The sequence below is a fragment of the Rhizobium sp. Leaf453 genome (assembly GCF_001425605.1).
Taxonomy (GTDB): Bacteria; Pseudomonadota; Alphaproteobacteria; order Rhizobiales; family Rhizobiaceae; genus Pararhizobium.
On sequence record NZ_LMRG01000026.1, the window covers coordinates 228,521 to 343,863 of the forward strand.

General features: G+C 60.0%; 107 protein-coding genes (2 of these 107 running past the window's edge). 23 read left to right on the forward strand and 84 right to left on the reverse strand.

Features of this window, described 5'->3' with window-relative positions; translation table 11 throughout:
• A protein-coding gene (locus tag ASG68_RS22565; protein ID WP_062585654.1) for a phospholipase D-like domain-containing protein crosses the window boundary here: on the reverse strand, positions 1 to 241 show its 5' portion. Its footprint begins 1,217 nt before the window's first position; only the first 241 of its 1,458 coding nucleotides appear in the window; its start codon is at positions 239 to 241; the stop codon falls past the left edge of the window.
• A gap of 144 nt (positions 242 to 385) precedes the next feature.
• Here ASG68_RS22565 and xth point away from each other — a divergent pair, with 144 nt between their 5' ends.
• Complete coding sequence (gene xth, locus ASG68_RS22570) at positions 386 to 1,174, forward strand: exodeoxyribonuclease III (protein WP_062585653.1); 789 nt, start codon at positions 386 to 388, stop codon at positions 1,172 to 1,174.
• A gap of 15 nt (positions 1,175 to 1,189) precedes the next feature.
• Here xth and exoR read toward each other — a convergent pair whose 3' ends face one another.
• The 9 genes from exoR to ASG68_RS22615 form a co-directional block, all read right to left on the reverse strand.
• Positions 1,190 to 1,987 (reverse strand): exopolysaccharide production regulator ExoR, encoded by a 798-nt coding sequence (gene exoR / locus ASG68_RS22575; RefSeq protein WP_062585651.1) that lies wholly within the window; start codon positions 1,985 to 1,987, stop codon positions 1,190 to 1,192.
• Between the two features lie 590 nt (positions 1,988 to 2,577).
• Positions 2,578 to 3,819, reverse strand: a complete 1,242-nt coding sequence (locus ASG68_RS22580) for an OmpP1/FadL family transporter (RefSeq protein ID WP_062585649.1) — start codon at positions 3,817 to 3,819, stop codon at positions 2,578 to 2,580.
• Positions 3,820 to 4,308: 489 nt separating this feature from the next.
• Positions 4,309 to 7,149, reverse strand: a complete 2,841-nt coding sequence (locus ASG68_RS22585) for a valine--tRNA ligase (protein WP_062585647.1) — start codon at positions 7,147 to 7,149, stop codon at positions 4,309 to 4,311.
• A 125-nt stretch (positions 7,150 to 7,274) separates the two neighbouring features.
• Positions 7,275 to 8,159, reverse strand: a complete 885-nt coding sequence (locus ASG68_RS22590) for a PopZ family protein (protein ID WP_062585645.1) — start codon at positions 8,157 to 8,159, stop codon at positions 7,275 to 7,277.
• 217 nt (positions 8,160 to 8,376) lie between these two features.
• Complete coding sequence (locus tag ASG68_RS22595) at positions 8,377 to 9,783, reverse strand: TolC family outer membrane protein (protein ID WP_062585855.1); 1,407 nt, start codon at positions 9,781 to 9,783, stop codon at positions 8,377 to 8,379.
• 280 nt (positions 9,784 to 10,063) lie between these two features.
• The gene (locus tag ASG68_RS22600) at positions 10,064 to 10,726 is read right to left on the reverse strand and encodes a protein-L-isoaspartate O-methyltransferase family protein (protein WP_062585853.1); all 663 of its coding nucleotides are present in this window, start codon (positions 10,724 to 10,726) and stop codon (positions 10,064 to 10,066) included.
• A gap of 275 nt (positions 10,727 to 11,001) precedes the next feature.
• Complete coding sequence (gene exbD / locus ASG68_RS22605; RefSeq protein WP_062610196.1) at positions 11,002 to 11,427, reverse strand: TonB system transport protein ExbD; 426 nt, start codon at positions 11,425 to 11,427, stop codon at positions 11,002 to 11,004.
• A 4-nt stretch (positions 11,428 to 11,431) separates the two neighbouring features.
• Complete coding sequence (exbB, locus tag ASG68_RS22610) at positions 11,432 to 12,469, reverse strand: tonB-system energizer ExbB (protein ID WP_062585642.1); 1,038 nt, start codon at positions 12,467 to 12,469, stop codon at positions 11,432 to 11,434.
• Between the two features lie 216 nt (positions 12,470 to 12,685).
• The gene (locus ASG68_RS22615; protein WP_244484312.1) at positions 12,686 to 15,133 is read right to left on the reverse strand and encodes a ComEC/Rec2 family competence protein; all 2,448 of its coding nucleotides are present in this window, start codon (positions 15,131 to 15,133) and stop codon (positions 12,686 to 12,688) included.
• 339 nt (positions 15,134 to 15,472) lie between these two features.
• Here ASG68_RS22615 and gltA point away from each other — a divergent pair, with 339 nt between their 5' ends.
• Positions 15,473 to 16,762 (forward strand): citrate synthase, encoded by a 1,290-nt coding sequence (gene gltA, locus ASG68_RS22620; protein WP_062585640.1) that lies wholly within the window; start codon positions 15,473 to 15,475, stop codon positions 16,760 to 16,762.
• Positions 16,763 to 16,792: 30 nt separating this feature from the next.
• On the opposite strand, the gene lpxB is transcribed toward gltA, so the two are convergent.
• From lpxB to pyrH, 11 genes are all read right to left on the reverse strand, one after another.
• Positions 16,793 to 17,977, reverse strand: a complete 1,185-nt coding sequence (gene lpxB / locus ASG68_RS22625) for a lipid-A-disaccharide synthase (protein WP_062585637.1) — start codon at positions 17,975 to 17,977, stop codon at positions 16,793 to 16,795.
• Positions 17,974 to 18,855: an LpxI family protein gene (locus ASG68_RS22630; protein WP_062585635.1), complete on the reverse strand. Its 882-nt coding sequence runs from the start codon at positions 18,853 to 18,855 to the stop codon at positions 17,974 to 17,976. The genes lpxB and ASG68_RS22630 overlap by 4 nt, the downstream gene beginning before the upstream one ends.
• A gap of 5 nt (positions 18,856 to 18,860) precedes the next feature.
• Positions 18,861 to 19,673 (reverse strand): acyl-ACP--UDP-N-acetylglucosamine O-acyltransferase, encoded by an 813-nt coding sequence (gene lpxA, locus ASG68_RS22635; RefSeq protein ID WP_156373659.1) that lies wholly within the window; start codon positions 19,671 to 19,673, stop codon positions 18,861 to 18,863.
• A gap of 2 nt (positions 19,674 to 19,675) precedes the next feature.
• Positions 19,676 to 20,143 carry a 3-hydroxyacyl-ACP dehydratase FabZ gene (gene fabZ, locus ASG68_RS22640; RefSeq protein WP_062585630.1) on the reverse strand — a complete coding sequence of 156 codons (468 nt, stop codon included), beginning with the start codon at positions 20,141 to 20,143 and terminating at the stop codon, positions 19,676 to 19,678.
• Complete coding sequence (lpxD, locus tag ASG68_RS22645; RefSeq protein WP_062585628.1) at positions 20,136 to 21,212, reverse strand: UDP-3-O-(3-hydroxymyristoyl)glucosamine N-acyltransferase; 1,077 nt, start codon at positions 21,210 to 21,212, stop codon at positions 20,136 to 20,138. Before lpxD ends, fabZ begins: the two co-directional genes overlap by 8 nt.
• 46 nt (positions 21,213 to 21,258) lie before the next feature.
• Positions 21,259 to 23,592: an outer membrane protein assembly factor BamA gene (gene bamA / locus ASG68_RS22650; RefSeq protein WP_062585626.1), complete on the reverse strand. Its 2,334-nt coding sequence runs from the start codon at positions 23,590 to 23,592 to the stop codon at positions 21,259 to 21,261.
• A gap of 248 nt (positions 23,593 to 23,840) precedes the next feature.
• Positions 23,841 to 24,974, reverse strand: a complete 1,134-nt coding sequence (gene rseP / locus ASG68_RS22655; protein WP_062585625.1) for an RIP metalloprotease RseP — start codon at positions 24,972 to 24,974, stop codon at positions 23,841 to 23,843.
• Between the two features lie 28 nt (positions 24,975 to 25,002).
• Entirely contained in the window at positions 25,003 to 25,836 is an 834-nt protein-coding gene (locus ASG68_RS22660) for a phosphatidate cytidylyltransferase (RefSeq protein WP_062585624.1), read from the reverse strand.
• Complete coding sequence (locus ASG68_RS22665) at positions 25,836 to 26,579, reverse strand: isoprenyl transferase (protein WP_062585622.1); 744 nt, start codon at positions 26,577 to 26,579, stop codon at positions 25,836 to 25,838. The genes ASG68_RS22660 and ASG68_RS22665 overlap by 1 nt, the downstream gene beginning before the upstream one ends.
• A gap of 37 nt (positions 26,580 to 26,616) precedes the next feature.
• Entirely contained in the window at positions 26,617 to 27,177 is a 561-nt protein-coding gene (gene frr / locus ASG68_RS22670) for a ribosome recycling factor (protein WP_062585620.1), read from the reverse strand.
• A gap of 47 nt (positions 27,178 to 27,224) precedes the next feature.
• Positions 27,225 to 27,947 carry a UMP kinase gene (gene pyrH, locus ASG68_RS22675; protein WP_062585849.1) on the reverse strand — a complete coding sequence of 241 codons (723 nt, stop codon included), beginning with the start codon at positions 27,945 to 27,947 and terminating at the stop codon, positions 27,225 to 27,227.
• A gap of 40 nt (positions 27,948 to 27,987) precedes the next feature.
• On the opposite strand from pyrH, the gene ASG68_RS32070 reads away from it, so the two are divergent.
• On the forward strand, positions 27,988 to 28,152 hold the full coding sequence (locus ASG68_RS32070) for a hypothetical protein (RefSeq protein WP_210173835.1): 165 nt from the start codon (positions 27,988 to 27,990) through the stop codon (positions 28,150 to 28,152).
• 5 nt (positions 28,153 to 28,157) lie between these two features.
• Here ASG68_RS32070 and tsf read toward each other — a convergent pair whose 3' ends face one another.
• The 3 genes from tsf to ASG68_RS22690 all read right to left on the reverse strand — a co-directional run bounded on the left by tsf (position 28,158) and on the right by ASG68_RS22690 (position 31,243).
• Positions 28,158 to 29,084, reverse strand: a complete 927-nt coding sequence (gene tsf, locus ASG68_RS22680; RefSeq protein ID WP_062585618.1) for a translation elongation factor Ts — start codon at positions 29,082 to 29,084, stop codon at positions 28,158 to 28,160.
• Positions 29,085 to 29,441: 357 nt separating this feature from the next.
• On the reverse strand, positions 29,442 to 30,212 hold the full coding sequence (rpsB, locus tag ASG68_RS22685) for a 30S ribosomal protein S2 (protein ID WP_062585616.1): 771 nt from the start codon (positions 30,210 to 30,212) through the stop codon (positions 29,442 to 29,444).
• Positions 30,213 to 30,406: 194 nt separating this feature from the next.
• Positions 30,407 to 31,243, reverse strand: a complete 837-nt coding sequence (locus tag ASG68_RS22690; RefSeq protein WP_062585614.1) for a cell envelope integrity EipB family protein — start codon at positions 31,241 to 31,243, stop codon at positions 30,407 to 30,409.
• 155 nt (positions 31,244 to 31,398) lie between these two features.
• On the opposite strand from ASG68_RS22690, the gene ASG68_RS22695 reads away from it, so the two are divergent.
• The 4 genes from ASG68_RS22695 to ASG68_RS22710 are packed head-to-tail and all read left to right on the forward strand — an operon-like array spanning position 31,399 to position 34,260.
• Entirely contained in the window at positions 31,399 to 31,866 is a 468-nt protein-coding gene (locus ASG68_RS22695; RefSeq protein ID WP_062585612.1) for a RidA family protein, read from the forward strand.
• 14 nt (positions 31,867 to 31,880) lie between these two features.
• Complete coding sequence (locus tag ASG68_RS22700) at positions 31,881 to 32,606, forward strand: glycerophosphodiester phosphodiesterase (RefSeq protein WP_062585609.1); 726 nt, start codon at positions 31,881 to 31,883, stop codon at positions 32,604 to 32,606.
• Positions 32,607 to 32,609: 3 nt separating this feature from the next.
• The gene (locus ASG68_RS22705) at positions 32,610 to 33,803 is read left to right on the forward strand and encodes a GNAT family N-acetyltransferase (protein WP_062585607.1); all 1,194 of its coding nucleotides are present in this window, start codon (positions 32,610 to 32,612) and stop codon (positions 33,801 to 33,803) included.
• A gap of 31 nt (positions 33,804 to 33,834) precedes the next feature.
• The gene (locus ASG68_RS22710) at positions 33,835 to 34,260 is read left to right on the forward strand and encodes an HIT family protein (protein WP_062585605.1); all 426 of its coding nucleotides are present in this window, start codon (positions 33,835 to 33,837) and stop codon (positions 34,258 to 34,260) included.
• Between the two features lie 9 nt (positions 34,261 to 34,269).
• On the opposite strand, the gene ASG68_RS22715 is transcribed toward ASG68_RS22710, so the two are convergent.
• From ASG68_RS22715 to ASG68_RS22755, 9 genes are all read right to left on the reverse strand, one after another.
• Positions 34,270 to 35,199, reverse strand: coding sequence for a phosphatase PAP2 family protein (locus ASG68_RS22715; RefSeq protein ID WP_062585603.1), 930 nt, complete (start codon positions 35,197 to 35,199; stop codon positions 34,270 to 34,272).
• Positions 35,200 to 35,282: 83 nt separating this feature from the next.
• Entirely contained in the window at positions 35,283 to 35,627 is a 345-nt protein-coding gene (locus ASG68_RS22720) for an AzlD domain-containing protein (RefSeq protein WP_162243551.1), read from the reverse strand.
• A complete protein-coding gene (locus ASG68_RS22725; RefSeq protein ID WP_062585598.1) occupies positions 35,624 to 36,361 on the reverse strand; it encodes an AzlC family ABC transporter permease in 738 nt (245 codons plus the stop codon). Before ASG68_RS22725 ends, ASG68_RS22720 begins: the two co-directional genes overlap by 4 nt.
• A gap of 78 nt (positions 36,362 to 36,439) precedes the next feature.
• Entirely contained in the window at positions 36,440 to 38,962 is a 2,523-nt protein-coding gene (gene clpA, locus ASG68_RS22730) for an ATP-dependent Clp protease ATP-binding subunit ClpA (protein WP_062585596.1), read from the reverse strand.
• A 9-nt stretch (positions 38,963 to 38,971) separates the two neighbouring features.
• Positions 38,972 to 39,325, reverse strand: a complete 354-nt coding sequence (clpS, locus tag ASG68_RS22735; RefSeq protein ID WP_062585593.1) for an ATP-dependent Clp protease adapter ClpS — start codon at positions 39,323 to 39,325, stop codon at positions 38,972 to 38,974.
• Between the two features lie 243 nt (positions 39,326 to 39,568).
• A complete protein-coding gene (locus tag ASG68_RS22740; protein ID WP_062585591.1) occupies positions 39,569 to 39,922 on the reverse strand; it encodes a phasin family protein in 354 nt (117 codons plus the stop codon).
• A gap of 234 nt (positions 39,923 to 40,156) precedes the next feature.
• Entirely contained in the window at positions 40,157 to 40,360 is a 204-nt protein-coding gene (locus ASG68_RS22745; RefSeq protein WP_062585589.1) for a DUF3126 family protein, read from the reverse strand.
• A 93-nt stretch (positions 40,361 to 40,453) separates the two neighbouring features.
• Positions 40,454 to 41,281: a serine O-acetyltransferase gene (cysE, locus tag ASG68_RS22750; protein ID WP_062585586.1), complete on the reverse strand. Its 828-nt coding sequence runs from the start codon at positions 41,279 to 41,281 to the stop codon at positions 40,454 to 40,456.
• A 101-nt stretch (positions 41,282 to 41,382) separates the two neighbouring features.
• Positions 41,383 to 42,168, reverse strand: a complete 786-nt coding sequence (locus ASG68_RS22755; RefSeq protein WP_062585584.1) for an alpha/beta fold hydrolase — start codon at positions 42,166 to 42,168, stop codon at positions 41,383 to 41,385.
• Positions 42,169 to 42,339: 171 nt separating this feature from the next.
• On the opposite strand from ASG68_RS22755, the gene ASG68_RS22760 reads away from it, so the two are divergent.
• Both ASG68_RS22760 and ASG68_RS22765 read left to right on the forward strand, forming a co-directional pair.
• Positions 42,340 to 42,585 (forward strand): zinc-finger domain-containing protein, encoded by a 246-nt coding sequence (locus ASG68_RS22760; protein WP_062585847.1) that lies wholly within the window; start codon positions 42,340 to 42,342, stop codon positions 42,583 to 42,585.
• 24 nt (positions 42,586 to 42,609) lie between these two features.
• Positions 42,610 to 43,770 carry an FAD-dependent monooxygenase gene (locus tag ASG68_RS22765; RefSeq protein WP_062585582.1) on the forward strand — a complete coding sequence of 387 codons (1,161 nt, stop codon included), beginning with the start codon at positions 42,610 to 42,612 and terminating at the stop codon, positions 43,768 to 43,770.
• Between the two features lie 10 nt (positions 43,771 to 43,780).
• On the opposite strand, the gene ASG68_RS22770 is transcribed toward ASG68_RS22765, so the two are convergent.
• Positions 43,781 to 44,971, reverse strand: a complete 1,191-nt coding sequence (locus ASG68_RS22770; RefSeq protein ID WP_062585580.1) for a cystathionine beta-lyase — start codon at positions 44,969 to 44,971, stop codon at positions 43,781 to 43,783.
• A gap of 343 nt (positions 44,972 to 45,314) precedes the next feature.
• Between ASG68_RS22770 and ASG68_RS22775 the strand changes: the two genes are divergently transcribed.
• From ASG68_RS22775 to ASG68_RS22790, 4 genes are all read left to right on the forward strand, one after another.
• Entirely contained in the window at positions 45,315 to 46,337 is a 1,023-nt protein-coding gene (locus ASG68_RS22775) for an amino acid ABC transporter substrate-binding protein (RefSeq protein ID WP_062585578.1), read from the forward strand.
• 91 nt (positions 46,338 to 46,428) lie between these two features.
• Complete coding sequence (locus ASG68_RS22780) at positions 46,429 to 47,655, forward strand: amino acid ABC transporter permease (protein WP_062602156.1); 1,227 nt, start codon at positions 46,429 to 46,431, stop codon at positions 47,653 to 47,655.
• 1 nt (position 47,656) lies between these two features.
• Positions 47,657 to 48,811 carry an amino acid ABC transporter permease gene (locus tag ASG68_RS22785; protein ID WP_062585574.1) on the forward strand — a complete coding sequence of 385 codons (1,155 nt, stop codon included), beginning with the start codon at positions 47,657 to 47,659 and terminating at the stop codon, positions 48,809 to 48,811.
• 17 nt (positions 48,812 to 48,828) lie between these two features.
• Entirely contained in the window at positions 48,829 to 49,605 is a 777-nt protein-coding gene (locus ASG68_RS22790; protein ID WP_062585572.1) for an amino acid ABC transporter ATP-binding protein, read from the forward strand.
• 84 nt (positions 49,606 to 49,689) lie between these two features.
• Here the strand turns inward: ASG68_RS22790 and ASG68_RS22795 are convergent, their stop codons facing one another.
• The 6 genes from ASG68_RS22795 to ASG68_RS31600 form a co-directional block, all read right to left on the reverse strand.
• The gene (locus ASG68_RS22795; RefSeq protein WP_062585570.1) at positions 49,690 to 51,255 is read right to left on the reverse strand and encodes a caspase family protein; all 1,566 of its coding nucleotides are present in this window, start codon (positions 51,253 to 51,255) and stop codon (positions 49,690 to 49,692) included.
• Positions 51,255 to 52,793: a caspase family protein gene (locus tag ASG68_RS22800; protein WP_062585568.1), complete on the reverse strand. Its 1,539-nt coding sequence runs from the start codon at positions 52,791 to 52,793 to the stop codon at positions 51,255 to 51,257. Before ASG68_RS22800 ends, ASG68_RS22795 begins: the two co-directional genes overlap by 1 nt.
• Positions 52,793 to 53,689 (reverse strand): OmpA family protein, encoded by an 897-nt coding sequence (locus ASG68_RS22805; RefSeq protein ID WP_062585565.1) that lies wholly within the window; start codon positions 53,687 to 53,689, stop codon positions 52,793 to 52,795. Before ASG68_RS22805 ends, ASG68_RS22800 begins: the two co-directional genes overlap by 1 nt.
• 76 nt (positions 53,690 to 53,765) lie before the next feature.
• Entirely contained in the window at positions 53,766 to 57,020 is a 3,255-nt protein-coding gene (locus tag ASG68_RS22810) for a c-type cytochrome (RefSeq protein ID WP_062585563.1), read from the reverse strand.
• Between the two features lie 48 nt (positions 57,021 to 57,068).
• Positions 57,069 to 58,328: a ferric reductase-like transmembrane domain-containing protein gene (locus tag ASG68_RS22815; RefSeq protein WP_062585561.1), complete on the reverse strand. Its 1,260-nt coding sequence runs from the start codon at positions 58,326 to 58,328 to the stop codon at positions 57,069 to 57,071.
• A 181-nt stretch (positions 58,329 to 58,509) separates the two neighbouring features.
• Entirely contained in the window at positions 58,510 to 58,776 is a 267-nt protein-coding gene (locus tag ASG68_RS31600; protein WP_156373658.1) for a hypothetical protein, read from the reverse strand.
• Positions 58,777 to 58,910: 134 nt separating this feature from the next.
• Here ASG68_RS31600 and ASG68_RS22820 point away from each other — a divergent pair, with 134 nt between their 5' ends.
• Both ASG68_RS22820 and ASG68_RS22825 read left to right on the forward strand, forming a co-directional pair.
• Entirely contained in the window at positions 58,911 to 60,617 is a 1,707-nt protein-coding gene (locus tag ASG68_RS22820; protein WP_062585559.1) for a M10 family metallopeptidase, read from the forward strand.
• A gap of 281 nt (positions 60,618 to 60,898) precedes the next feature.
• Positions 60,899 to 61,519 (forward strand): GntR family transcriptional regulator, encoded by a 621-nt coding sequence (locus ASG68_RS22825; protein ID WP_062585557.1) that lies wholly within the window; start codon positions 60,899 to 60,901, stop codon positions 61,517 to 61,519.
• A 79-nt stretch (positions 61,520 to 61,598) separates the two neighbouring features.
• On the opposite strand, the gene ASG68_RS22830 is transcribed toward ASG68_RS22825, so the two are convergent.
• From ASG68_RS22830 to cysG, 5 genes are all read right to left on the reverse strand, one after another.
• The gene (locus tag ASG68_RS22830; RefSeq protein ID WP_062585555.1) at positions 61,599 to 62,411 is read right to left on the reverse strand and encodes a ferredoxin--NADP reductase; all 813 of its coding nucleotides are present in this window, start codon (positions 62,409 to 62,411) and stop codon (positions 61,599 to 61,601) included.
• 148 nt (positions 62,412 to 62,559) lie between these two features.
• Positions 62,560 to 63,057, reverse strand: coding sequence for a DUF934 domain-containing protein (locus ASG68_RS22835; protein ID WP_062585553.1), 498 nt, complete (start codon positions 63,055 to 63,057; stop codon positions 62,560 to 62,562).
• Between the two features lie 15 nt (positions 63,058 to 63,072).
• Positions 63,073 to 64,746, reverse strand: a complete 1,674-nt coding sequence (locus ASG68_RS22840) for a nitrite/sulfite reductase (RefSeq protein ID WP_062585551.1) — start codon at positions 64,744 to 64,746, stop codon at positions 63,073 to 63,075.
• Between the two features lie 14 nt (positions 64,747 to 64,760).
• Positions 64,761 to 65,075, reverse strand: coding sequence for a DUF2849 domain-containing protein (locus ASG68_RS22845; RefSeq protein WP_062585548.1), 315 nt, complete (start codon positions 65,073 to 65,075; stop codon positions 64,761 to 64,763).
• Position 65,076: 1 nt separating this feature from the next.
• The gene (gene cysG, locus ASG68_RS22850) at positions 65,077 to 66,537 is read right to left on the reverse strand and encodes a siroheme synthase CysG (protein ID WP_062585546.1); all 1,461 of its coding nucleotides are present in this window, start codon (positions 66,535 to 66,537) and stop codon (positions 65,077 to 65,079) included.
• 244 nt (positions 66,538 to 66,781) lie between these two features.
• On the opposite strand from cysG, the gene ASG68_RS22855 reads away from it, so the two are divergent.
• Both ASG68_RS22855 and mazG read left to right on the forward strand, forming a co-directional pair.
• The gene (locus ASG68_RS22855; protein ID WP_062585545.1) at positions 66,782 to 67,369 is read left to right on the forward strand and encodes a deaminase; all 588 of its coding nucleotides are present in this window, start codon (positions 66,782 to 66,784) and stop codon (positions 67,367 to 67,369) included.
• Between the two features lie 5 nt (positions 67,370 to 67,374).
• Positions 67,375 to 68,208, forward strand: coding sequence for a nucleoside triphosphate pyrophosphohydrolase (gene mazG, locus ASG68_RS22860; protein ID WP_062585543.1), 834 nt, complete (start codon positions 67,375 to 67,377; stop codon positions 68,206 to 68,208).
• Between the two features lie 65 nt (positions 68,209 to 68,273).
• Here mazG and ASG68_RS22865 read toward each other — a convergent pair whose 3' ends face one another.
• The 9 genes from ASG68_RS22865 to dusB all read right to left on the reverse strand — a co-directional run bounded on the left by ASG68_RS22865 (position 68,274) and on the right by dusB (position 79,049).
• Complete coding sequence (locus tag ASG68_RS22865; protein ID WP_062585541.1) at positions 68,274 to 68,804, reverse strand: hypothetical protein; 531 nt, start codon at positions 68,802 to 68,804, stop codon at positions 68,274 to 68,276.
• 122 nt (positions 68,805 to 68,926) lie between these two features.
• Positions 68,927 to 70,252, reverse strand: coding sequence for a GTPase HflX (gene hflX / locus ASG68_RS22870; RefSeq protein WP_062585540.1), 1,326 nt, complete (start codon positions 70,250 to 70,252; stop codon positions 68,927 to 68,929).
• Positions 70,253 to 70,330: 78 nt separating this feature from the next.
• Positions 70,331 to 70,573, reverse strand: coding sequence for an RNA chaperone Hfq (gene hfq, locus ASG68_RS22875; protein WP_018325164.1), 243 nt, complete (start codon positions 70,571 to 70,573; stop codon positions 70,331 to 70,333).
• A 111-nt stretch (positions 70,574 to 70,684) separates the two neighbouring features.
• Positions 70,685 to 71,548: a D-amino-acid transaminase gene (locus tag ASG68_RS22880; protein ID WP_062585537.1), complete on the reverse strand. Its 864-nt coding sequence runs from the start codon at positions 71,546 to 71,548 to the stop codon at positions 70,685 to 70,687.
• A gap of 25 nt (positions 71,549 to 71,573) precedes the next feature.
• Positions 71,574 to 72,938, reverse strand: a complete 1,365-nt coding sequence (locus ASG68_RS22885; protein ID WP_062585535.1) for a sigma-54-dependent transcriptional regulator — start codon at positions 72,936 to 72,938, stop codon at positions 71,574 to 71,576.
• A complete protein-coding gene (locus ASG68_RS22890; RefSeq protein ID WP_062585533.1) occupies positions 72,928 to 75,201 on the reverse strand; it encodes a sensor histidine kinase NtrY-like in 2,274 nt (757 codons plus the stop codon). The genes ASG68_RS22885 and ASG68_RS22890 overlap by 11 nt, the downstream gene beginning before the upstream one ends.
• Before the next feature lie 217 nt (positions 75,202 to 75,418).
• Complete coding sequence (ntrC, locus tag ASG68_RS22895) at positions 75,419 to 76,873, reverse strand: nitrogen regulation protein NR(I) (RefSeq protein ID WP_062585531.1); 1,455 nt, start codon at positions 76,871 to 76,873, stop codon at positions 75,419 to 75,421.
• Entirely contained in the window at positions 76,870 to 78,027 is a 1,158-nt protein-coding gene (locus ASG68_RS22900; protein WP_062585528.1) for a two-component system sensor histidine kinase NtrB, read from the reverse strand. The genes ntrC and ASG68_RS22900 overlap by 4 nt, the downstream gene beginning before the upstream one ends.
• Complete coding sequence (gene dusB, locus ASG68_RS22905; RefSeq protein ID WP_062585526.1) at positions 78,024 to 79,049, reverse strand: tRNA dihydrouridine synthase DusB; 1,026 nt, start codon at positions 79,047 to 79,049, stop codon at positions 78,024 to 78,026. The genes ASG68_RS22900 and dusB overlap by 4 nt, the downstream gene beginning before the upstream one ends.
• A gap of 241 nt (positions 79,050 to 79,290) precedes the next feature.
• Between dusB and ASG68_RS22910 the strand changes: the two genes are divergently transcribed.
• Together ASG68_RS22910 and ASG68_RS22915 are read left to right on the forward strand one after the other, a co-directional pair.
• A complete protein-coding gene (locus ASG68_RS22910; protein WP_062585524.1) occupies positions 79,291 to 80,505 on the forward strand; it encodes a bifunctional 2-C-methyl-D-erythritol 4-phosphate cytidylyltransferase/2-C-methyl-D-erythritol 2,4-cyclodiphosphate synthase in 1,215 nt (404 codons plus the stop codon).
• Positions 80,502 to 81,008 carry a CinA family protein gene (locus tag ASG68_RS22915; protein ID WP_062610200.1) on the forward strand — a complete coding sequence of 169 codons (507 nt, stop codon included), beginning with the start codon at positions 80,502 to 80,504 and terminating at the stop codon, positions 81,006 to 81,008. The genes ASG68_RS22910 and ASG68_RS22915 overlap by 4 nt, the downstream gene beginning before the upstream one ends.
• On the opposite strand, the gene ASG68_RS22920 is transcribed toward ASG68_RS22915, so the two are convergent.
• From ASG68_RS22920 to ASG68_RS23000, 17 genes are all read right to left on the reverse strand, one after another.
• Positions 81,009 to 81,464, reverse strand: coding sequence for a type II toxin-antitoxin system RatA family toxin (locus tag ASG68_RS22920; protein WP_062585520.1), 456 nt, complete (start codon positions 81,462 to 81,464; stop codon positions 81,009 to 81,011).
• A 121-nt stretch (positions 81,465 to 81,585) separates the two neighbouring features.
• On the reverse strand, positions 81,586 to 82,152 hold the full coding sequence (locus ASG68_RS22925) for an AAA family ATPase (RefSeq protein ID WP_062585518.1): 567 nt from the start codon (positions 82,150 to 82,152) through the stop codon (positions 81,586 to 81,588).
• A 66-nt stretch (positions 82,153 to 82,218) separates the two neighbouring features.
• Positions 82,219 to 83,202: a lipoyl synthase gene (gene lipA, locus ASG68_RS22930; RefSeq protein ID WP_062585515.1), complete on the reverse strand. Its 984-nt coding sequence runs from the start codon at positions 83,200 to 83,202 to the stop codon at positions 82,219 to 82,221.
• Positions 83,203 to 83,221: 19 nt separating this feature from the next.
• The gene (locus tag ASG68_RS22935) at positions 83,222 to 83,470 is read right to left on the reverse strand and encodes a GlsB/YeaQ/YmgE family stress response membrane protein (protein WP_112405091.1); all 249 of its coding nucleotides are present in this window, start codon (positions 83,468 to 83,470) and stop codon (positions 83,222 to 83,224) included.
• A 252-nt stretch (positions 83,471 to 83,722) separates the two neighbouring features.
• A complete protein-coding gene (lpdA, locus tag ASG68_RS22940) occupies positions 83,723 to 85,168 on the reverse strand; it encodes a dihydrolipoyl dehydrogenase (RefSeq protein ID WP_062610202.1) in 1,446 nt (481 codons plus the stop codon).
• A gap of 122 nt (positions 85,169 to 85,290) precedes the next feature.
• Positions 85,291 to 85,872, reverse strand: a complete 582-nt coding sequence (locus ASG68_RS22945; RefSeq protein WP_062585509.1) for a GNAT family N-acetyltransferase — start codon at positions 85,870 to 85,872, stop codon at positions 85,291 to 85,293.
• Positions 85,872 to 86,510 carry an SGNH/GDSL hydrolase family protein gene (locus ASG68_RS22950; protein ID WP_062585501.1) on the reverse strand — a complete coding sequence of 213 codons (639 nt, stop codon included), beginning with the start codon at positions 86,508 to 86,510 and terminating at the stop codon, positions 85,872 to 85,874. Before ASG68_RS22950 ends, ASG68_RS22945 begins: the two co-directional genes overlap by 1 nt.
• Positions 86,511 to 86,514: 4 nt before the next feature.
• Complete coding sequence (locus tag ASG68_RS22955) at positions 86,515 to 86,991, reverse strand: hypothetical protein (RefSeq protein ID WP_062585498.1); 477 nt, start codon at positions 86,989 to 86,991, stop codon at positions 86,515 to 86,517.
• A 59-nt stretch (positions 86,992 to 87,050) separates the two neighbouring features.
• Positions 87,051 to 88,388, reverse strand: a complete 1,338-nt coding sequence (locus tag ASG68_RS22960; RefSeq protein WP_062585496.1) for a pyruvate dehydrogenase complex dihydrolipoamide acetyltransferase — start codon at positions 88,386 to 88,388, stop codon at positions 87,051 to 87,053.
• Between the two features lie 16 nt (positions 88,389 to 88,404).
• Positions 88,405 to 89,787, reverse strand: coding sequence for a pyruvate dehydrogenase complex E1 component subunit beta (locus ASG68_RS22965; protein WP_062585493.1), 1,383 nt, complete (start codon positions 89,785 to 89,787; stop codon positions 88,405 to 88,407).
• 350 nt (positions 89,788 to 90,137) lie between these two features.
• Positions 90,138 to 91,184 (reverse strand): pyruvate dehydrogenase (acetyl-transferring) E1 component subunit alpha, encoded by a 1,047-nt coding sequence (pdhA, locus tag ASG68_RS22970; RefSeq protein WP_062585491.1) that lies wholly within the window; start codon positions 91,182 to 91,184, stop codon positions 90,138 to 90,140.
• A gap of 148 nt (positions 91,185 to 91,332) precedes the next feature.
• On the reverse strand, positions 91,333 to 91,641 hold the full coding sequence (locus tag ASG68_RS22975; protein WP_062585489.1) for an FtsB family cell division protein: 309 nt from the start codon (positions 91,639 to 91,641) through the stop codon (positions 91,333 to 91,335).
• Between the two features lie 135 nt (positions 91,642 to 91,776).
• A complete protein-coding gene (eno, locus tag ASG68_RS22980) occupies positions 91,777 to 93,051 on the reverse strand; it encodes a phosphopyruvate hydratase (RefSeq protein WP_062585486.1) in 1,275 nt (424 codons plus the stop codon).
• 133 nt (positions 93,052 to 93,184) lie between these two features.
• Positions 93,185 to 94,027, reverse strand: coding sequence for a 3-deoxy-8-phosphooctulonate synthase (gene kdsA / locus ASG68_RS22985; protein WP_200943232.1), 843 nt, complete (start codon positions 94,025 to 94,027; stop codon positions 93,185 to 93,187).
• Complete coding sequence (locus tag ASG68_RS22990; RefSeq protein WP_062585482.1) at positions 94,027 to 94,920, reverse strand: VOC family protein; 894 nt, start codon at positions 94,918 to 94,920, stop codon at positions 94,027 to 94,029. Before ASG68_RS22990 ends, kdsA begins: the two co-directional genes overlap by 1 nt.
• A 149-nt stretch (positions 94,921 to 95,069) precedes the next feature.
• A complete protein-coding gene (locus ASG68_RS22995; protein WP_062585479.1) occupies positions 95,070 to 95,810 on the reverse strand; it encodes an SDR family oxidoreductase in 741 nt (246 codons plus the stop codon).
• Between the two features lie 51 nt (positions 95,811 to 95,861).
• Complete coding sequence (locus ASG68_RS23000; RefSeq protein WP_062585476.1) at positions 95,862 to 96,626, reverse strand: SDR family oxidoreductase; 765 nt, start codon at positions 96,624 to 96,626, stop codon at positions 95,862 to 95,864.
• Positions 96,627 to 96,765: 139 nt separating this feature from the next.
• Between ASG68_RS23000 and ASG68_RS23005 the strand changes: the two genes are divergently transcribed.
• A complete protein-coding gene (locus ASG68_RS23005) occupies positions 96,766 to 97,677 on the forward strand; it encodes a LysR family transcriptional regulator (protein ID WP_062585474.1) in 912 nt (303 codons plus the stop codon).
• A gap of 6 nt (positions 97,678 to 97,683) precedes the next feature.
• Here the strand turns inward: ASG68_RS23005 and ASG68_RS23010 are convergent, their stop codons facing one another.
• From ASG68_RS23010 to tpiA, 7 genes are all read right to left on the reverse strand, one after another.
• The gene (locus tag ASG68_RS23010) at positions 97,684 to 98,256 is read right to left on the reverse strand and encodes a transglycosylase SLT domain-containing protein (RefSeq protein ID WP_062585472.1); all 573 of its coding nucleotides are present in this window, start codon (positions 98,254 to 98,256) and stop codon (positions 97,684 to 97,686) included.
• A 90-nt stretch (positions 98,257 to 98,346) separates the two neighbouring features.
• Positions 98,347 to 100,062 (reverse strand): glycoside hydrolase family 32 protein, encoded by a 1,716-nt coding sequence (locus tag ASG68_RS23015; protein ID WP_062585469.1) that lies wholly within the window; start codon positions 100,060 to 100,062, stop codon positions 98,347 to 98,349.
• Positions 100,063 to 101,110: 1,048 nt separating this feature from the next.
• The gene (locus tag ASG68_RS23020) at positions 101,111 to 102,049 is read right to left on the reverse strand and encodes a zinc-dependent alcohol dehydrogenase family protein (protein ID WP_062585467.1); all 939 of its coding nucleotides are present in this window, start codon (positions 102,047 to 102,049) and stop codon (positions 101,111 to 101,113) included.
• A 30-nt stretch (positions 102,050 to 102,079) separates the two neighbouring features.
• Positions 102,080 to 102,580, reverse strand: coding sequence for a GNAT family N-acetyltransferase (locus tag ASG68_RS23025; protein WP_062585465.1), 501 nt, complete (start codon positions 102,578 to 102,580; stop codon positions 102,080 to 102,082).
• Between the two features lie 27 nt (positions 102,581 to 102,607).
• Positions 102,608 to 104,245, reverse strand: coding sequence for a CTP synthase (locus tag ASG68_RS23030; RefSeq protein ID WP_062585845.1), 1,638 nt, complete (start codon positions 104,243 to 104,245; stop codon positions 102,608 to 102,610).
• 144 nt (positions 104,246 to 104,389) lie between these two features.
• A complete protein-coding gene (gene secG / locus ASG68_RS23035) occupies positions 104,390 to 104,881 on the reverse strand; it encodes a preprotein translocase subunit SecG (RefSeq protein WP_062585463.1) in 492 nt (163 codons plus the stop codon).
• Between the two features lie 206 nt (positions 104,882 to 105,087).
• Positions 105,088 to 105,858: a triose-phosphate isomerase gene (gene tpiA, locus ASG68_RS23040; RefSeq protein ID WP_062585461.1), complete on the reverse strand. Its 771-nt coding sequence runs from the start codon at positions 105,856 to 105,858 to the stop codon at positions 105,088 to 105,090.
• A gap of 167 nt (positions 105,859 to 106,025) precedes the next feature.
• On the opposite strand from tpiA, the gene ASG68_RS23045 reads away from it, so the two are divergent.
• On the forward strand, positions 106,026 to 106,595 hold the full coding sequence (locus ASG68_RS23045; protein ID WP_156373657.1) for a cytochrome b: 570 nt from the start codon (positions 106,026 to 106,028) through the stop codon (positions 106,593 to 106,595).
• Between the two features lie 62 nt (positions 106,596 to 106,657).
• Positions 106,658 to 107,239, forward strand: coding sequence for a YceI family protein (locus ASG68_RS23050; protein ID WP_062585457.1), 582 nt, complete (start codon positions 106,658 to 106,660; stop codon positions 107,237 to 107,239).
• Between the two features lie 60 nt (positions 107,240 to 107,299).
• On the opposite strand, the gene ASG68_RS23055 is transcribed toward ASG68_RS23050, so the two are convergent.
• The 6 genes from ASG68_RS23055 to ASG68_RS23080 all read right to left on the reverse strand — a co-directional run bounded on the left by ASG68_RS23055 (position 107,300) and on the right by ASG68_RS23080 (position 114,082).
• A complete protein-coding gene (locus ASG68_RS23055) occupies positions 107,300 to 108,751 on the reverse strand; it encodes an aspartate aminotransferase family protein (protein ID WP_200943225.1) in 1,452 nt (483 codons plus the stop codon).
• 17 nt (positions 108,752 to 108,768) lie between these two features.
• On the reverse strand, positions 108,769 to 109,779 hold the full coding sequence (locus tag ASG68_RS23060) for an NAD-dependent epimerase/dehydratase family protein (protein ID WP_062602150.1): 1,011 nt from the start codon (positions 109,777 to 109,779) through the stop codon (positions 108,769 to 108,771).
• Positions 109,776 to 110,216, reverse strand: coding sequence for a transporter (locus ASG68_RS23065; protein WP_062585451.1), 441 nt, complete (start codon positions 110,214 to 110,216; stop codon positions 109,776 to 109,778). The genes ASG68_RS23060 and ASG68_RS23065 overlap by 4 nt, the downstream gene beginning before the upstream one ends.
• 94 nt (positions 110,217 to 110,310) lie before the next feature.
• Entirely contained in the window at positions 110,311 to 111,633 is a 1,323-nt protein-coding gene (locus tag ASG68_RS23070) for an FAD-binding protein (protein ID WP_062585450.1), read from the reverse strand.
• Positions 111,630 to 113,072: a UbiA family prenyltransferase gene (locus ASG68_RS23075; RefSeq protein WP_062585448.1), complete on the reverse strand. Its 1,443-nt coding sequence runs from the start codon at positions 113,070 to 113,072 to the stop codon at positions 111,630 to 111,632. The genes ASG68_RS23070 and ASG68_RS23075 overlap by 4 nt, the downstream gene beginning before the upstream one ends.
• Positions 113,073 to 113,197: 125 nt before the next feature.
• The gene (locus ASG68_RS23080; RefSeq protein ID WP_062585446.1) at positions 113,198 to 114,082 is read right to left on the reverse strand and encodes a phospholipase; all 885 of its coding nucleotides are present in this window, start codon (positions 114,080 to 114,082) and stop codon (positions 113,198 to 113,200) included.
• A gap of 236 nt (positions 114,083 to 114,318) precedes the next feature.
• Between ASG68_RS23080 and parE the strand changes: the two genes are divergently transcribed.
• Positions 114,319 to 115,343 carry the start of a DNA topoisomerase IV subunit B gene (parE, locus tag ASG68_RS23085; protein ID WP_062585444.1) on the forward strand. It continues 1,051 nt past the right edge of the window, so only the first 1,025 of its 2,076 coding nucleotides appear in the window; the start codon lies at positions 114,319 to 114,321; the stop codon falls past the right edge of the window.

Consider the following 115,343-nt stretch of genomic DNA (forward strand, 5'->3'; position numbering starts at 1 on the left):
GCCCACGCCCGCGAAACAACGAGCGCTGCTGCTCGATCGACGAACGGCGAATCCGGTTGATTCCGGCGATGGCGTAGAGAAGCGCGCCGAGCACCGGAGAAAGCACGATGATGCCGACCCAACCCAGCGCGGAACGAACCTCCTGCTTGGTCATCGTGGCATGGATGGCGGCGGGCACACCGAGAATGACGGAAAGGACCGCCAGGATATGCGGCCAATAGGTCGTCAACAGATCAATCATGCCGCGACTATAACGGGACGCTCTCAGGAAGCAATTCAGCGCGGGATCATCGTTCGCTTTGCACAGCTTCCGGTTTGTCAAAGAAATCGCGCGGCGCTACAACAGCACAAAAGCTGCCGCCATATCTCGAAGGATTGCCCCGCCATGAACATCGTCACCTGGAACATCAACGGCGTCAGGGCTCGGATAGAGGTTTTGACGGCATGGCTGAAGGAATCACAGCCGGATATCGTCTGCCTGCAGGAGATCAAGACGGTCGATGAAGGCTTCCCGCGTGGCGAGATCGAAGCACTCGGCTATCATGTCGAGACGCATGGCCAGAAAGGCTTCAACGGCGTCGCCATCCTGTCGAAGATCAAGCCGGACGAGATCAATCGCGGGCTGCCGGGCGATGATACGGACGAACAGTCGCGGTTCATGGAAGGCGTGTTCTCCGTTGACGGCGGTGTCATCCGCGTCTGCTCGATCTACCTGCCGAACGGCAACCCGGTCGAGACGGAGAAATTTCCCTACAAGCTCTCCTGGATGGACCGCCTCAACGCCTTCGCAGCCAGCCGGCTTGCGCTGGAGGAGCCCCTTATCCTCGCCGGCGATTACAACGTGATCCCGGAGCCGCATGATTGCTGGGACGTCAAGGTCTGGCAGAATGATGCACTCTATCAGCCGCGCTCACGCCAATCCTTCCGCCAACTGGAAAACCTCGGTTTCACCGATGCCGTTCGCTCAACGACCGACACGACGCCACTTTACACATTCTGGGATTATCAGGCCGGATGCTGGCCCAAGAATTTCGGCATTCGCATCGATCACCTGATGCTGTCGCCGGAGGCTGCCGATCGCCTCGTCTCGACCGATGTCGAGAAACATGTCCGTGCTTGGGAAAAGCCATCCGATCATGTGCCGGTGGCGGCAAAGTTCAGCTTTGCGGCATAAGGCGCAGACAGACGATCAATCGCTGTCGAGGTGGATGTTCTGGGACATGGCGACAGCCGCCCGGCGATCCTCTTCGGTGGCCAGCGAGAAGGCCTGCTCCTGCAAAGATTGCAGCCAAGGCTTGTCCTTGGGCGTACACTGGTCGAGTGCCGCCGTCATGTAGGCCAGTCCGCGGGCCGTCTGACCTTCCTGGAAGATGACATTGCCGAATACGCCCATGGCGCCGGCATGGCCGTTCTTGCGGGCACGATTGAGCCACTTCTTCGCCTGCTGGACATTGATGCTGCCGCCGTCGCCGGAGAGCAGCATCTTGGCGAGCTGAAACTGTGCTTCGGCCACACCGAATGTCGAGGCTGCCTGGAAATAAAGCTGGCGGGCCTGGCTCATGTCGCGTTTGACCGGGCTGTCTGGAATGCCGCGGCGATAGTAGCCGGCCAGCGAGATCAGCGCATTAACGAAATATCCGGTGTCTTCCGAACCCGGCTCGACACCCTTCTCGGCGATTTCGCTGTAAATCTTGAAAGCTTCGAGATCGTTCTCGGCAACACCATCGCCGTAGGCATACATGTTGGCCAGCGCCCAGCGCGAACCCGTGTGGCCCTTTTCGGCGGCGTAACGATAGGCTTCGACGGCCTCATCCTTGCGCCCGTTCTTGTAGGCGGAAAAGCCGAACTTGAAGAGCGCGAACGGTCCGGATTCCTTCGTGACGCCGGCGTCCGGATCGAACGCATGGGCCGTACGTGGCTGCGCGGAAAGCGCGAGCGCAAAACTCAATACAAGAAACGTCAACGACCGGTAACCGCGTATCAGCATGATAGTCTATATCTTCCGTTCAACCCCAAGAGCCGGTCGGTGCCATTGCCAATGGAAACTCTGCCTTGCGCATTCCTCATGCCGACAGTTCCCCGACCGTAGTCAGCTTTTTCGGCAAGAGTGCGGCCCGCCCCGGGCCACCCAATCCAATCCGCACCGAAACGACCCGCCGAACAGCTCGAGAGCTATTCCGAAGCCGCGTAACGTCACGGTAAACATGGATTTTTTCGAAAACGCGATTACTCATCTCACTCCAAACACCGCATGCTCAAAACTTATCTGCAGGTTTGTCAAGCGCATCGGTGCTCCTAGTTTGTGGCGGGAAATAGACACAATTCCCCACCACCCCGCAGTTCGAAACTATAGAAAGAATGTGTTGCTGAATCGTCACAAAACGTGACATCGCAAAAGCAAAAATAGGGTGGGGAGATACTGGGAATTTCGAGATCGCCTCGCAACGATATCGTCACAAGATCTGCGCAGATGCGTAAGCCGTGACTCACGTTGGGTTTGCGAGCATACTGCCATCCGTGAAAGCACAAAAAAGGCCCGATGCGAACACCGGGCCTTTTCTTGAATGCTTGGATCGATCAGAACTTGACCTTCAGCGACGTGGAAATGGCGCTGACGATGTCGGTATCGAAATCGTAGGTGACGTTGGTACCGACGGGCGTGCCGTTGTAGGTCTGCGGTCCGGAACTGCCGCTCGTCAGCACGCCGATCGCACCCGCAAGCCGAAGCTCGACATTTTCCGTCGGGAGATAGGATACACCCGTGCCCAACGTCCACGTGTCCGTCTGGTTGCCGTAACCATGGCTTGTGCCACGATCCCAGGTCAGGCTGACCGCCCCGCTCCACTGATCGTTGAACTTGTGGCCAACGCCGCCTGAGACTGTCCAACCGTCGCGATAAAGCAGGTCAAGGCTGGTCGGCGGGCGAACCGGGCTGGGCTCGTTGGCTGTGACGTTGACGATCTGCAACTGGCTCCAGTCGGTCCATTTGACCGAACCAAATACCAGCCAGCCGGGAGCAACGCCCGTCTGCACCTTCAATTCCAGGGAATCGGGCATCGAAGCGAAGCTGGAGACATCGTAACGCGAGCCGATGATCGGTCCGCCCGGACCAACACCGAGAATGACACGGCTGAGATCGATGCTACCCTCAAGATTGTCGAGATCGACCTTGCTGTTGTAGACGAGGCTTGCACGGAGGGCATATTCAGGAATTTCGTAGGCGACACCGGCACGCCAGCCCCAGCCGCTGCCCTCAAGGTCCATCCGGCCGACACCCGTGATCCCGAGCGCGGGAACCGCAGGCGACACGAGCCGCTCCTTGAAGCCACCGACTTCCTGGTAAAAGCCGCCACCGATCACGCGGAACTGGCCCTTGCCCACGTCCCACTTGTAGGAGCAGGTCGCGGCGTAATTGTCGCTTTCGATCTTGGTTTCGATATTGTCGTTGGCGCCCGCCCAGTTGGCGCCCGGATTCGTATGCGCGCCCCAAGGCTGCGAATAGTCGGCCATGCAGTCGACGCTGTCGCCAAGGCCTGCCTTCACGCCGACACGCGGAACCCAATAACCCTCTGTGTCACCAATACCGCTGTTCGGAAGCCCGTTCAAATCGCCGTTGGCTGGATTGATATCCGTGACATTGTTGAGTTCGCGCTGCGGATTGACGTAAGTCGCTGCGGCTTCGGCCGCGTATGTGGACGGTTCGAACAGCAGATCGATGTTGTAACCGCCACGTTCCAGACCGCCTGCATGTGCCACGCTCGTGGTCAATGCAACGGTCAGTGCCGCCATCATGGCAGTCTTTGTCTTCTTGTGAACCATCCGTTCCTCCCCTGAACACAGTCGGTCGCCGACGATGAAATCGGCCACTGAATAAAAGGTATCGGTGGGACGGTTAAGAACGCAAATACCTAGATTTGGGGATGGCGCCTCTCAGATCACGGAAAATTTACGTAAGAAAATGAAGAAATGGAGAAATCCGCCAAATTTCGGTCATTAATTTCAATCACCGATCAAATTTAGAAACAAATTAAAAAAAAATTCCACAAAACTGCCAAAGTGTCACTTCGACACAACAATGTCGCTTTTTGCAATGCCTGCCTCTTTAAATGAGCATTTCCGTACGTAACCGGACGGATACGGCAAATTGCTGCGGCAATCGGGATTCCGCAAGAGAATCAGAAATAAACTCAGCATTGCGCCGACATGCGAAACAACCCGATTATGCGTGTATTTTCAAACAAAAAAAGCAATCGGCCTGCAACGGCCGATTGCTCTTCATTTTACGACACTTTCGAGAAAGCTGACGGGTCAGCCGGCTTCCGAAATCCGTGCGAGGGCAACGTTCAGTGATGCCTTCTGGCCATCGAGTTCAGCCAGACGCTCACGCTCTGCCTCGACCACATCGGGCCGCGCGTTGGCCACGAACTTTTCGTTCGACAGCTTGCCGAGGATGCGTTCCCGCTCCTGGTTGACCTTGCCGAGCGCCTTTTCAAGGCGCGAGGTTTCGGCGGCCAGATCGATCAGGGCACCGAGCGGCAGGCACACGGTTGCCTCGCCGACAACGATCTGCGCGCTCCCCTTCGGCGCGGTCGCAGCCAGGTCAATTGCATCGACGCGCGCCAAGCGACGAATTGCAGCCGCATGCCGTTCCAGCCTCTCCTTGGTCAGGTGGCTCGCCTCGACAACAACGAGCGGTGCGACCGCAGCGGGCGGAACGTTCATTTCCGAACGTACCGAGCGGATGCCGGAGACGAGATCGATCAGCCAGTTGATTTCGCTGGCCGCGGTGTCATCGGCGTAGGAAGCAGACGGCCATTCAGCATGGCACAGCAAGCCCTCACGCGCCTGACCTTCGGCCACCGTCTGCGCCCACAGTTCCTCCGTCATGAATGGCATGAAGGGGTGCAGCAGCTTGTAGGTCTCATCGAGGATATAGGCGACGCAAGCGCGCGATTCCGTCTTGGCAGCCTCGTCCTCGCCGCTGAAGACCGGCTTCAGCAGTTCCAGATACCAATCGCAAACCTGGTTCCAGACGAAACGATAGAGGTCACCGGCCGCTTCATTGAAGCGATAACCTTCAATCGCTTCCGTCACATCGCGGATGGTCCGCGACAGTTCCGTCAGTATCCAGCGATTGATCGTCAGCGAGGCAGTTTCCGGGACAAATTTCGGATCGATCGCGACGCCGTTCATGCCGGCAAAGCGCGTTGCGTTCCAGAGCTTGGTGCCGAAATTCCGGTAACCCGCGATACGGGCCGGATCGAGCTTCACGTCCCTGCCCTGCGCCGCCATGATCGCCAGCGTGAATCGCAACGAATCCGCGCCATACTCATCGATCAGGTCCAACGGATCGATGACGTTGCCCTTCGACTTCGACATCTTGGCACCGTTCTTGTCGCGAACGAGCGCATGAACATAGACAGTATGGAACGGCTCGACCGGCGTCCCATCCGTGTCCTTCATGAAATGCAGGCCCATCATCATCATCCGGGCGACCCAGAAGAAGATGATGTCGAAGCCGGTGACGAGAACGTCGGTCTGGTAATACTTGTCCAGTTCCGGTGTCTTGTCCGGCCAACCGAGCGTCGAGAACGGCCAGAGCGCCGACGAGAACCAGGTGTCGAGCACATCCTCGTCACGCGTCAGGATGTCGCCCGGCGCAAAGTTTTCGAGCTTCTCCTCGACCCAGGCCTTCCAAGGCCCTTCATGGGCAATGTAATGCTGGATGGCGGCGTGCAACGCGTCTTCCTCGGTCTTCTCGACGAATACCTGGCCATCGGGACCATACCAGGCCGGGATTTGATGACCCCACCAGAGCTGGCGCGAAACGCACCAGGGCTGGATGTTTTCCATCCATTCGAAATAGGTCTTTTCCCAGTTCTTCGGGACGAAATTGGTCCGGCCTTCGCGAACGGACGCAATCGCGGGCTTGGCCAGCGTCGCGGCATCGACATACCATTGCTCGGTCAGGCGCGGCTCGATAGGGACCCCGCCACGGTCGCCATGCGGAACCGTGTGCTTGTGCGGCTCGACCTTGTCGAGCAGGCCACGCTCCTCAAACATGGCAACGATCGCCTTGCGGGCCGCAAAACGTTCGAGATTGTCGAGTGCCGAGATGACGGATTCGAGTTCGTTCGTTGCCGGCAGGCCTTCGAGGAAATCCTCGTTGCCGGCGAGTGTGATATGACCATCGATGGTCAGGATGTTGACCTGGCGCAGATGACGGCGCTTGCCGACGTCGAAGTCGTTGAAGTCATGCGCCGGCGTCATCTTGACCGCGCCGGTACCGGCGGTCGGATCCGGATATTCGTCAGCAACGATCGGAATAAGGCGGCCAACCAGCGGCAGCACAACGTGCTTGCCGACGATCGCCTTGTAGCGTTCGTCATCGGGATGAACGGCAACACCGGTATCGCCCAGCATGGTTTCGGGGCGCGTCGTCGCGACAACGAGATAATCGCGGGTTTCCCATTCCGTCGCCTTGCCGTCCGCGTCAAACGCGATCGGATGCTGATAGGTGACACCCTCTTCCAGCGGATAGCGCAGGTGCCAGAGGTTGCCCGCCATCTCGACCTGCTCGACCTCGAGATCAGAAATCGCGGTCAGGAGCTTCGGGTCCCAGTTAACGAGACGCTTGTCCTTGTAGATCAGGCCTTCCTTGTAGAGCGAAACGAAGACTTCGAGGACTGCCTTCGACAGGCCCTCGTCCATCGTGAAGCGCTCGCGCGACCAGTCGCAGGAAGCACCGAGACGCTTCAGCTGGTTGAAGATCAGGCCGCCGGATTCCGCCTTCCATTCCCACACTTGATCGATGAAGGCTTCGCGGCCCATTTCGCGGCGAGGGAGCTGGCGCTCCATCAGCTTGCGCTCGACAACCATCTGGGTGGCGATGCCGGCATGGTCCATACCCGGCTGCCAGAGAACATCCTTGCCGCGCATGCGCTCGAAGCGGACCATGATGTCCTGCAGCGTGTTGTTCAGCGCGTGGCCCATATGCAGCGAACCGGTAACGTTCGGCGGCGGGATGACGATGCAGAAGCTGTCTGCGCCAGGTTTTGCCCCAGCGCCGGCGCGGAAGGCGTCCTCGTCATCCCAGATCTTGGCGATGCGCGGTTCGACAGCGGCGGAATCATAGGTTTTTTCAAGCATTCTGGAGCCAAACTTGCTGGTTGATATCGGTGGTTTGTAAATCGGAACGAGGCATTGGTGTCAACAATAACAACAAAAAAGCCGCCAGTGTGTCGCTGGCGGCTTTGAAGGGGAAAATGCGCAGCCTACCGCCGTGGCCCGCGCGCAACGCGCTCGATTTCCTCGCGCACGAGGCGCTCGACGAGGGTCGGCAGGTTATCATCAAGCCATTCCTGCAGCATCGGGCGCAGCATGTCCTCGGCGATTTCGTCGAAGGAGCGACGCGCGCTGCTGTCGATGGCAAGCGCGAGGTCACCGAAGGAACGAGCAACCTGCTCGCCGACAGCCGGCGAAACGATGGCAGCGACGTCCTTTCCGGCAACGATTGCCGCCGGCTGGCTCTGCGCCTCGACGTGCTCCGGAGCAAGAGACGGCTGTGCGATAGGGGCTTCGATCTTTTCGACGATCGCAGCACTCGGCTGCGCCGTCGCCGTTGCGATCGGCGTGCTAACCGGCTCCGCCTTCACCTCAACCTGCGCAACCGACTGCTGCGACACTGGCGCTGGCGCCATGCGGGCCGTCACGGTCGGGCTTTCGATCTTCGGGCGCTGTAAGGTGGCGCTTTCCGGCTCGCGCAACGGCAGGGAATGCCGTTCGGACGCGGCGCGCACGCGGGCTGCGACATCAGCAAGGGAGAGCGGCGGTGTCGATGCGGCAACAACCGGCTTTTCGATCTCCGGCTGCGGTTCGCGCGCCACGATCGGCGCGGCTTGCGCGTGCTGCTGGACTTCAGCTTCGAACTCGGCCACAAGCGCGTCGTCGTCGATGGTCAGGTGGATATCGTCCGCGGCCTCGGCATCGTAAGCGTGCTCATCATAGGAACGGTCGTTGCGATAGCCGTCTTCCGGGGCAGGACCGAGATCGTTGGCCGGAAAGCCGGGAAGGCCTGGCTCGTTGCTTTCGATGATCTTGCGAATGGAGGCGAGAATTTCGTCCATCGAAGGTTCGCGCGCTACATTGGGCTGTGCCATGAATATCCCCGTTTCTGCGGTCGCATTGGATCGAAAGGTTTGCCGCGCAGTCGATGCGGACTGTATGCGAGTTCGGCGCCGAACAAAACGCCGCGAATCATCTACTCGGATTCTTGCACAGATTTGTTCGATCCGTCACCCGTCACCCTTGCAAACGCAAAGGCGCCGCCTCGGTAGCGAGCCACTTTCGCGATGATGTGACTGAAACGGAGTTGGTTCAGCGGCCATCCACGGTGCGCAGGCCGAACCAGGCATCCTTGACGGCCTCATAGTGCTCTTCCGAGCGATATTCCGCCACTTGGAGCCCTTGGCTTTTGATCGTCAGGTTTCCCATTGCCGCGAGCAGCGAATAGCTGGCGACCACCGCATTGCGCTGCGACGTCACGAGGGACTCCTCCGCAACCAGCACGCTTTGCTGTGCGTCAAGCACATCGAGCGTCGTCCGCTGACCAACCTTACGCTCCTCAATGACACCCTCCAGCGCCATGTTGGCGGCGCTCACCTGCGCCTTGTTGGCGGCGATTGATGCAATAGCCCCTTCCAGCTGTGCATGGGCCGTCACGATCGTCTGCTGAACCTCGGCGCGGGCGGAATCCACGAGAATGCGCTGCTGCCCCAACCGTTCCTTGGCCTGACGAATCTGACCGTATTCGGCGCCACCCTGATAGATCGGAATTTCCAGGCGAGCCGTGATCGCGGCGCTGGCCGTGTCCGTGCCACCGGTGCGGTCTGTCGTATTACGCGACACGCTGCCCTGCACCACGACACCGGGCAGCATCGTGCCCTCGGCCGATTTCACCCGATAACCGGCCGCATCGACATTGTACTGCGCGGCCGCAATCGTCGGGTTGTCACGCAGACCGGAGGCAACAGCCTGATCAAGGCTCTTGGGCATCGCTTTCGATGCGTTTGCCGGCTGCTTGACCGCCTTCGGCATGTCGCCGACGATCTGCACGTAAACGGCTTCGCTCTGCTTCAATTGGGATACGGCATTCGCAAGAATGGCCTGCGCCTGTGCCAGTTCGGCTTCGGCCTGGCTGACGTCGGTGCGTGTCCCCTCTCCCACGTCAAGGCGCGACTTCGCGGCGTTCAGCTGTTCCTTCAGGAAGGCAAGGTTACGCTTGCGGATCGACACGACCCGCTGGTCACGGGCGATATTCGCATAGGATTGGGCGGCGGCAAGAAGAATGGAAATCTCGTTCGCCTTCAAGGTCTCGCGACTTGAAAATACATTCGCTTCGGCAGCCCGAACGTTGTTGAGCGTCTGAAAGCCATCGAAAATCTGCTGGGTGATCGTGATGGTCGCGAGACCGGTCCGCACCTGCTCGGCAACGAGTGGCGTCCCGCGGCGCGGAAAGGCGAAGTTGGGAAATGCCTCTGTGCCGAGATGCGTCGCCGTGCCCTGCAGTGCCGCAGAAATCTGCGGACGATAGCCGGATTTCGCAATCGCCACGCCTTCATCCGTTGCCCGCAGGCCGGCGCGAACGGCGTTGAGATCCGGATTGTTCTTGTAAGCCTTGGCCATGGCATCGAAAATCGTGTCGGCAGAAACGACGGAAGGTGTCAGCCACAGAACTGAAGAAAGGGCGACCGCCACAGCCGCTTTATGCAGAATCGACACAATCACTACTCCGGTACGGAAGCCGGCATCACCAGACCTTCCCAAATTCGGCAAAGCCGCGGCGCTCCAAAACCGCGTCTGGCTGCGTGCATTCCACGATACAGGCACAGGCCCGCATTCAATCGTCCGCAGCCTCTCTTTGAAGCCGGTATTTCAAGCCACGACAACTGGATGAGCGGCCCATTGCCGCCCATGAACCGGAGAAACGGACATCACGTTGCCATTTCGCAACAATGCAATTTACACGATATAAATCAAATATTGAGCCCTCACTAGGAGGACCTTAGAATACGAATTCACGCGCGACGCGGAAGCCCGGCAGAGGCTTGACGGCCGTGTTGAACGCCAGCCGTTCCGAGGTCTTGCCGGCTTCGCGTGTATAGACGCGGGCGCGCGATGCGTTGCCGAAGCCGACCACAGCAACCAGACGACCACCGTCCTTGAGCTGGTCGAGAAGAGTTGCCGGGACAGTCTCGACGGCACCGTTGACGAAGATCACGTCATACGGTGCACCCGAGGCATGTCCGGCTTCCAGATTGCCGGTCACCACTTCGACATTGCCATAGCCCAGACGGCCAAGCGTCGCGGTTGCTTCGGCGGCAAGTGCCGCGTCGCTTTCGATGGCAACGACGGAAGCGGCAAGCGAAGAAAGAATCGCCGAGGTGTAACCGGTGCCGGCACCGATCTCGAGCACCCTGTCGCCACCGGTAATCGTCGCGAGCTGCAGCAGCTTCGCCATCGGCGACGGCTCCATCAGGTAACGACGGCCCTCGGTCGCGCCGGACAGTTCGACGTCCGTGTCGATATAGGCAAGCGGCTTCATCGCCGCAGGCACGAACTCTTCGCGCGGAACCGACATGAAGGCCGACAGGACGGTATGGGACGTGACGTCCGTCGTCCGAATCTGGTTGTCGACCATCTTGATGCGTGCTGCTTCGAAATTCATCTTGCCTGACCTCATGATCCGGATCGTCGTCCGGTTTGCGCGCATTGCCTTGCGCCGGATATGGCCAAGCTCATAAATCCGCGCATCAGCCGTTTCAAGCTATGGAATGCAGTTCTCGCAAAAAAGCAAGCTTCGCAACGCTGGTCGCACCGGTTCGAATATGGTTGCCAAGAATATTCGGGGGATATTCCGTCCGCTCCGATAGCATGCCCTGAACGAAAAACGGTCAGGCGCACAAAGTCCTGATCGTTAAGACCAAAGGCTGAACCGGTTGTTCAGCCTGAGGGCGCCGCCTCCAGGCCAACCAGCCCGATTTTCGTATAGCCCGCCCGCTGGATGAGATTCATGACCGTCATCAACTCACTGTAATCGACGGCCTTGTCGGCGCGCAGCAGGATGCGAGTCTGCGTGTTGCCTTCGGTCATCTTGTTGAGTTCGCCGACAAAATTGTCGCGGTTGGTTTCATCATTGCCGAGAGCAAGCGTCAAATCCGCCTTCAGGGTGACGAAAACCGGCTTGTCGTCACGCTTGGCAGGGGTTGCCGCCGATTGCGGCAGATCGACTTTCATGTCGACGGTCGCAAGCGGCGCCGCCACCATGAAGATGATCAGAAGGACGAGCATGACGTCGATGAAAGGCGTGACGTTGATTTCGCTGTTTTCGTCGAGATCGCCGGCACCTTCGCTGATTTTGCTGGCCATGGTCTTATCCGATCCGTGCGATGCCGGCGTCCGAATGCGCATGGCCATCAGCCTTGCGCGGCGCGATCCGGCGGGCCTGACGGAAGTCGAGGTCGCGGCTGACGACACGCTCGACGGCGGCCGAGGCATCCGCCAGGATCAGGCGATACCCGGCAATCGAGCGGGCGAAATAGTTGTAGATGACGACGGCGGGGATAGCCGCGACGAGGCCGATGGCGGTTGCCAACAACGCCTCGGCAATACCCGGGGCGACGATGGCCAGATTGGTGGTCTGCGCCTGGCTGATGCCGATGAAGGAGTTCATGATCCCCCAGACAGTACCGAACAGACCGACAAACGGGGAAATCGAGCCGATCGTCGCCAGCACGCCGGTGCCGCCGGCGATGCTCTTCCCGGCGCGGGCTTCAATACGCGAGACCTGGGATGCAACGCGCTCCTTGACACCCTGCGTCGAGACCACATCGAGAACAGCTTCGGACTTGGACAGTTCGTCGCTGGCGGCTTCGATCATCTGTGCCGCCGGCCCCTTCTTGGCGGCAAACGAAGCCCGCACGTCACGCAGGACGACGGCGTCGGTGAGAGCCCTTACGGCGCGCCGGGCCGCACGCTTTGCGGCAGAAAGTTCAAATATCTTGACCAGCAGGATCGCCCAGGTCGCGACCGATGCCAGTGCAAGCGCGGTCATCACGCCCTTCACGACGATATCGGCAGCCATGAACATGCCCATCGGCGACAGATCGTGCGGCAGAACCGGATTGGCGGCGGCTTGACCATCGCCCTGCTCGCCCTGAGCGGCAGGCGTGACGTCCGTTGCCGCGTCGGCAGGGGCTGCCTGTGTCGTCGCATCGGCGGGCGCAGTTTGCGTGGCCGTCTGGGCTGGAGCAGCCTGCGTTACGCCATCTGTCGTCACAGCCGCAGCGGGTTGCTGAACTTCGCTGCCGGCAGGAGCCTGCGTTTCCTGCGCGTGAAGCGCTCCGGCATTCGAGACCGCAAGCAGCACGGCCGCAAGCATGATCAATTTCGGCATAGCCCGGTTCGGCATGACCTCGTCCTTACCTATCAATCGCCCGGCTGCCCTTGGGAGAAGAGAGACCGTGAACACGCAAATCCTGAATTCGAAAGCCAGCATAAAGCGAACGGCCTCGACAAATGCGGCTTCATAAGACGAGTATGACCGAAAGACAAGGATTTGTGGAGTTATTTAATCAAGAATAACAGAATGCGGCTGCATTACCCATGGGAATCAGACAAAAATCGCTCAATCCGCGATCGTGGTGTCATCGAATCGACCGCTCCGCCAATCGTAGATGCGGTGACGAGCCCATGGACGACGCAACTGCTTCTCGGCCGAGATCAGCCACATTCCAACTTTACCTGTGTTGGTCGGCGGCTTTGCGTGAATCTCAACCGCACCGGAACGCCGCAGGCTTTGGCCGCTGAACAGCGTCGCACCGGACCGGCAGGTCAAAAAGCGCAGCATCGCCGGCGTGACAACGATGTCGGCCTCGTCGCAGGCAACACCGATAAAACGTGCATCATCCACCGTGATGATCTGCCACCCTTGGCTGGTCGTTGCAGCACAAATCTGCTTGGGCACGCAGGCGAAACGCCCAGGGGCGGAAGCCGCCAGAAGCTGGCGGATGGCGGCACGCGCGGCATCCTTGTCGATAGGCGGCCTATCGATTTTTGCTCCGGCGGTTTGCGCCATTTCTGGCTCCCCCGCCTCCGCATCCTTGAGAGCGAGATCGGCACGCTGCTTCGGCTTGTGATGATCGTCCAGATGAAGCGCACGCTGCCATTGCGAGAAGATGAAATCCGGCGGCTGGACGCGGGTGCTTGCCGCCGCACTTCCATCGATCATCGCAACCAGACGCCCGTCCTCGGCAATCACCAATACCGGTCGCGGCACGTCGCCTGCCCAGCCGACGACAAGCCCGATTGCGACAACGCACAGGCCCGAAACCGCAAGCCATGTCCTGAGGAGACAGGCCAGCACTCCGCCAGCCGCAATCAGCAGGAAGGCCGTCTCGGGAACCCGGCCGGTCGTCACCTGTCCGCCCCAGGACGAGACCATTGTGGCGATGGCGATCATCCATTCGATCCCCTTTCCCATCACCAGCAGCGGATAATGATCCAGCCCGAAAGGCATCAACAGCATGGCAAGCAGCGCGAATGGCATGACGAGAATGCTGATGACCGGCATGGCCAGCACGTTGCCGATCAGACCGTACGCCGCGAGGTTATGAAAATGGCCGGCAGAATAGATCATCGTCGACATGCCGCCGATGAATGAACTGAGCAACAGGCCGGCAAAGAATGCGCCGACGATTTTCAGCCCTTTCATCCGGGGATTCGCCGGCAGGAGATCGCGGTCGGGCCGTTCACGCCAATACGCATAACCCGCCACCAGCGCCCGCGTGGCAGCGAAGGACATCTGAAACCCCGGACCTGTCACCGCCGAGGGCGTCACCACCAGGATAATGATCGCCGAGAGTGCGACGTTGCGCAGACTGATCGATGGCCGGTCGAAGAAGACGGCAACGAGCATGATCGAAATCATGATCCAGGAGCGCACGGCGGAGACGGCTCCACCCGAGATCAGAATATAGAAGAAGACCATGACCAAGGCGCCGGCGGCCGCCAGCTTCTTGATCGGGAATCGGTGCGCCAGCCCCGGAACAAGGCTGAGCAGCGTTCGAGCACCGATCAGGAAGGTGCCGGCCGCCAGCACCATGTTGAGCCCGGAGATCGCCAGGACATGCGCCAGTCCTGCTTCGCGCAACGCCTCGATCGTCGGACGGCTGATGGCGCGCTCTTCTGCCGTCACCAGCGCTGCAGCAATCGCCCCGGCATCGCCGCCGATCGTTCCGCGAATCCGCGCTCCGATGGTTTCACGCCAGCGGGCGATTGTGTCAGCCACCTCGGCACGCAGGCGATCAGCCCAGCCCTTGTCGAAACCTTCAGGGGCGGCGATGGCTTTTGGCTTCCCATAAAAGTAGCCGACGGCGCCAATCCCCTTGAAGTAGCTGTCGAAGGCAAAATCGTTCAACCCGGCGAGCGCCGCGCCCGACGGGGGCGACAACCTTGCCCTGCCCTCGATACCGTCCCCGATCGGGATCGCTACGTCCCGGTTGCGCGAAAGGAGCGTGACCATCTCGGGTGGTCTCTTCAGTTTCGGATCGGCTGTCCCGGAAACAGCGACCGTATAGCGCCAATAGCCCTTGTCCGTCGTTTCCCGTCCCGTGACAGTCCCACGCACCATGGTCGTGACCGGCGTATCGAGCAGCACCGTGTCCATGCGCGCCGTTTCCCAGGCAGCGAGCATCATCCCGCCGACAAACAAAGCAGAAACTTGCGCTGCTATGCGCCAGACGCCGGGGGAGTGCCTTAGAAGGGTCGCTGCCATGATAAAAACGCAGAGCAGCAGTGCAAGTTTGAAAAGACCCGGCGTTTCGGGCAGTGAAAACCAGACGAGCGCACCCGCTCCGAGAAACACGGGAGCAAAGAGAAACGGATGACCGAAAGCCCGCTCCTGCTCCACCGCATCGCTGATCGCACCACGCCAGTGCGTTCGTAGTCGCTGCTGACGGGTCAGGATGGCGCGATGGAAAACCTCGGATTTTCGGGGTTTGTGCAGCGTTTCGGGGATAAGCAGCGCGCCTTCCCCCGCATCCGCGAGCGCACCGCGAAAGCGGCTGCGTGACACCAAAACTGGCTCCTGCCCCTCTTGCATGAATGCCGTTCCATCAGCCCCTGCCCGCAGTCAGTTTGCAACCCGACGAGAGCGAATGCAACCGTCGAGTTATACGCCTAAAAAAGCGGCAAGACTTTCATTTTCCTGATGGAAGTGCCGGATGAACCATCGATTATGGCATTGGACTTATTGGCTGAACGTGCAATTATTGCATTGCCATATGCCTAATTTTGCGTCGCACCATTTGCCTTTGGTTCAACTTGGCAGTTGTCATTAAATCGGATAGCAAATGGTCGGCGTTAATATCTGCGGCATAATTGTGTGCCAATTTGCTGCAAACGGAGGATCCCCATGACAGGAAAAAGCGCAGTTGTGACGGTCGACGGAAAATCGGTGGACTTACCGGTTCGATCGGGGTCGATCGGTCCGGATGTCGTCGATATCGGCACGCTCTACAAACAGACTGGCCAGTTTACGTATGACCCGGGTTTCACATCGACCGCGTCGTGCGAATCCAAGATTACCTATATTGACGGTGACCAGGGCGTGTTGCTGCACCGCGGTTATCCGATCGAGCAGTTGGCTGAGCATGGCGACTTCCTTGAAGTCTGCTATCTCCTGCTCTACGGCGAACTGCCCACCAAGGCACAGAAGCTCGACTTCGACCACCGAGTTACCCATCACACGATGGTGCACGAGCAGATGTCGCGCTTCTTCACCGGCTTCCGCCGCGACGCGCATCCGATGGCCGTCATGTGCGGCTGTGTCGGCGCACTGTCGGCCTTCTATCACGACTCGACCGACATCACCGATCCGCACCAGCGCATGGTAGCGTCGTTGCGCATGATCGCCAAGATGCCGACGCTCGCCGCCATGGCCTACAAGTACCATATCGGCCAGCCCTTCGTTTACCCGAAGAACGATCTCGACTATGCGTCGAACTTCCTGCGCATGTGCTTCGCCGTGCCGTGCGAAGATTATGTCGTCAATCCGGTTCTGGCTCGCGCCATGGACCGCATCTTCATCCTGCACGCCGACCACGAGCAGAACGCCTCGACCTCTACGGTTCGCCTTGCCGGTTCGTCGGGTGCCAACCCGTTTGCCTGTATCGCCGCCGGGATCGCCTGCCTCTGGGGCCCTGCCCACGGCGGCGCCAATGAAGCGGCGCTGAACATGCTCGCCGAAATCGGCACGGTCGACCGTATCCCAGAATATGTCGCCAAGGCCAAGGACAAGAACGATCCGTTCCGCCTGATGGGCTTCGGTCACCGCGTCTACAAGAACTACGACCCGCGCGCCAAGATCATGCAAAAAACGACGCATGAAGTTTTGGCCGAACTCGGTCACAAGGACGATCCGCTCTTGGAAGTGGCCATGGAACTGGAGCGTATCGCTCTGACCGACAGCTACTTCATCGAGAAGAAGCTCTACCCGAACATCGACTTCTATTCGGGCATCACACTGAAGGCGCTGGGCTTCCCCACGACCATGTTCACCGTTCTCTTCGCTCTTGCCCGCACCGTCGGCTGGATTGCGCAGTGGAACGAAATGATCGAGGATCCGGATCAGCGCATCGGCCGCCCGCGTCAGCTCTATATCGGCGAGACGGAACGCGATTACATCCCGGTTTCGAAGCGTTAAGCTCGAAGATCACCTATTGAAAAAGCCCGGTCAGAAATGGCCGGGCTTTTTTTCGTTGAGGACCTGAAGGACGATACGTGCCGCCGACTCACCGGGCGGCCTCTCCGTCGCCATGCGCTGCCAGACGGTACGGAACCCCTCCAGCATCGCTTCGCGCTCCGGCGTTGCCGCCGTCAATCGCTCCATCCAGCGTGACAGCGCGCCTGGCTTGATGGCCTCGTTCAGGTATTCCGGAACGACCGGATAATCGGCCACCAGATTGGGTATCGCCGCTGTCCAGATCTTGATCCGCTTGTGCATCAATCGGATGATCCAATCGGCCTTGTATGTGGAGATAACCGGGATGCCGCACAGGCCGAGTTCCAGAATCACCGTGCCGGACGCCGCCATCGCCGCATCCGCTGCCGCAAAGGCCTGCCATTTGGCGGCGGCGCCGACGGTGATCGCCGGCTTGACCGACCAGGACGCGGTGATCTCCCGAACAAGGGCTTCCTGCTTCGGAACTGTCGGAAGCAGGAAGCGAATACCGGGATGCCGAGCCCGCAATTCCGTTGCAGTTTCACCGAAATCCGGAAGAAGTCGCCTGATCTCGCTGCCGCGCGAGCCCGGGAGAAGCAGACAGGTCGCTGTATCCGCAGTCAGATTGCCATACTGCCTTGCGATCTGTTGTTTCCGCACCGAAAGCACATTGGCATCACTTGCCAGCCGATGGCCGACATAGGTCGTCGGCGGTCCGCCGAGGCGCTTCATCACCTCCGGCTCGAACGGCAGGACAGCGAGGACATGGTCGACATAAGGCCGCATCTTGACGGCCCGTTCCTCTTTCCACGCCCAGACGCTAGGGCAGACATAATTGACGATCGGCAGTTCCGGCAGTGACTTGCGCACGAGACGCGCAACACGGTGCGTAAAATCGGGACTGTCGATGATGAGCAGGATATCGGGCTTTGCCGCGACGATGGCGGCAGCGGTCTGGCGGATCCGCAGGATAAGTTTCGGCAGGCGCCCCAGCACTTGGGAGATACCCATGATCGACAGTTCGGAATAGTCGAAGAGGGAAACGAGGCCTTCCGCTTCGAGCCCTTCGCCGCCGACGCCGGCGAGGGACAGCTCGCTATCGACAAGCGGCCGCAGCGACTTGACGAGATCGGCGCCGAGAAGGTCGCCGGAAACTTCACCGGCGATGACAGCGAGCTTCAGCGGTCGGTCGCTCATCGCCCGCCCCGCAGCAGTTCCCGGTCGATGCCGGTAATGAACAACCCCGCCTCGTCGGCAAGCCGGATCATTTCGTCACGCTCCAGGACCAGTGCCCTGCCTGCTTCCACGGCGATACCGGCAAGGCCCGCAGCCTTCGCCCCCTTTATGGTCGATGGCCCGACAGATGGCAGATCGGCGCGCAGATCCTGCTGCGGTTTGCACAGTTTGACCAGAACACCCTTGCGACGGCTGGAGATGCGTCCATCCGCCTTCAGCTTGCCCACGCGCTCCAGCATGGCGTCGGTGCCCTCTGGCCCTTCCAGCGCAACGACTCGTCCGCCGACGGCGACAGCGCCCTGCCCAACATCGAGATGACCGAGCGCGATGGCTGCCGCCTCAGCAGCCTCGATATCCGCCAGATCTTCCGTTCCGGGCGCATAACGACCCAGAGTTCCGATCTCAGCCAGAAGCTCAGGAACGATCTCTTGGACGCCGATAACACGCGCGCCATTGGTTTCAATCAGTTCGATCGCCATTTTCAAAACGGCATCGTCCCCGCCTGAAAGCAGCGTGCTGAGCACGCTTGGCACTTTCGTCAGACTCCTGAGCGTCGGCTTGATATCGCGCCAGTCCGGACGGCGGCGGACAGCCCCCGACATCACGACACGACCGATCCCGGCCTCGCGAAAAACGCCGCTGATCGCCTTGAAATTGCCGATCCCGAGCGTCGCATGATCGAAGGAAGACCAATCGCGCTCAGATTCATTGGCGAGCGCGATGATGAAGGGATTTTCGCCGTGAAGCTTGGCCGCCTGCGCGACGTGCAACGGTAGCAGGCCGCCGCCAGCGATGATCGCCAGCCGGTCTTTGGTGTCTGGCCGGCTGTCTAAGCTCATTTGCCTCAGCCCTTGCTGCCCCGTGTCGGTGATGACAGGGCGCGATCACTCTCGGCAGCGATGAAATCGAGAATTTCAACGGCTGGCGGGCAATCGGCATAATCGTCGCGGATCGCGGCAGCATTCGCGCGGATCGATTCCGAACCCTCGAAGATCTGCTTGTAGGCACGGCGCACGGCGTGGATAACCGGTTTTTCGATGCCGGAGCGGCTCATGCCAACGACGTTGAGACCACCAAGCAGGCCCGGATTGCCATTCAGCATGCCATAGGGAATGACATCATAGGCGACAGCGGACAGTCCGCCGATGAAGGCCTGGCGACCGATGCGGGTGAACTGATGCACCGCCGAACCGCCGCCAAGAATGGCACGATCACCGACCGTGACATGACCGGCCAGCATGACGTTGTTCGACAAGATGATGTTGTTGCCGAGACGGCAATCATGCGCGACATGCGAATAGGCGAGGAACAGGTTGTTGTCGCCGACGATCGTCGTGCCACCATGCTCGACCGTGCCGGTGTTCATCGTCACACCTTCGCGGATCGTGCAGTTTTCACCGATCACGAGGGTCGTATCGACAGCGCTGTGGTGCACGCTCTGCGAATCTCCGCCGATGACGGCCGAGGGGAAGATCTTCGTACCCTTGCCGACCGTCGTTCGGCCAAGAATGACGACATGGCTGATGAGTTCGACATTGTCTGCGAGTGTCACCTTCGGCCCGATATGGCAGAAGGGGCCGACAACGACGTTGTCGCCGATCACCGCTCCGTCTTCAATGACCGAAAGCGGATGAATCTTCGCAGTGGAGGCAATCATGGTCAGGCGTCTTCCTTGCTGATAATCATCGCGCCGATATCAGCTTCTGCGACAAGTTGCCCGTCAACTTTTGCATCACAATGAAACTTCCAGATATTGCCGCGCTGCTTCTGCTTGACGACATGGAACTCGACACGGTCGCCCGGCACGACCGGCTTGCGGAATCGGGCGTTATCGATCGTCATGAAATAGACGAGATTGCTGCCATCGCCGGTCTTGCGCGCGCAGATCGCACCCGCTGTCTGCGCCATGCCCTCGATCAGGAGAACGCCCGGCATGATCGGCTGCTCTGGGAAATGCCCGGTGAAATGCGGTTCGTTGGCGGTAACATTCTTGATGCCGATCGCCGAGTTGTCGCCATCGATCTCGATGATCCGGTCCACCAGCAGGAACGGATAGCGATGCGGAAGCAGCTTCAGGATTTCCCTGATATCGGCCGTACCGAGAACGGCGGTTCCTGCTTCACTCATCATTGCCTCCCGATTTCTTCTGCCTGTTATGTGCCCGTGCGGTCATTTCCGCCACGTCTCTCAAAAAGTCGCGCATGGGGCGCGCCGGTATGCCGCCGTAGCGTTCTCCGGGCGGAACGTCCGCCGCGACACCACTCATTGCGGCGATCTGCGCCCTGTCGCCGATCGTGATATGACCATTTATCGCGGCTGCGCCGCCGATCAAGACGCCATCGCCGATGCGCGTGCTACCGGCGATGCCGACCTGCGCGGCAATGCCGCAATGACGGCCGACGCGAACATTGTGGCCAAGCTGAACCATATTGTCGATTTTCGTGCCTTCACCGACCACAGTGTCGTCCATCGCGCCGCGGTCGATTGTTGTATTGGCGCCGATCTCGACACGGTCCTGCAGGATGACGCGACCGATCTGCACAATCTTGATCATGCCGCCGCGCGGACCCGGCGCATTCCCGAAGCCATCCTGACCGATGCGTGCACCGGGATGAATGATGACCTCGTTGCCGACGAGCGCATAGAGAACGCTGGCCCCGGTCGAAATAGTGCAATCACGCCCGATCCTGACCCCCGGGCCGATGACGGCACCCGCCGCAATACGCGTCCCTGAACCGATATGGGCACCCGCACCGATGACAGCCGTCGCCTCGACTTCGACATCGCCCTCGATCTGCGCGGTCGGATCGACAAAAGCCGCCGGGGAAATGCCCGAAGAACCCGACAGATTCTGGACCGGACGCATGGCCTGCGGATGCAGGATCGACCCCGCCAGCGCAAACGCCGTATGCGCCTGATGCGCATTCGCGGTCAAGAGAACGGGGATATGGGAAGGAACGAGCGACGCAATCGTCTTGTCGCAGATGATAGCCGTCGCCTGACAGGTCGCTAGTTCATCGCGGCTCTTGCGGGACAACATATAGCATATATCGCCCTCCTTCGCCCGGTAGACGGGCGAAACTGACCGGGCGAGCCGGTCAGCAAGCATCTTGTCTTCGAGCGACGCACCAATCTGGTCCGCCAGATCACTCAGGCGAACCCCATCATGTGGTGGGAAGAACCAATTATTTTCCATGCTCAACCCCAGAACAGTTTTGGCAGGCAGTTCTGGACTGCAAGGATTAGAAGGACGACGAGATACCGAACTTCAGGTTCTGGATCCGGTCATAGTCTTCCTTGGCAACCGGGAACGCGTAGTCGACACGCAGCGGACCGAACGGCGATGCCCAGATCAGGCCGAGACCGACCGAGGCACGCAGCGAGGCCTTGGTGCCGACGACATCGTCATCCGCAGTCGTATCGACATCGTTGCCGTACAGCGTACCGGCATCGGCGAAGATCGCGCCACGGAAACCAGCGTCACGCGAGACGAATGGCAACGGGAATGTCGCTTCCGCCGAAGCCGTGAAGTAGGTCGTACCACCAAGGGAATCGCCGTACTTGTCGCTGCGCGGACCGATACCATTACGCTCGAAGCCACGGATATCGTTGCTGCCGAGCTGGAACTGATCGAAGACTTCCATCTTGCCGCCCGTGTTGAACACGTGACCTGCGGTCGCACCCAGAGACGCGATGAGGTCGGCGTCGTCGTTGAGCGTGTAGTACCACTTACCCTTGGCAGTCAGCTTGTAGAAGTCGGACGTACCACCGAGACCCGCATATTCCTGGGTCGCCGAGGCAAGAATGCCTTCATGCGGCAGGGTCGCATCGTCAAGCGAATTGTAGGTGAGCGTCTGTGAGATCGACGAGCGCGTCCATTCAGACTTGTTCACGACGCGGTCATACGGGCTCGAAAGATCGTCCGTATCGCCGTGATAGTCCATCTGGGTGTAGTTGTAACGGAACGTCGTCGACAGTCGCTCGGTGATCGGCGCGGTTACGCGCAGGCTGAAACCTTGATCTTCGTAGCTGTAGTTGTCGTCGTCGTAATCGTTCTCGTTCTTGAAGACGTCGAAGCCGGCGGCCAGACGATATCCGAGGAAATAGGGCTCGGTGAACGAAACGTTGTAGGTCCGGCTGTCCTCGCCGCGACCGGCGGCAAGACGGATATACTGACCGCGGCCGAGGAAATTCTTTTCCTCGATCGAGGCTTCCAGCAGGAAGCCGCCGCCGCTACCGGCCGAATAGCCCGCACCGATACCGAACGAACCGGTCGACTGATCTTCGACATCGACGACAACCACGACGCGGTCGCCGGCCGAGCCGGGCTGCGTCGAGATGTTCACGGTGGAGAAGTAGCCGAGCGCCTCAAGACGGCGCTTTGCCGAAGCAATCATTTCCTGGTTGAACGCATCGCCTTCGCTCATGTCGAATTCGCGGCGGATGACGTAGTCACGAGTGCGGGTATTGCCGCGAATTTCGATACGCTCGATATAGGCGCGCTCGCCCTGGTCGACGAGATAGTCAACAGCGATCGTGCGATTACCGAAATCGCGGTTGCCACGCGGCGTTACGCGAGCGAAGGGATAACCCTGCGCAGCGACACGCTTGGAGATAGCGGAAATGCTTTCCTGCACATCCTTGGCCTTGTAGATCGAACCTTCGGAGCTCTGAACGAGCCCACGCAGTTCGTCTGCATTGACGCCCTCGACAGTCGATTCGACGTTGACGGCGCCAAAGTCATAGCGCTCGCCCTCTTCGACAGTGATCGTCACCGTGTATTCGTTGGTGGCCTCATCGAGGACAGCATCCGACGAGACGACACGGAAATCCGCGTAACCACGATTGTAATAGAACTGGCGCAGCAACTCCTCGTCAGCGCGCAACTTATCGGCGTTGTAAACATCCTTGCGGCTCAGGAATGAGAAAATACCCGATTCCTTGGTCGCGATGACGGCCTCGAGCCGGCCATTGCTGTAGGCATTGTTGCCGACGAAATTGATAGCCGTGATCTTGGTGCGGTCACCTTCATTGATAACGAAGGCGAGATTGACGCGACCTTCGGCGATTGGAACGACCTGCGTCGTGACAGTCACGTCTTCGCGACCAATGCCTGCATAGGCATCCTTGATAGCCTGAATATCGTATTCTGCCGTCGCCTCGCTGTACGGACCGAGCGAACGGGTGCGAACGACAGCCTGCAACTTGTCGTCCTTGATCTTGCGGTTGCCGTTGAAGACGACCTGATTGACCAGCTGGTTTTCAGAAACCGTCACGACGAGCGTGCCACCGGAAACATTGATGCTGACGTCAGAGAAATAGCCTGTGGCGTAGAGGCGCTTCACGGAAGCGTCGATTTCAGCGTTGCTGAAGCTCTTGCCGGGAACGATGGTGATGTTAGCGCGGACGGTCTCTGGGCTGACGCGGGTAGCGCCACGGACTTCGACACGGCTGATGGTTGCTGCTTCTGCGACAGCTGCACTTGCAAGGGTTACAATGCCAGTCCCCGATGCGACCACACTAGCAGACAGCGCAAACGCCGACACCGCGTTCAAAAATCTTGAACCAGCTTTCATAAATCTTACCTTCTTCCCAATGCCCCGCAGCGAACTCGTACCGACTCCGGTCACGGTTGCCGTTTTAACCGCTTTTCCCATACAAGCAAGGTCGGACGTTAATTTCTGTTTACTTCAATTGAAACCGTGTCCTAACGGCCACTACAGATTTGTATTATCGTAAACAATTCCTTTCGATCAACCCATTGAAATCCCAACAAGCTGATCACCTCCAAGAAGACCGCACCACCGGCGCGAACCCCGAATTCCTAGCCCAGCAGCGAACTGATATCGTTCCACGTGGCAAACACCATCAGCATCAAAACCATGGCGAAACCGATGCGGAAAGCGATGTCCTGCATGCGCGGCCCGACGGGTTTTCCCCGCAGGGCTTCAACCGCATAAAACATCAGATGGCCGCCATCAAGTACCGGAACCGGCATTAGATTGAGAAGTCCAATGGAAACCGACAGGACCGCCGCCAATTGCAAAACGGCAGCGACACCGATCGTCGCCATCTGGCCGGATGCCTGCGCCACGCGGATCGGTCCGCCCAGCTGATCAGCCTTCATGCGGCCCAGAACGAGATTGGAGAGGTAGTCGAACGTGCCGGTGACGATATGCCAACTTTCGACCGCACCCTGCCCCACGGCCTCAATCGGGCCGAATGTCTGCAGACGGAAATTGCCGGTCTCCTGATTGGTCAGGATACCGATGATTCCCAATTCCATCTTGTTGCCGAACTGGTCGGTGATCTCGGTGCGCTGCGGCACCATCGGCAGGTCGAGCGTTTCACCCTTCCGCTTGATCTGAATGGTGATCGGCGTTTCCGGCCGCACGCTGACATAGCGCCGGACGTCATCGAAGGTCGTCACCGGCGTTCCGTCGATAGAAATGAGCAGATCTCCCGGCAAGACGCCGGCCTTCGCGGCGGCGCTGTTTTCCTTCACCTCGGCAACGACAGGATCGGCGACCGGCTTCCCATAGATCGAAAACAGCACGGCGAAGATGGCGATGGCGAGAATGAAATTGGCGATGGGACCGGCGGCGACCGTTGCCGCGCGTTTCCAGAGTTTCGCTCCCAGGAACGTCCGGCCGCGATCTTCCTCGGAATATTGTTCGAGACGGCTGTAATCGGGAACGCTGGCCGCGTCTTCGTCGCCGAAGAACTTCACGTAGCCCCCCAGAGGGATGGCGCAGAACTTCCAGCGCGTCCCGTGCTTGTCGGTATAGCCGAAGAGTTCCGGGCCGAATCCGACAGAAAAGGCAAGGATGCGGATACCTGACCAGCGGCCGACCAGATAGTGCCCCATCTCGTGCACGAAGACGAGCAATGTCAGAACCAGCAGGAACGGTACGATATAGCCGAGAATCAGTTGAAGCGTGTCGGCCAGATGAGCCATGTCGTCCCTCGATCAGGTATGCGAGGCCTCACGGCCCCAGCAGGATTGCCCCCACAGGCGCAGCCATTCCGCCCGCGGACACGACTTGCACAAGTGCAATCAGAAGCGCGGCAAAGCAGGCAAAAACAAGACCATCCACACGGTCCATGACACCGCCGTGACCGGGAATGAGTTTGCTTGAATCCTTCACGCCAAAACGGCGCTTGATATAGGATTCAAACAAATCTCCAATCTGGCTGAAGACAGAGAGTACAAGCGCCAGCAGCGGAATGATGGCCCCGTCCAGCGAAAAGTGGCTCATGTAGACCAGAACACCCGCGACAACGCCGGAAACGGTTCCCCCGATGGCGCCAGACCAGGTCTTGCCGGGTGAGATGCGCGGCGCGAGTTTCGGCCCGCCGATCGCCCTGCCGGTAAAATACGCCAGGACGTCTGTCGCCCAGACGACGGCGAAAACGAAGATCATCGCCAACAGGCCGATGTCGCTATCGCCGCGGATCGCTGAAAGGGAAATGCCGGTCAGCCCCGCGTAGACGATGCCCCCAGGCAGCCACCAGCTTCCGCGCCGGATGGCGGTCCAGATTGCGGCTGCGCCAACGAACCCTGCAAGCGCGAGCAGCGTCAGATTGGAATTATCGAGAAGAATCAGAGCTGCTATAACGACCTGCGACAGCCAGCCGAAGGCATTGCCTTGAAAGTCGGCTTCCGCCAGCCGCGTGATGGTCGACCACTCGTAATAGACCAGCAGCGCGATCGCCACCGAAAGAAGCTCAAACACGGTGCCGCCGGCCCAGGTCGCGCCAAGCGCGATGACGGCAAGCACGATGCCGGAGATGATGCGCAATCGCAGTTCCGTCTGCATCAGGAACCAACCGCCATTGTCGGCTGCGAAAGTCCGCCGAAGCGGCGCTCCCGTCCGGCATACGTCTTCAGCGCCGCCAGGAAGACCTCACGCGTGAAGTCCGGCCAGAGTTCCGGAATGAACAGGAGTTCGGAATAGGCCGCTTGCCACAGCAGGAAATTCGACAGCCGCTCCTCGCCGCTGGTGCGCAGCACGAGATCCGGATCCGGTATACCAGCCGTGTCGAGCTTGCTTGCAATGCGCTCCGGCGTGATCTGATCCGCCGTCAGATGACCTTCAGCAACGTCGATCGCCAGGGCGCGCATCGCGCGAGTCATCTCGTCGCGCGAACCGTAGTTGAATGCGATCACAAGCGTGATCCCGGTATTGCCGCGCGTTGTCTCCTCCGCCTCCAGAAGCAGGGGCAGGATATCGCCTCGCAGGTTCGTCTTGTCGCCGATGACACGAATGCGGACATTCTGTTGATGCAGATCGGCCAGATCGCGCCGGATGAACGCCTTGAGCAGCCCCATCAGATCGGACACTTCCGCCTCCGGACGGCTCCAGTTCTCCGAGGAGAAGGCAAACAGCGTCAGATAGCGGATTCCCACCTCGCCTGCGGTACGGACAGCCTCGCGCACAGCCTCCACGCCCTTGCGATGCCCCATCGTGCGCGGAAGACCACGCGAATTGGCCCAGCGGCCATTGCCATCCATGATGATGGCAACATGCGCAGGGACATTTCTAAGCAATGGGTTTGACATCTATGGTCCGATAAAACAGAGACTCGAAATCAGCAGGCTATACCTGCATGATTTCCTTTTCCTTATCGGCGAGCAAGCGGTCGATGTCGGAAATCATCTCATCCGTCATTTTCTGAACCTTGTCCGACTGGCTGCGGCTGATATCCTGCCCGATCTGGCCGTCCTTTTCGGCTTTTTTCAGGCTGTCCATGCCGTCGCGGCGAACGTTGCGCACCGCAATCTTCGCCTTCTCGGTATAGTCGTGAGCCACCTTCACCAGCGACCGGCGGCGCTCTTCGTTCAGCTCCGGCAGCGGGATGCGGAGATTCTGGCCATCGACGATCGGATTGAGGCCGAGATTCGATTCGCGGATGGCGCGGTCGACAGCGTTGACCATCGACTTGTCCCAGATGGAAACACCGAGCATGCGCGCCTCGGGAACGGTAATGTTGGCAACCTGGTTCAGCGGCACACGCGAACCATAGGCTTCCACCATGACCGGATCGAGCACGTTTGCCGATGCACGACCGGTCCGCAGCGAAGCGATATCGCTCTTGAACGCATTGATGGCACCATCCATGCGGCGCTTCAGATCACTCAGGTCAATACCTTCACTCATGGATCAAACTCCCGTTTATCATGGCGGCAACCAAGCCGCCCTCAAGCTCAATTGTCGGTAACGATGGTCGCCCGGCCGCCGCCGGTCAAGATTTCGGCGAATCCGCCCTTCTCGTGGATGGAGAAGACGATAATCGGAATGCTGTTTTCCCGCGCCAGCGCAACGGCGGCGACATCCATCACCGCGAGTCCCTGCTGCAGGACTTCGCTGTGCGTGAGGCGCTCGTAGCGGGTCGCAGTCGGGTCCTTCTTCGGGTCGGCGGTGTAGATGCCATCGACCTGCGTGCCCTTGAAGATCGCTTCCGCGCCCATTTCGGCGGCGCGAAGGGCTGCGGCCGAATCCGTCGTGAAGAACGGATTGCCGGTACCGCCGGCAAAGATCACCACGCGACCGAGCGACAGGTGATAGAGCGTGGCGCGCTGCGAGAAGCTTTCGCAGATTTCCGGCATGGCGATCGCCGACAGAACCACGGTATCGATGTCAAGCTTGCGAAGCGACGTCGCGAGCGCCAGAGCATTGATGACGGTTGCCAGCATGCCCATATGGTCGCCGGTCACGCGATCGCCGCCCTTGGAGGCAACAGCGACACCGCGGAAGATGTTGCCGCCGCCGACGACGACGCCCACCTCCACTCCCATCGCGCGTGCTTCGGCAATGTCGGAGGCGATGCGATCAGCAACGGCGACGTCGATACCGAAGCCCTGGTTTCCCATCAGTGCTTCGCCGGAAGCCTTCAGCAGCACGCGTTTATAGAGAGGTTTGGCCGGCATCGTCACTCCTGTCGAAAGGGGCACCCATGCAAGATGGTGCATGAAACTGATCTTTCATCCCTGCGCGGCCGTTATCGCCCCGGATAATCTCCGGGGGAGCCTGCGGCAATTGGATGATGATGCCGGATACACGAAGGGCACCGCGTTGTCACGCGATGCCCCGGATGTTTCCCACCAAGGATGGTGGTTTTCCCAATCAGGATGAAGAAATCAACCCTTGGCGACAGCCGCCACTTCAGCGGCGAAGTCGGTCTCTTCCTTTTCGACGCCTTCGCCGAGCAGGAGGCGAGCCATGCCTGCAACCTCGATCGGTGCGCCGACGGTCTTTTCAGCTTCCTTGATGGCAGCCTCGACGGTCAGGTCGGGGTTCATGACGAAAGCCTGCGACAGAAGAGCGACTTCCTCGAAGAACTTGCGCATGCGGCCGTCGACCATCTTCTCGATGATGTTGTCCGGCTTGCCCGAGGCGCGGGACTGCTCGATGAAGATGTTGCGCTCGCGCTCGGCAACAGCCGGATCGACTTCGGTCGAACGGATGGCGAGCGGGTTGGTCGCAGCGATGTGCATGGCAACCTGGCGGCCGATCGCGTTGAGCGCCGTCTTGTCGCCGGTCGACTTGAGCGCAACGAGAACGCCGAGCTTGCCGAGGCCGTCCGCCACCGAGTTGTGGATGTAGGTAGCGACAACACCGTCTTCGACGGACAGCAGAGCCGAACGGCGCAGCGTCATGTTCTCGCCGATGGTGGCGATCGCATCGGTGACGGTTTCCGCGACGGACTTGCCGGTTGCCGGATAGGTGGCAGCGGAGATCGCGTCGACGGTACCATTGGTTTCGAGGGCAACGGCAGCGATGCCACGAACCAGATCCTGGAAGGCATCGTTACGGGCGACGAAGTCGGTCTCGGAATTGAGCTCGACGACGACGGCCTTGGTGCCGGCGGATGCGATGCCGATCAGGCCTTCAGCAGCGGCACGGCCGGACTTCTTGTCAGCCTTGGCGATGCCCTTGGCGCGCAGCCAGTCGATCGCGGCTTCCATGTCGCCGTTGGTTTCGTTGAGTGCCTTCTTGCAATCCATCATGCCTGCGCCGGTCGTTTCGCGCAGTTCCTTCACCATTGCTGCAGTAATAGTGCTCATCTTTTTTGCCTCTTCGTTTGTTCGGCTGGCGCGCTGCCAGAAAACCGGCGCGTTACCAGGAGGATGTGGCAGGGCATGACCCCTGAATGTGACATCGTGATGAAAGTTTCATCGCGACGATTCGCATCTTTCGTGGTCAGCGTCAAAAGGCTCACCCGATGCAAAAGCACAAGGCCGTTCACTTCTTCAGTCGTAAACGGCCTTGTCCTGATTGTCTGAATGGAATGGCGGGCTGCTGCACAATTCCTTAAATCGGAATCGATTTAAGGATAAAATTATGCAGCATATCGAATGTGTTACAGCGACCTTTGCGCGTCATATCTGACGCGCGGCGCTGTACCCCGCCATCCTGCCTTATCAGGCTTCGGCAGCGACTTCTTCGAGAGCCGGCTCGAGCGGCAGGTCGGAAGCGGCGCCGAGGTCACGACCCGACGAGCTCTGCTGACGGGCGATGCCGTCAAGTGCTGCACGCGAGATCAGATCGCAATACAGTGAGATCGCACGCGAAGCGTCGTCGTTGCCGGGGATCGGGAAGTCGATCTGGTCCGGATCGCAGTTGCTATCGATGATGGCGACAACCGGGATGCCAAGACGCTTGGCCTCTTCGATCGCGATCGATTCCTTGTTGGTGTCGATGATGAACATCAGGTCCGGAACGCCGCCCATGTCGCGGATGCCGCCGAGAGCGCGGTTCAGCTTTTCGCGTTCGCGCTCAAGGTTCAGACGCTCCTTCTTCGAATAGCCCGAAGCTTCCGAAGCCAGAATCTCGTCGAGCTTGCGCAGGCGCTGGATCGAGTTCGAAATCGTCTTCCAGTTGGTCATCATGCCGCCGAGCCAGCGGGCGTTGACGTAGTACTGGGCCGAACGCTTGGCAGCATCAGCGATGATTTCCGATGCTTGGCGCTTGGTGCCGACGAACAGAACACGACCGCCCTTGGCGACAGTGTCGCTGACGGTCTGCAGCGCGCGAGACAGAAGCGGAACGGTCTGAGCGAGATCGATGATGTGTACGTTCGAACGATCGCCGAAGATGTACGGCTTCATTTTCGGGTTCCAGCGATGAGTCTGGTGACCGAAGTGAACACCAGCTTCCAGAAGCTGGCGCATGCTGAAATCAGGCAATGCCATGCCTTTTTCTCCTTTTCCGGTTGAACCTCCGCAAGGCAAACAGCACCCTCTTCAGAAGATGCCACCGGGTGGAATTGCCCGGATTTCTCCCGGACGATCCCAAACCTTACGTGTGGAATGCGGTGCCCATACCCGCTGTCGCCCGATAAATCAAGGGCGATGGCGCAAAATACTGCCGGGCAGACAGATGATGGCTACTTGCAGTCGCCTTCCTTGAACATTTCAAGGTTGGCAAGCTTGCCACTCAGGACGAAATCGCCGTAATCCATCGTCAGGTCACGGGTGATGCCGTTTTCATAGAGCTTGAACTCCATGCGGTAGATCGGCAGAGCGTCCCCTGACGCATCGTCGTTGAAATAGGAAATGGTCACCGGCCAATAGGGCTTGGCCGCCATCGCGCCGGCCTTGCCGGCATCGCCCGTCTCGACGTCGCTTGGAGCCGGCTCCTGGAGCTTGCCCACCATCGTCGTCGTGATCAGCGTCTTGTCGCCCGAATCGGATCCGTCGAAGATGCGGGACTCAAACAGTCTTTCGCCCTTCTTGGCGTGATCGATGACCTCGAGCATATGCTCTGTCGGAAACAGGCTCTGGGCGAGATCGACTTCGCGCTTGTCCGGCGATGTCAGGTCTACCTTCACGCCTTCCTCAGCTTCATGGGCAGAGCCACGCACCTCCTTGTCGAGCTTCTCGTCGGTGAAGGAGCGGGTCAGGAAGCGGAAATTGCCGTTCTTCAAGTCTTCGTAGGTCGTCGTCTGCTGATCCGTCAGCTTGATCTCTTCCCCGGTATCGACCTTGGTGACAAAGCGGAAACTGACGGTATAGCCTTCGCAGGCAGAACCGTTGAACTCATAGACCATGCGGCCATACATGCCCGAAATGCCGGAGCGTTCGGAGGCGTCTTTCAGTTCCAGGTCATAGACGGCGCGATGCGGCACAAGAATATTGGCCGAAGCAGCGGAAACGCCGCCGGCTGTCATGCCCGAAAAACAGACCCATGTCAGAACGACAGAGGCAAAGCCTGAACGAAACATCCGTTTCCTCCTGTTGGACTCGCCACCGATGCTATAAGAACACATCCGGCAAAAGCGAGGCATGAATGACCACGAAAGCGTATTTCACGACTTCATGAATCACGGCTTTGCATGCAGCATTTGATGGCAAAACACAACAATCACCGGAGTTATCCATGTCCGCAGAAATAGAAGCACGCATCAAGGAACTGGGAATCACTCTTCCCCAGGCCGCTGCTCCAGCCGCCAACTATGTTCCCTTCGTCATCAGCGGATCGCATCTCTACATTTCCGGCCAGTTGCCCATGGAAGACGGCAAGATCGCAGTGACCGGCCATCTCGGGGACGATGTCGATGTCGCCACCGGCCAGCGCGCCGCTGAACTCTGCGCCATCAACATCCTCGCCCAGGCTAAGGCAGCGCTGGGCGGCGATCTTTCGCGCATCCGCCGCATCGTCAAGCTTAACGGTTTCGTCGCTTCCAAGCCGACCTTCGTCGAGCAGCACCTGGTCATCAACGGTGCCTCGAACCTGATTGCCAAGGTACTGGGTGATGCCGGCATTCACGCGCGCGCTGCTGTCGGCATGGCCGCCCTGCCCCTGAATGCCGCCGTCGAGATCGACGCCGTCATCGAAATCGCTTGATCGGATTACAGACGATGACAGACCTGTCCTGGCTGACGGCCCAGCCCATTGCCCATCGCGGCTATCACGATCTCAACAAAACGATATGGGAAAATACGCTCTCGGCTTTCGCCCGCGCCGTCGAAAACGGCTTCGCGATCGAATGCGACCTGCAATACACCGCCGATAGTGTCCCCGTGGTCTTCCACGATGATGACATGCAGCGCCTGTGCGGCATCAAGGGCGATGTCCGCGCCAAGACCGCCGGCGAACTCGGCCTGATCGCCATCGGCGGCACCGCCGACAAGATCCCGACGCTAGGACAGCTTCTCCGGCTGGTGAAAGGCCGGGTCCCGATCGTGCTGGAACTGAAGGGCCGGCGGGGCGATGACGAAGGCTTCGCCGCCGCCGCGCTCGAAACGCTCGAAAGCTATGATGGCCCGATCGCGCTGATGAGCTTCGACCATTGGCTGCTCAAGGATCTGAAGGAACTCAGCGCCCCCTTCCCGGTCGGACTGACGGCCGGAGGGATCAACGAGGCCGAATTCGCCGTTCACGAAGAAGCGATGCAGCTTGGCCTTGATTTCATTTCCTATTTCTATCGCGATCTGCCAAATTCCTTCATCACCAAGCAGCAGTCGCTCGGACGCGCCATCATTACCTGGACGGTCCGTGATCAGGAGGCTGTCGAGCACACGTTCAAATATGCGGATCAGATGACATTCGAGGGTTTCGACCCCAAGGAAAGGCTCATCGCTTAGAGCATGACAGGCGAAGTCAAAATCCGCGTCGAGACATCCTTCCGGGATATTTCGAAGGAAAGCTGGGATGGGCTGTCGGGTGCCTCGAAGGGACAGCCCGGCGGTCTCTATAATCCGTTCATCTCGTATGCCTATCTGTCAGCACTGGAGGAATCCGGCTCTGCCACGGCCGAGACCGGCTGGCTTGGCCAGCACCTGCTGATGGAAGACGACAAGGGCGGCCTAGCCGGCGGCCTGATTTCCTACCTGAAGAACCACAGCCAGGGCGAATATGTCTTCGACCACGGATGGGCCGACGCGCTGGAACGGGCCGGCGGGCGCTATTATCCGAAACTGCAGTCCTCCGTCCCCTTCACACCGGCGACCGGGCCGAGACTGCTGGCAGCCATCGGCGCGGATACATCCGTGGTCCGCGACTCCCTCGCCGCCGGCCTTCAGGAACTGGCGCGGCGCCACAACGTGTCCTCCGCCCATGTAACCTTTGTTCCGGAACAGGAAATTCCCACATTCGAACGTGCGGGCTTCTTGCACAGGACCGATCAGCAGTTCCATTTCCTCAATGACGGCTACGCCTCTCACAACGATTTTCTGGAAACGCTGGCGTCGCGCAAGCGCAAGGCCTTGAAGAAGGAACGGCGGGCGGCGCTGGAAAACCATATCAGCATCGACTGGCTGACCGGCAAGGATCTGACGGAAAGCATCTGGGACCAGTTCTTCCGCTTCTACATGGACACTGGAGGCCGCAAATGGGGCCGCCCCTATCTGACCCGCAAATTCTATTCGCTGATCGCACAGAGCATGCCGGACGACATCTTGCTTGTCATGGCGAAGCGCAACGGCAAGTATATCGCCGGTGCGATCAATTTCATCGGCAGCGATGCGCTCTATGGGCGTCACTGGGGCGCGATCGAGGATCATCCCTTCCTGCATTTCGAAGTCTGCTATCATCAGGCGATCGATTTTGCGATTTCGAAGGGATTGAACCGCGTCGAGGCTGGCGCGCAGGGGGAACACAAACTCGCCCGCGGCTATCTGCCGACGACCACCCATTCCGCTCATTTCATCGCGCATCCGGGCCTGCGGCGTGCGGTGGCCGATTACCTCGAGCGGGAACGGCAGGATGTAGAGCAGATGGGTGACATTCTCACCGAACACAGTCCGTTTCGCAAAGGCGAACGGCAAGACATCGACGACTGAATTCCAGGATTATTGCAGAGGAGACACGCGGATGACCGGCGGCGCCTATGACACCAACAATATTTTCGGAAAGATCCTGCGCGGCGAGATTCCCGCCCACAAGGTTTTCGAGGATGACAACACGCTCGCCTTCATGGACGTGATGCCCCAGTCGGAAGGCCATGTCCTGGTCATCCCCAAGGCACCGTCGCGCAACATCCTCGACGCCGACCCGGCGACCTTGTCACCGCTCATTGCTGTAGTGCAGAAGATCGCTGTTGCCGCACAGGAAGCGTTCGACGCCGATGGAATCACCATCATGCAGTTCAACGAAGCGCCGGCCGGACAATCGGTCTTTCACCTGCATTTCCACGTCATCCCGCGCTACGAGGGTGCAGCGCTCAAGCCGCATTCCGGCAAGATGGAAGACGGCGGCGTGCTGGCGGCCAATGCAGCGAAAATCCGGGACGCGCTCTGACGAAAGCGCTCAAACAGCCTGCGGTTCACCGATCTTTTGATAGGCACTGTTCAACCTGCGCATTGTCACGCCTGACAGCGCGTAGGCTATCATGAACACGCCGACGCCTCCGATCATGTCAATCAGATGATGCCCTCCTTGGACGAGGATGGCCAACGCCATGAAGGCATTGAGGCAGAAAATTACCGGCATCAAAACGCGATGGCGTGGAACAAAACAGACGGACATGCATGCCATGACCGTATGGAACGACGGAAAGCCGATCAAACCAAGAACGTTCTTGGGAGAGAGGTAATCCACACCATCGCGGCTTAGGGCCAGCAGTGCGTCACCATAGGCCGGGGTGACCGCGATCGGAAATGCATCCAGAACCGACTGCGGTAGATCGTGGAAGCTTTTGGCCCCGAAATTGGGAAACAGCGCCCAGATCACAATCGCCATAAGGGCACCAATGACCCCAGTCAGCAGAAAGCGGTGCAATTGCTGCGCCTGCCCCATGAAGCCCAGCACCAGAATGATGACCAAGAGCTGCGGAAGAGACGTGAAATATACCTGGTACAGAACCGTCCCGAACCAAGGATAGTGCGATACCCAGATCAATAATGTGGGCCAATGATATCCCATGGCGTCATCGATCTGCATCAGAAAATCATCGATCGGCGCAAAGGTATTGGGAAGGAACATGTAGTTGAATATCGAGCCAAAAATGGTGAACAGCACAAACAATCCGGCTGCGACCAGAGCGAGTGCCAAGCGGCGTTCATTCCGAACGACGCGATAATATTGGCCCGTCGCAACCAGAAACAGTCCGACCGCAACGATGCCGGCATAGCCGGCAGCATCAACCCCTATATTCTTTGAATAGAGCAGCACGGCATCCAATACAGCCAGCGCCAAAAGAATCCTGACGACGAACCACTCTCCAGGCAAAAAGCGCATGTGCTGCTCCTTCGAAATCAGGCAACACATACTCCATGGCGTTTAAGATTCGCCTAAGCGCAGTTGTATTCTCCGAGCGTTTCTTAAAATCCCAATGCCCATAGGCCAATCGCCAGCACGGCGATTGCCGTGGCAATACCGATCGCCGGCTTTCGGCCACCGATGAAGAAGGCAAGCGCCCCGAGACCGACCGCGCCCAGCCGCAACCAGAGCGGCGAATGTTCCAGAACGCCCGTCGGATACAGGATCAGCTTGGCGATGACAGCGGCAACCAGGGCCGTCGCGACCGCCCTCACCCAGTTCAGCGCCTCGGAATCTTCACGCAACCGATTGCCGGCCAAGACACCGAGCCAGCGCCAGAGGTCGGTGGCAAGCCAGCCGGCGATTGCGATGAAGACATAAGCCCACCAGCCTTCCAGCACAGTCATGGCCGGACCTCCCTGCGGCCACGCCATTCGCGCTCCGCAAGCCAGGCAAGCGTTCCACCGACAAGGCCTGCGAGGAGAATATCGAACTCCGGGGCAATCCAGAAGAAGACCGGCCCTGCAACCAGCCCGATGACCAGCGCCACGTAGATGACCGGATGGCGCGCGGAACTCCAGATCGACGCCAGGAAATAGACCGGTGTCAGGAAGAACAGGCAGCCGGAAACCAGCGGTGGAAACTCGGCGACGAACTGGTAGACAACGGCCACCAGCAGCATATTGGCCAGAACCAGCGTGATGCCGAAGCCGGCGAAAAACGCGATCCGATGCTCCCTCGGCACCGTTTGCACCCGCTCCATGGCAAAGACCCAAGCGGTGATCGCGACGAAATGCGACAGGAACAGCAGCAGCCAGGTTGGCGTCTTCTGCGTACGGATCTCCGGAACGAGCGCTGCCACCATCGGCATCAGACGGATGGAGGAAAGAGTGACGGCGATAAAGGCCGTCAGCACATTGGCGCCGCCGAGGATCGAACTAACGAGGATGACCTTGGCGGGCAGCGCCCAGACCACGCCGGTCATGAACACCACCTGTTCGACGGGAAAGCCCGCCTGGGCCGTGAAGGCGCAGAAGCCGACGAAGGACAGCATCAGGATCATGGCCGGCAGGCTGAAAATGCCCCTCATGCCGACAAGGAACCAGTCCCGCCCCGAGCCGCTCGTCGCACCCTCGTCCATCACACCGTCCGCTGCTTCATGTCATAAAAAAACAGTGCCGGGCCATTCCGCCCGGCACTGTCTCTGATCTGCACGTCTCTACTTCTTGCGCGGCACCTTTGGCACCGTGCTGCCCTTGCGGGGCGGTTCGGCCGCCTTCGCGACCGGCTCTTCGGTCACGGCGGCGGCCTTTGAAGCCTTCTTCGGCTTCGCCCGGCCCTCCGGCTCCGCACCGACGGTTTCCAGGTCCTTCGGCTTTACAGCCTTGGACGCCTTCTTCACCGGCGCGACGACCTCGGCCTTCGGCTTGATCTTGGCCGTTTCCGGAACGTAGTCGAGGAACAGGCCCTTTCCACCATCCGGCTTATCGCCGACCGTCACCTTGACGACGCCACCCTTCTTCAGCTTGCCGAAGAGGATTTCGTCGGCAAGCGGCTTCTTGATGTTTTCCTGGATGACGCGTGCCAGCGGCCGCGCACCCATCTTTTCATCGTAACCCTTGTCGGCCAGCCAGGCGATGGCTTCCGGCTGCAGGTCGAAGGTCACATTGCGCTCGGCAAGCTGCGTTTCCAACTGCATGACGAACTTCTGCACGACCTGATGGATCACCGGCGTCGGCAGCGAGGCAAACGGGATGACTGCATCCAGACGGTTGCGGAATTCCGGCGTGAACAGACGGTTCAGTGCCTCGACATCCTCGCCTTCGCGCTTGGACGAACCGAAGCCGAACGCAGCCTTGGCCATTTCCGAAGCGCCCGCATTGGTCGTCATGATCAGGATGACGTTGCGGAAGTCGATCTTCTTGCCGTTGTGATCCGTCAGCGAGCCATGATCCATGACCTGCAGCAGGATGTTGAACAGGTCCGGATGCGCCTTCTCGATTTCGTCGAGCAGCAGCACGCAATGCGGATGCTGATCGACACCATCGGTCAGGAGACCACCCTGGTCGAAACCGACATAGCCGGGAGGTGCGCCAAGCAGCCGCGAGACCGTGTGGCGTTCCATATATTCCGACATGTCGAAGCGCAGTAGTTCGACGCCGAGAGACGATGCCAACTGCTTGGCAACTTCGGTCTTGCCGACGCCGGTCGGGCCAGAGAAGACATAGGAGCCGATCGGCTTGTTCGGTTCGCGCAGGCCGGCACGCGCCAGCTTGATCGCTGAGGACAAAGCCTCAATCGCCAGATCCTGACCGTAGACGACCGACCGCAGTTCCTTTTCCAGGTTGGCGAGAACGGTCTCGTCGTCCTTGGACACGGTCTTCGGCGGAATCCGGGCCATCGTCGCGATCGTCGCTTCGATCTCTTTCTCGGTGATCAGCTTGCGGCGCTTGCCGACGGGCAGCAACATCTGGGCCGCACCGGTTTCGTCGATCACGTCGATCGCCTTGTCCGGCAGCTTGCGGTCGTTGATGTAGCGCGCCGAAAGCTCGACAGCCGACTTGATCGCCTCGTTCGAGTATTTCAGCTTGTGATAGTCCTCGAAGTAGGGCTTCAGCCCCTTCATGATCTCGATGGCGTCATCGATGGTCGGTTCGCTGACGTCGATCTTCTGGAACCGGCGCACGAGCGCGCGATCCTTCTCAAAGAACTGGCGATATTCCTTGTAGGTGGTCGAACCGATGCAACGGATCGAACCGGACGACAGCGCCGGCTTCAACAGGTTGGACGCATCCATCGCGCCACCGGAGGTCGCACCAGCGCCGATCACCGTATGGATCTCGTCGATGAACAACACGGCGCCCGGGAACTCCTCGAGTTCCTTGACCACCTGCTTCAGGCGCTCTTCGAAGTCACCTCGATAGCGGGTGCCGGCGAGCAGCGTGCCCATGTCCAGCGAGAAGATGGTCGCATCCTGCAAGGCTTCCGGCACGCGCTTCTCGACGATGCGCTTTGCCAGACCTTCGGCGATCGCCGTCTTGCCCACGCCGGGGTCGCCCACATAGAGCGGGTTGTTCTTCGAACGGCGGCACAGGATCTGGATGGTGCGGTTCACCTCGGCATGACGGCCGATCAGCGGATCGATCTTGCCGACCTTGGCCTTCTCGTTGAGGTTGACGCAATAGGCGGTCAGCGCGTCCTGCTGCTTCTTAGGACCGCCCTCCTCCTGCTCGCCGCGCGAGGCCTTCTGCTCGGATTCAGGCTCGTCGGCGCCACGTGGTGGACGCGCCTCCGATGCACCCGGCCGCTTGCCGATCCCGTGCGAGATGAAATTGACGGCGTCGTAACGCGTCATCTCCTGCTCCTGCAGGAAATAGGCCGCGTGGCTTTCGCGCTCGGCAAAGATCGCGACGAGCACGTTGGCGCCGGTCACTTCTTCGCGTCCGGATGACTGTACGTGGATAACCGCGCGCTGGATGACGCGCTGGAATCCGGCCGTCGGCTTTGAATCCTCGTCGTAACCCGTCACCAGGTTGCCGAGTTCGTTGTCGACGTAATCGGACACCGTCTTGCGCAGCGTATCGAGATTGACGTTGCACGCGCCCATGACGGCCGCCGCGTCGGCATCATCGATCAATGCCAGCAGCAGATGCTCCAGGGTCGCGTATTCATGATGGCGCTCATTGGCCAGCGTCAGGGCCTGGTGCAGGGCTTTTTCAAGACTTGTTGAAAATGTTGGCACGTCAGTTCCTCATTTCTTTTCCATGACGCATTGCAGCGGATGCTGGTGTTCGCGCGCGAAATCCATCACCTGCGTCACTTTGGTTTCGGCAACTTCGTAGGTGAAGACGCCGCATTCCCCCACGCCGTGATTGTGAACATGCAGCATGATCAGTGTTGCCGCTTCGCGATCCTTCTGGAAAAAGCGCTCCAGGATGTGGATCACGAATTCCATTGGCGTGTAGTCATCATTCAAAAGCAGAACGCGGTACAGGCTCGGCTTCTTGGTCTTCGGCTTTGTCCGCGTAATGACAGACGTGCCGCGGTTGGTATTCGAACCATCCCCGTCGCTGTCATTTTGCATCCGGACCGGCATGGCGATCATTCTACTTCATTCCCTTGTCGAGCCGCAAATGCCTCGGCGACAATCCCGGCCTGTTCGTGACACATAATCTAGTGGTTCTTTTTCGGATTTTAAGGCTGTTCTTCTGCACTGCAATCATATTTGCATGATCTGGTGCGAGAGTGACCAACTTTCTTGGGGCATTTCCGAGTGCCAACAAAGAAAAACCGGCCGCGGAGGGTCGCGACCGGTTTCTCAGAAATTCGGAATTGCCTGATGGCAATATCAGGCGGCAGCGGCAGCCTTGACGGCGGCGGTCGCCTTGGCAACCGGGGCTTCGTATGGCTTGTAGGTGTCCTTGGCGAGGTCGGCATACATTTCGCCGAGCTTCGTCGCCTCTGCAACGTAGCCCTCATAAGCGGACTTGACGTAGTTCGTCTGCAGCTCGAAGGCGGCTTCGACACTCTTCACCGAGCTGATCTTTTCGATGTGCGCGACGCTGTCCTCGAATGCCTTCTTCGAGTAGTCGGCGGCTTCGGTGGCGATCGCCTGGAAGGCCTTCGTCAGCGCTGCGTAACTCTTCAGCAGCGTGTCGATGTTTTCTTTGTTCTTCTTGTTCGCATCTTCGAAATTGAACATCAGGGTGCTCCTTTTTTTGATGGCCCACGATTGTGACAATTTATGTGCACCGCACAATAAAGTCAATATACACGTGCACCGCAATAAAACCCTATGATTGCAACGTCTTGATGAAGGCTGGACGAAAATTGCCGACTTTTAACCGAAAAATAAACCAAAAGTATGACTTTATGCAAAAACCCGGCCTGGCAAGCCAGAACCGGGTTCAAATCACCACGCAACCTTTACAAGCAATTAAAGGTCGATATCGAGAATAGCCATCGAAAAGTTGTAGGAGAGTTCACCATCTTCCTCGTCGCGGAAAACGACGCCGAGAAACTCGTCGCCCAGGTAAACCTCGGCGGATTCGTCCTTCTTCGGCCGCGCCTTGACGATCATAGACTGATTGAACGTGCGCTTGAAATAGGCTTCCAGCTTTTTGATTTCTTCGGGCTTCAAGTCATTTCTCCATAGCGGTTTGATTTGCGCCGCTTCTCGCACAGAGCTTCAATCGGTGTAAACCCCTGTCCGCCGCCAGCCGGCGATGGACGATCAGATTTCGAAGGAAACGAGCAGTTGATCCATGGAGCGGGACGGTTCGGAGCACCCGGCCTCGCCCACGACGCGCGCGGGAACGCCGGCAACGGTGGTCTTCGGCGGCACCTCCTTGAGCACGACGGAACCAGCCGCGACGCGCGAGCAATGACCGATATGGATGTTGCCGAGGATCTTTGCACCGGCGCCGATGAGAACACCGTTGCCGATCTTCGGGTGACGGTCGCTGCCTTCCTTGCCGGTACCACCGAGGGTGACGCCATGCAGGATGGAGACGTTATCGCCGATCACGGCGGTTTCGCCGACGACGAGACCGGTCGCGTGATCAAGGAAAATGCCCTTCCCCACCCGCGCCGCCGGATTGATGTCGGTCTGGAAGACGGATGACGAGCGGCTTTGCAGATAGAGCGCAAAATCGCGGCGGCCACGATTCAGCAGCCAATGTGCCAAACGATGCGTCTGGATCGCATGGAAACCCTTGAAATAAAGGATCGCCTCAAGAAAACGGGTGCAAGCGGGGTCACGGTCATAAACCGCCTGGATATCGACGCGCAGGATCGAACCCCATTCCGGCCAGTCCTCCAGCATTTCGGAGAAGGTCTGGCGCAGCAGGTTTGCCTGAAGATCGGGATGATCGAGACGTTCGCAGATGCGGTAGATGACGCTGTCTTCCAACGAGCGCTGGTTGATGATGGTCGAATAGAGAAACGCCGCCAGCAACGGATCCTGCTGGGCCGCGATCCGGGCCTCCTCCTGCAGACTGTCCCAGATCGGGTCCATGGTCTTCACGGTCTCGGTCGGGCGTAGATCAGTCCTGGCGACCATTGCCGCTCTCCTTCGTCTTCATCGGTCTGTCAGCTTATAGGGCAAATCGCGCCGGATATAAATGGCCCCGGCTGAAATGACACAATGTGCCCTTGATCATCTCAGGGGTGCCCAATCCCGGCAAGGAAGTCCAGGGCGGCCTTCTTGAACACCCTATCGCCGACCGCCAGCATGTGGTCGCGGCCGGGTATATCCAGCGCGATCGCATTCGGAATAAGCACCGCCAGTTCCTGGCCGGAACCGGCAATATCGTCCTTCGTGCCGACGCCGATCAAGACGGGAACATCGATCTTCGCGATGTCTTCCGCCGAGATCAGGTCACGGGATGTCTGTATGCAGGCCGCAAGCGCCAGCCTGTCGCTTTTTGTCTGGTCGGCAAAGGCGCGGAACATGCGACCGCGCGCATCCGTCACAACATCCAGCGATGGCGCCAGCAGGGCATCGGCGATCGGATCCCAGTCCCCGACCCCGGTGACAAGACCGATACCAAGCCCACCCAGAATGAGGGAGCGAACCCTGTCGGGATATTTGAGCGTCAGATAGGTCGAAATGCGCGCGCCCATCGAATAACCCATGAGATGGGTATCGGGTATGCCGAGGTGATCGAGCAATGCGACCGCATTGGCCGCCATCCGCCGGATATAATAGAACTGCGGGTCATGCGGCTTGCTGCTGGCGCCATGTCCGGGATTGTCGAGCGCGATGACACGGTAACCGGCGTCGCCCAGCGTCTTCAACCAGCCCGGATAGACCCAATTGACATTGGCGCTGGAGGCGAAGCCATGGATCAGGAGAATGGGCTCACCGGACGGGTCCCCCTCATCGAAATAGGCGATATCCAGCCCATCATGGCGGAAGGTGGAAAAAGAGGGCGGGTTCAGATTCATGGCGAGCAGTCCTGTTTTGCGCAGAACCTAAGACACCTGCCCTGCGACGAAAACCCCGCAGCGCCAAAAAACGCGGGGGCGCGGCATCTTTGCAGCTACACTTTTGACGCAAAACTTTCTATGGTGCCGCCGAATTCGACCTTCTTTCAGACGACGCAAGTGGAGCAGCATATGGCCGGTCACGGTATTCCTCATTTCCAGAACGACGGCGGTCACGCGGTGATCGAGATCGGCGTGAAGGAATTCATGTGCACCGGCGCGTCCGTGCCCTACGACCACCCGCATATCTATATCGACATGGGCGACGATAACGAGAAGGTCTGTTCCTATTGCTCGACACTCTACCGCTACAATGCCAAGCTTCATGCCGACCAGACAGTGCCTGATGGCTGCACTTTCAACACCAAGGCTGCCTGAGCGCATCCGGCGAAACGTACGATCATGACGCAAAGCGGGCCGGTCGCGATTGTTGGAGCCGGGATCGCCGGACTGACGGCTGCCCTGAGTTTCGCGTGCAAGGGCATAGCCGTCGATATCGTCGACCAGCGCCCGGCACTGACAGAGGTCGGCGCCGGTCTGCAACTGTCTCCCAACGCGACGCGTATTCTCGACCGGCTCGAGCTGGCATCAAGGCTTGAGCAGGTTTGGAGCGAGCCGACATCGGTCAATCTCGTTGATGGCGCTTCGCTACGCACGGTCGCTTCCGTGCCGTCGGGCAAATTTGCGCGCGATCGCTGGAATGCGCCCTACGGCGTCCTGCACCGGGCCGATCTTCAAAAGATTCTTCTCGATGCGGTCGAAGCCAATCCACTCTGCCGCGTGCATCTTGGTATCAGGATCGAAGGCGGTGCACGCGAAGCCATCTCTGGCCTGCTCGGCGCGAAACCGAGACTTGTCGTCGGTGCCGACGGCGTCTGGTCACGCCTGCGCAATGAGGTCCAAGGTGCTGGCAAAGCAATATTTTCCGGCAATGTTGCCTGGCGCTTTACCTTAGGGGAGGCGCTGGCTCCCCCTGCCCTTGATTTCACCAAGGTGACCGCCTTTCTCGGCGGCGGCGCCCACCTTGTCGCCTATCCGCTGCAGCGGACGCGCAACTTCAATATTGTTGCGATTGCAAGCGGCCGCAGCACTGGCGAAGTGCGGGATGTCTCGCCGGCGCCCGAAGGCACGCGAGACGATTGCATCGCTGCTTTTCGCGGCTGGCATCCGCAAATCATCGAGGCGCTCGGCAAGGCAGAAGCACCGACCCTCTGGCCACTCTACCAAGTTACCGACGGCGGCTGGAACCAAGGCGATGATATCATTCTGATTGGCGACGCGGCCCATGCGATGATGCCGTTCGCCGCCCAAGGCGCGGCGATGGCAATCGAGGATGCTTTCGAGCTTGCCTCCTTCATCTCCAGAGACCTGCCGCTTGCAGCGTATGTGGCCCACCGTAAGGCGCGGATCGGGAAGGTTCGCGCGCGCGGAAATTTCAACCGTTTTGCCTACCACGCGCGGGGCCCGGTCAGGCTCGGCCGCGATCTCGTGCTGTCACTGCGGCGGCCGGAACGCTTGGCCGCCGATTTCGATTGGCTCTACGGCTATGAGCCGCAGGACTGAGCGACAGCCGTCAAAGCGCCCGCGCGGCCGCAAAACCGGCCTCGATATCCTGGCGCAGGTCGGCCACGTCCTCCAGACCGATCTGAAGCCGGATCACCGGCCCTTCCGTCGGCGCCTTGCAGATGCGGCGGTCGGAAAGCCCGACATGGACGGCGAGGCTCTCATAACCACCCCATGACCAGCCGAGACCGAAGATCGACAGGGCATCGAGGAAGGCATGCGCCTTCGGTTTGAACTGCTCAGGACTATCCACCTTGAGGACGAAGGAGAAAATGCCGCTGGAGCCGCTAAAATCCCGCTTCCACAAATCATGTCCCGGAAAACTCGGCAAAGCCGGATGCAGAACGCGCGCAACATCATCGCGCTCTTCCAGCCAGCGGGCAATGTTCAGCGTACTTTCCTGATGCCGCTCGAGCCGAACGCCCATCGTGCGCAGGCCCCGCAGGATCTGGTAGCTGTCGTCGGGCGCGCCGCAGATGCCGAGCGCGATATTGGCCTCGTGCAACTGCTCCCAATGCTTGGCATTGGCGGAGACAGTGCCCATCAGAATATCGGAATGTCCGGACGGATATTTGGTCGCGGCGTGAATTGAGATATCGACACCGTGATCCAGCGGCTTGAAATAGAGCGGGGTCGCCCAGGTATTGTCCATCGTCACCACACAGCCGTGGCGATGGGCAACGGTCGAAATCGCCCGAATATCCTGCATTTCGAACGTGTTGGACCCCGGCGCTTCCGTGTGCACCAGCCTGGTGTTCGGCTTGATCAGGCTCTCAATACCTGCCCCGATCATCGGATCGTAATATTCGACGGTGACGCCCAGCCGCTTCAACATCGTGTCGCAGAAATGCCGGGTCGGGAAATAGACGGAATCGACGATCAGGGCGTGATCGCCCGCCGACAGGAAGGCCAGGAACGGCACGGTGACGGCGGCAAGACCCGAGGGCACGAGGATGGTTCCTGCCGATCCTTCCAGCGCATCGATCGCCTCGCCGAGAGCGTCGGTCGTCGGCGTCCCGCGCGTGCCGTAGGAATATTTCTGCCCCCGCGTTTCCATCGTTTTTGCGTTTGGAAACAACACCGTCGAGGCATGCACGACGGGCGGATTGACGAAGCCATGATAGTCAGAGGGGGAATTGCCGATATGCGACAGCCGCGTGTTCACGCCGGCGCCGGCGAGGAAGTCTTTCTTGTCACTCATGGGAATGTCCGATTATGCGAATTCATGGTCCGGCACTTTTCGGCGCGCCGCGCCAACGGGTCAAGAGCCAGTCCGATCAAAACCGATAAATCGCAAAAACAATGCTTCTGGCCGTTTTTTAAACAGAAAACTGCATCCGTCCCAAGAACACTGCCTAAACATGTGGCGTAGTTAACGATTATTGCAGGACGGCTCAGAAAATCGGCAACGTGTCTTGACCCTGCGCTGTTTTGAGCATGAGATAGACGGTACTCGCGCCAGGAGGGTGGCGGGGGCCGCGCTTGCGCTGACACAGGCAGCAGGCGCGGGACAAGAACAAAGACAACAGAAAAAGGTTCTAAAAATGGCAAAACGAATTCTGACAGCGCTGATCGGCGCGGCCGTCATGGGGATTGGCAGCCAGGCATCCGCCGGCACTCTCGAAGATGTGAAGGCCAAGGGCTTCCTGCAGTGCGGCGTGAACGCAAACCTCGCCGGTTTCGGCGCGCAGGATTCTTCCGGCAATTTCGCTGGCCTCGATATCGACCTCTGCAAGGGCATCGCTGCAGCCGTTTTCGGTGATGCAACGAAGGTGAAGTACACCGCGCTTTCGGCGAAGGACCGCTTTCCTGCTCTCCAGTCCGGTGAAATCGATCTGCTGGCCCGTAACACGACCTGGACCGCCAGCCGTGATTCGCAGCTCGGCTTCGATTTCCGCGTCGTCAACTATTACGACGGCCAGGGCTTCATGACCCGCAAGGACCTCAACGTCAAATCGGCGCTCGAACTATCCGGCGCCGCCGTCTGCGTACAGACCGGCACGACGACCGAACTGAACCTCGCCGACTACTTCAAGGCCAACAACCTGCAGTACAACCCGGTTGTCTTCGAAAAGCAGGAAGAAGTCGACGCCGCTTACAACGCCGGCCGTTGCGACGTTTACACCACCGACCAGTCGGGCCTCTATTCGATCCGCCTGTCGCTGTCGAACCCGGCCGATCACGTCATCCTTCCAGAAATCATCTCGAAGGAGCCGCTCGGCCCGGCCGTTCGCCAGGGCGATTCGAAGTGGTTCGATATCGTCTCCTTCACACACTACGCCATGGTGACCGCTGAAGAATTCGGCATCACTCAGGCCAATGTCGAAGAGATGAAGAAGTCCGCCAACCCGGACATCAAGCGCTTCCTCGGTGAAGAAGAAGGCTCGACCATCGGTGCCGACCTCGGCCTGTCGAAGGATTGGGCTGTCCAGATCATCAAGGCTGTCGGCAACTATGGCGAAGCCTTCGAGCGCAATGTCGGCCAGGGCTCGAACCTGAAGATCGAGCGCGGCCTGAACGCCCTGTGGACCAAGGGCGGCCTGCAGTACGCTCCGCCGATCCGCTAATCGGTAAAGACGACCCGGAAGGCGGTTTGCGCCGCCTTCCGTATTCTAAAAATAACGCCCGAAAAACAGGGCGAGAAAACAGGGGATAGGTATGGCAGTATTGGGCCTCAGCGATGGGGAGCGCCATCGCGCATCATCGATACTTTATAATCCGGAATACCGGAGCTACTTTTTTCAGGTCCTGACGGTTCTGGTCGTTGTCTGGCTGATTTATCAGGCCTGGAGCAATGCCGCCGAAAACCTCGCCCGGTCCAACATGACCGCCGGTTTCGGTTTCTTGTCCGCACGTGCCGGTTTCGATCTTGGCCAGTCGCTGATCGAATACACATCGGACTCGACCTACCGGCGCGCACTGCTCGTCGGCTTCCTGAATACGCTGCTTGTCGGCTTTTTCGGCATCATCACCGCGACCATCGTCGGCCTGCTGGTTGGTGTCGGTCGCCTGTCGAACAACTGGCTCATCGCCCGTCTGTGCACGGTCTATGTCGAAATCTTCCGCAATATCCCGCCGCTGCTGGTCATTTTCTTCTGGTACAAGGGCGTTCTGGCGATCCTGCCGGATTTCAAGCAAATCCGCCAGTCGGTACAAGACGCGAAAGCTGCCGACCCGAGTGTCGTCGATCCCTCCTTCATCATCAGCAACCGCGGCATCAATTTTCCCAACCCGATCTTCGAACCGGGCTTCAATGCTGTCTGGCTCACTCTGGCGATCGGTATCGTGGCCTCGATCGCCTTTTCGATCTGGGCGAACCGACAGCAGATGTCCACCGGCAAGCGTCCACCTGTGCTCCTCGTTTCGCTCGGCCTCATCGTCGTCCTGCCGCTTCTCGTTTTCCTCGTCGTGGGAGCGCCGATCTCTTTCGATTATCCGGTCCTCGGGCGGTTCAACCTCAGCGGCGGCGGTCATATCAGCCCGGAATTCCTGTCACTTTATCTGGCTCTGTCGCTCTATACGGCGTCGTTCATCGCCGAAATCGTCCGCGCCGGCATCCGTGGTGTTCCGAAAGGACAGTCCGAAGCGGCGAATGCGCTGGGCATCCGTCCGTCGCGCTCGATGCGCCTCATCGTCCTGCCGCAGGCGCTGCGCATCATCATTCCACCGCTGACATCCCAATATCTCAACCTGATCAAGAACTCATCGCTCGCGGTTGCCGCCGGCTACGCCGACCTCGTTCAGGTCGGCAACACGATCCTCAACCAGAGCGGCCATTCGATCGAGATTATCGCGATCTGGATGATCGTCTACCTGACGATCAGCCTGACGACGTCGCTGTTCATGAACTGGTTCAACGCCAAGATGGCACTGGTGGAGCGCTGAGATGACCGAAAACATCGCTTACGTCCGCAACACCTTCCTGCCTCCTGAGGCCGCGCCCCGCGACGACACCACCATGATCGGCTGGATGCGGAAGAACCTGTTTTCCTCGATCAGCAACAGCATCATGACGATCATCGCGATCGTCGCGATCCTGTGGTATCTGCCTGGTCTCATCGACTGGCTGTTCGTATCGGCGCAATGGACCGGCACGGACCGTACCTTCTGCTCCACGGTCGTCCAGGGCGGCATGCATCCGGAAGGCTGGAGCGGCGCCTGCTGGGCCTATGTCGGTGACCGTTTCGCGCAGTTCATGATCGGTTCCTATCCGCGCGGTGAGGCCTGGCGTCCGATCCTGGTGGCCTTGCTTTTCGTGGCACTGCTCATTCCGATGCTGATGCCATCGGCTCCCCGCAAGGGATTGAACGCCCTGCTGCTGCTCGTGGCCCTGCCGATCATCGGCTACGTCCTGCTGCTCGGCGGCATGTTCGGGCTGCCCCATGTCGAAACCTCCCTGTGGGGTGGACTGATGGTGACGCTGATCATCTCGTTCATCGGTATCACCGTCTCGCTTCCCTTCGGCATCCTGCTCGCCTTGGGTCGCCGCTCGAAGATGCCGATCATCAAGACCTTCTGCGTCGTCTTCATCGAGCTGATCCGCGGTGTGCCGCTGATCACTGTCCTGTTCATGGCCAGCGTGCTCTTGCCGTTGTTCATGGAGCCCGGTGATTCCATCGACAAGTTCCTGCGTGCGCTGGTCGGCGTCTCGATCTTCTCATCGGCCTATATGGCGGAAGTCATTCGCGGTGGCCTGCAGGCCATCCCGAAGGGCCAGGGAGAAGGTGCCGATTCGCTCGGTCTGAACTACTTCCAGAAGACAGGCCTGATCATCCTGCCGCAGGCGATCAAGTTGGTCATTCCGGGCATCGTCAACACCTTCATCGGCATGTTCAAGGACACGTCGCTGGTATCGATCATCAGCATGTTCGATCTGCTCGGCGTCGTGAAGAACTCGTTCAGCGATCCGAACTGGCTGACACCTGTCACGCCGATGTCCGGTCTCGTCTTTGCCGGTTTCACATTCTGGCTTTTCTGCTTTGGCATGTCGCGCTATTCAGGTTTCATTGAACGGAAGCTCGACAAGGGCCACAAACGATAACAAAAAGGGGAAACTTCATGACAAGTGAAGCTCTGGCATCCAAACTGACCGTCTCGTCCACCGATGTCGCCGTCGAAATCGTCGGCATGAACAAGTGGTACGGCGATTTTCACGTCCTGCGCGACATTAACCTGAAGGTCATGCGTGGCGAGCGCATCGTCGTCGCCGGCCCGTCCGGCTCCGGCAAGTCGACGATGATCCGCTGCATCAACCGGCTGGAAGAGCACCAGAAGGGCAAGATCGTCGTCGACGGTATCGAACTGACCAACGACCTGAAGAAGATCGACGAAGTGCGCCGCGAGGTCGGCATGGTGTTCCAGCACTTCAACCTCTTCCCGCATCTGACGATCCTGGAAAACTGCACGTTGGCGCCGATCTGGGTTCGCAAGATGCCGAAGAAGCAGGCGGAAGAAATCGCCATGCACTTCCTCAAGCGCGTCAAGATCCCCGAGCAGGCCCACAAATATCCGGGCCAGCTGTCCGGCGGCCAGCAACAGCGCGTGGCGATTGCCCGTTCGCTGTGCATGAACCCGCGCGTCATGCTGTTCGACGAGCCGACTTCGGCGCTCGACCCGGAAATGATCAAGGAAGTGCTCGACACCATGGTTGGTCTTGCCGAAGAAGGCATGACGATGATCTGCGTGACCCATGAAATGGGCTTTGCCCGCCAGGTCGCCAACCGCGTCATCTTCATGGACCAGGGCCAGATCGTCGAACAGAACGAACCGGCCGCCTTCTTCGACAATCCGCAGCATGAGCGCACCAAGCTCTTCCTCAGCCAGATCCTGCACTAAGCGATCTCTTCCGGTGAAATCGAAAACGCCCGCGAAAATAGTCGCGGGCGTTTTGCATTGCGATGTTCTGTTTTCAGACGGGACCTATTCGATCTTGTATTTCAGCGTCCCGAGCGACCAGCGCACACCGCGATTTTCGGCATCACCGGTCCAGGCCTTCTGCAGCTTCGCCACGATCCCGCTCAGCGTCTGGCGGGCATCGAGTTCGGCATTGAGCCCTTGCGCCGGCGCTGCCACGTCCGTCAGGTCGACATCATCGCCGACGACGATCGCCACCAGCATGTTTTCTCCGGAACCGTCAGCCTCGAAATCGAAGCCGTAGTAGTCATCCGGGATGCTCAGCGTCGAGCCGGCCGAAAGCGGCGTGATCTTCTTCGCGATTTCATTCGGGAAGATCTGCGTCGCCACGCCCTCCGGGTTCACATCGAGCAGCACGAGATTGCCGTCGTACTTGCTGGTCACGGAGATCTTGAAAGCCTGCCCCTTCTTCAGGTTCTGCCCCGTATCCAGCGAGACTGTGACGTCGCCATTATCGGCCTTGCCGATGATATCGCCGACGGCAACCACGGGATCAGCATCGACGTAAGCGGGCGCGGCAACACCGGCCTCGACTTTCGCTTCCTGGTAAACTGGCTGCTGCGGCTTCTCTTCCGGCTTATCGGTAGCCGTTTCCGTCTGCGCCGCCACATATGGCTCCGGCTTTGCGACGCTGACACCGAGGGTCTCCGGCACGCTTTCGAGCTGCGGATCGAGGTTGTCGCAGTTTTCCTGCGAGGCGCAATATTCCTTGGATTTCGTGGTGACATATTCAAACAGCTCGGCATTGCTGATCAAGCCGTTGGAATTGCCGTCCGCCTCGCTCGTTTTGTAGCCGGCTATGTAAGCTGCCGTAAACACCCCGTGACGGTCCTCTTCCGGCAGGCGGACATCGTCCCAGGCAACCTGATAGGGCGCGGCCGCACTCCAGGCGGTCACGCCTCCAGCTGTCAGTTCCGCCGGCTTATCGACGACACCGAGATCGATCCTCAGACCCCGGGTCGCCATCTGTTTGACCGGCTTGGCGGACGGGCGCGGTAGGTAGCGCGCGCCCTTCAATCCCGAGACCGCCTGCGGTGACAGCGAACGGGAAATCGTGCCGGAGTGGCAGGCATCGATCACCAGCGTCACCGCCCTGCCCTTCATCTTTTCCAGAAGCGCCTCAAGTTCGTCGTCAAGGATCACATTGGTCCAGTCCGTTTCGCCAGCCTTGAGATCGTAGGTCGAAATCGCTTCGTCCATCCCGTCCTCCTCGTCGCCGCTGGCATCCTTGACCTGGAGGCCATGACCGGAAAAGAAGACGTAGATTCTGTCGCCGGGCTTTGTTCCAGCGACCAGCCATTCATCCATCGACGAGAGGATCGCCGCCTTGGTCGCAGCCTCGTCGGTCAGGACGCGGATAGATTCCGGCTTGAACGACAGCGTGTCCGTCAGCAGCGCGTGGATCGCCTTCACATCGTTCTTCGGCCCATGCAGGAACATGTCTTCCGGCAGGTTTTCATAGGTGCCGATGCCGATCAGCAACGCCCTGTCCTCGGCGCTTGCCGTCAACGGTTGCGCCGCTAGAAGTATCAGGCCAGACAGAAATCCCAAGGCGGTTCGCAAGGCACGCATCAGAGCTTTTCCCGGGTATAGAGCGGCTGGATAGCCACGCTCGTGTCGGTTCCATCGATCCGTGTCGATAGAAGCTGCAGCACGGTCGCCGCATCGACATTCTTGCTTGCCAGCGCGGCCCCGATCGCATCGATCGGCTCGTTGGTCGAAATGACGATCAGATGATCGGCACCGAACGGCTCCACGACCTGCAGGTCTGTCAGCTTGAATTCCTGGCTCGCTGTGCCTTCCGCCTGAACGTCCAGCAATTGCACCTGGCCGGTATTGGCAAGATTGAACACCACCATGTTCTTGTAACCCGTCTCCGGCGCATCGAAGGACATGCGGTCGCCGGCGGCATAGATGTCCTTCTGCGGCGTCAGAGACACCGCGCCCGGATTCTGGCTTGCCATCGCCTTCAGGAAATCGAGCAGGATGAACTTGTCGATCACGCCCTGGATCAGACCGGAATCAATATGTTCACCGGCGACGTCGCCGTTCGGCGTGTAGAAGATGCCGCTCGCAGCATCCCAGCGATAGGGCACGCCACTGCCCCCGGTATTGTCCGGAACATGATCCGAACCGCTGACTGTCAGCGCCAGCTTGCCATCCCATCCGGTTTCCCGCACCGGCTTGTTGACCTTGTGCGCCTCGGGGGTAGTTGCAACGGCGGCGCTCCGCGTCAGCGGCATCACCACCTCGTCTTCCGATCGCGGCAGTTGCGGTACGAAATTCGGAACCTGCAATGCTTCCGACTGATGCTTTACGTTCGCGAAGACATAGTCTTCCAGCTCCACGCGGGAAAGCCTTCCGTCACCATTGCGATCGGCGGCGCCTTCGACAGCACGGGAAAAGCTCCAGCTCAGCGCACCGCGCGCCTCGCCGTTGATGATCACCTCCGGCGACGGCTGGCTCTCCAGCGATGCGGCAAGAACGGTGACCTGCCGGAAATCGGCTTCCTTGACCGCTGCGCCGGATACTGCCTCCTGCGATGGCGCCGGCAACTTGACGGTCACCGCATGCGCAAGCCGGGTCTTGCCGGAAAAAGAGCGGCTCATGCCGCCGGAATGGCAGCTGTCGGACACGAACAGGACATGCACGCCCTTGGCTTCGGCTTCCGAAAACCAGGCGTTCAGCTCATTATCGACAATGATCTCATTGTCCGTTTCTTCGGCCCTCGCACGGTCGAAACCGGGCAGTTGCAGGAATTCGTCCAGCCCGTCGGCCTCATCGCCGGCGACGAGTTCCGGCATCTGGGCGCCGTGGCCGGCATAGGTGAAAATGATCGTATCGCCACTTTCAGCGCCATTGACGAAGCGGCTCCAGGCCGCGCGAATGTCGTCCTTGCGCACGGCCGCATCGAAAAAGGTGGCCATCTCTTCAACGCCGGCCCGCCTCAGCGCACCTTCCACATCCCTGGCGTCCTTGACGGCACCGTCCAGGCTGACCTCGTAGGGATACACATCGGCCCCAACGACAAGCGCAAAGGTTTCCGCACTGGCCACGCTGACGGAAGCAGAAGACAGGAGCAGAGCAAGAAAGAGACGGCGCAGCATCATCAGTTCTCCACATCCACTTCGACGCGCCGGTTCATCTGGTTGAGCGTCTCCTCGTCGTAGGCGTTTGCATCATCCGCCTTGAACGGCTCGTCCTCGCCCTTGCCAACCGTCTCCCATTCCCCAGCATAGCCTTCTGCCACCAGATATTGCGCCAGGGCTTCGGCGCGCTCCAGCGAGAGTGTTCGGTTGGCCTGCGCTGTCCCGACAGGATCCGTATGCCCGATCAGCGTGATGAATTTCGGCTTCACCGACTTCAGGCATTCCGACAGGTCCTTAGCCGATTCGAGGCCCTCCGGCGTAAACTCCGCCGTGCCGAAGACATAGCGCACCGGCGTCGCCTTCTTCTTCAGGGCCACACCGCGATAACTGACCTTGCAGGCACCGCGCAGGCCGAGTTTGACAGGCTTGGGGGACGCCAGCCGCATCTCGGTTGCCATATGGTCGAGGCGAACGATGTATTGTTCATCCGGCGCCATCCAGCTCGGGGTCAGCACCTCGTTCGAAGCATCTTCCAATGCAAGCTGATAGAAGCGCGCGGCCGTCTCATAGTCGCGGCGATCGCGGTTGATATCGCCCAGCGCGTCGAAGACCTGCCAAGGCGCCGCATTGCTCTTACGGATCGTCTCGAGTTCGGCTTCGAAATCGGAGAGATTGGCGCCCTGCCCGACGGCTGCAACAATGCGGTTGAAGGAGGCGAGCGCTGCGACGCGATTGACCATCGCCTTTTCTTCGGCGCTGCAGTCCGCCACATCACCGGTGGCGATCTGCTTTGCGAGTGCTTCATCGCCCCCGTTTGTCGCCTCGGCGACCCGCGCCAGCGCATCGCAGGCAGCCGATACGGGACTGGCGGATATCAACGCGAGCAACGCCACCGCAAGACCGGTTTTCATCTTCATCACGCTGTCCCTCATGCCATTCCAAACCATTGACGAAACGATGCGGCCGGCCACCGCTCGGTGGCCGGCCGCTGCATCACTGCTTGATCTCGAAGGTCACGACCTGCAGGCCGCTTGCGCCCTTGTCGACTTCGGCCTGTTTGGCCAGGTTGATTGCCAGGCCACGGGTCGGCGGCATGTGCGATTCCGCCACCAGTTGGCGTGCACGCTCTACCGTCAGCTTCTGATCACCCAGCCCGCCTTCGCGGCAGAAGGCGATCATCGTTTCCGCCGGCGCTGGTGTGTCGAAGGTCAAATTGCCGGTCCCCGACTGCGGAATCAGGCGCTTTTCGCCGGGTTGCAAGGTCGTGTTGCCGATCATCGCATCCGGAATGACTTCGACATTGCCGGTTTCCTCGACATAGAGCACCTGCAACTCGCAAGCCTTGTTGGTGCTGAGTTCGAATGTCAGCTGGTCGCCAACCATCGCCGTTGTCGAGGCCACATGCAGCGCCAGTTCAAGCTTGTTGAAATCAGCAGGCTTTTCCTGGCGATAGGCCGGCGTTGCCGCAACGATCGTCTCCGCCTTGGCGGGTTCCTGTTGCGCCGTCTGTCCGGCGACGTTCTGGACCTGCCCCTGCGACGCGAAATGAACAGTCGTCGTATCGAGCGGCTTCAATTGCATCAACGGGCTGAGCAACAGCGGAAACTGCTGTTCCACCTCGGCGCGCGGGATCGTGCCGCCCGCTTCGAGCGTCGTCACCCAGTCGATCCCGAGCCGCAGCGCATCGACGTCCTCGACGCGCCGGATCGCTGCCGAAAACTCATCCGGCGTCATATCGAACTCTGCTGACAGCGCGTCGAAATCGAGCTCATCCTCATACTTGTCGGCGAAATAGGTCACGAGCTCGGCATTGCCCGGAGCCTGCATGCTCTGAGCGCTGCCATCCGGTGTCGGCTCTGTCACCTTGAGCTTCACCAATGCCTCGACGAAGCGCTGGCGATCCTTGTTATAGGCAGCGTCAAGCTCTTCCTGCGGCACATACATGTCGAGCAGGACGGCCTGCTGGTCCTTGGTGAACAGCGTCGATGTCTGGATATGCTCGCGCAACTGGTCCCGTTTCGACAGGATGCCGTTCGCGTGGCAATCGAAGCACGAGCGTGCATTGACGATCTCCACGCCCTTGCCGATCGGCCGCTTGCGGAACGAAACGATCGAGGTCGGGCCGACATCCAGTTGCTTGCCCTCCGCCGTCGACAGGTAATAGCCCTGCAGCCCGTTCGGCAGCGAGAAGATCATTTCGCCGCCATCATGTTCGAAGGGTGTCAGGCCGCTCTCGAACGGTTCGAGCTCCTTCGGTCCCTGCGGGAAGCGTTTCAGGACCTGGCGCCCGACATCCCCACCGAAATCATAGGATTTCCAGTAGTAGCCGCCAAACGGCATGTTATGCCGCTCCAGCATGCGGTTGTGATCGGACACGCCGGACGAACCGTCGGCAAACCCGGCGCGCAGGACGTTGCGGCGACGGATATTGTCGTCGACATCAATCTGGAAGCGCTTTTCAAGCTCGCGGATATGGGTCGGCAGCCGCATCAGCTGATTGTAAATCTTGGGCTTGGCGGCGTTCGCCATGAACCAGTCGATCCGCATGATCGGCAGGACGGTGTCGGTTTCCTTGGTCAAGGCGAGCAAGGAGCCGTCACTGGCTGGGTCGATGCCGTAGAAATATTGCGAGATCAGGAAATTGTAGTCGTCGGCGGTCCATTGCAGATCGCGCAGGTCGACGCGAACCATCAGACCGTTGGTGCCTTCGACTTCATGCGGCAGCACCAGTTGCGGACCATAGGACAGCGAGTTCAACAGCTTCTTGAAGCCGCCGGCCAGCACGTCCATACGCTTCATGAAGGTCTTGTCTTCCTCGCAGCCCATCATGCCATTGTACTGGTTGCGATAGGAGAAGTAGCGCATGTATTGGCGATCGAGATCGGGGACCGTGGAAATGTCCTTCAGGCCGGCCTCGATAAAGTCGCCATAGGACAGCATCGGCCGCGTCCGGTCGGGCTTGCTGGCTGCCGTCTGCGGCAGGTCCGACTGGTTCAGCGAGTTGATCCAGTCTTCGAGGCTCTTGACCTCTTCGGCGGTCGGACGCTTGCCGAGCGGCATGCGGCCGCTGGTGACGGAGGTGAACAGGCGCGACTTCGATGCATCGCCGGGAACCACGAAGGCGGCATCCGCGGCAATCGATGCGAGATCGCCGGCCGGATAGGAGCCTTGCGAACTTTCGCCCGGACCATGGCAATTGCGGCAATACTTGCCGATGAAGGCGTCCGCCTGCGTCGCGAGCGCCGCATTGCTGCCGGACATCGCCGCATCGGGCATGTTTTCCTTGCAGACGGCCGTTGCCGACTGCGCAACCGGCTGCGGCGGCTTCACCTCGCGATCGGAGAGGAAGGCATAGATCGCCGTGCGGTCCTTTTCGGTCAGCGCCGAAAGCCCGTGTGCTATTTGCTGCATGACCGGATCGGTCAATGGCGCGCCGGACAGTTTCTTGCCTTCGTCGATCAGGCCGACCGTGAAGACTTCCGGAGAGGCAAGGCCCCCCATCCTCGCCCTGGTGATATCGGGAGCGACCGCGCCGGTCAGACCCTTTTCACCGGCATAGGCATTGTCCATGTCGAGACCGTAGGTCGTGGTGCGCGGCGTATGGCAATCGCCGCACCCGCCGACATTTTCCACCAGATAGCGGCCGCGTTCCATCTGGGTTTCTTCGCGGGACTGGTATTCTGGGACATTGAAATGGCTGCGCTTCCACAGCGTGATGGTCGTCTGGCGGCTATATGGGAACGCGATCTCGTGTTCCTGGGAAACCGCGTCGGACTGAACCAGCGTGTCGATATATGCTTTGATGTCGAGAACGTCCTCGGGCTTCATACCGCCATAGGCCGTGTACGGCATCACGGGATAAAGATTGTTGCCATCACGGTCGATGCCCTGCATCACCGCATTGAGGAATTGCGCGTTGCTCCAGCCGCCGATGCCGTTGGTGTGCGGCGAAATGTTCGGCGCATAGAACTTGCCGATCGCCGTATCCATTTCCAGCCCGCCGGAGAGAAGCTCCGTGTTGCTGCCGGATCCATGGCAGGCGCCGCAACCGGCGGCGTTGAAAAGATATTTGCCGTTGTCGGCATTTGCCTTGTAGGTCGCATAGGCGTCATCGGAAAAGGCGTCGCGCGCCGAGGCGAGATCCGGACAGTGGGCGACGGCGAGCACCATCGCAGCGGCCGCCATCAGATGGCGGGACACACGCCGGATATTGATCATTTCTGCTGGCAATCGACCGAACATGCGCATGGCTTGTTCTCCTTGCTTTCTCAAACGACAAAAATATGCGACGCACTGCTACCGGAATTCGAACTGCTCGAACTCGACCCGCTTGGGATTCTTGCCGAGGTCCTTCAAACCTTTTTCAATGGCTTTTCTCAAAGGCGACGGACCGCAGAACCAGAGATCGGCTCCCGCCGGATCGACCGTGCTGGACGCAGCGAGTTTCGCCGCATCAAGACGGCCGTCCGTCTTGGAATCATGCAAAGTAAAACTGAAATTGGGAAGCTTTTGAGCCTGCGCCTCGAAGGTATCGAGGCCAATCGCCTCGCTACGATCACGCACGCAATAGACCATGTGAATATCCTGGCCCTCGTCGCCCTTGAGGCGTCCTGCCATGGCGAGGAACGGTGTCACACCGATGCCGCCCGCAAGCCAGATCTGCTTCTTGCCACCGCGCCGGTGGTTGAAATGACCGTAGCCGCCTTCCAGCTTCAGGCGATCGCCAACGGCGATTCCCTCCCGCAGCGCCTTGGTATAGTCGCCGAGCGGCTTGATGGCGAAGCGCACCACGCCGTCGTCATCGATCCCGGCAATGGTGAAGGGATGCGGCTCGCGCAAGCCGGGCTTGTTCACCCGGAAGAAGCCGAACTGACCGGGCTTGGCCTTCAGCGGCCGACGGACGGGACGCGCCGAAATGATCGTCGCTCCATCATGACGGGTGACGTCGAACACTTCATAGGATCGAGTGCGCAACCAGGGGAACAACTGTGTGTAGATGTAGCTCAGCGTACCGACCATCGCGAAGATGTTGAGATACGTCGCCAGCATCGCCGTGCCGTCATAGGGGCGCTTGATGAAGGTCTGGTGGAAAGCCACCATGATAAACAGAAGCCCGATGAAGCGATGAGTCAGCCGCCAGAAGTGGTAGGGAATCTCGATCTTGGTCTTCGGGATGATCTTGACGATGCTGAGGATCAGCAGAACCACCAGGCCATAGAAAGCATATTCGCCCGCCTCTGCGGCCAGCTTGTTCAATCCACCCGTGAGCGACAATCCCTTGAAATCGGGCGTGATGAAATAGTGGACGAGAATGAGGATCAGCACTGTGATCCCGATCCGGCGATGTGTCTGATAGATCCGGTCAAGCCCACCGAAGAGACGCTCCACCAGCGGCGGGCGTGTCGCCATGAACAATGCGATGCCCATGCCTGTGAAAGCCATGGAGGATGCCATCAGCGAGAAGGTTGTCCCTGCATTGGTGTGGCTGACCGCAGGCACGGCCAAAAGCCCCGCAAGTCCAATCAGCGACCAAACAAGAACAGCACCTGCGCTCACGAAATATTCCTCACCATTCCCGCATTCCCCGAGGCGAGACTGGCAAGCCCCCGAAGCTTCGTCAACTGCTATTGTGGAGCATACGAACACGCGACTGGCTTTATTCGTAGCCCTCAAGATTTTGTGTTTGCTCGCAAATTTGTCGCGATTTGAAATCGCGCAAAGCTGCAACTCTGGATCACTAAAGACCGCCCCGAACAAGCGCCTCGCGTGCTTTGTCGGCGAGCGGATGGCCTGGATGACGGCGAATGAAGCGCTCATAGGCCTCCCGCGTCCCCTTTCGTACCACACTGTCATATTCGGATTGAACAGCCGCATCTTTGTCCGGTGGAGGAAGGATCATCATGCCCTCGTTTACTCCCCTCCGGCCCGCAAACGCTGTTACCGGCGTTACAGATAGCGTGATGAAAACAGGCAGAAATTGCCGGCGAGTGATCATTTTCGTCATGAGGATGACTTGGTTTAATACCGATACAGTTGTCAGTTTCTACAGTCGCAACCTCGAGAATCGGGTCACTTCAAGCTTAGCGCAATGAAACCAGCCTACACCGGCATCAAATCGAACACACCAAAGGAAACTCCGTGACTGGTATCAACAAATCGGTAAATTACATTTCCGAAACCGGAAGTCCGCTCATCGACGGCGTCTTGTCAGGCTATGCTTGGGGATCGACCGTCTCATATGCCTTCCCCACAAGCACGAGTAGCTACAGCTACGGCGACGAAAAATATTATGGGTTCACGGCGATCTCGGCAGAGCAGCAGAACGCCGCGCTGTTCACCATGGAACAATCCTTCGGCAACGCCGCCAATGACAGCTTTTCGGTCGAGGGGTTCACCGATCTCGACTTTGAAAAAGGCGGCGCCAGCACCTCGACACTGCGCTTCGCCCAGTCGAACCTTCCGGATACGGCCTATGCGTTCTATCCCGGTCAAGACGAATGGTCGGGTGACACGTGGTTCGGAACGAAATACGAATACAGGGAACCGGTGGCCGGCAATTATGCCTGGTTCACCACGGTCCATGAAATCGGCCATGCGTTGGGCCTGAAACACGGACACGAGACCACCGGTTTCGGGGCGCTTCCGGCAGAATACGATTCCCTCGAATTTTCGATCATGACCTATCGCAGCCATGTCGGCGCCGATATCGATGGCCTGACCACCGAGGATTTCGGCAATCCTCAGACCTTCATGATGGCGGACATCGCAGCGCTGCAGGAGATGTACGGGGCCGACTTCACCGCCAATAGCAGCAATACCGTCTACAAATGGACGCCGCAAAACGGCAAGACGATCATTGATGGCGGTGTTGCGATTTCGCCTGGCGCCAACCGAATTTTCGCGACCATCTGGGATGGGGACGGCACGGACACGTTCGATCTCACCGCTTACAACACCGCACTCAAGATCGATCTACGTCCGGGCCAGGCCTCTCTCTTCAGCGAGGACCAACTGGCCTATCTTGGCGGTGGCCCCAATGACGGGTTCGCCCGGGGCAATATCTTCAATTCGCTGCTCTATAACGGCGATACGCGCTCGCTGATTGAGAACGTCAAGGGCGGATCCGGGAACGACCAGATTATCGGCAATGATGTGACGAATACCCTTCGGGGCAATAGCGGCAATGATACGCTTCGAGGCGTTGCCGGCAATGACGTGCTCATCGGTGGGGCGGGAGCAGATTTCCTGTCCGGCGGCTCGGGCAGTGATACCGCGTCCTACGCAGAGGCCGGCAGGGGCGTTTATGCTCACCTTTACAACTCCTCCGTCAACACCAATGAAGCGACCGGCGATACGTTTTCATCAATCGAAAATCTGAAGGGCAGCCGTTACGCGGACAAGCTCATCGGCAATACCGGCGCCAACATTCTTTCAGGCGATTCCGGAAACGACACCCTGACGGGGATGAGCGATGCCGACAAGCTTTATGGCGGCGCGGGCGCCGACCAGTTGACCGGGGGCAGCGATGCCGACACCTTCCAGTTCAAGGCCCTTTCCGACTCCACCGTCGCGCTTTCCGGACGCGACACGATCTTCGATTTTGGCGGCTCCCAGGGTGACAAGATCGACCTGTCCGGCATCGATGCCAATATCGGTGTTTCCGGCAACCAGGCCTTCAACTACATCGGCACGACCGCATTCAGCGGAAAGGCAGCAGAGCTGCGCTACGTCAAAGGTGCCTCCGAAACCACCATCTACGGCGATGTGAATGGCGACAAGAAGATCGACTTCGCAATTTACCTCGACGATGCCGTCAGCCTGCAGAAGGGTTATTTCATCCTCTGACCACATATGTACGCAACGAAGGCTGGGTAATTTTCAACCCGGCCTTCTTTGTAGTCTGTTCGCCCCGGAAATGGTGCGGACCGCCGAACCTCCATTCTGCCCCCACCCATCACAAGGCCACACCGGTCGCAGGCCGACGCCGCGATTGCTTGCCAGCTAAAGACTTTCTGGAATCATGATTTCATCGGGCGTGAGGCTGAATCGACATTCTGATATATCAGCATTCTTGCCAATGCATTCCGACTGTGGCAGATTGTGATATATCACCATCCGGAAAGCGTATGACGACTCCATCCTCCCAGGCCCATCTCGCCTATCTCGCACTGGAAACCAGCATCGTCACGCTGAAGCTGAAGCCCGGCTCGCTTGTCACCGAAAAGCAATTGATCGACCTTGCCGGCCATGGACGCACGCCGGTGCGCGAAGCGATCCAGAAGCTGGAATGGCAGGGCCTGATCGCGGTGCGCCCTCGCGTCGGCCTTCAGATCACCCTGATCAAGCCGGAAGACCATGCCAATGTGATGCAGGTTCGTCGCAAGCTCGAACCCCTCGCCGCCTCTCTCGTCGCCGAACATGCCGATGCCGAGGCCCGTGCCGCGATGATCGAGTGCGCGCAAACGATGACCGCCTGCTCGATCAATGCCGACATGGAAGGCTTTCTTGCCGCCGACAAGGCGTTCGACGAGATCATGGAGGCCGCCTGCCCTAATGCGTTCCTGACTTCGACGCTGGCGCCCTTGCAGACTCACGCCCGTCGCCTCTGGTTCAGCGCCGCCTCGACGCAGCGTATGGATCGCTCCGTCGACCTGCACGTCAAGGTCATTCGCGCCATCCATCAGGCCGACCCGAAGGCGGCGGCAGCGGCGATGGAAAACCTGATGGATTATCTGGGCGAGCGGTAGATCGCCCCTCCCCCAACATCCCAAAACGAAAACGGCGACCCGAGGGCCGCCGTTTTCGTTTCATTATGGAGAAGAAAGCTTAGCCGACGAAGGCGCGTTCGATGACGAACTCGCCAGGCTTGTTGTTGGCCCCTTCCGTCAGGCCGGCGGCCTCCAGGATTTCCTTGGTTTCCTTCAGCATCTCGGTCGAACCGCAAATCATGCCGCGATCGATCGCCGGATCGAAGACAGGCAGGCCGAGGTCGGCAAACATCTTGCCGTCGCGCATCAGGTTGGTGATGCGGCCCTTGAACGGATAGTCTTCTCGGGTCACCGTCGCATAGTGGCGCAGCTTGTCGCCGACCAGTTCGGCCAGGAATTCGTGATTGCGGATTTCCTCGATCAGGTCGAAGCCGTATTTCAGTTCGGCCACGTCACGAGTCGTGTGGGTCAGGATGACCTCGTCGAACTTCTCGTAGGTTTCCGGATCGCGGATCAGGCTGGCAAACGGCGCGATGCCGGTGCCGGTCGAGAACATATAGAGGCGCTTGCCGGGGGTCAGCGCGTCGAGCACGAGCGTACCCGTCGGCTTCTTGCGCATCAGCACTTGATCGCCGGGCTTGATGCCCTGCAGGTGCGACGTCAGCGGACCATCGGGAACCTTGATCGAGAAGAACTCAAGCTCTTCATCCCAGGCAGGGCTTGCGATCGAATAGGCACGGTAGATCGGCTTGCCGTCGACCATCAGGCCGATCATGGCAAACTCGCCCGAGCGGAACCGGAATTCGGTCGGACGCGTCATGCGGAAGCTGAACAGCCGGTCCGTATAATGCGTGACCTTCGTGACGGTTTCGGCGAAAACGCCGGCAGGGACGGTCGGGGCAAATTCTTCGATCTTGGCAGGAGCATTCATCTCGGCGTCAGGTCCTGTAATGATGAGGCATTTGTTCAGGTATATTCAGATAACAGCGGAATAGTCCAAAAGGCGCTGATTTGGAAGCAATTCCGTTCCAATTATAGCGCCTTTTGCAGATTGTCCGATGCTTCAGTGTGTCGCGCCGTCAGGAGACCCGCCGCCAGCTGTAGGATTTGGCATCGGTCGATGCCCTGGCCGTCGGCTGATAGTGATTGTCGATGCCCGGCAGCCGGCCTTCTGAAAGGCGCTTCAGCGCGGTTGCATTGGTGACGGCAAAGCTGTCGATGCCACAGCGCAGCATCAGTGGCACCTGATCGATCAGGACGTCACCGACAGCGCGGATTTCCCTGTCGTAGCCCAGACGGACACGCAGAAGCGAGGCATGGCTGAAGGCACGGCCATCGTTGAAGGCCGGAAACGCCACCGCAACCAGCGACACCTGCTCCAGGAACGGTTGCAGCCGCGTCACATCGTCGGCCGGCGTGATCAATACGCCGAGACCGCTTTCGCCCGACGCAGCCCTTTCGAGGAAGGTGTCAATGCCGAGAATGGCCTTCTCGTTGGAGCCGGCCTTGGTCTCCTCGGTTTCGACAACCCAGGGATCGTCTGTCACGAAGCCGGTTTCTTTCCAGATCTTGGTCATGTGTCGTGTCCGTCCTTACGCCGCTTCCTGGGCATTGCCGCCATAGAGCGCATCCTTGAACGGCTGCGGTCCTACACGGCGATAGGCTTCGAGGAATATCTCGGAAGCATCCTTGCGAAGTCCGAGATAGACGTTCACGATCGTCTCGATCGCGTCCGTTACCTTTTCCGGCTCGAAGCCGCGGCCGATGATTTCGCCGATCGACGTATTTTCATCGCCGGAGCCGCCCAGCGTGATCTGATAGAGCTCGGCCCCCTTCTTCTCGACACCCAAAAGGCCGATATGGCCGACATGGTGATGGCCACAGGCATTGATGCAGCCGGAAATCTTGATCTTCAACTCGCCGATTTCGGCCTGGCGATCGGGATTGCCGAAGCGGGTGGAGATTTCCTGCGCCAGCGGGATCGAGCGCGCATTGGCGAGCGCGCAATAGTCCAAGCCGGGACAGGCAATGATATCCGTGATCAGGCCGGCATTGGCCGTCGCCAGACCGATCGCGACGAGACCACGATAGACAGCTTCCAGATCGGCAAGTGCGACATGCGGGAAGATGACGTTCTGCTCGTGGCTGATGCGGATTTCGTCGAAGGCATATTCTTCCGCGAGATCAGCGATCGCATCCATCTGGCTGTCGCTGGCATCGCCCGGAATGCCGCCGATCGGCTTCAGCGAGATCGTCACCATGCCATAATCGGGGTTCTTGTGCGGCTGCACGTTCTGCTGCACCCAGCGGGCAAATTCCGGATCGGCCTTCTTCCAGCCGGCGAGATTGGCCCAGCCTTCCGGACGTTCGGTCAGCGGCGGCAGTTCAAAATAAGTCGAGATTGCCTGAACGTCGGCTTCCGGCAGCTTGAGTTCAGTGTTCTTCAGCTGCAGGAACTCCTGCTCCACCTGACCGGCCAGGTTCTCGACGCCAGTTTCATGGACGAGGATCTTGATACGCGCCTTGTACTTGTTGTCGCGGCGGCCGTGCAGATTGTACACGCGCATGATCGCAGTCGTGTAGGACAGCAGGTCCTCTTCCGGCAGGAAATCGCGGATTTTCTTGGCGATCATCGGCGTGCGGCCCTGCCCGCCACCGACATAGACGGCAAAGCCGATTTCACCAGCTTCGTTCTTCTTCAGATGCAGGCCGATGTCATGGACCTGGATAGCCGCGCGGTCGCGCTCGGCGCCGGTGACGGCGATCTTGAACTTGCGCGGCAGGAAGGAGAATTCCGGATGGACGGACGACCACTGGCGCAGGATCTCGGCATAGGGACGCGGATCGGCGACTTCATCGGCTGCGGCACCGGCGAAATGATCGGCGGTGACGTTGCGGATACAGTTGCCGGAGGTCTGAAGTGCGTGCATCTCGACAGAGGCAAGCTCGGCCAGAATGTCCGGCGTATCCGAAAGCTTCGGCCAGTTGTACTGGATGTTCTGGCGCGTGGTGAAATGGCCGTAACCGCGGTCATACTTGCGGGCGATATGCGCCAGCATGCGCATCTGCTTGCTGTTCAGCGTGCCATAGGGAATGGCAACGCGCAGCATGTAGGCGTGAAGCTGCAGGTAGACGCCATTCATCAGCCGCAGCGGTTTGAACGCATCCTCGGCAAGCTCGCCGGAAAGGCGGCGCGTCACCTGATCGCGAAACTGCTCGACACGGTCGGCAACGAAGGCATGGTCGAATTCGTCGTAACGGTACATCGGTCTTCTTTTCCTCAAGCCGCCTGATTGGGGCCGTTCAGACCCTTGTATCCCGGCGCATAATCGATCGTCGGCCCCTCGGCCCGAACACGCTCGCGCAGACGCAGCGGCCGCAGAACGCCGTCCACTTCTTCAATGTCAATCACGTTGACGTCAACCACCTTGTTGTCGGCAAACGCTGCTTTCCCGGTTGCCTCGAGCGCCGTCACGGCCTCGGCATGGCGCGCGATAAAGGCATCCTGCAGCGATTCCACCCAGTTGCCCGAGGCATCGAGCCAGACGGAAATGCCGTCGGACAGGCGGTTTGCGGTCAATACCTTGTCAGCCATTTCAATTCCTCACTTCGTCAGTCAGTTTGCGCGGCATATCGGTCGAAACGGAGGCGCCCACCACCCTGCCCGTGACCAACGGCTGCGAACGTTCGAAATTTGCGCCGGCGACGGCATCGCCGATGATCACCATCACCGGGCCGTCCAGTTCATCGCGATGCTGCAGGTCCGGCAGATCCTTCAGCGTGCCATGCAGCAGCTTGCGTTCGGCGCGGCTGGCATTCTCGATCACCGCGACGGTGGTTTCCGCCGGCAGGCCCGCTTCCATCAGCCGGGCAGCGACGGAAGCAGCCACGGTGCGGCCCATATAGACGGCGATTGTCGCGCCGGAAATGGCAAGACGCGCCCAATCCGGCAACACATCGCCGGCAAGGTCGTGACCGGTCGTGAAAATTAGCGACGAGGCGACACCGCGCAGTGTCAAAGGAAGCTCGAAATCGGCGGCGGCGGCAAAGGCCGAGGTAATTCCAGGCACGATCTCATAGGTGACGCCCGCATCTCGCAGGGCAGCCATCTCTTCACCGGCACGGCCATAGACCAGCGGATCGCCAGACTTCAGCCGCACGACACGCTTGCCGTCCTGGCCAAGATGGACCAGCAACTGGTTGATCTCATCCTGCGACTTGGAATGGCAACCCTTGCGCTTGCCCACCGACAGGCGCTCGGCATCGCGCCGGCCCATATCGACAATCGCCTGCGGCACCAGCGCGTCGTACACGATCACGTCGGCTTCCATCATCACACGCTGCGCCCGCAGTGTCAGCAGGTCTTCGGCACCCGGGCCCGCACCCACCAGCCAGACATGACCATGGGCGCGGCCGCTGGCATTCAGCAGCTTCGAAGCCTCGCGACGGGCTTCCGCAACATTACCGAGTGCGACCTGATCGGCAACGGCACCGGAGAAGAAGCGGCGCCAGAAGACGCGGCGGGATACACCGCGCGGCAGCAACCGGTCGACCGCATCGCGATAGGCCTGCGCCAGCGTGGCGAGGGCACCGAGCGACGGCGAAAGCAACTGGTCGATCTGCGCCCGGATCATCTGCGCCAGCACGGGACCGGCACCTTCCGTGCCGATGGCGACGGCAACAGGCGCACGGTTGACCAGCGCCGGCGTCAGAAAATCGCAGAATTCGGGCTGATCGACCGCGTTGGCGGGGATTTTCTCGGCCCGGGCCGCAGCGACAATCACACGATCCTGCGCCGCGTCACCCGTGGCGGCAAAAACCATGGTCGCGCCAACAACCTGAGAAGCCTCGAAGGGCTGCTTGACAAGCGAGATGTCATTGGCGGCGAGAAACACGGAGAAATCGGCTTCGGGCTGATCGGCATAAGCAACGATGCGCGCCTGCGTGTTCATCAGCAGCCTGACCTTGGCAAAAGCCTCGTCGCCATTGCCGAAAACCGCCACGCATTTCTGCGCAACGCGGAAGAAGGCCGGAAAGACGGTCAGTTGTTCGGTCATCGGTTTGGGAATGTGATCCTGTTACAGGTGCTGGAAAATATCCCTTTTATAGAGGGAAAATTGAAGAAACAGAAATTCCGATGACTTTGCAGGGGGATATTCTTTTGCTCGAACCCGCCGCAATTTGAGCAAATATCACCGGCCGTGTCGCCGCCGCCACATTCTGCGGCAAGCGATGCGGCATTGCACAAGGCAGCGCCTATCCGTTAAATGCGGATATTTGCAGTTCCCGGAGCCGCCCCAGATGAGCAATACCGATCTCGCACGCCGCCTTCTTTCCGTCATCGAGGCCGACATTCTGCCACTGACGGAAATGGGCGTGGCGGCCGGAAACAAGGTGTTCGGGGCCGCGATCCTGCGCAAATCCGACCTATCCCTGGTGATCGCCGAAACCAACAACGAGACAGAAAACCCGCTCTGGCACGGCGAGGTCCACACGCTCAAGCGCTTCTACGAGCGCGCCGAAAAGCCGGACACCAGGGATCTGATCTTCCTCTCGACCCACGAGCCCTGCTCGATGTGCCTGTCCGCCATCACCTGGGCCGGCTTCGACAATTTCTACTATTTCTTCAGCCATGAAGATTCGCGCGATGCCTTTGCCATCCCGCATGACCTGAAAATCCTCAAGGAAGTCTTCCGCCTGGAGCCCGGCGGCTATGCGAAGAACAACGCCTTCTGGCACTCGTCGTCGATCGCCGATCTGGTGGCGACATCCGATGAGACGGCAAAACCTGCTCTACGAGAACAGGACGCCCGGATCCGCGCACGGTATCAGGGCCTTTCCGACACCTATCAGTCCGGCAAGGACGACAATGCCATTCCGCTGAATTGAGCCCCATGCAGCCCTCCCAGAATATCACCCGCCTCATCGAGATCATGGAAGCCCTGCGCCAGCCGGAAACCGGCTGCCCCTGGGATATCGTCCAGACCTTCGAGACCATCAAGCCCTACACGCTCGAAGAAGCCTATGAAGTGGCCGACGCTATCGAGCGCAAGGACATGGACGACCTGTGCGACGAACTGGGCGACCTGTTGCTGCAGGTGGTTTTTCATGCGCGCATGGCCGAGGAAGCCGGCGATTTCGCTTTCGGCGATGTGGTCGAGGCGATCACCAAAAAAATGATCCGCCGCCATCCGCATGTCTTTGCCCGCTCGGACGCGGACACCCCGCAGGCGGTCAAGCTGCAGTGGGACCAGATCAAGCAGGCGGAAAAGGCCGAGCGTCGCGAGCGACGTGTACGTCGTGGCCTGCCAGAGGAGACCGACAAGGGCCATCTCGGCTCCGTCCAGCGTAGCTTTCCCGCGCTGGTGGAAGCCCTGAAACTGCAGGAACGCGCGGCAAAGGTCGGCTTCGACTGGTCCTCGCCGGAACCGATCCTCGACAAGATCGAGGAGGAAATCGCCGAACTGCGCGAGGCGCTCGCCTCGAACGACAAGGCGAAGGTGGCGGACGAACTCGGCGACCTGATCTTCGCCGTCGTCAATATCGGCCGCCATGTCGGCGCCGATCCGGAAATGGCGCTGCGCGGCACCAACACCAAATTCCGCCGCCGCTTCTCCCATATCGAAACTGCGCTGGAGGAAAACGGCGAGAGTCTGGAAGCGGCGACGCTGGAGCGGATGGAAGAGCTGTGGCAGGCCGCAAAGGCGATCGAGCGGCAATTGAAGTAGACGGCTTGGGCTCTTTACGTAGGGTCAGGCCGTAACGTGAACCGAACCTACCCGCTTGATCACGATCACTCTCCTGTCCATTCCGAAGAATCGTAGCCGGGAACCACAGGAACCGGCGGCCCATATTTGCGGTGATATACCCTTAGCATTTCAAACAACTGCCTCGCGGATATGCCGACCATCCAGTTTGACTGGAATTCAATCTCACTTCCGTTTTCCAACTCGAAAACAAACGTCTTGACCGTCCGATACTGACCGCTTTCGCGGAACCTGATCTTGGAAATAGCGGACCACAACAGCATTTTGGCGCGCGGCTGCAGGAAGGTCACGGAATTCGCATCAATGATCACGACCGGCTTCTCGAAATCCATTCGGGAAAGCATTCGCCGCAGAACAACGATGCATCCGGCGGCTAGCAGACACCACGCGATCAGGCCGATGGCATGTCTCGCGGGAAAATCGGGGACAAGTTTGCCGACCGACGTAATGATGATCAGAGGAAGAATCAGACCCGCGGCGTAGGCGCAGAGCCGATACGGAGCTTCTGACTCCTTGAACTCCCATCGCGGAAACTCATCCGTGCTCTTCGGGTCCATGGACTTTGATCGCTCCGCATTCGGAAGCACGCCCCTGCCGAAATGCGGAGGTCGTGGGATACGGAACATGTCCGTCCATTCCCTAACAAAGGGTTCAAAAGCGAAAAGTTATGAGAAACGGCTCACCAGTCCTGAGCCGCAGCCTTCGGACCATTGCCCAGCCGACGATCCAGTTCATCCGCCTCGTTCGGCGTCATGCGCAAATCAAGGCTGACGGAGCCGTCTTCCATGTCCTCGCGGCCATCGACCATGGTGTGCTCGTAGATCCAGGACAGGAGCTGCAGCTTGTTCGGCGGCAGCACGACTGTCGTTTCCGTCAGGACACCGGAAAGGCGCTTGTTGATCTCGTTGAGCAGATGATCGACGCCCTCGCCCGTAACGGCGGAAACCGCCACCGTGCTCTCGCTGTTCTCGGCCTTTTGCACGAGGCTGATATGCGCCTCCTCGCCGAGCAGGTCGATCTTGTTCCAGACTTCGAGAATGCGCTCGGAGCGTGCCTTTTCGTCGATCCCCAGATCGTCGAGGATGCCGATGACGTCCTGTGCCTGCACCGCATTGTCGGGATCCGAAAAATCGCGCACATGCAGGATCAGGTCGGCTTCCAGCACCTCTTCCAGCGTCGCACGGAATGCGGCAACCAGATGGATCGGCAGGTCGGAGATGAAACCGACCGTGTCGGACAGGATCACCATGCGCCCGTGCGGCAGCTTCATCCGCCGCAGCGTCGGGTCGAGCGTGGCAAACAGCATGTCCTCTGCCAGCACGCCGGCGCCGGTGATGCGGTTGAACAGGGTCGATTTGCCGGCATTGGTATAGCCGACCAGCGCCACGATCGGGTGCGGCACCTTCTTGCGCTTTGCCCGGTGAAGCTGGCGGGTGCGGCGCACCTGCTCCAGCTCCTTCTCGAGCTTGATGATCTTGTCCTGCAGCAGCCGGCGGTCGGCTTCGATCTGCGTTTCACCCGGACCGCCCATGAAGCCCGCACCACCGCGCTGGCGTTCAAGGTGGGTCCAGCTGCGAACCAGCCGGCCCTTCTGATAGTTGAGATGGGCCAGTTCGACCTGCAGCGTGCCTTCCTTGGTGGAAGCACGGCGACCGAAGATTTCAAGGATCAGACCGGTCCGGTCGATGACCTTGCCGTTCCATTCTTTTTCCAGATTGCGCTGCTGCACCGGCGTCAGCGGATGATCGATAATCACCAGACCGGCATTGTGCTCGCTCAGGAGATGGCCGATTTCTTCGATCTTGCCGCTGCCGAGCAATGTGCCCGGCTTCGGCTGCGCGACCGGCACGATCATGCCATGGACAACGTCGAGATCGATCGCGCGGGCCAGCCCGATGGTTTCTTCCAGCCGGCTCTCGTCGCTGCGTGTCGACGTCGCGGCAATGATGTCGGCACTCTGTTTCCCGGTCTTTTTCAGGACCGGGACGATGACGACGGCGCGCATGTCATCACGGAGCTTTTCCAGCTCCGGAATGATTGACGCCGATTTTGTATCACGCTTGGTAATCTGTTCTGTATCCCGTCAGGATGCGGATTCTTCGCTCTCGAACATCTGCATCGGCTGTCCCGGCATAATTGTCGAGATCGCGTGCTTGTATACGAGCTGGGAGTGCCCGTCACGCCGCAAGAGGACACAAAAGTTGTCGAAAGACGTGACAACGCCTGTGAGTTTCACACCATTGATAAGAAAAATTGTCAGAGATATCTTCTGCTTGCGGACGGTGTTGAGAAAAAGATCCTGCAAGTTCTGAGAACGTTCCGCCATAGCGCCGCTTCTTTCTTATTGTCCGGTCCGATGTAACCGGTTGAATATACGATCTGAATACCCTGAACGCCGCGAAAAAGAGCTCTCGCAGGCATCCCCCCGGATTTGGTATCAAATCACGGTCTTTTCCGCAATGTCGAAAAAGGCTTCGCGAATTTTCTGTGACACGCTGCCCGGGTGCCCGTTGGCGATGGTTTTACCGTTAACGGCGACAACAGGAAAACAGATGCTCGTCGCGGCCGTGATGAAGACCTCGCGGGCCTCCAGCATGTCCTCGACCGTGAATGCCTCCTCGACGATCTCCATGCCGAGCGTATCCGTCACATCCTTCAAGGTCGTGCGGGTAATGCCGCGCAGAATGCCGTGCTCCGCATGGCGTGTGCGCAGCCGCCCGTCGCGATCGACGATCCAGACATTCGTCGCTGCCCCTTCCTTCACCGTACCGTCGGCATCGACGAAGATCGCCTCCTGCGCGCCCTCTTCCCTGGCCGCCTGACGCGCCAGCACGTTCGGCAGCAAGCCGACCGACTTGATATCCACCCGGTCCCAGCGGTTTTCCGGCACGATGATCGCGCGGATACCGTTGGCATTCTTTGCCGCGATCACCGAGGCATCCGTCCGCTTGGCGGTGACGACCACCGTCGCGGGCGTGCCGTCCTTCGGGAACACATGGTCGCGCCGCGCCGTGCCGCGCGTCACCTGCAGGTAGAACAGCCCGTTGCGGACGCGATTGCGCCGCAGAACCTCGCGGATGACGACCACGAGTGCGGCCCGCGTCATCGGCCAGTCGATACGCAATTCACTGAGCGACCGGTCCAACCTGTCGAGATGCCGTGTCAGATCAACGATCAGACCATGGCGCACTTCGCAGACCTCGTAGACTCCGTCGGCAAACTGGAAGCCGCGGTCTTCGATATGGACGCCAGCGTCCGCATGGCGCTGATAGGCGCCGTTCACATAGGCAATTCTTGTCATCGAATAGGGTGTTCCAGATAAAAGGTCAGACGCCCAGCGATTTCAACTTGCGGTGCAGCGCCGAGCGCTCCATGCCGACAAACTCCGCCGTGCGTGAAATATTGCCGCCGAACCGGTTGATCTGGGCGATTAGATAGTCCCGCTCGAACATTTCGCGCGCCTCGCGCAAAGGCAGCGTCATGATGTGCTGGTCGCCCTGCGCCGAAATCTTCGGCAGGCTGTCGCCGACCTCGCTCGGCAGCATGTCGGCCGAGATCGCCGCATCCGGACCGTCGCTGCGGGCGAGGATCATCAGCCGCTCGATGTTGTTGCGCAGCTGCCGAATATTGCCCGGCCAGTCGTGGGATTGCAGAACGGCCAGCGCGTCGTCGCCGATCTTGCGCGTGCGGATGCCCGCCTGTTCACTGACCTGGCGCATGAACATGTCGACCAGGAACGGAATGTCTTCGCGCCGCTCGGCAAGTGCTGGCACGCGGACGGGAATCACCGCCAGCCGATGGTAGAGATCTTCCCGGAACGCCCCTTCGGCAATCTGGCTTTCGAGGTTGTAGGCGGTGGACGAGATGATGCGAACATCGACCTTGACGCGCTTTGAGCCACCGACGCGCTCGAACTGCTGGTCGACCAGCACGCGCAGGATCTTGTTCTGCGTCTCGCGCGGCATTTCGCCGACTTCGTCGAGATAGAGGATGCCGCCATGCGCTTCTTCCAACGCACCCGTCTTGCGGGGCTGGCCTGGCGTTCCCTCGGTGCCGAACAGCGCAATCTCCATCCGCTCGGGCGTGATTGCCGCCGCATTCAGTGCGACGAACGGGCCGGCACTGCGCGACGATTTGCGATGGATCATCCGGGCGACGAGTTCCTTGCCGGAGCCGGACGGGCCGTGGATCATGATGCGGCTGTTGGTCGGCGAGACTTTCTCGATCGTCTGGCGCAACTGCGAAACAGCGACCGACGTGCCGATCAATTCGACCGGATCGCCCGAGCGTTTTTTCAGCTCCGACACTTCCTTTTTCAGCTTGGAATTTTCAAGCGCCCGCTCGGCGATGAGAATCAGGCGGTCGGCCTTGAACGGCTTCTCGATGAAATCGTATGCGCCGCGGCGAATAGCGGAAACGGCGGTCTCGATATTGCCATGGCCGGAAATCATCACCACCGGCAGATCGGGATAGCGGCTCTTCACCTCATCCAGCAGCGCCAGGCCGTCCAGCCGGCTGCCCTGCATCCAGATATCGAGAAAGACCAGCCGTGGAACGCGATCGCTGATCGCCGCGAGCGCGCTGTCGCTGTCGAATGCCGTCCGCGTTTCATGGCCTTCGTCGGACAGGATACCGGAGACGATCTCGCGGATGTCCTCCTCGTCGTCCACAACCAGAATGTCAGCCGCCATGGGAAGTATCCTTATCCTGTCTGTCTTCGTTGCCGCCGCTTTGTCCGGCCGGCGGCAAGAGAATGCGAATCATGGCGCCCTGTCCGTGATCGAAATCGGCGGGTGCGTCATGCAGTTCCAATTGTCCACCGTGGTCCTCGATGATCTTCTTGACGATCGCAAGGCCAAGTCCGGTGCCCTTTTCCCGCATGGTCATATAGGGCTCGAGAATCCGATGGCGATTTTCCGTCGGCAGGCCACGACCGTTGTCGATCACATCAACAACGAACTGGCCACTCGTTTCATTCAGTCGCGAGCGCACCATCACCTTACGCTCGCCGCGAACGGCATCCGCAGGCAGTGCCTCGATCGCTTCGACGGCATTCTTGATCAGATTGCCGAAGGCTTGGCCGAGCATGCGGCTATCAAATGTGCCGTTCAACGGCTCGTCGCCGAAATCGCGAATGAAGGTGACGTGATTGTTGCCCATTTCCCGCAGGAAAATAGCGTCCTTCAGGATGCCGCGCAGATCCGCATTTTCCTTGGTGGGTTTGGGCATGCGCGCAAAACCGGAGAATTCATCGACCATGCGGCCGATGTCCTCGACCTGGCGCACGATCGTGTCGGTACACTGATCGAACACCGTCCGGTCGTCCTGGTTGATCTGTTTGCCGTAGCGCCGTTTCAGGCGTTCAGCCGAAAGCTGGATCGGTGTCAACGGGTTCTTGATCTCGTGGGCAATGCGCCTAGCGACGTCAGCCCAGGCAGTCGAGCGTTGCGCGATCACCAGATCTGTAATGTCATCGACGGTGATGACGTAGGAATCCTTGGCGTCGTGCGATTCCTCGCGCGTCACCTGGACATTCAGCGTCCGCTCGGTTCCGCCACGCATGATGTTGATCTGCTTGCGATAGTCGTTGCGGTGGCGGCTGGCGGCCTCGTTCAGCACCTGCTCGATCTCCGGCGCCACGTCGGCAAGCCGTTCACCGACCAGTTCAAGCGCCGAGCGCGACAAGAAATGCTCCGAAGAGGGATTGGCAATCGTAATCCGCTGGTCGTCCTCGACGCCGATGACGGCCGCCGTCACACCCGACAACACCGCCTCGATGAAGCGGCGGCGGTTGTCCATCTCATCCTTGGCCTCAAGGATCTGGTCCCGCTGCGTGCGGATTTCGGCGATCATCTTGTTGAAGGTACGCGACAGGCTCCCGACGTCGCCATCGACAGCATGCACCGGCACGATCACATTCAGGTTGCCGCTCGCAACGCTGTCGGCCGCGCCGATCAGCAGCCGGATCGGCCGGACGATCCGGTCGGCTACCGCGATTGCGGTCCAAATTGCTGCCAACAGCACGATCAGCGCGAAACCGAGATAAAGCACGCCAAACGCCAGCTGCAGCGATGTCCGGCCGGCTTCGAGGTTCTTGTATTCGGCGGTGTTCTCCTCCATCAGCCGCATCGAGCGCATGACCTTGGGGTCGACGGTCCGCACGGTGTAGAGATAGGCCCCCTGGATATTGTCGATCGGAATGATCGCGCCGACGAGGTTGGTCACTCCCGGCGGAATAAGCGTCGGCTGGCCGGAGACCGTGCTCAGGAGAGCGTCCTTGGGGATCGCCGGCAAGGGCCGTTCCGTCGGAATATTCGCCTGAAGGATGGGCGTCCCATCTCCGCGCACAAGAAACGCACCCAGCATGCCGCGCCCGCGCGCCTGCCGGGTCATCAGTTCTATGAAGCCGGTGCGGTCAAGGCTGTAGAGCTGGCGGTTGCGCTCGAGGTCATTGGCCATCGAGACCGTCTGGCCCTGCAGGTAACTGGCGTTTTCCAATACGTAAGCTTCGGCCACATCCAGCGACGAGCTGACGATCGATTGCGTCCGCAGAGAAAACCAACGGTCGAGCCCGACATCGAGCGTAATACTGGCAAAGATCGCGACGAGGATAGCGGGCGTGATGGCGACGATCGAAAACAGTGCGACGATGCGTACATGCAAACGCGCAGCCGCACGACCACGGCTGCGGGCCTTCAGGAGGCGCGTGATCTCGCGACCGATCAGGAAAAGGAGCCCGATCACGAACAGGGCGTTGATCGCCGCTGAACCGATGACAATGTTGGTTTCCGGCTTGATCGGCGTCAGGCCAAGAAGGACGAGCAGCGAAATGATCGCGCAAACCAGAGCGCCGGTTGCGAGCAACAACCCGGGCAGCGCGAACGAGGCGCGCCGATCGTGACCGGACACAACAACCTCGTCTTTCGCCAGCGGCACAATCAGCCCTTCGGCCATCAGAAATGCATCCCCCGACCCGGCATCGCGTATTGGGCGATGGCAGGCTTTCTACGCTTCGTGGTCAAGAAAATGACCGCACCGCATCCGGTTCTCGAAACGCAGTTTCCGCGCCGTGACCGGATGGGACAGTTGGCAAGCCAAAAAGACACACCAATGTCCGTGTGCTTTCTAAGCAACATAATGTGGCGAAAATGCAACGATTCTGAGCGGGAAGTCAAGCACTCCGTGAGCTGCGGTAAACGGAAACCCCCAGTTCACGGATCTTCTTGCGCAGCGTGTTCCGGTTCAGGCCAAGCAGATCGGCGGCCTTTATCTGGTTGCCGCGCGTCGCCGTCAGCGCAGCCAGGATCAGCGGATATTCCATCTCGGCCAAAACCCGGTCATAGAGGCCGGCAGGCGGCAGCCCATCGCCGAATCCAGCGAAATACTGCCGCATGTTCTCTTCAACCGCCTGCGAGATCGACATGGAGCCGGACCGGCCGGACACCTTTTCGATCGGGCTGTCGGGAATGTCGGATCTAAGCTCGCTCTCGATAATCTCCTTGGTGATCACGTCCTGCGGATAGAGTGCCGTCAGGCGGCGCACGACGTTTTCCAGTTCGCGAACATTGCCCGGCCAGGGATGCGCCTTCATCAGTTCCAGCGCCTCCTGGTCGAACCGCTTGACGTCCAAACCTTCCTTTTCCGCCTGCTGGACAAAGTGGCGGACGAGATCGGGAATGTCTTCCGCGCGGTCACGCAGAGGCGGCAGGCGCAAAGGCACGACGTTCAGGCGATAATAAAGGTCCTCGCGGAACAGGCCCTGGTTGATCGACTGCTTGAGGTCCTTGTTTGTCGCCGCGACGATACGCACATCGGAGCGGATCGGCGTGCGACCGCCGACGGTGGTGTATTCGCCCTGTTGTAGCACGCGCAGCAGCCGGGTTTGTGCATCCATCGGCATGTCGCCGATTTCATCGAGGAACAGCGTACCGCCCTCCGCCTGCTCGAAACGACCGGTGGACCGGTTCTGCGCGCCGGTGAAGGCGCCTTTCTCGTGACCGAACAGTTCCGATTCTATCAGGTCGCGCGGGATGGCCGCCATGTTGATCGCCACGAACGGGCCATTGCGGCGCTTGCCATAGTCGTGCAGCGCGCGGGCAACGAGTTCCTTGCCGGTGCCGGATTCGCCGGTGATCATCAGCGTCAGGTCGGTCTGCATCAGGCGCGCCAGAACACGGTAGATTTCCTGCATGGCGGCGGAACGGCCGACCAGCGGCATGCCGTCCTGCGTGTCGTCTTCCTGCTTGACCGGCTTGCGCTTCGGTTCGGCCAGCGCCCGGCCGATGATGGCGATCAGTTCGGTCAGATCGAAAGGCTTGGGAAGGTAATCATAGGCACCCTTCTCCGATGCCTTGATCGCCGTCATGAACGTGTTCTGGGCGCTCATCACCAGCACAGGCAGATCGGGCCGTGCCTTCTTGATGCGCGGCAGAAGATCGAAAGCATTTTCGTCGGGCATCACCACGTCAGTTACGACGAGATCGCCATCGCCGGCCGAGATCCACCGCCACAGCGTTGCCGCGTTCGAGGTGATGCGGACGTCATAGCCGGCGCGGCTGAGCGCCTGGTTGAGCACGGTGCGGATGGCAGCGTCGTCGTCGGCGACGAGGATGGTGGCGCCAGTCATCGGGATTGTCCTTTTATGATGGTCGGTGGTTCGCTGTCTTCCGCCGTCGGTCCCTTGGACGCCGGCATCAGGACGCGAAATGTCGTGCGGCTCGACTGGCTGTCGCACTCGACGATGCCGCCGTGGCCGCCGATGATCTTGGCGACGAGGGCAAGGCCGAGGCCCGAACCGTTGGTCTTGGTGGTGATGAAGGGATCGAACAGGTGCGGCAGCAGATCGGCTGGAACGCCTGGTCCGTTATCGTGCACGCAGAATTCCAACGGCAGCGATATCTTCTCTCGCGTACCGGCGACAGAGAGCCGGATGCCAGGCCGATAGGCCGTTGTAAGCTGGATTTCACCGTCCGGCTTGTCCGCGACCGCCTCGGCGGCGTTCTTGATCAGGTTGAGGAAAACCTGGATCAACTGGTCACGATTGGCGTAGACCGGCGGCAGCGACGGATCGTAATTCTCGGTGATGCGGATTTTGCGCGCAAAGCCTGCCTTGGCGATCGCCTTCACGTGATCGAGCACCGAATGGATGTTGACGGGATGCCGGTCCACCGGCCGCTCGTCGGAAAACACTTCCATACGGTCAACCAGCGAGACGATGCGATCGGTCTCATCGCAGATCAGCCGGGTCAGCGCCCGGTCGTCGTCATTGACGGAGGTTTCCAGCAATTGCGCGGCGCCCCGGATGCCAGAGAGTGGGTTCTTGATCTCATGGGCCAGCATGGAGGCAAGACCGGTCACCGAACGCGCGGCAGCCCTATGTGTCAACTGGCGGTCGATCTTGTCGGCCATGGAGCGTTCCTGGAACACGATGACCACCGAGCCGGGCTCGGAAAGAACCGGCGCAACATAGAGATCGACGAGCTTGTCGGCGCCCAGACGCGGTGAACTCAGGTCGACACGGTATTCATTGACGGCGGCGCGTCGCTCACGCACCTGCTCGATCAGCGTGAGAAGCGGGCTTCCAAAGGGAATGAACGCGCTGATATCGTGACGGGCGAGATAATTGGCGCTGGCGCCGAAAAAGGCCTCCGCTTCCCAGTTCGCGAAGGTGACGAAACCTTTTTCGTCCACCAGGATGACCGGGTTCTGGATGGCGTTCAGCACCGCCATCGGCAATGAGTTGATGGCCCTTTTATCGTCGTCACCGATCTTGTCGGTCATGCGGCGTCCTTTTCTTCTTGTCGGCCGGGCATCGCGCTGATGGCTGCCACCGTGCCGGCAAGGACAGCGCGCGGGTCGATCGATGTCATGATCGCGGCTTTGTCCTGCGGCGACAGGTCCGGCGCGAAATAGCCGAGATACCAACCGATATGTTTTCGCGCATGCCGAAGCCCGACATCGGCCCCGTAAAACTCCAGCATCATGGTGTAATGCTCGGCAACGATCTCCGCGATCGCGTCCGTATCCGGATGCTCAACCGCTCCGGCCAGCACGCCCGCATGCCACGGACGCCCCTGGCTGGAACGGCCGATCATCACGGCATCGGCGCCCGAGCAGCGCAGGATCTCGTGGGCATCCGACGTGGTCGCCACATCGCCATTGGCGACCAGCGGTACGGAAATCACATCGCGAACCGCGCGGATCGCATCCCAATCGGCCTTGCCGGTATAGAACTGCATGCGGGTACGGCCGTGAATAGTGATCATCTGTACGCCGGCTTCTTCGGCCCGCTTGGCGATCAGCGGCGCATTGATCGAATGTTCATCCCAGCCCAGCCGCATCTTCAGCGTCACCGGCACATCGACCGCCTTGACCGTGGCCTCGATCAGCGACAGCGCATGGTCGGGGTCGCGCATGAGTGCAGAGCCGGAATAGCCGCCGGTCACCTTCTTGGCCGGACATCCCATATTGATATCAACGACAGCAGCGCCGTTATCCGCGACGATCTTTGCCGCCTCGCCCATCCAGTAGGCTTCACGTCCGGCAAGCTGGACCATATGCGGATCGATGCCCGAGCTTTTCAGGCGCGCCCAGCTTTCCGACGCATTGCCGACGAGTTCGCGGCTTGCTACCATTTCGGTCACGACCAGCCCGGCCCCGTAGCGCCAGGCCAATTGCCGGAACGGCAGGTCCGTCACGCCCGACATCGGCGCAAGCACGACACGGTTTCGAAACGTGAGCCGCCCAACCCGGAACGGGGATGACAAATCCGGTATCTGCAAATGATTATCTTTCGGGCACATCTTTATTCTGCACTATTTTTAGACATACTTATTCAGCTTGCCAAGCGTTTTCAAACGCACCGCACAAAATTCCATGGACAACTGGTCAAGGCCGGACCTTCACGGTACATCACAGCGGAATTGAAGCGGTGCGCCGCAGCACGTGTGATCCGGTCTTTGGCACCACCACCGAACGGCCGGCACTGCGTTCGTTCGGAATCCGATCCGAACGGCGACAGAATTGCAGGAAGCCATATAAAAGATGCAGGCAAAAGAACAGTTTTCCTGTGGGGTCGTGATCGTGGCTGCCGGCCGCGGCGAACGCGCAGGCTCTCCCGCCGATGGACCGAAGCAGTATCGTCCGATCGGCGGACGCCCTGTAATCACTCATACGCTCGAGACTTTTACGACCTGGCCGCAGAACACGATAATCGTCGTCGTCATTCATCCCGACGACGAAGCGCTGTTCGAACATGCGCTCGGCCTTGTCCCGACTACCCCCGCGACTATCCGTTTCGTCCATGGCGGCCCGACCAGACAACTTTCGGTTCTCGCCGGATTGAAAGCGCTGGAAGGCGTCGGCATCACCCATGTGATGATTCATGACGCTGTCCGGCCTTTCGTCGATCATGCGCTGCTGGATCGCTGCCACGCAGCCTTGGTCAATGGTGCCGAAGCCGCCCTCCCCGCCATCGCCGTTGCCGATACGCTGAAGCGCGGCGCGCCGGATGGCACCGTCGCCGAGACGGTGCCAAGAGCCGGCCTGTTCGCCGCGCAGACGCCGCAATGCTTCAATTTCGCGCCGATCCTGACGGCCCATAAAAATGCGGCCTCATCCGGTCGCTCGGACTTTACCGACGATGCCTCGATCGCGGAATGGGCCGGGATCCCGGTAACGCTGATCGAAGGATCGGCCGACAACGTCAAGCTGACAATCAAACGGGATATCGCCATGGCGAATGAAAAGCTGAGCCGCAACGCCCTTCCCGACGTCCGCACCGGCAACGGGTATGACGTCCACCAACTGGTCGAAGGAACAGGCGTGACGCTCTGCGGCATCTTCATCCCGCATGACCAGGCACTGCTTGGCCATTCCGATGCCGATGTCGCCCTGCATGCCCTGACCGACGCCCTGCTTGCCACCTGCGGCGCCGGCGATATCGGCGACCATTTCCCGCCATCCGACCCGCAATGGAAGGGCGCTCCCTCGCGCATCTTCCTCGAACACGCGGCCCGGATCGTACGCGACCACGGCGGCACGATCATGAATGCGGATATCTCGCTCATTGCCGAAGCACCGAAAGTCGGACCGCATCGGCAGGCGATGCGCGAGAACCTCGCCGGCATGTTGTCGATCTCGCTGGACCGCTGCTCGGTGAAGGCAACGACGAACGAAAAGATCGGTTTCGTTGGCCGCCGCGAGGGCATCGCCGCCATTGCCACCGCAACGGTCGTTTACGCAGGACAGGCATCATGAGCGGCTGGCCAAGTGATATAGAAGACAAGGCAAAGGCGCTGATTTCGGCATTTTCAGAGCGCGGACTCAATGTAGCCACAGCCGAATCCTGCACCGGCGGCCTGATTGTCGGCGCCCTGACCGAGATCCCCGGTTCCTCCTCGGTCGTCGATCGCGGCTTCGTCACCTATTCCAATGACGCAAAGATGCAGATGCTCGGCGTCGACGCGGCAACCCTGGCTGCCTATGGCGCGGTGTCTCGCCAGACAGCACTGGAAATGGTCGCCGGCGCGCTTGCCCACTCGCGCGCCGATGTCGCGGTCGCCGTCACCGGCATTGCCGGCCCCGGCGGTGGATCGATCGACAAACCGGTCGGCCTCGTGCATCTCGCCGCCTCCGCGCGCAGCGGCGGCGTGCTTCATCGCGAGATGCGCTATGGGGATATCGGCCGCGATGCCGTTCGGCTGGAAACCGTGCGCACCGCACTGGACATCCTGGAAGAAGTGGCCGGCAGCGCCGACTGATCAGGAGGCCGGCGCGTAGATCGTATCGGCGCGCTTTTCAAAGGCTTCGGAAAACATGCGGAAGGCCCGGTCGAACATCGATCCCATCACCGCACCCAGGATACGGCTCTTGAACTCGTAATCGATGAAGAAATGGACGGAACAGCCGTTCCCGGCCACATCCTCGAACCGCCAGCGGTTGTCGAGATATTTGAACGGCCCATCGATATATTTGACGTCGATGATCCGCTCCGCCTTGTTGAGCAGCACCTGCGTCGTGAAGGTCTCGCGGATCGCCTTGTAGCCAACGGTCATGTCGGCCACCAGCAACTCTTTCCCATCACGCTCTTTGCGGGAGCGAACGGTCAGGGCCTCGCAGAGCGGCAGGAATTCCGGATATTTCTCCACGTCCGCGATCAGATCGAACATCTGGTCGGGTGTGTGCTTGACGGGCCGGCGGGTCTCGAATTGTGGCATGAGGTTCAGATATTCAATGCATTGATCAAAAACAAGATGGCATGATGCCTCATGCCCAGCACCCGACCAACTGACGCTACGTCAGTCAGATCAGCCCTTGCCTGACCTTACGGCATCCACGTCACAAGCCGCCAAGATGCTTCAGCAACTGCCGTGTCTCCGCGTGGGACCTGACGATCAGCACCGGCACATCCAGTCCATAATCCGCCAGCTTCTGCTCGATCTCCGGACTTTCGGTTTTCTCGAAGTTCCAGATATAGCGCAGGAACTCTACCGAGAGCCGCTCGGGACATCCCTCCGCCATTTCCGGGCGCGTCCGGCCACGATATTTCAGCCAGCGGGTCACCACGCCGTAGAGCGAGACCCTGCGCGGTGGCCGCATCCACAGCACCAGATCGGTTCGCGGCAGGCGCAGCGGCAGTGTGCCTGGGCTGGTCCCATCCATGATCCAGCGCGACTGTTCGACAGCCTGCACGACGGCTGCCAGCGCCTCGGCCCGTGGGCGCTGCACCCAGCCTGGCATCCAGAAGACGTCACGATCCATCGAGACATAGGGCAATGCGAAGCGAGCCGAAAGCATCTGCGCCAGTGTGCTCTTGCCGCTTCCGGAGCAGCCGATGATCAGCACACGTTCCGCCCACGACAGCAGATCAGCGGCTTCGGCAAGGTCGGCCAGATATCGCGCCATTCCGGTCTCCGAAAATGAAAAGGCCGCGGTGTTGTCGACCGCGGCCGTTCAGGGAAAGCGACGAGGTTATTCCGCCGCCGCGAGCAGCTTCTTTTCACGCGCGGCCCGGAGCCGTGCGAAATCGTCGCCGGCATGGTGCGAGGAACGCGTCAGCGGGCTGGAAGCCACCATCAGGAAGCCCTTGGTATAGGCAACCGTCTCGTAGGACTTGAACTCTTCCGGCGTGACGAACTTTTCGACCTTATGGTGCTTGCGGGTCGGCTGCAGATACTGGCCGATGGTCAGGAAGTCGACATCGGCCGTGCGAAGGTCGTCCATAAGCTGGAGCACTTCATTGCGCTCTTCACCGAGGCCGACCATGATGCCGGACTTGGTGAACATGGTCGGATCCAGTTCCTTGACCCTCTGCAGAAGGCGGATCGAATGGAAGTAACGCGCGCCCGGGCGAACCGTCAGGTAGTTGCCGGGAACGGTTTCCATGTTGTGGTTGAACACGTCCGGCTTCGCGGCGACGACACGCTCCAGCGCGCCCGGTTTCTTCAGGAAGTCCGGCGTCAGGATTTCGATCGTCGTATTCGGAGAAGCCGCGCGGATCGCCCAGATCACCTTCTCGAAATGTTCTGCGCCGCCATCGGCGAGATCGTCACGGTCGACTGAGGTGATGACGACGTGGCTCAGCCCCATCTCGCGCACCGCCTTGGCGACGTTTTCCGGTTCGGCCAAATCCAGCGCGTTCGGCTTGCCGGTCGAGACGTTGCAGAAGGCGCAGGCGCGGGTACAGATCTCGCCCATGATCATGAACGTGGCGTGCTTCTTGTCCCAGCACTCGCCGATATTCGGGCAGCCGGCCTCCTCGCAAACCGTGACGAGCTTGTGCTCCTTCACGATCGAGCGGGTTTCCTGGTAGCCCTTCGAGACCGGCGCCTTCACACGGATCCATTCCGGCTTGCGCATCACCTCGTTGTCGGGGCGGTGCGCCTTTTCGGGATGGCGGACGCGGGGTGCATCTGTGGCTTCGGCAAGATTGGTTCTGTCGAGAATGGTGACCATCAATAACCTGCTTTCGACGTCAGCGTCTGACGATTTTCGCGAGGAATAGCAAAATGCACGAGCCGACGAAACCCTGCACGAGGTAACCCAGCCATCCGCTGGCAACATGGATGCCAGCGCTATCGAAGATGGCATTGGCGAGCAAGGCGCCGACAATGCCGATCACGATGTTCATGAAGATACCGAAGCGAATGTCCATCAGCTTTCCGGCGAGCCAGCCCGCCAGTCCACCGATGATGATTGCCGCAATCCAGCCGATGTCCATGATATTTCCTTGCCCACCAGAACCCAATATGGGTGTGAATTAACCAGTGTTCCAGACGCTTCCCCTCACCAACAAAATCTAAGACTTAGCTGAAGCTAAGGTCTTGATTTTGTGTCCTCTCCCACAAGGGGAGAGGTAACGGCGCCGAGTGCGCGGCATCGATATCTCTCCCCTTTTGGGAGAGAAAGCGATTTCAACATTTTAGCCAAAGGTTAAGTGTTAGAAATCGCAAGTGAGGGGATAACGCTTACCACTTTAGGCGTTCAGCGCACGCCCATAGGCATCGAGCACCGATTCCTTCAGCGTTTCCGAAATCGTCGGATGCGGGAAGATCGTGTGCATCAGGTCTTCCTCGGTCGTTTCGAGGTTCATCGCGACGACGAAGCCCTGGATCAGTTCGGTGACTTCAGCACCGACCAGATGCGCACCGAGCAGTTCGCCGGTCTTCTTGTCAAAGATGGTCTTGACCAGGCCCTGGTCTTCACCGAGCGCGATGGCCTTGCCGTTGGCGACGAAGGGGAAGCGGCCGACGCGGATGTCGCGGCCTTCGGCCTTCGCCTTGGCTTCCGTCAAACCGACGGAGGCGACCTGCGGGTTGCAATAGGTGCAGCCCGGAATCTTCAGCTTGTCCATCGGGTGAACATTCGGCAGGCCGGCGATCTTTTCGACGCAGATGACTGCCTCGTGCTCGGCCTTGTGGGCCAGCATCGGCGGTCCGGCAACGTCACCGATGGCGTAAACGCCGGCGACATTGGTCTTGCCGTAACCGTCGATGACGATGCAGCCGCGATCCGTCTTGACGCCCAGCGTTTCAAGGCCGAGGTTCTCGATATTGCCCTGCACGCCGACGGCCGAAATCATCCGGTCGGCCGTGATCTTCTCGATTGAACCGTCCTTCTTCTCGACATGGGCGGTCACCGAGTTGGCAGCCTTCTCGACCGTCGTCACCTTGGCTTCCAGGATGATCTTCATGCCCTGCTTGTCGAACTGTTTCTTGGCGAAGGTGGAGATTTCCGCATCCTCGACCGGCATGACCTGGCTCATCACCTCCACGACGGTGACCTCGACGCCGAGCGTGCGGTAGAACGAAGCAAACTCGATGCCGATGGCGCCGGAGCCCATGACCAGCAGCGACTTCGGCAGCGAATCCGGGTTCATCGCCTCGAAATAGGTCCAGATCAGCTTGCCATCCGGCTCGATGCCTGGCAACGCGCGCGGACGGGCGCCGGTCGCAACGATGATATGCTTGGCCGTGTAGGTGCCCTCGCCCAGCGTGTTCTTCGGCAGCGGCGCCTGCGGCTGGACGATCGTCTTGGTGGTCTTGGCGATGACAATCTCGTTCGGCTTGGTGAGCTTTGCCTCGCCCCAGATGATATCAACCTTGTTCTTCTTCATCAGGAAGCCGACGCCGCCGTTCATGCGCTCGGCAATGCCGCGCGAGCGCTTGACGATCGCTGCGAGGTCCGCCGTGATCTTGCCTTCCAGCGTCAGGCCGTAATTCTTGGCGTGCTCGGCCAGATGCAGCACTTCGGCGGAGCGCAGCAGTGCCTTGGTCGGAATGCAGCCCCAGTTGGAGCAGATGCCGGCCAGATGCTCGCGCTCGACCACGGCAGTCTTGAGACCCAACTGGGCCGCGCGGATCGCAGCGATATAGCCGCCGGGACCGGAGCCGATAACGATGACGTCGTAGGAATTTGCCATTCTGTTTCCTGCCTCTTCCTTAAAGCGTGTCGCGATCCTTCAGATTCGCTCTCACGCTTCAGCTTCTTGTTTTATCGCATGTCGTTGCCGCAAAACCGCTGCACGCTTTTGCGCGACATGTTTTAGCTCATGTTCCGGGCCAGCAAGACCCATTCATGCCTTTTGCTATCCTCAAAGAGCGGTACGGCCGGTAGCCTCGCCTTCTCTGCAAATCCGCTGGCCGCATAAAGCGACAGCGCCGTTTCATTGTGGCTCTCGGTGATCAGGCTGACCCGCCCGCCCCGCGCCTTCACCATTTCCAGCGCCAGCAGCGCCTGCCCGATGCCCTTGCGGCGATGATGCCGGTAGACACAGAGACTGTCGATGAACCGGCTGCCGATCACCTCGACCTGCAGGTCCAGGAGCGGCTTGATTACCGGATGGGCCGGCACCATGTCGCGCACGCTTTCGTCCAGTTCGTAGCCGATCGACGCACCGGCAATCTCACCATTCCATTCCGCAACCGTAGCGTCCTTCCAGGCGCCCGGCTCGTCGTCCATCAGCATGCGCGCCCGACCCTGTTCAAGCGCCGTATCCGCCTCGCCGCGCATCACCGCTCCGTACCAGAGCCATGTCGCGAAACCGTGGGACGCCAGATCGACCAGAATGGCCAAATCCGCCGCATCCCGAGGCTCCGCGGCCCGCAGCGACAGGGCAGTCGTCATTACAGCCCGAGCATCATGCGGACCATCGGTTCGAGGCCACGTCCGATCGCACGGGTATTTTCCGCATCCAGATGCACGCCGTCGAGCGGTGTCGTCTGCGCCACCGAGCCCGCATCGAAGAAGCCGCAGCCCTTTTCATCGGCGAGATCCGCATAAAGCGAAGCCAACATCGAGGATTGTTCGACGCCGCCGGCAAACATTGCCGCAAATGCCGCATTCGCCGTCTCGCAGATAGCCGGCGGCGCGACGATCAGGATCTCCGGCTTTTCGTCATCGAACGACCATGCATGATGCGTGACCAACTCGATCAGCCGCTCCATGCCCTGCATCGCACCGAACGCCGTGCCGCACAGAACCGGCTTCATATCGTTGGCGCCAAGCATGATGATCACCAGATCGAGCGGGCCATGGCTGTGCAGAACGGTCGGCAGGATGCGCGCACCGTTGCGATCGCAATCGGCGGTATGATCGTCATAGACCGTCGTGCGGCCATTCAGCCCTTCGGCGATAACCTGTACGCCATCGCCCAGCGCCGCCTGCAGAACCGACGGCCAGCGGTCTTCGAGCGCGTGACGACCGAGCGAACCGGCATCATAGCCCCAAGTCAGACTGTCGCCGTAGCAGAGGACTGTTTTCATACGATCAATCCTGTCCCAACAACCGGTCTACATCGGCAAGACTATTCAAATCCTGCGGCAAATCTGTCTTCATTCGCGTCGCCTTGAGGAGACCATAAGGGTCGCCATCGCGGACGTCGCGAATGCCAGCCTCGATCAGGTCAAAGCCGTCGCACATCTTCAGGTCTTGAGACGTACCGATATCCGCGCCCTTGAACGAAAGACACAGCGAACCCTTGCCGTCTTCACCATTGCCGGCTGTCCAGACGACCGGTACGACCTTGTCTCGAAGCGCTGCCGACCAGACGACACCGGTGCCGTCAGGTCGGAGATATTCGAGCTGCGGAATCCGGTCGCTGTCGTTGCGATACAAAAACGTCCTGTCCGTCATCTGCTCGACACGCTGGGCAACGTCCTCGTTCAGATCATCGGCCTGCGATGAAGCCGCGAACAACAGGGAAAATCCGGCAACCACTGCCGCGATACCGAAGCGTCGCGACATTGGTGTTTTTTCAGCTGCTTTTGCCACCCTGCAGGACATTGTCGGACGCCTTCTTACCGTCAGACCAGCATACCCATCGGGTTTTCGATGTAGCGCTTGAAGGCGCCGAGCAGTTCGGCACCGAGCGCGCCATCGACGGCACGGTGGTCGGTCGAGAGGGTCACGGTCATCACATTGGCGACAACCATCTGGCCCTTCTTGACGACGACGCGTTCCTCGCCTGCACCGATCGCCAGGATCGTCGCATGCGGCGGGTTGACGACGGCGGCGAAGTTCTTGACGCCCATCATGCCCATATTTGAAACCGCCGTCGTGCCGCCCTGATATTCCTCGGGCTTCAGCTTGCGGCCCTTGGCGCGGGCGCCGAGGTCCTTCATCTCGTTGGAGATGGCCGAGAGGCTCTTGGTTTCAGCCGAGCGAATGATCGGGGTGATCAGGCCGCCAGGGATCGAGACGGCAACGCCGACATCGGCGTGCTTGTGCTTGACCATGTTCGAGTCTGTCCACGACACGTTGGCGTCCGGAACGTCACGCAACGCCAGCGCCAGCGCCTTGATGACCATGTCGTTGACCGAAAGCTTATAGACGGGCTTGCCGTCCTTTTCCGGTGCGGACGAATTGATCTGGGCACGCAGAGCCAACAGCGCATCCAGCTCGCAATCCACGGAGACGTAGAAGTGCGGAATGGTCTGCTTGCTCTCCTGCAGGCGCTTGGCGATGGTCTTGCGCATACCGTCATGCGGCACGAGCTCGTAGGAACCGTCGGCGAAGTTCTTGAGGATCGCCTCGTCTGACTGTCCCTTTGCGGCAGCCGGAGCCGTTGCTGCGGCAGCAGTCGGTGCAGCAGCGGCAGCCGGAGCAGCCTTGGCGCCACCACCGGCGACAGCCTTCTCGATATCACTCTTGACGACGCGGCCATGCGGACCGGTGCCGGCGACCGCAGACAGATCGATCCCAGCTTCCTTCGCAAGACGGCGGGCCAACGGCGACGAGAACGGCCGCGCACCCGACGATGCCGCAGCCGGAGTTGCAGTCTGTGCAGCAGGTGCCGGCGCAGCGGCCTCTGCCTTTGCAGGGGCAGCCTCAGCCTTTGCCGGCTCCGCCTTGGCAGCGGGTGCAGCGCCACCACCGGCGGCGGCTGCCGAAACATCCTCGCCGTCGGCGGCGAGAATGGCGATCAAGGCATTCACCTTAACCGCTTCTGTTCCAGCCGGAACGACGATCTTCGCAACGGTACCCTCGTCGACTGATTCGACTTCCATCGTCGCCTTGTCAGTTTCGATCTCGCAGAGAACGTCGCCGGACTTGACCTTGTCGCCTTCCTTGACCAGCCACTTGGCAAGGTTTCCCTCTTCCATCGTGGGCGAAAGGGCCGGCATGGTGATGTTGATAGGCATCTCTTCACCCTCCCCTTTACTTGTAGCAGACGGTCTTCACCGCCTGGACGACTTCAGCGACACTTGGCAGAGCCAGCTTTTCAAGGTTGGCGGCATACGGCATCGGCACGTCCTTGCCGGCGATCGTCAGGACCGGCGCATCGAGATAGTCGAAGGCCTGCTGCATGACGCGGGTGGCGATTTCGGTGCCGATCGAGTTCTGGGGATAGCCTTCTTCGACCGTGACGAGACGGCCCGTCTTCTTGACGGATTCGATGACGGTCGGCAGGTCCATCGGACGCAGCGTGCGAAGATCGATCAGTTCGGCGTCGATACCTTCCTTTTCTAATTCGGCGACAGCCTTGACCGCATAGGTCATGCCGATGCCGAAGGAGACGATGGTGACGTCGTTGCCCTTGCGGTGAATGCGCGCCTTGCCGATCGGCAGGACGAAATCGTCCATCTTCGGCACATCGAACGACTGACCGTAAAGGATTTCGTTTTCAAGGAAGACGACCGGATTCGGATCGCGGATCGCCGCCTTCAGCAGACCCTTGGCGTCGGCTGCCGTATAGGGCATGACGACCTTGAGGCCCGGAATCTGGCTGTACCAGGTGGCGTAATCCTGGCTGTGCTGCGCGCCGACGCGGGCAGCCGCACCGTTGGGACCACGAAACACGATCGGAGCGCCCATCTGACCGCCGGACATATAGAGCGTCTTGGCGGCGGAGTTGATGATCTGGTCGATCGCCTGCATGGCGAAGTTGAAGGTCATGAACTCGATGATCGGCTTCAGGCCCGACATCGCAGCACCGACGCCGACGCCGGCAAAGCCGTGTTCGGTGATCGGCGTATCGATGACGCGGCGTGCGCCGAATTCCTGCAGCAACCCTTGGGTGATCTTGTAGGCGCCCTGGTATTCGGCAACTTCCTCGCCCATGACGAAGACGTCGGGATCGCGGCGCATTTCTTCGGCCATCGCATCGCGAAGTGCTTCGCGAACGGTGGTCGAAACCATTTCGGTACCGGCCGGAATATCCGGATCGGACGGGATGTCGGCCTTCGGCTGGGCTGCGACGGGAGCCGCCGCTTCGGACTTGACAGGTGCTGCTTCCGCCTTTGCCGGCTCGGCGGCAGGTGCAGCAGCCTTCGGCGCGGCAATATCGCTGGCGCTCTCGCCGTCCTGCAACAGCACGGCGATCGCCGTGTTGACCTTGACGTTCTCGGTGCCGGCAGCAATCAGGATTTTGCCGATCACACCTTCATCAACGGCTTCCACTTCCATGGTCGCCTTGTCGGTTTCGATTTCGGCGATCACGTCGCCGGAAGTGACCTTGTCACCCTCGTTTTTCAGCCATTTGGAGAGAGTGCCCTCCTCCATCGTCGGCGACAGGGCCGGCATCAGAATTTCTATTGGCATCGTTTCCTCACCCAAAATTTAACTATTGAGCCGCAGCTTTCGGCCAAACCATCAATATGACGAACAGAACTATCGTGGATAGTTGTAGAGCCAAGACGACACGGGCAGTTTTATTGCCTGCTGATGCGTGTCGAAATAGCTCACCCCAAGCCGTAAAATTCGATACCTGACCAAACCAAAGCCTGGCGCGACCTTCTTCGACGGCTTTTCTACCCAGATGCTGTCCGTACAGCACGCCTGGAACGATCAGAAGGAGTGCGACAATCCAAAACTGCTTGAGCCATCCGACCGGTAGTCGGGGCAAGCTGTCCCAAGCAGTCTGGAAGACACCCATTCTGCGAACCCCAACCTTAGAGCAGAATGTCGGTGTAGAGCTCGGATACATCCGGCTCCGGATCCGACTGTGCAAAATCGGCGCTGTCAGCAACGATGTCGCGGACGTCCTTGTCGACGGCCTTGAGATCGTCCTCGGTCGCCCAGCCCTTCTCGATGAGACGAGCCTTCACCTGCTCGATCGGGTCATATTCCGAGCGCATCTTCTGCACTTCGTCCTTGGAACGGTATTTCGCCGGATCGGACATCGAATGGCCGCGGTAGCGATAGGTCAGCATTTCGAGGATGATCGGACCCTTGCCGGAACGGCAATGCTCGAGCGCCTCGTCGGCTGCGGCCTTGACGGCACGCACATCCATGCCATCGACCTGCATGCCGGGAATGCCGAAGCCCGAACCGCGCAGCGAGTAGTTCGACTGCGCCGTTGCGCGGGCAGTCGACGTGCCCATGGCGTAGCGGTTGTTCTCGATGATGTAGACGATCGGCAGCTTCCAGAGAGCGGCCATGTTGAAGCTCTCGTAGACCTGTCCCTGGTTGGCCGCGCCATCGCCGAAATAGGCGACGGAAACGCTGTCGTTACCACGATAGGCATTGGCAAAGGCGAGACCGGTGCCGAGCGATACCTGCGCACCGACGATGCCGTGGCCGCCGTAGAAGTGCTTTTCCTTGGAGAACATGTGCATCGAACCGCCTTTCCCGTGGGAATAGCCGTTCCGGCGGCCGGTCAGTTCGGCCATGACACCGCGGGCTTCCATACCGCAGGCCAGCATGTGACCATGGTCACGATAAGCGGTGATAACCTGGTCGCCTTCCTTCTGCGCCATCTGCATGCCGACGACGACAGCTTCCTGGCCGATGTAAAGGTGACAGAAGCCGCCTATGAAGCCCATCCCGTAAAGCTGGCCCGCCTTCTCTTCGAAGCGGCGGATCAGAAGCATTTCACGGTAGGCCTTCAAATCCTGATCGCGATCGAACTCAGCGATATTGGAGCCGGTGAATTCCTTCTTGGCGGGCTTTGCCGCTGTTTTGCGGCTGGAAACGGACGCGGTTTTTCGCGGAGCCATTCAATCCTCCCTATGGTTGGCTTTTGCAGGTACCATAGGCAAAGAATGCGATCACAGCAATGCCATATTTGCATGGCTTATATTCCGGTTAAATATATGAAATTTAATCGGAAATTTGAATTAACCTGCTTTCGGTTAATATGGCAAATTAATGAAAAATCACGATTTCGTCGCCGCGCGACATATTCAGGCCGAAGCGGGCTTTTTCATCCAGCATGTCGCGTTCAAGCGAGCCGTCACTCAGGAGCGCGACTTCCCTTTCCAGCGTCTGGCGCTGCGTCGTCAACTCGTCAAGGCGAGCCTGACGCACGATTCGCTGGCGATCGAACTTCTCGGTTGCCTTGAGGCCATATTCGCCATGAACGGAATGATAGCCGAAATAGGAGAGGAAAGCGATGGCGATGAGCGGCATGACAAACCGCCCCAGCTTCCGTTTCTTATGGTGTTTGGTCCACATCGATCATGCCCTGATACGCAATACCTGAACACGCTAGCAGCCATAGATTAACCGACCGTTGACCATAAACGCCGGCCACGAAAAACCCGCGCCTGTTGCCAGACGCGGGTTCGTTCATTTCAGGGATGGGCCGGATCAGCCGCGCAGGATCGAACGGCCTGCATACTTGGCCTGCGGGCCGAGCTGCTCCTCGATGCGGATCAGTTGGTTATACTTGGCGGTACGGTCGGAGCGGGCCAGCGAGCCGGTCTTGATCTGTCCGCAGTTGGTGGCAACAGCGAGATCGGCAATGGTCGAATCCTCGGTCTCGCCCGAACGGTGCGACATGACGGCGGAGTAACGAGCCTTGTGCGCGGTCTCGACAGCATCGAGCGTTTCCGACAGCGAACCGATCTGGTTGACCTTAACGAGGATCGAGTTGGCGACGCCCATCTTGATACCGTCGCGCAGGCGCGAGGAATTGGTAACGAACAGATCGTCACCGACCAGCTGCGTCTTGCCGCCGATCTTGTCGGTCAGGTACTTCCAGCCTTCCCAGTCATCTTCAGCCATGCCGTCTTCGATCGAGAAGATCGGGTACTTGGCAGCGAGTTCGGCGAGGTAATCGGCCATTGCTTCCGGCTCGAGCGTACGGCCTTCGCCTTCCAGATGGTACTTGCCGTTCTTGAAGAATTCGGTCGAGGCGCAGTCGAGCGCGATGTGCATGTCGTCGCCCGGCTTGTATCCGGCCTTTTCGATCGACTTCATGATGAAGTCGAGGGCGGCCGGCGCCGAAGCGAGACCCGGGGCAAAACCGCCTTCATCGCCAACGTTGGTGTTGTGGCCATCGGCGGCCAGCTGCTTCTTCAGCGTGTGGAACACTTCAGAACCCATGCGAACGGCGTCACGCAGGGTGTCTGCGCCAACCGGCACGATCATGAATTCCTGGAAGTCGATCGGATTGTCGGCATGCGCGCCGCCGTTGATGATGTTCATCATCGGAACCGGCAGCAGGCGGGCGTTCGGGCCGCCGACATAACGATAAAGCGGCAGGCCGGAAGCTTCGGCGGCTGCCTTGGCAACGGCCAGCGAGACGCCGAGGATGGCGTTGGCGCCGAGGCGCGACTTGTTCGCCGTGCCGTCCAGTTCGATCATCGTTGCGTCGATGTGCAGCTGGTCTTCGGCGTCCATGCCGCCGATCGCTTCGAACAGTTCGCCGTTGACGGCTTCGACTGCCTTTTCGACACCCTTGCCAAGGTAACGCTTGCCACCATCACGCAGTTCGACGGCTTCATGCGCGCCAGTGGAAGCACCCGACGGAACGGCTGCGCGGCCAAAGCTGCCGTCTTCGAGATGAACGTCGACTTCGACCGTCGGGTTGCCCCGGCTATCGAGAATTTCACGGCCGATGATGTCGATGATTGCAGTCATGGTCTCTTCCCTGCTTCAAACATAGTGGTGGAGGATGGTCCTGTCATAATTCATGGACCGGAAATTACAATGGCAGGTCCGGGCAATTGCGGTCCGCACCCGTACCTTCAAGAAAAATTCACAAACGCCGGCTTCAGCGCTTTGCCACGGCGTCGAAGGCCAGCAGCGTTTCCAGAAGGCGCGGCATGTCCTTCAGGTGAACCATGTTCGGGCCATCGGACGGCGCATTGTCGGGATCCTCATGCGTCTCGATGAAGACGCCGGCGACGCCGACGGCAACGGCGGCACGCGCCAGCGTTTCGACGAATTCACGCTGTCCACCCGAGGAACCGCCCTGCCCGCCCGGCTGCTGAACCGAATGGGTCGCATCGAAGACAACAGGCGCACCGAGGCTCGCCATGATCGGCAGCGAGCGCATGTCGGACACCAGCGTGTTGTAACCGAAGGAAGCGCCGCGCTCGCAGAGCAGGACGTTCGGGTTGCCGCTCTCGGTAAACTTGGCCAGCACGTTCTTCATGTCCCAAGGGGCGAGGAACTGGCCCTTCTTGACGTTGATGACCCGGTCCGTCTTAGCGGCGGCGATCAACAGGTCGGTCTGGCGGCTGAGAAATGCCGGAATCTGCAGAATGTCGACGGTCGGGGCGACAAGGCCGCACTGCTCTTCCGTGTGGATGTCGGTCAGGACCGGGAAGCCATATTCCTTCTTGAGATCGGCAAAGATTTCCATCGCCTTGTCCAGGCCGATGCCGCGCTTGCCGGAGAGCGAAGTGCGGTTGGCCTTGTCGAAGGACGACTTGTAGACGAGGCCGAGGCCGAGCGACTTGCAGAGCTCGACCATCGTGCCGGCGATCATGAAGGCATGATCACGGCTCTCCATCTGGCAGGGGCCGGCGATCAGCGACAGCTTCTGTGTGTTGGAAAACACGACCTGGTTCGCACCGCTGCCGGCAACGACATTTGCATTGGTCTGCATGATTATTCTCCGAATACGAAAATGACGCCCTGCCCCGGAGCCTCCGGAACAACAAGGCGATTGTCTTTTCTGATGGTGGAAACCGCGTTTGCGGCAAGAAGGCGTCCGGTCGCTTCGAGATCGGCAACCTTGAAGACCACCGCCTGCCCGACCAGACCACGCGAATTGCCGGTCGCCTTGCGGTCGTAAAAGCCGGACATTCCAGCCTGATTCAGGACGGAAATCTTGACGCCGTTGCGTGTGTCGATGTCCATGCCGAACGAATGGGCCGAGACCTGCGGCTCATCGACCGCTTCCTGCAATAGATACTGGAAATCGGTGGGGTTCGGCTCGGACAGAACCACTTCCGCCATGCCGACGACACCGTTGGCATGGGTTTCAAGTGCCGAGCGGTCGGCCGGCAGCGATTTCAGCCGCTGACAGGTAAAAAAGAAGAAATCCGGCGAGCGCAGATCGGCGGCGAAAGACAACCGAAAACTGCCGACGCCCTCGGAACCATCAGGCAATTTCATCGGGCGGGAGAATTCCAGCATGTCGCCACCGGAAATGCCCTTTTCGCGAAACCGCTCATGATCAACCGCAGCGTCGCTGGTGCTGAGCACGACCGCCGAGAAACCATCCTGGCCATTGCGGAAGCGATAGGCTTGATCACGGGCGACAAAAACGTTGCCGTCAAGCGCCGCTGCCTCGCAATCCTCGCGCTGGGCAATGCCCAGAGGCTCCAGATAGGTCTTGTCGGCGAGGAAGATACAGGCGTTTTCCGTTCCGAAGGGATGAAGCGCATCGGCTGCGACGGTAAAACCAAGCTGTTCGTAGCGGTGTCTGGCCGTCGCCAGATCAATGACCGGCAGAACCAGATGGTCGAGCAGACGCGGGTGGCGGGAGGCAGCGCTCATGAATTTCCCTGAAACTGTTCGTTGGCAGGTGCTTTGCCTTTTTTGGCCGACGATATCAAGGAAATGTTGAACTGGAGGCCCTGCCGAGCCATCAGGCAGAAAAACGCAACAGGGCCCGGCGATGAACGCCGGGCCTTGTGGAAGATCGGTCAAAGATTGCTCATGCCACCATCGATCACCAGTTCGCTGCCGACAGTATAGGCCGACTCATCCGAACCGAGGAAAACTACCGCCTTAGCAATTTCACTCGGGTAACCGAAACGGCCGACCGGGACCTTTGCGGCCGCCATGGCATCGGTATCCGCCGCTGACATGCCAAGCTTGCCATAGAGCGGCGTTGCGACCGGGCCGGGGCTGACGGCGTTGACGCGAATGCCGCGGCCGATCAGTTCGCCCGACAGGGTCTTCGCAAAGGACAGCAGCGCAGCCTTCGTCAGCGCGTAGATACTGGTGTTCGGCATACCGATATGCGCGTTGATCGAAGTGTTGAGCACGATGGAAGCCGGATTGGCGAACAGGGGCAGCAGTGCCTGGATAAGGAAGAACGGGCCTTTGACATTGATCGCGACCGACCGGTCGAACGCATCTTCATCCACCTGCTCGATCGGGCGGAAATCTGCGACACCGGCATTGACGAACAGGATATCGAGATGCCCGAACGCCTTGCCGACCGTTTCGGCGATGGCCTTCTGGCCGGCGATATCGCCGGCATCGGCCTGGATGAAGAGGGCTGAATCGCCCAGTTCGCCGCGCGCAGCCTCGATCGTCTTCGGGTTGGTGCCGGTGACGGCGACCTTGGCGCCCTCGGCGATGAACTGGCGGGCTGTTTCAAGACCGATGCCGCTGGTGCCGCCGGTGATCAGGGCTGTCTTGTTCTGCAGACGTGACATGATGAAACTCCTTGGAAATGATGTGTGAAGACTTTGGGTTCGGTTCAAAAATCAGGTGCGGGTGATCGTCGCGCCACCATCGACGAGCGAGGCGGTACCGGTCACAAAAGCCGAATCGTCGGACGCGAGGTAAAGCACCGATTTGGCAAGCTCTTCCGGGGTCGCGACGCGCTTGAGGGCGTGGAGGTTGGTGATGAAGGACTGGGATTCAGGCGTGTCATTCATCTCCCGATACATGGCCGTGTCAACAGCGCCGGGCAGGATCGAATTGACGCGAACACCCTGCGGGCCGAATTCAGCGGCGAGCGCCTGCGTCAGGCCGATCAGACCGGCCTTTGAGGCGGCATAGGCTGCAACGCCGGGGAAAGCGAAGCTGTAACCGACGAAGGTCGATGTGAAGATCACCGAGCCACCACCATGCTTGACCATTTCGGCGATCTGATGCTTGGCGCCCAGGAACGAACCGGTCAGGTTGATGGCGATGGCGTCGTTCCAGCCCTGTTCGGAAACGCCGGTCGTAGGCCCGGCTTCGCCGAGTGTGCCGGCATTGTTGAAGGCGACATCGAGACGGCCGTAGGTTTCGACAGCGAGCGTAACCAGCGCCTTGGCGTACTCCTCCGAGCGGACATCACCGGCGAGCGCAACGGCTTCGCCGCCTGCGGCCTTGATCTCCGCAACGAGGTCATCCAGTTCATTCTGGCGACGCGCACCGACGACGAGCCTTGCGCCTTCCGCGGCGAACAGTTTTGCGGTGGCGCGGCCAATGCCGGCGCTGGCGCCGGTGACGATTGCAACTTTGTTGGACAGGCGTTCCATGATCTTTTCCTCTTTGGCAGAGCGGTTGAGGTGCCGTTCTGACGCCTCTTCATGCCGTTTGCTTGAGGCGAATATGGCTTTCTTTTATCGTTCGGATTAGTCTGCAAATCATGGAACTCGTATCCGGAAAATCCGAACGATGATCAAGCTCGACGGCATTACAAGTTTTGTCGCAATCGCCGAAAGCGGCTCGATCAGCGAGGCCGCCCGCCGGCTGCGGCTGTCCAAATCCGTCGTCAGCGAGCGGCTCGCCGAGCTTGAGCGCAGCCTGGGCGCCGGGCTCCTTCATCGAACGACACGCAAGCTCACCTTGACCGAGGATGGCACGGCATTTTTGGAGCGGGCGAGCCGAATCGTGCAGGAGATCGAGGAAGCTGCCGCAGATATGGCAGAGCGGCGCGGAACCATTTCCGGCCCCTTGCGCATCTCTGCGCCGGTCACATTCGGGCGGATGCATCTGGGACCGGCGCTTTACCCGTTTCTGGCCGAGTACCCGAACCTGCAGCTGACGCTCGATCTCGACGACCGCAGGGTCGATGCGGCGGCGGATGGTTACGACGCCGTGGTTCGCAACGGGGCGATCGCCGATTCGCGGCTGATGGCATGGCGCCTTGCCCCCAGCCGCCGCGTTCTCGTCGCGTCCCCCGCCTATCTACGGGACCGCGGCAGACCATCCTCGATCGAGGATCTCGAGCAGCACAAGGGCATTTTCTACACCAATCGTGGCGTTGCCGACTGGCGCTTTCCGACATCGGCGGGAACCGTGCTTGTCCGGGGGAAGATGGGATTTGGCGTCAACAATGGCGACATGCTGCGGGATGCCGCAGTTTCCGGCCTCGGTATTGCACTAGTGCCGATGTTCGTGGTCGGAGAGGCGATTGCGTCAGGGCAGTTGGAGACAATCGACATTGGTGTACAGCCGGAGCTCGAATATATCCACATCGTCCATCCCGAAGGACGACGGCCTTCAGTCAAGCTGCGCGCGCTGGCGGACCACCTGCGCAGCGCCTTCGGTGCGCCACCCTATTGGGATCCGACTTTTCCGGCCTAAGCGACCTCAATCGCAGGAGCGCAGCTGCTTGGCATAATTGTTGGCGATATTGGTGGCCCGGCGGGCGGCGCCCTGTAGTTTTGTATTGCCGCGATAGGCGCCCTTGCGATAACCGCCGTCGCCGAGATAGTAGGCGAGGTAGAGGTTGTAGGCGTCCGTTTTCGCGATACCCAGCTTCTTTGCATTGCGGCTGTGATACCAGGCAATAAAGTGAACGGCGTCAGAGAATTTGGTCCTCCGTGCCAGCATGTGCCCGGTCGAACGCTTGTATTCCGACCACGTACCGTTCAGCGCCTGCGAGAAGCCGTAGGCCGTGGACTGCCGCTTCCAGGGAATGAAACCAAGCAGCTTGGTGCGCGGCGGCCGGGCATTGGGGCGAAAGCCGGATTCGGTGTAGATCGTCGCCATGAGGATCGGCACGGGGACACCGTATTCGCGCGCTGCGTGATTGGCGGCACGCTGCCAGTTGTTGAACAGGCCGTCGCGCTGCTCGAAAATCGCGCAGGCGTTCTGGATCTGTCTGGGGGCAGTCGCACAGCCGGTCAGCAGCAGAAGGGCGACGATAAACGCAATACGCATCGCTCAAATCTCTCACTTTCAGAGAGATTACTAACCGGTAAACGTTAAAAAGACGTTTTGAGGCAAATTCGACTGATCACCTCCACTCACCTACAGCTTCAGCGCATGAACGATGGCGGAGCGCACATTGCCGCTCGCTGCCTCCAGCCGGGCCGCATGCACCGGCTCGAACCCTTCGAGGCGCTTTGTTCCGGACCAGCGGCCATTGTCGGCAAAAACCTCGATCGAGCCGGCATCGAGGAAGATGCGCAGCGATGACGGCCGAGCGCCTCGGGCAAGGTATCGCGGGATGTTTTCGGCATCCGGACGATCGTAGAGGATCGACAGGCCCGCCCCATCCACCCGCACGCCGAGTTCCGTTCCGGGGTGATCGAGATAGAGGGTGAACGGCGCCCCGGGGGTCTTCAATTCGAGCACGATTTCGGCCGCTCCGGTATCGAGCAGAACGGTCTCGCCGCTCAGCAGCAAGGTTTCATCGAGCACGCGGGAGCGCAGGGTTTCGACAGCCGGCACGGGGGGTGTGAGGACCCGGTCGCCCTCCAGCAGAATCTGGCGCGGCAGGGTCATGGCGGTCGGAAAATCGATGGCGTGGGAAACGTCGGCCCAATTGGCAAGCCAGCCGATGCCGACGGGCGTTTCGCCATCGACAAAGGCCTGGAAGGCGTAATTGTCGGTGCCGAAATCCAGTTCCTGCTCGAAATCGGCAAGGAACCGCACACCATCGAAATGGCCGACCGCGACCAGCGTCAGGTTCTTGCGGCCGGTATCGGCATGCGTGCTGTTGACCAGCCCGTAGCTCAGCGCCCAGCGGGTCTTCGGATCGTCTGCTGGCCCATTGAGCGGCAGCAGGAATGGACATTCGATCACGGCGGTGCCGAACCGTTCCTCCAGCAGCAGAGTGCCGACGAAACGCCAGCCGCTCGCCGCCGTCGGATCGTCTGTCTCGTAGAGCAGGATGACGCCGCCCTGCGTGCTCAGGCTGCCGAGCACCATTTTCCACAACCCATCCGGTCCCTTGACGACGTACGGGTCACGGAAATCCTGCGTCAGGCCGAGGCCGGACGGGCGGTTGGCGAGGATCACCTGTGCTTCGCTGGCAGTGATGATGTTGTGCGAGGTGGCGGTCAGCTGGATCTGGATTTCCGGCTCGCGCTCGATCACCTGCTCGGTAAAGAACACACGGATGCCGCCATCGTTTTCGATCGGAATGGCCGATCCGGAAAAGGCCCCGCCCCGCTTGTCCGGCCGCGCGGTGAGATCCTCCGAGGGAAACAGGAAGATCGGCATGTGATGCCAGTGGATGTAATCGTCGGACACAGCATGGCCCCAATGCATGGTGTTCCAGCGCAGACCATGGGAATAATGCTGGTAGAACAGGTGCGGCCGGCCGTGGAACCGGCCGAAGCCGTTAGGATCGTTCATCCAGCCGAAGGGCGGACGGAAATGATAGCCGTGCGGAACGGGCGCCGGTGCATTGGCGGTGCTGGTGTGCATCACGGTGATGCCCTTGTCGACCACCTCAGCCGCATTGAAGAAGTAGGCGACAGAAACGGCGGTGGTCGCCGTGTCATAGACGCAGGCCAGATCGCCGCCGCTCGTTGCGATGAAAGTTCGAAAAACATATTCCTCGGCATTGCCGACCTCGACCTCACCGATCTTGTCGCCGCCGAGCAGGAAAGCCATCCGCCCCGGCGCCTCCGGGGTCACCGCCTTCAGCCAGATATGCAGGGTGGCACTGACGGGCACCTCGGCCCTCAAAGCGCGAAGCGTGTCATCGTTCGCTGCTGGTGGATTGCTGTGGAACATCGTGACATCCTTTCGCCTCTGCGACGGCGTTCCATTCCGACCTAGTGCTGATGCGGCCGATGTAAAGGTTTCCTTGCCTGTGGCCAGACACGGCAAATCCGCCCCGCGCGGTGACCGCCGTGGTTTCGACACCTCAGATCATCCGGACGGGGCACTGGAAATCGCCTCTAACGAATGAAAATTGACTGACGCCTTCCAGCGCCCCGTTTGGCGTTCTCTCGGGAGCTTTCCTCCCTACAGACCCCGACTTTAGACCCTCTGCCTCGGGATGATTGCGTTTCGCATGTCTCCGGGACCGGCATTCAGCAACACAGCCCGGTACGTCACGCATCTTCTCCCGACATGTGTGCCACACAGGCACGCCCACCCCATAAGGACGGAGGGGGTCCATGTTCCGGGGGCTCTCCTTCCGTTCCGCCTGACGTTCGGGATCCCCCGAGGCTTTCCGTGGAGCGCCAGCCCTGCCTCGCCGCAAACGTCTTGCGGTGTATCCGGGGCAGGACGGCATGATCATGGCACGGGAATTGAGGGCGGGGATGAACGGGGATGAATTTTTATCATTGGAGGGATTTTTGACTTGGCCTTCGGCCCCCCTCATCCGGCGCTTTGCGCCACCTTCTCCCCGCCGGGGAGAAGAGGAATGGTTGGCGTTGAAGCTTAAAATGGGAAAGCCCATGCTGGGTTCAAATGACCCTTGGTCGAATCTACCTGAATTTTAGCACCTACGGAAGTTTCGGTTTTGCTCCCAAGATTCCACCCATTCCGTCATCCTCGCCCTTGAGGCGAGGATCCAGAGGCGCGACACGCAGATAAACGTTTCAATCACTGGTGCGGTCTTGTCAGGAGTTCGAGGGGCAACCTCGAATCACGATACATCGCACTGGATATTAACCCCGCCTCATCGTGGTTCGCAGGACCGGATACGACCCGACGTCCCGTCGGGTCCCTGGATCCTCGCCTCAAGGGCGAGGATGACGGAGAGTTGTGTGGCACGACGCGCAATCCGGGGCACGTTTTAAACAGTCACCCCGCGCCATCATCAAGTTTCCTAAAACGAGAGCATGGATTTCGGCGCTCCGGGGAGCGAGGCGTGTCGCAAAGCCTCTTTCCAATGTGCGATTGGGAACACCTGCACGGGTGGCAGGGACGCTTCGCTCAATTTGGGCCAAAGGCGTTGAAACTGTTCCCGCCATGCCGACGCGGACATCGTCGCGAGGGTGTCGCGCAGATGGAAGCGGTGGTAGCTGACAGCGGTGTTGAACCATGCGATGCCCTGCCCCGACAGCAATCCGTAGCCGACGAAGACCGAGCCGGGCCGCATACCCTCCAGCACCGCCGAGCCGACCGGCCCGCCGAGCGAATCGAAGACGAGGTCCGCATCATCGGCGGCCCGTCGCACCGCGACGGGATTGTCCATCGGCACCGGCTCGATCCCCGCTGACAGGAGGCGCGTGATGCGGCTTGCCGACCGGTAGATGCCGCGCACCTCGACTGCGCCCTGTTGCCTTGCCCATGATCCCAGAAGCTCCGCACACATCGAACCCGCGCCGCTGAGAAGCACACGCTTTCCCGAGACCGGCCATCGATCGAGCATGGTCAGGGCCGCCAGCGGGTTGATATAGGCTCTGGCGGCAATGTGGTCTTCGACATCATCAGGCACGGGTATGGCGAGGTCGGGGTCACAGTCCACATAGGCCTGCCAGGTTCCGGCACCGCGAAGCGGCAGGACACGGCGGCCGACAAGAACGGCATGCGATTCGGGAGCACTGATCACGCGCCCTACGCCTTCATAACCGACGACGGCCGGAAGCTGGATGCGATGGGCATAGGCGCCGGTGATCGGGATCAGGTCGGAAGGATTGACCGGGACCAGTGACATCGCCACCCGCATCTTTCCGGCGGCGGGCGGCTCCAATCGCGATATCTCCAACGAGATCCGATCGATCGGCTGTCCAAAGGCGTGATAGCGAAATGACGAATTCTGCATTGCCGGTGTTTTACCTTCGGCGCCGGTCGATCAGAGCTTCAACCGGTAGAACATGTTGTCGACAGCCATTCGAGGGAAGGTCTGGGGAAGGTCGGCCGGGGCAACCTCGACAAAGCCATTCTTCTCGTAGAAGCGGCGCGCCGCATGGAACATGTCGATGGTTCCGAGATAGATGTCCGACATGCGCGCCGCACGGGCCGCCTGAACAAGCGTGGCGAGCAACCGTGCCGCGACGGCATGGTCGCGACCGCGGAACGCCGCGGCGACGAACATCTTGCGCAGGGCCGCCTGTCCACCGCCGATATCCTTCATCGCAATCGTGCCGACGATATCGGCGCCATGACGGGCAACCCAGAATTCGCCGGCGCCTGTCTGGTAGAAGTTCGGAATATCGAAAAGATCGGGCTGTTTTTCGGCCGATGTGGCGACGCCGAATTCGAGCGTCTGGATCGACACGATCAGGGCGACGATACCGGTCTCGTCGCCCGGGCGGTATCGGGAGATGGTGATGTCCGAAGGCTTTTCAGTCATCGCTTCATCTCCCTACTATATGATGGATCAAACCAGCCGGCTCTGCTCCACGGCCGCTTCGATGAAACTGGCGAACAACGGGTGCGGGTCGAGCGGGCGGGACTTCAGTTCCGGGTGGTACTGGACGCCGATGAACCAGGGGTGATCAGGATATTCGACGGTTTCCGGCAGGACGCCGTCCGGCGACATGCCGGAGAAATCGAGGCCGCAGGCTTCAAGGCGTTCCTTGTAATCGACATTGACTTCGTAGCGATGACGGTGGCGCTCGGAAATGTCGGTCGAGCCGTAGATATCGGCGATGCGGGTGCCCTTCTTGAGGCTCGCCTTGTAGGCGCCGAGACGCATCGTGCCACCGAGATCGCCCGACGCCGCACGCTTTTCGAGTGCGTTACCCTTCACCCATTCGGTCATCAGGCCGACCACGGGTTCAGCGGTCGGGCCAAATTCGGTGGACGAGGCCTTTTCGATGCCGGCGAGATTGCGGGCGGCTTCCACGACCGCCATCTGCATGCCGAAGCAGATGCCGAAATAGGGCACCTTGCGCTCGCGGGCGAAACGGACCGCCTGAATCTTACCTTCCGAACCGCGTTCGCCAAAGCCGCCGGGAACGAGGATGCCGTGGACTTTTTCAAGATAGGGCGACGGGTCTTCCTTTTCGAAGATCTCCGATTCGATCCATTCCAGCTTGACCTTGATCCGGTTGGCGATGCCGCCGTGGTACAGCGCCTCGATCAGCGACTTATAGGCGTCCTTGAGGCCGGTATACTTGCCGACGATGGCGATGGTCACCTCGCCTTCCGGCGTGCGGATGCGGTTTGCGACATCTTCCCAGTTTTCGATCCGGGGCTTCGGCGCCGGCTCGATGCCGAAGGCGGCCAGAACCTCGTTGTCGAGGCCTTCCTTGTGATAGGCGATCGGCACGTCGTAGATCGACGCGACATCCAGTGCCTGGATGACGGCCGACGGGCGGACGTTGCAGAACAGCGACAGCTTGCGACGCTCGGCTTCCGGGATTTCGCGATCGGCGCGCACCAGCAGGATGTCGGGATGGATGCCGAGCGCCTGCAGTTCCTTGACGGAATGCTGCGTTGGCTTGGTCTTCAGCTCGCCAGCGGCCGGGATATAGGGCATCAAAGTCAGGTGAACGAAGACGGACGTGCCGCGCGGCAGGTCGTTCTTCAACTGACGGATCGCTTCCATGAAGGGCATCGCCTCGATATCGCCGACGGTGCCGCCGATTTCGCAGATGACGAAGTCGTAGTCGTCATTGCCTTCGGTGACGAAGTTCTTGATCTCGTTGGTGACGTGCGGAATGACCTGGACGGTGGCGCCGAGGTAATCGCCGCGGCGTTCCTTGTCGATGATATTTTTGTAGATGCGGCCTGTGGTGATGTTGTCGGTCTTGGTCGCCGAGCGGCCGGTAAAGCGCTCATAGTGACCGAGGTCGAGGTCCGTTTCCGCGCCGTCGTCGGTGACGAACACCTCGCCGTGCTGCGTCGGGCTCATCGTGCCGGGATCGACGTTCAGATAGGGGTCAAGTTTGCGAAGCCGCACCCGGTATCCCCGGGCCTGCAGCAACGCTCCGAGAGCGGCTGCGGCAATCCCTTTTCCAAGGGAAGAAACCACGCCGCCAGTGATGAATACATATCGCGCCATGGGCTTCACCGGATACCGTTTCAAAAATGATTCCGCCACCGAAAAATTCATCTTCCAGAATTTTTCCGTTCAAAAGTCTTGGCAGTCGGAATTCGAACAAAAGAAAACCGGCGGAAGACTGGCTTCCGCCGGCGATGTTATCTCGATCAGGCCTTACTGGCCGCTCGGAACGTCCGAGCTGGAGGTCGCAGGCTTGGTCTCTGTAGCCGGCGTCTGCGTGGCAGGTGTTTCGGTCGTGGTCGTGGCCGGCGTTTGGGTTGCCGGAGTCTGCGCGGCCGGGGTCTGTGTGTCGGTGCCGGACTGTGTCGGTGTCTGGGCAGGCGTTTCGCCGGCCGGCGGTGTGGTGGCGCCACCGAGGTCGTTCAGGACGCCGTTGCCGTTGTTGGTCGTGCCGGGGATGCGGTCGAGAACGTCGGTCGCATTCGGCTGGTAGCGGGACAGGATGCCCATGCCGAGCGCCAGAACGAAGAACAGCGTGGCAAGGATCGCCGTCGTGCGGGTCAGCGCATTGGCGGTGCCGCGCGCGGACATGAAGCCCGAACCGCCGCCGATTCCGAGACCACCGCCTTCGGAACGCTGGATGAGCACGACGCCGATCAGCGCCAGTACGACCATGAGATAGATGACAAGCAATACGGTCTGCATTTTGTCCAGTCCTGCCTTGGATGCCGCCCTGCCCGGCCTTCCTGTCGGAAAGAGCGGAGCGTCATCGAATAATCGTCCGGGCGGGAGACGCAAGCCACATTGCAACGCAAGTTTCAGCGTCCGCTCCACGCGGCAAAGATGAGTGTTGGCGGGTGCATATACCATGCCACCGCCCATTAAAAGCCCCTACCCGTCTCTGAAGGGCGTTAAGCCGTCAATTCTTCATATGCCCGGTAGATGGCGAGGAAGTCGTCGGCTTTCAAGCTCGCGCCGCCGATCAGCGCGCCATCGACATTGGCGACGCCCATCAATTCCTTCGCGTTGCCCGGCTTGACCGAACCGCCGTAGAGAATGCGCATCTTGCCGCCTTCGGCACCGAAGCGGGCGACGAGTTCGGCGCGCTGGAAGGCATGCGCCTCCTCGACATCGGCCGCCGTCGGCGTCAGGCCGGTGCCGATCGCCCAGACAGGTTCATAGGCTATAACCGTGTTTTCGGCGTTGGCCGTATCCGGGATCGAGCCGGCCAACTGGCGCTTCAGGACATCGAGCGTCTGGCCGGCCTTGCGCTCGTCACCGGTCTCGCCGAGGCAGATGATGGCGACCAGATCGGCGGCATAGGCGGCTTCGGCCTTCGCCCGGACCAGCGCATCGCTTTCGGCATGGTCGGTGCGGCGCTCGGAATGGCCGACGATCACATGGGTGCCGAAGCAATCGGCAATCATCTCGGCGGATACATCACCGGTATGGGCGCCGGACGCCTTCTGGTGGCAATCCTGCGCGCCGATCAGGAGCGGGCTGTCGTCGCAGAGCGCGGTCGCGACGTAAAGCAGGGTCGCCGGCGGGCAGATCAGCGTCTCGACCTTTTCGGACAGGCCGCCCTTGACGCCTTCCGCCATCGCCTTGATCTGGTCGAGCGACGCGCGCAGACCGTTCATTTTCCAGTTTCCGGCAACAAGCGGCTTCACGTCGGGGGTCATGCTATCTCCTCACGGGCGTTATCCTTTTCCCGGCAAAGGCCCTAGCAAATCCGTCGGGCAAAGAAAAGCGGCAGGTGCAGCCGCGATCTCGAAAGCGTGCGGGACTAAAAGCGCAATCGGGTGCGTCTGAGTTATAGTGGTCCGCGGAGACCGCCAACAGGAGGACGATGATGCTGCTGAACGGACACGAAACCTTCGGGTGGGGCACAATCATCCTCCATTGGATGATTGCTTTGCTGATCCTCGGGCTCATCGTCCTCGGCTTTATCATGGTGCGGCCGGATATCGATCCGGAGCTGCAATTCTCGCTCTACCAGTGGCACAAATCCTTTGGGATGACTGTGCTGGCGCTCTCGGTCATCCGGGTCATCTGGTGGCTCACGAACCGGCACCCGGCGTCGGTCAAAGGGCTCTCCCCGCTGGAAGCGCGCAGTGCGTCCGCAGTCCACCTCCTGTTGCTGGCGATGACGATCGCGGTTCCGCTGGCGGGCTGGGCGGTGGCGTCCACATCGACGTTGGGTATTCCGACGCTGGTCTTCAACCGCGTGCTCGTCCCGCACCTGCCGCTCCGCCCCTCGGCAGAAGCCGAAGCTTTCTGGACGACGACGCATGCTCTTCTCGCCTATGGCATGGGCGGTCTTGTGGTGCTGCATATGGTGGCCGCATTTCACCACGAGTTCATTCGCCGCGACGGGGTGTTGTCGAGGATGATTCGCGGTAGCCTCGGAAAACGGTAGGAATATTCCGGAAGCGGGCGACGTCTGACAGGTAGCAGTTTCAAGCCCCCCGGAGGCCCAGCATGCCCGCTTACACAGCAGCCGCCCTCACGTTTACCACCCTGACGCTCGCCTCCGGGTTTGCGCAAGCAAAAGCCCCCTCACTCGACGATGCCGCCGGTCGGTACGACATTGATGGTTCGTCAAAAATCAGCTTTTCCGTCGACCAGGTCGGCGGCGGTGGCATTTCCGGATCGTTCGGAAAATTTTCCGGTACCTTCCAACTTGACGGCAGGGATATCCGCCGCTCGGTGGTCGAGTTTTCGCTTTTTCCCGAGTCCGTCCAGACCGGCGAGGAACGGATCGAGAAATTCCTGCGCTCCAGCGCGATCTTCGACACCAAGACCTATCCGAAGATTGTTTTTCGCTCGACGAAAATCACGCAGACAAGCGACGACACGGCCGAGATCGAAGGCAACCTGACCGCCAAGGGCATGACCAAGACGGAGCATTTCACCGCGACGCTGACGAAATGGAACCGCCGCGTCATCAGCTTCCACATCCAGGGCGGCGTCTATCGCACCCGCTACAACATGTCGACGGGAACGCCGATCTATTCGAACATCGTTCAGTTCGACATGGTTGTGAACGGGCAGAAACATTGAAATGGGAAGGGCGCGACATCGCTGCCGCGCCCTTTCATCGAAATATATCGCTGACGAGGATCAGCCGAACTGGGTGCCGACGAAATCCTTGACGATGCGGACGATGCCCCGGCCGAGCAGGTCGTCGAGGGCGTCGCAGAGGTGATCGACATGCTGGCGCTCGCAGATCAGCGGCGGCAGCAGGCGGATGACATTGCGATTGTATTCGGTGAAGGCGACCAGCGTATCGTAGTCGCGCAGCAGGAGGGCACCGATGAAGCCCGAGAGCGAACCCTTCAGCTTGTCGTCCAGCACCGCCACCACCGGGCGCAACACCAGCGGCAGGGTCTGGCTGAAGTCCTGGAATTCGAGGCCGATCATCAGGCCCTGGCCGCGCACGTCCTTGATGATCTTCGGATACTTGTCCTTCAGCGCCGTCAGGCGTTCCAGCAGGTATTCGCCCTGCACGGCGGAATTCTCGATCAGGTCCTCGTCGTAGAGGACGTTGAGCGTCTCGATTGCCGTGATGCAGGCCTCGCCGATACCGCCGAATGTGGCATGGGCGTGGATCATCGCCGTCTTCGGCGTGCCGTAGGCCTTCATGTAGATCTCGCGGCGGGCGATCATCGCGGCCATGGCCGTCTTGCCGCCACCGAGCGACTTGGCAACCGCCGTGATATCCGGCACGACATTGGCATATTCGAAGGCGAAGAAGCGGCCGGAGCGACCGACGCCGCACTGAACTTCATCGGCCACCCAGATGACGCCGTGCTTGTTGCAAAGCGCGCGCACGTCCTGCCAGAACTCCGGCGGGGCGATGTTGATGCCGCCGCCGCCCTGGATTGTTTCCAGGACGAGAACGCCGATGCTTGGGTCGCTTTCGAAGGCGCGGCGGATCGCGTCGATATCGCCGAACGGCACCTTCACATTGTTTTCGAGCAGCTTGAACTCGCCGCGATAGAGCGGCCCGTCGGTGATCGACAGAACGCCGCGCGTCTTTCCGTGGAACGAGTTCTCGGCATAGACGATGCGCGGACGCTTCGGGCCGGCAACGCGCTCGGCGAGCTTGATCGCAGCTTCCATTGCCTCGGAGCCGGAAGAGCCGAGGAAGACCATGTCGAGGTCGCCCGGGGCGATCTCGGCAAGATTCTTGGCGAGAGCAGCCGCATATTGCGACATGAAGGCGATGGCGATCTCGTGGCGATTCTCGTCCTGGAACTGCTTGCGGGCAGAAATCAGGCGCTGGTGATTGTGGCCAAGCGCCAGCGAACCGAAACCGCCGAAGAAGTCGAGGATCTTGCGGCCGTTCTGGTCGATGTAATACATGCCCTCGGCAGTCTCGACCTTGATCTTGTTGAAGCCGAGCAGCTTCATGAAGTGAAGCTGGCCTGGATTCAGATGATCCTTGAACAGCGTCGTCATGTCGGCGACACTCATGTCCTTGGCCTGTTCGACCGTCAGGAGGTTCGGCTTCTTGATACCGCCATCAAGGGCGGGCGCGTCGACGGCGACGCGTTGCGGCTTATCGAGCATTGTCGTTGTCCCCTGGTTCATTCGGCCGGAACGGCGGATGTGTGTGCGAAAATCTTGCCGGCTTTCTTGGCGCGGTATTCGTCGTAAGCCGCAATCAGCATGGCGCCGTCGTTGTATTCAGCCTTCCAGCCCAGTTCGCTTTTCAGCTTGCCGGTCTCGCGGATGCACATTTCGTCGGCGATCAGGTACTGTTCCGGATCCATGATCGGCAGGTTAACGAAATCGAAGGCGGCGAGCGTTGCCTTGACCGCGAACGCGGGCGTCGGCAGCAGGAAAGACTTCGAACCGGCATGGACGATCAGATCGCCGAGCAGCTTCTTCACCGACGGCGGGTTGTCGGAGCCGAGATTGTAAGCTTCGTTCGGAACGCCGCCCTTCCAGGCGAGACGCGCCGCTTCGGCGCAATCGAACACCGAGATGAACTGGTAGGGGTTCTTGCCCGAACCGATCATCGGCACCGGCAGGTTGGCGTCGATGAGCTTGAACAGCTTTTCCAGGATGCCGAGACGGCCGGGGCCGATGATCAGGCGCGGACGGAAGATCGAGATATTCATGCCCTGCTTGCGCCATTCGGCGGCAAGCTGCTCGGTTGCCCATTTCGACTTGCCGTATTCGCCAAGCGGCTTTGCCGGATGCGCCTCGGTCTGCGGCGACATGACGGTATGGCCGTAGATCATGTCGGTGGTGAACTGCACCAGCCGGTTGGCGCCAGACTTCGCCGTCGCCTTCATGATGTTTTCGGCGCCGTAATAGTTGACCGGCCAGAAGAACTGCCAGCGCTTGGAGCGAACCTGCAGCGGCGACAGCATCTTGGCGGCCATATTGTAGACCATGTCGTCCGGGCCGATATCGACCTTCATGACATCATCTGGATTGGTCACGTCGCAATGGACGAAACGGGCGCGGGCATAGTGCGGCAGGTCGGACTTGGCGATATCGGCAACGAGAACTTCTTCACCGTCGTGCACGAGACGTTCTGCCAGATGACGGCCGACGAAACCGTCACCGCCGAAAATGATATGCTTCATGATGCACTCCCGATTTTAGCTGTTTTTGCACCGGCGGCCTCCAGCGACGCTTCGTCGCCATGGGAAGACATTCCGGACTGGGCAATGAGAATGGTTCCCACGCAGATGAAGCCGATGCCGGCAATGCGCCAGGCGTTCAGGTCCTCGTGGAAAACGAAATAGGCGAAGATGGCCACGGCCACATAGGCGAGGCTGAGGAATGGATAGGCAAACGAAAGCTCGACCTTCGACAGGACGAAGAGATGCGACGCCATGGAAATGACGAAAGTAACCAGTCCGGCGAAGACCCAAGGGTTGAAGACCACCTGGAAGATGCGGGCAATGAAAGTATCAGCCGTGAAGCTCAACGGACCGAGCGACAGCATGCCTTGTTTGAGCATCAGCTGTGCGGCCGCGTTTGTGAGCACGGTGAAGAGAATGAAGACGATATATTTCATGTCGATGTTCCCTGTTCCCATCCCGATCACTACACGCAAGAGCCGTATAATCCGTGAAATTCCCGCGTTTATTTAATTCAAACTTTAGCTATTCTCATTTTGGCAGGGCCAATGCCGTCCTGTTCCAGAAGTTGGAGACCATGACCGGATCGCGCAGCTCTTCGAGCTTCCGCCACTGAGGATAAGAAGAATCAAAGGTTTGCGGGCTCATGCGCGCATCCTTGTAGGGATTGATGGCGCCACCGGCCTCGATGACCATCGCATCGAGCCTGTCGAGAAGCTTAAGGGTTCGTTCACCCTGATTGGCGAAATCCAAGGTCAGGGTAAAACCCGGCCGGGCGAAGGACAGAAGGCCCGCAGAAGGCTGCGCGCCGAACTTCTTCAGGACCGTCAGGAAGGATGCATGCCCTGCCTTGCGGGCCGTTTCGAGCAGGCTCGCGGTCAGCTGCGGCGCGGCTTCGGCCGGATAGACGCTCTGGTGCTGGTAGAGCCCCTTCGGGCCATAGAGCCGGTTCCAGTGGCCGATGGCATCAAGCGGATGGAAATAGCCCGGCCATTTCACTGTCTTCACGGCCTCACCGCGCTTTTCCTTGCGGAAATACAGTTCATTGAAGGCCTTCAGCGTGACGATATTCAGGAGATTGAACGGCGGAGAGACCGGCACCGAAAGCTTCATGCCCCTCGGCATGTCCGGAAATTCGCAGGATGCATCGGCGTGGTCGCCAGCCAGCAGGACGCCCCTGCCCGCGCGTTTGCCGGTCGCCAGCTGGTCGATCCAGGCGACGGAATATTCGTGTTCTCCATCCACCCGCTCGACCATGGCAAAATAATCGTCGAGCCTGTCGAAGCGGATCGCGTGCTGCTGGATATGAGCCGACGGCACTTTCATCAGTTGCAGGTCGACCGACAGAATGAGTCCCGTCAGGCCCATCCCGCCGATCGTGGCGCGGAAGAGGTCCGGATTTTCCGTGGCCGAGCAGGTGAAAAGCTCGCCGGTGGAGCGCAGCAGCGTGAAGGCACGCACATGCCGGCCGAACGTGCCGCGGGCGTGATGGTTCTTCCCGTGCACATCATTGGCGACCGCGCCGGCTACTGTGACGGCGGCGGTTCCCGGCGTCACCGGCAGGAAGAAGCGGTGCGGGATGGATTTTTCCAGGATGCCATGCAGCGTCACGCCGGCATCGCAGGAGATGATGCCGGTGCCCGGATCGAAGCCTAGGATGCGGGTGCGCACCCGGCTTTCGATCAGGCGGCCCGCGTCGTTATGGCAGCTGTCGCCATAGGAGCGGCCATTGCCGAACGGCAGGAAACCGCCGGCAGCGGCGGCTTCAAGCAGATTGTCATAGGCATCGGGAGACACGGATTGGCGCGGGCGGCGATCGATCCGACCCCAGCTGTCAAACTGGCTATCTGTCATTGGGAACCCAAGGCACCGATCAGGACGAGCGATGCTCCGATCGCCATCGTCACGAGGCTGCGCCAGTCGCGCATGATGAAGACGACGGGGTCCTCATGCAGCATGCGGCGGCGCGCCAGCATCCAGATGCGGAGCAGCATATACAGCACCAGCGGGCAGAGCGGCCACAATGCCCAGGGCAGCGTGTACATCTCCATCATTTCCTTGCTGTGGATATAGAGCGCCAGAACCAGCGCCGCGGCGAAGGCCGAGGAGACGCCCGCCTGCCCGACCATCTCGAAATCGACAGCCATATAGCCGCGACCCGGAACCTGATGGCCATCGCGGCCATCGTATTCATCGAGTTCGACATAGCGCTTGACGAGTGCCAGGCTGAGGAAAAAGAAGATCGAGAAGGACAGGAGCCAGAAAGACAGCTCAGTATCGGTCGCGGCCGAGCCGGCGACGATGCGGACCGTATAGAGGCCAGCCAGCGTGAAGACGTCGACCAGCAGCTTGCGCTTCAGCACGAAAGTGTAGGCCGTCGTCGCAACGGCATAGAAGCCGAGTACGAGGGCGAAATCGACAGGCAGAACCAAAGTCAGCGACAGCGATGCGACAAGCAGGCAGAGCGCGATCGTCAGGCCCATCGGCACCGACATCTGGCCGCTGGCGAGCGGCCGGTTGCGCTTGGTCGGATGGCGGCGGTCGTTGGTCAGGTCTGACAGGTCGTTGATGACATAGACGGCGGATGCGAGAAAGCTGAAGGCGAAGAAGGCAAGGACGACGTTCACCATCGCATCCATCTGCAGGATGTCGTGGTTCAGTACCATCGGCACGCCGATCAGGACGTTTTTCGCCCACTGATGCACGCGGATGGACTTGAGCGCGGCCAGCCGGCTGACCTTGCCAATATCGAGACGTTCGGCATCATGCGCGCGGCGCCACTTTTCAGCGGCGGCATCCGGGGCAACGACAATCGCCTTGCGGGCGGCGTCGAACACCGGCACGTCGTCGCGGCTGTTGCCCATATAGTCGAAACCGCCCTCCCCGAACATTTCGACCAGCTTGTCACGCTTGCGGTGGCTGGTGAGATTGTGTTCGGGCGAACTGTGAATAACCGAGGAAAAGACACCGGTATGGGCGGCAACGCCGCGCGCCACGCTTTCGGCAGCACCAGTGACGAGGATGACGCGCCGGCCACTCGCATGTTCACGCTTCAAGCGCTTCAGCACGGCTTCGCGATAGGGCCAATCGGCGGGCTGCCGGCCCGAGCGGGCAGCAACCTCGTGCTTCAGCCGAGCCTTGCCCTTTGCCGCCCAATAGAGCATGGCAAACAGCATCAACGGATTGCGCAGGAGAATGATCGCCACGCCCTCCCAGAGCGTATCAGCGGCGATCAGCGTGCCGTCGAGATCGACGCACAGCGGAATATGCCGTGTTTCTGTTCGAGCGTCCATGAATCCCATCCCGATAATAAGTGTCGGGACGATCCCATGATGTGCTTTCGAAAAAGCAAACGATGCGGGTGCCGCCGTTGCAAAACTGCGGCGGTGGTTAACAATTCCCGGAGACGTGGAAAGTATTATTCCATGCCGATCCAGTTCAGTGTATCGCGCCAGTCCGTCATGCGGATCGGCGTTCCATGCGTTCCGGTCTGAAACACGACCATGCGCGTCGGATAGCCTGCCGCCTTGAGGCCGCGATAGAATTTGACCTGGCCGAGGACGGGATAAACGTTATCGGCCCCGCCATGGCTGAAGAAGACCGGCAGCTTGCGCTTGTAGGCAGCGCTGTTCTTGAACTCCGGGTCGGAGGGGCCACCCATGATCATCATCCCCGTCAACGCCGCCGATGCCGCCGGATCCCGCGCGATGCCCCAGCAGACGATGCTTCCCATCGAGGCGCAGGAGAGCACGATCGGCCGGCCGGGCGACTGCGCCTGCGCGTAACCAATCAGCGCGGCGACATCGGCGACGCCGACATCATCGAATGAGGGAACGCTTGCGGAATAATAGACGCCGCCATTGCCGACGGCCAGGTTCTTCAGCCGGTTGAAATTGCCGCCGAAGATCCAGTCATTGGCGCCGAGACGCCGGTCCCCACCCCGGCCATGGATGAAGATGACGGTGAAGGCGGCGCCCCGCTCTTGCCCGACGCGCACCACATCGATATTGCGTCCGCCGGCATTGACGGTTTCGAAGGATTGTTCCTTTTTTACGCCGAGCGACACATAGGGACGCGTCACCTTGCGCTCGGGGATTTCGTCGCGGCCGTGCAGATCCCGCATCTTGTCGTAGTCGATCACCAGATAATCGCCGTTGTCGCCGGTTTCCAGAACCGTGCCATAGGAGAACAGCTCATCCTTGAACGGCTTCAACTGCGCGGCTGTGGCCGGACCTGAGAGCATTGCGGCCAGGATCAGCGTCGGAACGGTCCGGAAAACCAAATGAGCTGTGGACAGGTGCATTCTCGATGTTCCTCTTTTGATCCAAGCCTTGCCATCGGACCTTCCGCAACGCAACAGTTGGGCTTATTGAAGGCTTGATCGGCGCATCTGCAGGCACCCGAATGACCAATGGTCGCTCCGACGCCCGGACTCTGGCACAATGAGTCTGGCAGAATTCCGCCGATTCGCGCAGATATTCATGTGGTCCTGTCCCCATATCGACCGGGCCGCCACACGGAAAGTACCCTGAACAGACTATGACCGACAGCGACGATCTCTTTTCAGCAATGCCTCTGGTGCCCAAGCCTGCGACCGAACCCGTGGTCCCCAAGCCGATCACCGCGCCTGTGGCGGCACCCGTCGCCGAACAGCGCAGCGGCGCATCAACGACGCTGAAGGCGGATACCGGCGACTACAACGCCTCGGCCATCGAGGTTCTCGAAGGCCTCGAGCCAGTGCGCCGGCGTCCGGGCATGTATATCGGTGGCACCGACGAAAAGGCGCTGCACCATCTGTTTGCCGAAGTCATCGACAACTCGATGGACGAAGCCGTCGCTGGCCACGCGAACTTCATCGACGTGCATCTCGACGCCGAAGGCTGCCTGTCGGTCACCGACAACGGTCGCGGCATCCCGGTCGAGAACCATCCGAAATTTCCGGGGAAGTCCACACTCGAGGTCATCATGACCATCCTGCATGCGGGCGGCAAGTTCGACAGTAAGGTCTACGAGACTTCCGGCGGTCTGCACGGCGTGGGCGTCTCTGTCGTCAACGCACTGTCGGACCTTCTCGAAGTCGAAGTGGCGCGCAATCGAAAACTCTATCGCCAGCGTTTTTCGCGCGGCATTCCGCAGGGTGGGCTGGAAGAACTGGGCGACGTCCAGAACCGGCGCGGCACCAAGGTCAAGTTCCATCCGGACCCGGACATTTTCGGCGCGCACATGAAGTTCGAGCCGGCCCGCCTGTTCCGCATGGCCCGCTCCAAGGCGTATCTGTTCGGCGGTGTCGAAATCCGCTGGTCCTGCGATCCCTCACTGGTCGAGGGCACCGACACTCCGGAAAAGGCTGTGTTCCACTTCCCGGGCGGTCTCAAGGATTATCTGCAGGCAACGATGGGCAAGGAGTTCACCGTTACGCGCGAAATCTTCGCCGGCAAGACGGAGAAGACCGGCGGCCATGGCGCGCTCGAATGGGCTGTCACCTGGTATGGCGGCGACAGCGTTGTGCATTCCTATTGCAACACCATCCCGACGCCGGAAGGCGGTACGCACGAGGCCGGCCT

Coding starts and splice junctions, on each gene's coding strand:
- xth (WP_062585653.1), top strand. CDS start 386: ATGAACATCGTCACCTGGAACATCAACGGCGTCAGGGCTCGGATAGAG.
- exoR (WP_062585651.1), bottom strand. CDS start 1,987: ATGCTGATACGCGGTTACCGGTCGTTGACGTTTCTTGTATTGAGTTTT.
- ASG68_RS22580 (WP_062585649.1), bottom strand. CDS start 3,819: ATGGTTCACAAGAAGACAAAGACTGCCATGATGGCGGCACTGACCGTT.
- ASG68_RS22585 (WP_062585647.1), bottom strand. CDS start 7,149: ATGCTTGAAAAAACCTATGATTCCGCCGCTGTCGAACCGCGCATCGCC.
- ASG68_RS22590 (WP_062585645.1), bottom strand. CDS start 8,159: ATGGCACAGCCCAATGTAGCGCGCGAACCTTCGATGGACGAAATTCTC.
- ASG68_RS22600 (WP_062585853.1), bottom strand. CDS start 10,726: ATGAATTTCGAAGCAGCACGCATCAAGATGGTCGACAACCAGATTCGG.
- exbD (WP_062610196.1), bottom strand. CDS start 11,427: ATGGCCAGCAAAATCAGCGAAGGTGCCGGCGATCTCGACGAAAACAGC.
- exbB (WP_062585642.1), bottom strand. CDS start 12,469: ATGCCGAACCGGGCTATGCCGAAATTGATCATGCTTGCGGCCGTGCTG.
- gltA (WP_062585640.1), top strand. CDS start 15,473: ATGACAGGAAAAAGCGCAGTTGTGACGGTCGACGGAAAATCGGTGGAC.
- lpxB (WP_062585637.1), bottom strand. CDS start 17,977: ATGAGCGACCGACCGCTGAAGCTCGCTGTCATCGCCGGTGAAGTTTCC.
- ASG68_RS22630 (WP_062585635.1), bottom strand. CDS start 18,855: ATGAGCTTAGACAGCCGGCCAGACACCAAAGACCGGCTGGCGATCATC.
- lpxA (WP_156373659.1), bottom strand. CDS start 19,673: ATGATTGCCTCCACTGCGAAGATTCATCCGCTTTCGGTCATTGAAGAC.
- fabZ (WP_062585630.1), bottom strand. CDS start 20,143: ATGAGTGAAGCAGGAACCGCCGTTCTCGGTACGGCCGATATCAGGGAA.
- lpxD (WP_062585628.1), bottom strand. CDS start 21,212: ATGGAAAATAATTGGTTCTTCCCACCACATGATGGGGTTCGCCTGAGT.
- bamA (WP_062585626.1), bottom strand. CDS start 23,592: ATGAAAGCTGGTTCAAGATTTTTGAACGCGGTGTCGGCGTTTGCGCTG.
- rseP (WP_062585625.1), bottom strand. CDS start 24,974: ATGGCTCATCTGGCCGACACGCTTCAACTGATTCTCGGCTATATCGTA.
- ASG68_RS22660 (WP_062585624.1), bottom strand. CDS start 25,836: ATGCAGACGGAACTGCGATTGCGCATCATCTCCGGCATCGTGCTTGCC.
- ASG68_RS22665 (WP_062585622.1), bottom strand. CDS start 26,579: ATGTCAAACCCATTGCTTAGAAATGTCCCTGCGCATGTTGCCATCATC.
- frr (WP_062585620.1), bottom strand. CDS start 27,177: ATGAGTGAAGGTATTGACCTGAGTGATCTGAAGCGCCGCATGGATGGT.
- pyrH (WP_062585849.1), bottom strand. CDS start 27,947: ATGCCGGCCAAACCTCTCTATAAACGCGTGCTGCTGAAGGCTTCCGGC.
- ASG68_RS32070 (WP_210173835.1), top strand. CDS start 27,988: ATGAAACTGATCTTTCATCCCTGCGCGGCCGTTATCGCCCCGGATAAT.
- tsf (WP_062585618.1), bottom strand. CDS start 29,084: ATGAGCACTATTACTGCAGCAATGGTGAAGGAACTGCGCGAAACGACC.
- rpsB (WP_062585616.1), bottom strand. CDS start 30,212: ATGGCATTGCCTGATTTCAGCATGCGCCAGCTTCTGGAAGCTGGTGTT.
- ASG68_RS22690 (WP_062585614.1), bottom strand. CDS start 31,243: ATGTTTCGTTCAGGCTTTGCCTCTGTCGTTCTGACATGGGTCTGTTTT.
- ASG68_RS22695 (WP_062585612.1), top strand. CDS start 31,399: ATGTCCGCAGAAATAGAAGCACGCATCAAGGAACTGGGAATCACTCTT.
- ASG68_RS22700 (WP_062585609.1), top strand. CDS start 31,881: ATGACAGACCTGTCCTGGCTGACGGCCCAGCCCATTGCCCATCGCGGC.
- ASG68_RS22705 (WP_062585607.1), top strand. CDS start 32,610: ATGACAGGCGAAGTCAAAATCCGCGTCGAGACATCCTTCCGGGATATT.
- ASG68_RS22710 (WP_062585605.1), top strand. CDS start 33,835: ATGACCGGCGGCGCCTATGACACCAACAATATTTTCGGAAAGATCCTG.
- ASG68_RS22715 (WP_062585603.1), bottom strand. CDS start 35,199: ATGCGCTTTTTGCCTGGAGAGTGGTTCGTCGTCAGGATTCTTTTGGCG.
- ASG68_RS22720 (WP_162243551.1), bottom strand. CDS start 35,627: ATGACTGTGCTGGAAGGCTGGTGGGCTTATGTCTTCATCGCAATCGCC.
- ASG68_RS22725 (WP_062585598.1), bottom strand. CDS start 36,361: ATGGACGAGGGTGCGACGAGCGGCTCGGGGCGGGACTGGTTCCTTGTC.
- clpS (WP_062585593.1), bottom strand. CDS start 39,325: ATGATCGCCATGCCGGTCCGGATGCAAAATGACAGCGACGGGGATGGT.
- ASG68_RS22740 (WP_062585591.1), bottom strand. CDS start 39,922: ATGTTCAATTTCGAAGATGCGAACAAGAAGAACAAAGAAAACATCGAC.
- cysE (WP_062585586.1), bottom strand. CDS start 41,281: ATGGTCGCCAGGACTGATCTACGCCCGACCGAGACCGTGAAGACCATG.
- ASG68_RS22755 (WP_062585584.1), bottom strand. CDS start 42,168: ATGAATCTGAACCCGCCCTCTTTTTCCACCTTCCGCCATGATGGGCTG.
- ASG68_RS22760 (WP_062585847.1), top strand. CDS start 42,340: ATGGCCGGTCACGGTATTCCTCATTTCCAGAACGACGGCGGTCACGCG.
- ASG68_RS22765 (WP_062585582.1), top strand. CDS start 42,610: ATGACGCAAAGCGGGCCGGTCGCGATTGTTGGAGCCGGGATCGCCGGA.
- ASG68_RS22770 (WP_062585580.1), bottom strand. CDS start 44,971: ATGAGTGACAAGAAAGACTTCCTCGCCGGCGCCGGCGTGAACACGCGG.
- ASG68_RS22775 (WP_062585578.1), top strand. CDS start 45,315: ATGGCAAAACGAATTCTGACAGCGCTGATCGGCGCGGCCGTCATGGGG.
- ASG68_RS22780 (WP_062602156.1), top strand. CDS start 46,429: ATGGCAGTATTGGGCCTCAGCGATGGGGAGCGCCATCGCGCATCATCG.
- ASG68_RS22785 (WP_062585574.1), top strand. CDS start 47,657: ATGACCGAAAACATCGCTTACGTCCGCAACACCTTCCTGCCTCCTGAG.
- ASG68_RS22790 (WP_062585572.1), top strand. CDS start 48,829: ATGACAAGTGAAGCTCTGGCATCCAAACTGACCGTCTCGTCCACCGAT.
- ASG68_RS22795 (WP_062585570.1), bottom strand. CDS start 51,255: ATGCGTGCCTTGCGAACCGCCTTGGGATTTCTGTCTGGCCTGATACTT.
- ASG68_RS22800 (WP_062585568.1), bottom strand. CDS start 52,793: ATGATGCTGCGCCGTCTCTTTCTTGCTCTGCTCCTGTCTTCTGCTTCC.
- ASG68_RS22805 (WP_062585565.1), bottom strand. CDS start 53,689: ATGAAGATGAAAACCGGTCTTGCGGTGGCGTTGCTCGCGTTGATATCC.
- ASG68_RS22810 (WP_062585563.1), bottom strand. CDS start 57,020: ATGCGCATGTTCGGTCGATTGCCAGCAGAAATGATCAATATCCGGCGT.
- ASG68_RS31600 (WP_156373658.1), bottom strand. CDS start 58,776: ATGACGAAAATGATCACTCGCCGGCAATTTCTGCCTGTTTTCATCACG.
- ASG68_RS22825 (WP_062585557.1), top strand. CDS start 60,899: ATGACGACTCCATCCTCCCAGGCCCATCTCGCCTATCTCGCACTGGAA.
- ASG68_RS22830 (WP_062585555.1), bottom strand. CDS start 62,411: ATGAATGCTCCTGCCAAGATCGAAGAATTTGCCCCGACCGTCCCTGCC.
- ASG68_RS22835 (WP_062585553.1), bottom strand. CDS start 63,057: ATGACCAAGATCTGGAAAGAAACCGGCTTCGTGACAGACGATCCCTGG.
- ASG68_RS22840 (WP_062585551.1), bottom strand. CDS start 64,746: ATGTACCGTTACGACGAATTCGACCATGCCTTCGTTGCCGACCGTGTC.
- ASG68_RS22845 (WP_062585548.1), bottom strand. CDS start 65,075: ATGGCTGACAAGGTATTGACCGCAAACCGCCTGTCCGACGGCATTTCC.
- cysG (WP_062585546.1), bottom strand. CDS start 66,537: ATGACCGAACAACTGACCGTCTTTCCGGCCTTCTTCCGCGTTGCGCAG.
- ASG68_RS22855 (WP_062585545.1), top strand. CDS start 66,782: ATGAGCAATACCGATCTCGCACGCCGCCTTCTTTCCGTCATCGAGGCC.
- mazG (WP_062585543.1), top strand. CDS start 67,375: ATGCAGCCCTCCCAGAATATCACCCGCCTCATCGAGATCATGGAAGCC.
- ASG68_RS22865 (WP_062585541.1), bottom strand. CDS start 68,804: ATGGACCCGAAGAGCACGGATGAGTTTCCGCGATGGGAGTTCAAGGAG.
- hflX (WP_062585540.1), bottom strand. CDS start 70,252: ATGCGCGCCGTCGTCATCGTCCCGGTCCTGAAAAAGACCGGGAAACAG.
- hfq (WP_018325164.1), bottom strand. CDS start 70,573: ATGGCGGAACGTTCTCAGAACTTGCAGGATCTTTTTCTCAACACCGTC.
- ASG68_RS22880 (WP_062585537.1), bottom strand. CDS start 71,548: ATGACAAGAATTGCCTATGTGAACGGCGCCTATCAGCGCCATGCGGAC.
- ASG68_RS22885 (WP_062585535.1), bottom strand. CDS start 72,938: ATGGCGGCTGACATTCTGGTTGTGGACGACGAGGAGGACATCCGCGAG.
- ASG68_RS22890 (WP_062585533.1), bottom strand. CDS start 75,201: ATGGCCGAAGGGCTGATTGTGCCGCTGGCGAAAGACGAGGTTGTTGTG.
- ntrC (WP_062585531.1), bottom strand. CDS start 76,873: ATGACTGGCGCCACCATCCTCGTCGCCGACGACGACGCTGCCATCCGC.
- ASG68_RS22900 (WP_062585528.1), bottom strand. CDS start 78,027: ATGACCGACAAGATCGGTGACGACGATAAAAGGGCCATCAACTCATTG.
- dusB (WP_062585526.1), bottom strand. CDS start 79,049: ATGTGCCCGAAAGATAATCATTTGCAGATACCGGATTTGTCATCCCCG.
- ASG68_RS22910 (WP_062585524.1), top strand. CDS start 79,291: ATGCAGGCAAAAGAACAGTTTTCCTGTGGGGTCGTGATCGTGGCTGCC.
- ASG68_RS22915 (WP_062610200.1), top strand. CDS start 80,502: ATGAGCGGCTGGCCAAGTGATATAGAAGACAAGGCAAAGGCGCTGATT.
- ASG68_RS22920 (WP_062585520.1), bottom strand. CDS start 81,464: ATGCCACAATTCGAGACCCGCCGGCCCGTCAAGCACACACCCGACCAG.
- ASG68_RS22925 (WP_062585518.1), bottom strand. CDS start 82,152: ATGGCGCGATATCTGGCCGACCTTGCCGAAGCCGCTGATCTGCTGTCG.
- lipA (WP_062585515.1), bottom strand. CDS start 83,202: ATGGTCACCATTCTCGACAGAACCAATCTTGCCGAAGCCACAGATGCA.
- lpdA (WP_062610202.1), bottom strand. CDS start 85,168: ATGGCAAATTCCTACGACGTCATCGTTATCGGCTCCGGTCCCGGCGGC.
- ASG68_RS22945 (WP_062585509.1), bottom strand. CDS start 85,872: ATGACGACTGCCCTGTCGCTGCGGGCCGCGGAGCCTCGGGATGCGGCG.
- ASG68_RS22950 (WP_062585501.1), bottom strand. CDS start 86,510: ATGAAAACAGTCCTCTGCTACGGCGACAGTCTGACTTGGGGCTATGAT.
- ASG68_RS22955 (WP_062585498.1), bottom strand. CDS start 86,991: ATGTCGCGACGCTTCGGTATCGCGGCAGTGGTTGCCGGATTTTCCCTG.
- ASG68_RS22960 (WP_062585496.1), bottom strand. CDS start 88,388: ATGCCTATCAACATCACCATGCCGGCCCTTTCGCCCACGATGGAAGAG.
- ASG68_RS22965 (WP_062585493.1), bottom strand. CDS start 89,787: ATGCCAATAGAAATTCTGATGCCGGCCCTGTCGCCGACGATGGAGGAG.
- pdhA (WP_062585491.1), bottom strand. CDS start 91,184: ATGGCTCCGCGAAAAACCGCGTCCGTTTCCAGCCGCAAAACAGCGGCA.
- ASG68_RS22975 (WP_062585489.1), bottom strand. CDS start 91,641: ATGTGGACCAAACACCATAAGAAACGGAAGCTGGGGCGGTTTGTCATG.
- eno (WP_062585486.1), bottom strand. CDS start 93,051: ATGACTGCAATCATCGACATCATCGGCCGTGAAATTCTCGATAGCCGG.
- ASG68_RS22990 (WP_062585482.1), bottom strand. CDS start 94,920: ATGAGCGCTGCCTCCCGCCACCCGCGTCTGCTCGACCATCTGGTTCTG.
- ASG68_RS22995 (WP_062585479.1), bottom strand. CDS start 95,810: ATGTCACGTCTGCAGAACAAGACAGCCCTGATCACCGGCGGCACCAGC.
- ASG68_RS23000 (WP_062585476.1), bottom strand. CDS start 96,626: ATGGAACGCCTGTCCAACAAAGTTGCAATCGTCACCGGCGCCAGCGCC.
- ASG68_RS23005 (WP_062585474.1), top strand. CDS start 96,766: ATGATCAAGCTCGACGGCATTACAAGTTTTGTCGCAATCGCCGAAAGC.
- ASG68_RS23010 (WP_062585472.1), bottom strand. CDS start 98,256: ATGCGTATTGCGTTTATCGTCGCCCTTCTGCTGCTGACCGGCTGTGCG.
- ASG68_RS23015 (WP_062585469.1), bottom strand. CDS start 100,062: ATGTTCCACAGCAATCCACCAGCAGCGAACGATGACACGCTTCGCGCT.
- ASG68_RS23020 (WP_062585467.1), bottom strand. CDS start 102,049: ATGCAGAATTCGTCATTTCGCTATCACGCCTTTGGACAGCCGATCGAT.
- ASG68_RS23025 (WP_062585465.1), bottom strand. CDS start 102,580: ATGACTGAAAAGCCTTCGGACATCACCATCTCCCGATACCGCCCGGGC.
- secG (WP_062585463.1), bottom strand. CDS start 104,881: ATGCAGACCGTATTGCTTGTCATCTATCTCATGGTCGTACTGGCGCTG.
- tpiA (WP_062585461.1), bottom strand. CDS start 105,858: ATGACCCCCGACGTGAAGCCGCTTGTTGCCGGAAACTGGAAAATGAAC.
- ASG68_RS23045 (WP_156373657.1), top strand. CDS start 106,026: ATGATGCTGCTGAACGGACACGAAACCTTCGGGTGGGGCACAATCATC.
- ASG68_RS23050 (WP_062585457.1), top strand. CDS start 106,658: ATGCCCGCTTACACAGCAGCCGCCCTCACGTTTACCACCCTGACGCTC.
- ASG68_RS23055 (WP_200943225.1), bottom strand. CDS start 108,751: ATGCTCGATAAGCCGCAACGCGTCGCCGTCGACGCGCCCGCCCTTGAT.
- ASG68_RS23060 (WP_062602150.1), bottom strand. CDS start 109,779: ATGAAGCATATCATTTTCGGCGGTGACGGTTTCGTCGGCCGTCATCTG.
- ASG68_RS23065 (WP_062585451.1), bottom strand. CDS start 110,216: ATGAAATATATCGTCTTCATTCTCTTCACCGTGCTCACAAACGCGGCC.
- ASG68_RS23070 (WP_062585450.1), bottom strand. CDS start 111,633: ATGACAGATAGCCAGTTTGACAGCTGGGGTCGGATCGATCGCCGCCCG.
- ASG68_RS23075 (WP_062585448.1), bottom strand. CDS start 113,072: ATGGACGCTCGAACAGAAACACGGCATATTCCGCTGTGCGTCGATCTC.
- ASG68_RS23080 (WP_062585446.1), bottom strand. CDS start 114,082: ATGCACCTGTCCACAGCTCATTTGGTTTTCCGGACCGTTCCGACGCTG.